The organism is Pseudanabaena sp. UWO310 (assembly GCF_006861605.1).
In the GTDB taxonomy this organism is placed as follows: Bacteria; Cyanobacteriota; Cyanobacteriia; order Pseudanabaenales; family Pseudanabaenaceae; genus Pseudanabaena.
The window spans coordinates 1-84,350 of record NZ_SELU01000013.1; the positions used below are offsets into that span (position 1 = coordinate 1).

Annotated in this window: 73 protein-coding genes; 30 read left to right on the forward strand and 43 right to left on the reverse strand. The window is 43.3% G+C overall.

Annotated elements, in window-relative coordinates; all coding sequences use genetic code 11:
- Positions 1-404 precede the first annotated feature (404 nt).
- From PseudUWO310_RS06000 to PseudUWO310_RS06015, 4 genes are all read left to right on the forward strand, one after another.
- Positions 405-1,907, forward strand: a complete 1,503-nt coding sequence (locus tag PseudUWO310_RS06000; RefSeq protein ID WP_142599840.1) for an adenylate/guanylate cyclase domain-containing protein — start codon at positions 405-407, stop codon at positions 1,905-1,907.
- A gap of 438 nt (positions 1,908-2,345) precedes the next feature.
- Positions 2,346-2,732, forward strand: coding sequence for a response regulator transcription factor (locus PseudUWO310_RS06005; protein WP_009627671.1), 387 nt, complete (start codon positions 2,346-2,348; stop codon positions 2,730-2,732).
- On the forward strand, positions 2,729-4,003 hold the full coding sequence (locus tag PseudUWO310_RS06010) for a vWA domain-containing protein (protein WP_142599841.1): 1,275 nt from the start codon (positions 2,729-2,731) through the stop codon (positions 4,001-4,003). Before PseudUWO310_RS06005 ends, PseudUWO310_RS06010 begins: the two co-directional genes overlap by 4 nt.
- A 56-nt stretch (positions 4,004-4,059) precedes the next feature.
- Positions 4,060-4,893 (forward strand): FHA domain-containing protein, encoded by an 834-nt coding sequence (locus PseudUWO310_RS06015; protein ID WP_142599842.1) that lies wholly within the window; start codon positions 4,060-4,062, stop codon positions 4,891-4,893.
- 99 nt (positions 4,894-4,992) lie between these two features.
- Here the strand turns inward: PseudUWO310_RS06015 and PseudUWO310_RS06020 are convergent, their stop codons facing one another.
- Positions 4,993-6,309, reverse strand: a complete 1,317-nt coding sequence (locus PseudUWO310_RS06020) for a DUF4335 domain-containing protein (RefSeq protein ID WP_142599843.1) — start codon at positions 6,307-6,309, stop codon at positions 4,993-4,995.
- Positions 6,310-6,612: 303 nt separating this feature from the next.
- Between PseudUWO310_RS06020 and PseudUWO310_RS06025 the strand changes: the two genes are divergently transcribed.
- The 3 genes from PseudUWO310_RS06025 (at position 6,613) to PseudUWO310_RS06035 (ending at position 9,806) form a co-directional block, all read left to right on the forward strand.
- Positions 6,613-7,002 (forward strand): hypothetical protein, encoded by a 390-nt coding sequence (locus PseudUWO310_RS06025; protein ID WP_142599844.1) that lies wholly within the window; start codon positions 6,613-6,615, stop codon positions 7,000-7,002.
- 419 nt (positions 7,003-7,421) lie between these two features.
- Positions 7,422-9,059 carry a type III-B CRISPR-associated protein Cas10/Cmr2 gene (locus PseudUWO310_RS06030; protein ID WP_223805555.1) on the forward strand — a complete coding sequence of 546 codons (1,638 nt, stop codon included), beginning with the start codon at positions 7,422-7,424 and terminating at the stop codon, positions 9,057-9,059.
- 309 nt (positions 9,060-9,368) lie between these two features.
- Positions 9,369-9,806: a hypothetical protein gene (locus PseudUWO310_RS06035; protein ID WP_142599846.1), complete on the forward strand. Its 438-nt coding sequence runs from the start codon at positions 9,369-9,371 to the stop codon at positions 9,804-9,806.
- Positions 9,807-9,855: 49 nt separating this feature from the next.
- Here PseudUWO310_RS06035 and PseudUWO310_RS06040 read toward each other — a convergent pair whose 3' ends face one another.
- Positions 9,856-10,743 (reverse strand): ferritin-like domain-containing protein, encoded by an 888-nt coding sequence (locus PseudUWO310_RS06040; RefSeq protein WP_142599847.1) that lies wholly within the window; start codon positions 10,741-10,743, stop codon positions 9,856-9,858.
- A 55-nt stretch (positions 10,744-10,798) separates the two neighbouring features.
- Between PseudUWO310_RS06040 and bioF the strand changes: the two genes are divergently transcribed.
- Positions 10,799-11,989, forward strand: coding sequence for an 8-amino-7-oxononanoate synthase (gene bioF / locus PseudUWO310_RS06045; RefSeq protein WP_142599848.1), 1,191 nt, complete (start codon positions 10,799-10,801; stop codon positions 11,987-11,989).
- A 163-nt stretch (positions 11,990-12,152) separates the two neighbouring features.
- Here the strand turns inward: bioF and PseudUWO310_RS06050 are convergent, their stop codons facing one another.
- The 7 genes from PseudUWO310_RS06050 to PseudUWO310_RS06080 all read right to left on the reverse strand — a co-directional run bounded on the left by PseudUWO310_RS06050 (position 12,153) and on the right by PseudUWO310_RS06080 (position 16,858).
- Entirely contained in the window at positions 12,153-12,833 is a 681-nt protein-coding gene (locus PseudUWO310_RS06050) for a hypothetical protein (RefSeq protein WP_142599849.1), read from the reverse strand.
- Positions 12,830-13,300, reverse strand: a complete 471-nt coding sequence (locus tag PseudUWO310_RS06055; RefSeq protein WP_142599850.1) for a phycocyanin — start codon at positions 13,298-13,300, stop codon at positions 12,830-12,832. Before PseudUWO310_RS06055 ends, PseudUWO310_RS06050 begins: the two co-directional genes overlap by 4 nt.
- 154 nt (positions 13,301-13,454) lie before the next feature.
- Positions 13,455-13,901, reverse strand: coding sequence for a hypothetical protein (locus tag PseudUWO310_RS06060; protein WP_142599851.1), 447 nt, complete (start codon positions 13,899-13,901; stop codon positions 13,455-13,457).
- A gap of 1 nt (position 13,902) precedes the next feature.
- Positions 13,903-14,634: a V4R domain-containing protein gene (locus PseudUWO310_RS06065; protein WP_142599852.1), complete on the reverse strand. Its 732-nt coding sequence runs from the start codon at positions 14,632-14,634 to the stop codon at positions 13,903-13,905.
- Between the two features lie 86 nt (positions 14,635-14,720).
- On the reverse strand, positions 14,721-15,227 hold the full coding sequence (locus PseudUWO310_RS06070) for a 2Fe-2S iron-sulfur cluster-binding protein (RefSeq protein WP_142599853.1): 507 nt from the start codon (positions 15,225-15,227) through the stop codon (positions 14,721-14,723).
- A 7-nt stretch (positions 15,228-15,234) separates the two neighbouring features.
- Positions 15,235-16,074 carry a response regulator gene (locus PseudUWO310_RS06075; protein WP_142599854.1) on the reverse strand — a complete coding sequence of 280 codons (840 nt, stop codon included), beginning with the start codon at positions 16,072-16,074 and terminating at the stop codon, positions 15,235-15,237.
- 343 nt (positions 16,075-16,417) lie between these two features.
- Entirely contained in the window at positions 16,418-16,858 is a 441-nt protein-coding gene (locus tag PseudUWO310_RS06080; RefSeq protein ID WP_142599855.1) for a 2Fe-2S iron-sulfur cluster-binding protein, read from the reverse strand.
- Positions 16,859-17,038: 180 nt separating this feature from the next.
- On the opposite strand from PseudUWO310_RS06080, the gene PseudUWO310_RS06085 reads away from it, so the two are divergent.
- Genes PseudUWO310_RS06085 through PseudUWO310_RS06100 form a run of 5 tightly spaced genes read left to right on the forward strand, consistent with a single transcriptional unit; the run spans position 17,039 to position 19,099 of the window.
- Positions 17,039-17,872 carry a zinc-dependent peptidase gene (locus PseudUWO310_RS06085; RefSeq protein WP_142599856.1) on the forward strand — a complete coding sequence of 278 codons (834 nt, stop codon included), beginning with the start codon at positions 17,039-17,041 and terminating at the stop codon, positions 17,870-17,872.
- A 60-nt stretch (positions 17,873-17,932) separates the two neighbouring features.
- On the forward strand, positions 17,933-18,088 hold the full coding sequence (locus PseudUWO310_RS22765; protein ID WP_190315922.1) for a hypothetical protein: 156 nt from the start codon (positions 17,933-17,935) through the stop codon (positions 18,086-18,088).
- A 24-nt stretch (positions 18,089-18,112) separates the two neighbouring features.
- Positions 18,113-18,532, forward strand: a complete 420-nt coding sequence (locus tag PseudUWO310_RS06090; RefSeq protein ID WP_055076931.1) for a XisH family protein — start codon at positions 18,113-18,115, stop codon at positions 18,530-18,532.
- A complete protein-coding gene (locus tag PseudUWO310_RS06095) occupies positions 18,517-18,849 on the forward strand; it encodes an element excision factor XisI family protein (protein WP_055076930.1) in 333 nt (110 codons plus the stop codon). Before PseudUWO310_RS06090 ends, PseudUWO310_RS06095 begins: the two co-directional genes overlap by 16 nt.
- Positions 18,850-18,853: 4 nt before the next feature.
- Positions 18,854-19,099: a hypothetical protein gene (locus tag PseudUWO310_RS06100; RefSeq protein WP_142599857.1), complete on the forward strand. Its 246-nt coding sequence runs from the start codon at positions 18,854-18,856 to the stop codon at positions 19,097-19,099.
- On the opposite strand, the gene PseudUWO310_RS06105 is transcribed toward PseudUWO310_RS06100, so the two are convergent.
- Positions 19,077-19,301 carry a hypothetical protein gene (locus PseudUWO310_RS06105; RefSeq protein ID WP_142599858.1) on the reverse strand — a complete coding sequence of 75 codons (225 nt, stop codon included), beginning with the start codon at positions 19,299-19,301 and terminating at the stop codon, positions 19,077-19,079. The genes PseudUWO310_RS06100 and PseudUWO310_RS06105 overlap by 23 nt on opposite strands.
- Between PseudUWO310_RS06105 and PseudUWO310_RS06110 the strand changes: the two genes are divergently transcribed.
- The gene (locus PseudUWO310_RS06110; protein ID WP_142599859.1) at positions 19,300-20,322 is read left to right on the forward strand and encodes a pentapeptide repeat-containing protein; all 1,023 of its coding nucleotides are present in this window, start codon (positions 19,300-19,302) and stop codon (positions 20,320-20,322) included. The two genes, PseudUWO310_RS06105 and PseudUWO310_RS06110, sit on opposite strands and share 2 nt — an antisense overlap.
- Complete coding sequence (locus PseudUWO310_RS06115) at positions 20,297-20,731, forward strand: hypothetical protein (protein ID WP_223805556.1); 435 nt, start codon at positions 20,297-20,299, stop codon at positions 20,729-20,731. Before PseudUWO310_RS06110 ends, PseudUWO310_RS06115 begins: the two co-directional genes overlap by 26 nt.
- Here the strand turns inward: PseudUWO310_RS06115 and PseudUWO310_RS06120 are convergent.
- Both PseudUWO310_RS06120 and PseudUWO310_RS06125 read right to left on the reverse strand, forming a co-directional pair.
- On the reverse strand, positions 20,728-23,274 hold the full coding sequence (locus PseudUWO310_RS06120) for an EAL domain-containing protein (RefSeq protein ID WP_142599860.1): 2,547 nt from the start codon (positions 23,272-23,274) through the stop codon (positions 20,728-20,730). The two genes, PseudUWO310_RS06115 and PseudUWO310_RS06120, sit on opposite strands and share 4 nt — an antisense overlap.
- Positions 23,275-23,808: 534 nt before the next feature.
- Positions 23,809-24,606, reverse strand: a complete 798-nt coding sequence (locus PseudUWO310_RS06125) for a sirohydrochlorin chelatase (RefSeq protein WP_142599861.1) — start codon at positions 24,604-24,606, stop codon at positions 23,809-23,811.
- A 343-nt stretch (positions 24,607-24,949) separates the two neighbouring features.
- Between PseudUWO310_RS06125 and hflX the strand changes: the two genes are divergently transcribed.
- The gene (gene hflX, locus PseudUWO310_RS06130; protein WP_142599862.1) at positions 24,950-26,440 is read left to right on the forward strand and encodes a GTPase HflX; all 1,491 of its coding nucleotides are present in this window, start codon (positions 24,950-24,952) and stop codon (positions 26,438-26,440) included.
- A gap of 312 nt (positions 26,441-26,752) precedes the next feature.
- On the opposite strand, the gene PseudUWO310_RS06135 is transcribed toward hflX, so the two are convergent.
- From PseudUWO310_RS06135 to PseudUWO310_RS06150, 4 genes are all read right to left on the reverse strand, one after another.
- Positions 26,753-28,765, reverse strand: coding sequence for an ATP-binding protein (locus PseudUWO310_RS06135; protein WP_142599863.1), 2,013 nt, complete (start codon positions 28,763-28,765; stop codon positions 26,753-26,755).
- A 199-nt stretch (positions 28,766-28,964) separates the two neighbouring features.
- Entirely contained in the window at positions 28,965-29,849 is an 885-nt protein-coding gene (locus PseudUWO310_RS06140; RefSeq protein WP_142599864.1) for a substrate-binding domain-containing protein, read from the reverse strand.
- A 310-nt stretch (positions 29,850-30,159) separates the two neighbouring features.
- Entirely contained in the window at positions 30,160-31,341 is a 1,182-nt protein-coding gene (locus PseudUWO310_RS06145) for a sensor histidine kinase (RefSeq protein ID WP_142599865.1), read from the reverse strand.
- A gap of 16 nt (positions 31,342-31,357) precedes the next feature.
- Positions 31,358-32,494, reverse strand: a complete 1,137-nt coding sequence (locus PseudUWO310_RS06150) for an FIST signal transduction protein (RefSeq protein ID WP_142599866.1) — start codon at positions 32,492-32,494, stop codon at positions 31,358-31,360.
- A gap of 602 nt (positions 32,495-33,096) precedes the next feature.
- Here PseudUWO310_RS06150 and PseudUWO310_RS06155 point away from each other — a divergent pair.
- Positions 33,097-33,450 (forward strand): hypothetical protein, encoded by a 354-nt coding sequence (locus tag PseudUWO310_RS06155; RefSeq protein ID WP_142599867.1) that lies wholly within the window; start codon positions 33,097-33,099, stop codon positions 33,448-33,450.
- A gap of 26 nt (positions 33,451-33,476) precedes the next feature.
- Here PseudUWO310_RS06155 and ilvA read toward each other — a convergent pair whose 3' ends face one another.
- Together ilvA and PseudUWO310_RS06165 are read right to left on the reverse strand one after the other, a co-directional pair.
- Complete coding sequence (ilvA, locus tag PseudUWO310_RS06160; protein ID WP_142599868.1) at positions 33,477-34,988, reverse strand: threonine ammonia-lyase, biosynthetic; 1,512 nt, start codon at positions 34,986-34,988, stop codon at positions 33,477-33,479.
- Positions 34,970-35,182, reverse strand: a complete 213-nt coding sequence (locus tag PseudUWO310_RS06165) for a hypothetical protein (protein ID WP_142599869.1) — start codon at positions 35,180-35,182, stop codon at positions 34,970-34,972. Before PseudUWO310_RS06165 ends, ilvA begins: the two co-directional genes overlap by 19 nt.
- A 289-nt stretch (positions 35,183-35,471) precedes the next feature.
- Between PseudUWO310_RS06165 and PseudUWO310_RS06170 the strand changes: the two genes are divergently transcribed.
- Together PseudUWO310_RS06170 and PseudUWO310_RS06175 are read left to right on the forward strand one after the other, a co-directional pair.
- Positions 35,472-35,723 (forward strand): hypothetical protein, encoded by a 252-nt coding sequence (locus tag PseudUWO310_RS06170; RefSeq protein ID WP_142599870.1) that lies wholly within the window; start codon positions 35,472-35,474, stop codon positions 35,721-35,723.
- Between the two features lie 140 nt (positions 35,724-35,863).
- Positions 35,864-37,342, forward strand: a complete 1,479-nt coding sequence (locus tag PseudUWO310_RS06175; RefSeq protein WP_190315923.1) for a phosphoglucomutase/phosphomannomutase family protein — start codon at positions 35,864-35,866, stop codon at positions 37,340-37,342.
- Between the two features lie 226 nt (positions 37,343-37,568).
- Here PseudUWO310_RS06175 and PseudUWO310_RS06180 read toward each other — a convergent pair whose 3' ends face one another.
- The 4 genes from PseudUWO310_RS06180 to PseudUWO310_RS06195 form a co-directional block, all read right to left on the reverse strand.
- Positions 37,569-38,408 (reverse strand): sigma-70 family RNA polymerase sigma factor, encoded by an 840-nt coding sequence (locus PseudUWO310_RS06180; protein WP_142599871.1) that lies wholly within the window; start codon positions 38,406-38,408, stop codon positions 37,569-37,571.
- Between the two features lie 357 nt (positions 38,409-38,765).
- Positions 38,766-39,962 carry a Coenzyme F420 hydrogenase/dehydrogenase, beta subunit C-terminal domain gene (locus PseudUWO310_RS06185; RefSeq protein WP_142599872.1) on the reverse strand — a complete coding sequence of 399 codons (1,197 nt, stop codon included), beginning with the start codon at positions 39,960-39,962 and terminating at the stop codon, positions 38,766-38,768.
- A 65-nt stretch (positions 39,963-40,027) separates the two neighbouring features.
- Complete coding sequence (locus PseudUWO310_RS06190; protein WP_142599873.1) at positions 40,028-41,110, reverse strand: hybrid sensor histidine kinase/response regulator; 1,083 nt, start codon at positions 41,108-41,110, stop codon at positions 40,028-40,030.
- A 539-nt stretch (positions 41,111-41,649) separates the two neighbouring features.
- Positions 41,650-42,741 (reverse strand): response regulator, encoded by a 1,092-nt coding sequence (locus PseudUWO310_RS06195; RefSeq protein ID WP_142599874.1) that lies wholly within the window; start codon positions 42,739-42,741, stop codon positions 41,650-41,652.
- Positions 42,742-42,862: 121 nt separating this feature from the next.
- Between PseudUWO310_RS06195 and PseudUWO310_RS06200 the strand changes: the two genes are divergently transcribed.
- Both PseudUWO310_RS06200 and PseudUWO310_RS06205 read left to right on the forward strand, forming a co-directional pair.
- Positions 42,863-44,446: a Ppx/GppA phosphatase family protein gene (locus PseudUWO310_RS06200; protein ID WP_142599875.1), complete on the forward strand. Its 1,584-nt coding sequence runs from the start codon at positions 42,863-42,865 to the stop codon at positions 44,444-44,446.
- A 195-nt stretch (positions 44,447-44,641) separates the two neighbouring features.
- Positions 44,642-46,621 (forward strand): sodium:proton antiporter, encoded by a 1,980-nt coding sequence (locus tag PseudUWO310_RS06205; RefSeq protein ID WP_142599876.1) that lies wholly within the window; start codon positions 44,642-44,644, stop codon positions 46,619-46,621.
- Positions 46,622-46,793: 172 nt separating this feature from the next.
- Here PseudUWO310_RS06205 and PseudUWO310_RS06210 read toward each other — a convergent pair whose 3' ends face one another.
- From PseudUWO310_RS06210 to PseudUWO310_RS06225, 4 genes are all read right to left on the reverse strand, one after another.
- Entirely contained in the window at positions 46,794-49,622 is a 2,829-nt protein-coding gene (locus PseudUWO310_RS06210) for a carboxypeptidase-like regulatory domain-containing protein (RefSeq protein ID WP_142599877.1), read from the reverse strand.
- 40 nt (positions 49,623-49,662) lie between these two features.
- On the reverse strand, positions 49,663-50,475 hold the full coding sequence (locus PseudUWO310_RS06215) for a hypothetical protein (protein ID WP_142599878.1): 813 nt from the start codon (positions 50,473-50,475) through the stop codon (positions 49,663-49,665).
- Positions 50,476-50,497: 22 nt separating this feature from the next.
- On the reverse strand, positions 50,498-50,947 hold the full coding sequence (locus PseudUWO310_RS06220; protein WP_142599879.1) for a hypothetical protein: 450 nt from the start codon (positions 50,945-50,947) through the stop codon (positions 50,498-50,500).
- Positions 50,948-51,430: 483 nt separating this feature from the next.
- A complete protein-coding gene (locus tag PseudUWO310_RS06225; protein WP_142599880.1) occupies positions 51,431-51,997 on the reverse strand; it encodes a hypothetical protein in 567 nt (188 codons plus the stop codon).
- A gap of 758 nt (positions 51,998-52,755) precedes the next feature.
- Here PseudUWO310_RS06225 and PseudUWO310_RS06230 point away from each other — a divergent pair.
- The gene (locus PseudUWO310_RS06230) at positions 52,756-53,883 is read left to right on the forward strand and encodes a geranylgeranyl reductase family protein (protein WP_142599881.1); all 1,128 of its coding nucleotides are present in this window, start codon (positions 52,756-52,758) and stop codon (positions 53,881-53,883) included.
- A 170-nt stretch (positions 53,884-54,053) separates the two neighbouring features.
- Positions 54,054-55,145, forward strand: a complete 1,092-nt coding sequence (locus PseudUWO310_RS06235) for a glycosyltransferase family 4 protein (protein ID WP_142599882.1) — start codon at positions 54,054-54,056, stop codon at positions 55,143-55,145.
- Positions 55,146-55,200: 55 nt separating this feature from the next.
- Here the strand turns inward: PseudUWO310_RS06235 and PseudUWO310_RS06240 are convergent, their stop codons facing one another.
- The 9 genes from PseudUWO310_RS06240 to PseudUWO310_RS06280 all read right to left on the reverse strand — a co-directional run bounded on the left by PseudUWO310_RS06240 (position 55,201) and on the right by PseudUWO310_RS06280 (position 67,778).
- A complete protein-coding gene (locus PseudUWO310_RS06240) occupies positions 55,201-56,931 on the reverse strand; it encodes a ShlB/FhaC/HecB family hemolysin secretion/activation protein (RefSeq protein ID WP_223805557.1) in 1,731 nt (576 codons plus the stop codon).
- Between the two features lie 112 nt (positions 56,932-57,043).
- The gene (locus PseudUWO310_RS06245) at positions 57,044-61,108 is read right to left on the reverse strand and encodes a CHAT domain-containing protein (protein WP_142599884.1); all 4,065 of its coding nucleotides are present in this window, start codon (positions 61,106-61,108) and stop codon (positions 57,044-57,046) included.
- A gap of 424 nt (positions 61,109-61,532) precedes the next feature.
- Positions 61,533-63,131 carry an NAD(P)/FAD-dependent oxidoreductase gene (locus PseudUWO310_RS06250; protein WP_142599885.1) on the reverse strand — a complete coding sequence of 533 codons (1,599 nt, stop codon included), beginning with the start codon at positions 63,129-63,131 and terminating at the stop codon, positions 61,533-61,535.
- Between the two features lie 182 nt (positions 63,132-63,313).
- Positions 63,314-63,466, reverse strand: a complete 153-nt coding sequence (locus PseudUWO310_RS06255; protein ID WP_142599886.1) for a nuclear transport factor 2 family protein — start codon at positions 63,464-63,466, stop codon at positions 63,314-63,316.
- Positions 63,467-63,614: 148 nt separating this feature from the next.
- Positions 63,615-63,986: a HEPN domain-containing protein gene (locus PseudUWO310_RS06260; RefSeq protein WP_142599887.1), complete on the reverse strand. Its 372-nt coding sequence runs from the start codon at positions 63,984-63,986 to the stop codon at positions 63,615-63,617.
- Positions 63,983-64,318 carry a nucleotidyltransferase domain-containing protein gene (locus tag PseudUWO310_RS06265; protein ID WP_142599888.1) on the reverse strand — a complete coding sequence of 112 codons (336 nt, stop codon included), beginning with the start codon at positions 64,316-64,318 and terminating at the stop codon, positions 63,983-63,985. The genes PseudUWO310_RS06260 and PseudUWO310_RS06265 overlap by 4 nt, the downstream gene beginning before the upstream one ends.
- 33 nt (positions 64,319-64,351) lie before the next feature.
- On the reverse strand, positions 64,352-65,476 hold the full coding sequence (locus tag PseudUWO310_RS06270; protein WP_142599889.1) for a class I SAM-dependent RNA methyltransferase: 1,125 nt from the start codon (positions 65,474-65,476) through the stop codon (positions 64,352-64,354).
- A 201-nt stretch (positions 65,477-65,677) separates the two neighbouring features.
- Positions 65,678-66,706 carry an anthranilate phosphoribosyltransferase family protein gene (locus tag PseudUWO310_RS06275; RefSeq protein WP_142599890.1) on the reverse strand — a complete coding sequence of 343 codons (1,029 nt, stop codon included), beginning with the start codon at positions 66,704-66,706 and terminating at the stop codon, positions 65,678-65,680.
- 148 nt (positions 66,707-66,854) lie between these two features.
- Entirely contained in the window at positions 66,855-67,778 is a 924-nt protein-coding gene (locus PseudUWO310_RS06280) for a LysR family transcriptional regulator (RefSeq protein WP_142599891.1), read from the reverse strand.
- A gap of 1,065 nt (positions 67,779-68,843) precedes the next feature.
- On the opposite strand from PseudUWO310_RS06280, the gene PseudUWO310_RS06285 reads away from it, so the two are divergent.
- Positions 68,844-70,094 (forward strand): metallophosphoesterase family protein, encoded by a 1,251-nt coding sequence (locus PseudUWO310_RS06285; RefSeq protein WP_142599892.1) that lies wholly within the window; start codon positions 68,844-68,846, stop codon positions 70,092-70,094.
- Between the two features lie 293 nt (positions 70,095-70,387).
- On the opposite strand, the gene PseudUWO310_RS06290 is transcribed toward PseudUWO310_RS06285, so the two are convergent.
- From PseudUWO310_RS06290 to PseudUWO310_RS06300, 3 genes are all read right to left on the reverse strand, one after another.
- A complete protein-coding gene (locus PseudUWO310_RS06290; protein WP_142599893.1) occupies positions 70,388-71,743 on the reverse strand; it encodes a tetratricopeptide repeat protein in 1,356 nt (451 codons plus the stop codon).
- A 355-nt stretch (positions 71,744-72,098) separates the two neighbouring features.
- On the reverse strand, positions 72,099-74,342 hold the full coding sequence (locus PseudUWO310_RS06295; protein ID WP_142599894.1) for a PhoX family protein: 2,244 nt from the start codon (positions 74,340-74,342) through the stop codon (positions 72,099-72,101).
- A 191-nt stretch (positions 74,343-74,533) separates the two neighbouring features.
- Positions 74,534-76,219, reverse strand: a complete 1,686-nt coding sequence (locus PseudUWO310_RS06300) for an iron uptake porin (protein ID WP_223805558.1) — start codon at positions 76,217-76,219, stop codon at positions 74,534-74,536.
- A gap of 242 nt (positions 76,220-76,461) precedes the next feature.
- Between PseudUWO310_RS06300 and larB the strand changes: the two genes are divergently transcribed.
- Positions 76,462-77,217: a nickel pincer cofactor biosynthesis protein LarB gene (larB, locus tag PseudUWO310_RS06305; protein WP_142599896.1), complete on the forward strand. Its 756-nt coding sequence runs from the start codon at positions 76,462-76,464 to the stop codon at positions 77,215-77,217.
- Between the two features lie 35 nt (positions 77,218-77,252).
- On the opposite strand, the gene PseudUWO310_RS06310 is transcribed toward larB, so the two are convergent.
- Entirely contained in the window at positions 77,253-77,924 is a 672-nt protein-coding gene (locus PseudUWO310_RS06310) for a 4'-phosphopantetheinyl transferase family protein (protein ID WP_142599897.1), read from the reverse strand.
- Positions 77,925-78,088: 164 nt separating this feature from the next.
- On the opposite strand from PseudUWO310_RS06310, the gene PseudUWO310_RS06315 reads away from it, so the two are divergent.
- The gene (locus PseudUWO310_RS06315; RefSeq protein WP_009627034.1) at positions 78,089-78,397 is read left to right on the forward strand and encodes a hypothetical protein; all 309 of its coding nucleotides are present in this window, start codon (positions 78,089-78,091) and stop codon (positions 78,395-78,397) included.
- Positions 78,398-78,482: 85 nt separating this feature from the next.
- On the opposite strand, the gene PseudUWO310_RS06320 is transcribed toward PseudUWO310_RS06315, so the two are convergent.
- Both PseudUWO310_RS06320 and PseudUWO310_RS06325 read right to left on the reverse strand, forming a co-directional pair.
- Positions 78,483-78,758, reverse strand: a complete 276-nt coding sequence (locus PseudUWO310_RS06320) for a MoaD/ThiS family protein (protein ID WP_055074647.1) — start codon at positions 78,756-78,758, stop codon at positions 78,483-78,485.
- 192 nt (positions 78,759-78,950) lie between these two features.
- Complete coding sequence (locus PseudUWO310_RS06325; protein WP_223805559.1) at positions 78,951-79,418, reverse strand: hypothetical protein; 468 nt, start codon at positions 79,416-79,418, stop codon at positions 78,951-78,953.
- Positions 79,419-79,524: 106 nt separating this feature from the next.
- Here PseudUWO310_RS06325 and PseudUWO310_RS06330 point away from each other — a divergent pair, with 106 nt between their 5' ends.
- Together PseudUWO310_RS06330 and PseudUWO310_RS06335 are read left to right on the forward strand one after the other, a co-directional pair.
- On the forward strand, positions 79,525-79,662 hold the full coding sequence (locus PseudUWO310_RS06330; RefSeq protein WP_009627037.1) for a photosystem II reaction center protein K: 138 nt from the start codon (positions 79,525-79,527) through the stop codon (positions 79,660-79,662).
- Between the two features lie 210 nt (positions 79,663-79,872).
- The gene (locus tag PseudUWO310_RS06335) at positions 79,873-80,112 is read left to right on the forward strand and encodes a hypothetical protein (RefSeq protein WP_142599899.1); all 240 of its coding nucleotides are present in this window, start codon (positions 79,873-79,875) and stop codon (positions 80,110-80,112) included.
- Positions 80,113-80,395: 283 nt separating this feature from the next.
- Here PseudUWO310_RS06335 and PseudUWO310_RS06340 read toward each other — a convergent pair whose 3' ends face one another.
- Complete coding sequence (locus tag PseudUWO310_RS06340) at positions 80,396-81,463, reverse strand: 2OG-Fe(II) oxygenase (protein WP_142599900.1); 1,068 nt, start codon at positions 81,461-81,463, stop codon at positions 80,396-80,398.
- Positions 81,464-81,532: 69 nt separating this feature from the next.
- Positions 81,533-82,540, reverse strand: coding sequence for a signal peptide peptidase SppA (sppA, locus tag PseudUWO310_RS06345; RefSeq protein ID WP_142599901.1), 1,008 nt, complete (start codon positions 82,538-82,540; stop codon positions 81,533-81,535).
- A 148-nt stretch (positions 82,541-82,688) separates the two neighbouring features.
- Between sppA and bchM the strand changes: the two genes are divergently transcribed.
- Complete coding sequence (gene bchM / locus PseudUWO310_RS06350) at positions 82,689-83,420, forward strand: magnesium protoporphyrin IX methyltransferase (RefSeq protein WP_223805560.1); 732 nt, start codon at positions 82,689-82,691, stop codon at positions 83,418-83,420.
- 119 nt (positions 83,421-83,539) lie between these two features.
- Positions 83,540-84,118, forward strand: coding sequence for a Uma2 family endonuclease (locus PseudUWO310_RS06355; protein ID WP_142599902.1), 579 nt, complete (start codon positions 83,540-83,542; stop codon positions 84,116-84,118).
- Positions 84,119-84,350 lie beyond the last annotated feature (232 nt).

Below are 84,350 nucleotides of genomic sequence, written 5' to 3' on the forward strand. Positions count from 1 at the left end.
TATAAATACATTTGGCGACTGTTATCGATGATTTAAGTCAGCAAACCGCAAATATGAGTGGCGGCGCTTCGCGCCGCCACTCATATTTGCGGTTTTGATTTGTCCTAGCTATCTCTTACGTTGCTAAAGAAAAAAAGATTTTAATCCAGAATAATTTCCATGTATTTTGTGTAAATCAAGCGTAAACCTCTTGGAAATCACTTAAAAATACAAATTATATCTTTTTTATTTACCAATTTATTTAACGACTTATTTAACAAATTTGAGTAGAGCAAACAGCTTAGTACGATTGCATTTCTAGTCGCTCAGCATTATAGCGTTTGTTTCTACTTTATTAATCGTTATGATATTTAACATGGGCGGCAAAAAACTCCCAAGCCAAACAAACCTATAGCTTTTAACCCATGTCATCTATCAATCTTAAAAAGGTATTGCTGAAACCAGAAATATTATCCTTATTAAGGGGAATGACAGCTAATCTCACTTCTGCGATCGCCATTCAAGATCGGGAAGGACAGTTGCTGATCACAGATTTAGGTATGCATGGGGAGATTGCGCATAACAATTCTCATAACAAGGCTCAAAACAACATAGAGGAAAGATACGAAAGCCTAGAATTAGAAAAGGAAGTTAAAAAAATCCCCATTTTATTGGGGGATGAAATATTGGGCTGGGCGATCGGGAAAGAACAGGTCGAACTGGTTGCTGATTTTGCGAGCTATTTTGTCAAGCGTGAATTTGAGCAGAAAACCCTAGTGGCGGATGCTTTAGATAAGTATCGAGAGATTAACCTTCTCTACACGATCACTAGCAAACTATCCACCTGTTTAGATATAAGAGAAATAGGCGATCTCGTCATTGAAGAATCTAGTCGTCTCATCCCTTCAACTAGTGTATCTGTGATGATTTATAAACCACAAACGAATTGCCTAGAAATCATTGCGGCTAAAGGTACTGCGGAATCATTAAATCATGCACAGATCCCTATTGATCGGGGGATTGCGGGGCATGTATTTGCCACAGGCAAAGCTGAATTAGTAAATGATGCGTCCAAAGATCCCCGTTATCTCACCAATGAAAATGAATGCTATGCCCTCATATGTGCGCCAATTATTAACAAGAACAGAACGATCGGGGTCATCAATATTAGTAGTTCTGAAACGGTAAACTATACATCTCAGGAGCTTAAGCTCTTTACGGCGATCGCAAGCCAAGCTTCGGGCGCGATCGAAAATGCTTTCCTGCATGAGAGTAAACTACGGGAACAACGAATTAAAAATAATTTAGAACGTTACCTATCCCCACAGGTAGCGGAGGCAGTAATTAATGAGAAGGAAGAGATATCCTTAAATACGAGTAAACGGAAAATAGCAATGCTATTCTCCGACATTCGGAATTTTACGACTAAGTGTGAGGAACTGGAACCAGAACAACTAGTCACTTATCTGAATGAGTATTTTACGCAGATGGTGGACGTTATTTTCAATCATCAAGGGACGGTGAATAAGTTTGTAGGCGATATGATCGTGGCAATGTTTGGTGCACCTTCAGCGATCGCCGATCGCGAATATTGGGCAATCTCGGCGGCAATCAATATGCAAAAGCGGATTAAGAATTTGCCGATTGAATGGATTCGCGAGAATTTTATTACAGGAATTGGGATTAGTTCGGGAGATGTCATCGTCGGTAATATCGGTTCGCCTCAGCATATGGACTACACAGCGATCGGTGATGAAATGAATATTGCATCGCGATTGCAGGGCTTAGCTAAGGGGGGGCAGATTTTAGTAACGCGCAGTGTTTACGATGCTACCCAATCCAGTTTTGAGTTTCGTGAGTTTGGTACTTTGCCTGTTAAAGGAAAGAAAAATCTAGTAGAAATTTTTGAGGTGATCTATCAAGATTAGTCAATATAGCTACCATCAAATTAACGCCCAAAACAGTGTTGCCGCGCGGAGCGCGGCAACACTGTTTTGGGCATTAATTTTGTCCTAATAAGACTGGCGGCAACTATAGAATGTCAATCAGAATGTCAATCTGTCCTCACCAATAAAAATCTTGATGGGTGCAGGCAAAGAGTACTTTCCTAGATCGCTTTTATAGCTATAGCTAAATAAGTAGAAGAGTGTTGCGGCGCTTTGCGCCGCAACACTCTTCTGGGTTTTGTTTTTGTCCTAACATAAGTGACTACTGCTATAAGTAAACTTAAAACCTAGAAGAGCATACCGCCCGCTGCGCGGGCGGTATGCTCTCTGGTTTTGGTTTTTAATTATGCCGAACCACTTAGGCACACAGACAGTCCTGTAAGTGATACATTAGTCTTGAGATACCTCGCAGGCTTGAAGATGAGTAAAAAACTACTAATTGTTGACGATGAGCCGCACATTCGTATGCTATTAGAGCAAACCTTAGAAGAGCTAGAAGATTATGACGTAGATTTGTTAATCGCCACTAATGGTCAAGAGGCGCTCGAGACGATTCAGAGTGAAAAGCCCGATCTCGTGTTTTTAGATGTCATGATGCCCAAGATGAATGGCTATGAGGTCTGCCAAAAGGTCAAAAGCGATGATAGCTTAAGCGATGTATATATTATTATGTTAACCGCCAAGGGGCAAGAATTCGATCGCAGTCGGGGCGAAGATGTGGGTGCAGATGTCTATATGACAAAGCCCTTCGATCCCGATGAAATCCTAGAAAAATCCTGTGAAATCCTAAGGATAGAGATTAAATGAGCGTAAATTTGACTTGTAAGTTAAGCGATCGCCTGCTTGATAGCAACCAAGGTAGCAGTCAACGTCAGTTAGCGATCTCTGTTTCGGCAAATGCTTCTGTTGATGGTAATAACGCACCACTTAACCTATGTCTTGTGTTAGATCACAGTGGTTCTATGGGCGGTCAGCCCCTTGATACCGTCAAACGTGCGGCAAGGGATTTAGTCGATCGGATGCATTTACAGGATCGAATTAGCGTGATTGGATTTGACCACAAAGCTCATGTGGTAGTCGAAAATCAACTCGTGGATCGAACTGAGTCGATCAAAGAAAAGATTCAATCTCTAAAGGCTTCGGGTGGTACTTGCATTGATGATGGCATCAAGTTGGGTTTGCAGGAAACCAGTAAGGGCAAAGATGGTACGGTGAGTCAGCTTTTTGTGCTGACCGATGGGGAAAACGAGCATGGTGATAACGAACGTTGTTTGCAGTTTTCGCGTCTAGCCACGGAATACAATATGACGCTGCATAGCCTCGGATTTGGGGATAGTTGGAATCAAGATGTGTTAGAGAGAATTGCGGATGCTGGGGGTGGGGCAATGGCATATATTGCCTCTCCTGCGGCGGCGAGTGAAGAATTTCAAAAATTATTAAAACGTGTTCAAGCGATCGGGCTGACCAATGCTCACTTAGTTTTGCAGCTTGCCCCCTATGTCAGATTGGCGGAATTGAAGCCGATCGCTCAAGTTTCCCCTGATACGATCGAGTTACCCTACCAAACTGAGGGTAATGCTATTATCGTGAGGCTCGGCGATCTGATGACCGATGTAGAAAGGGTCGTCCTGTTTAATTTATACATCAGCCCTGCTAGCTATATTGCGGAAAACCCTGTCAACTCAACAATTCCAATTTTGACCGCCCAAGTTCGTTATGATATCCCATCGCTAGCACAGATTAATTCCCTATCCGACCCCATAGCGATCGCGGCGGAACTCGTCCAAGACTTTACACCTCAGCTCGATTCACAGGTGCAGAATCATTTGCTAGCATTGGCTAAATATCGGCAAACACAGCTTGCCGAACAAAAATTGCAACAGGGCGATCGCGCAGGTGCGGCAACAATGTTACAATCTGCTGCTAAAACTGCTTTGCAAATGGGCGATTACAATGCTTCTACAATTCTGCAAAATAACGCAACTCGTCTACAAACTGGTACTGCCCTAAGCGAGTCAGAACGGAAGAAAACCCGCATTGCATCAAAAACTGTACTACAAACACCTCCAAATCCTTAAATTTTTGATAAGTCGCTAGTTCAGAACTTTCCAACTGTCCATCTTAAGTTGCTCTTATGATTACCTGTCCTAACTGCTCTCATGCTAATCCCGACGGAGCCGTAAACTGCGAAGCCTGCTTTACGCCACTGCCCATAGTCAAAAACATAGAATGTCCTAATTGTCATGCAACTGTGTTGTCAGATGCTAAGTTTTGTGGGCATTGTGGATTTAATCTCATGGCAGCAACTGCGACTAATTTGCTCCCGAATGTGAGTCCAGAAAATGCGATCGCCCCTTCTGTCGAGCCATCATCAGAAGGTATGGCAGTACCAGCAGCTCTTAACAATACTTCAAGCTCCCAATCAAGCTCCCAATCAAGCTCTTTAGCTGAGGAAACGACAGAGGGCAATTCTGCGGAAAGTTTTGTGATAAATTCTATTCCTGACACCTCAGCAGTTTCTACTAATCCCCGATTTACTGAGATTGAAGCCTTACTTGAAGCAGAGGCAAATAATCCATCTTCTTTAGGAAAAGCCCCCATGAGTTCGCCCGCGAGCGTTAAAACACAGTTACAGCAATTTGCAGCATCTTTACTCCATGTCCAAACAAATCTCACCATTGAAATTCCTGCCCACTTACCAGTTGTGCATATTGGTAAGCCCAATACGGTAATCCCTCCCGATATTGATGTGTCTGGCTTCCCCGACTCAGATATCGTCTCTCGTATCCATGCAGATATTCGCTCGGATGGCGGATCGTTCTATTTTGAAGATACGGGCAGCTCGAACGGTACTTATATTAATAATCTACCGCTACCTGCGGGCAATCGTCATAAACTTAGGGCAGGCGATCGCATTTCACTGGGTAAAGGTGACAAGGTTAGTTTTGTATTTCAGCTCAGCTCCTAACCAAAAGCTCAATAGATAAGGATGGGCGGCGCGAAGCGCCGCCCATCCTTATCTATTGAAAAGATAGGCAAAGTCTGTCTTCTTTTTTGACTTTCCTGTTTAGATTTGCAGGACTAGACGAATTTTTCCCGTAACTGCGTTCGGCGATCGCCATTCCGTAATGACCTTTTCGAGTTCAGAGGTTATATTTTGTGCTCTTAGGATGGCATCTTGACGATCTGCATTTTGGCGATCTTCTGCATCTTGGCGATCTATAGATATTTTCTGCACCCGATCACCTGAAACATCTAGTTCAAGAGTAATCGTTGTCCCTACCACCGCTACTTTTTGGGATTGGATATAACGGATAAAGGCGGTCGTGATATCGCTGGGTAGCTCCGATTGAATTTGTAAAACCTTGAGATTAGTTGTGGCGATCGCGTTTTCATTAGCAGCCCTTGAAGCCGCCGAGATACTCGGTAATGTCACAGGGGCGGCCGGTGCTGGCTTAGAAATTTCTGCTGCTGAATCCAATCCAGCTTGATTGGGAACTTCTAAACGCCTTGGTTGTTCCCTAGGGGCTATTTTAGCGCTACTCCCCAAAGCGGAGGGGCGATTATCGATACGTTGGCGATTGCTAGTAGCATCAGAACCAACAGCCCCAGAAATATTTGGTTCTGGAGCGATCGCAACTTTATCCATGCTTTCTAAACTTTTCGAGTCGCGATTAGTATCTTTACGATTGGTATCTTTGCGATTGGTATCTTTGAGAGTTGCCGAAGGAACCTCTACCTTCGGCACTGCTCCAGAAACGGAAGGTTGAGAGGGACTACTGGAATGGGAAGGTATGGGAGACGATGGACTCTTCGCCACATTACTAGATTTATCCTCAGGGATAGTTGTGGTTGCGACCCGTTCGGGTTGAGAGGTAGCCGCAATCTGATAGCCACGCTGCTCGCCAAAAGGTGAAGAAATCAAACGAATTGTCCCAATACTAACGCCAACAATAGCGATCGCGCCTGCCACGATTTTGAGCCAGTTGGGATGGAATCGGCGGACTTCTAGCACCAAATTCGGTAAAATCACAAACTCATTCGCACAGAGTTCTAGGCTTTCGTAGAGGTCAAATAATTGGAGAGTCGAAAGTTTTAGCTTTGACAGTTTAGGAACGACGATCGCATGTTCGAGCGTCGTGAAATCATCTTGGGCTAACCAGCGATCGCAGTAGGCAGTAACAGCCTCAATTAAATTAACAATTTGCTGTTGGTTGCCCTCAAGGGCTTTTCTACTTTGAGCGAGTTGTAAACGAAAGCGGAGATTTTGGGCAACAATTTGCGATCGCCATTCCGACAGGGGGGAGCGCTCTGTCCAAATCTCTAACAGGCAGGTCGGTAATTCGTAGCGACGATTCAGATTGTTTGCTTCCGATGAATACATAGGGTTTATGTTTTGAGACTCATGCCAAAGTGGTATATAGGCATGAGGCGAAATACTGGGGAAAGCCTTAGGAAATAGCTTAACTCGGCTGAGCCCTAACAGAGCTACTTAACAGAGCTACTTAATTTATTTCGATTTGACTATTTTAATTCTGATTACTTCTGATTATATACCAATCTTAAATAATTCGTAGAAGCACATTCTGAAGGTATACGCTTCCACCATTTTCCTATTTCACCTACTGCCCAAGATGGATGAATGCCTATGTTTTATACTTACCTTGTCGAAGTCATAGGTTCTTATATGCAAACACGATTACGCCCTTACTTAGCTTCTTTTGGTTTGAGTTTACTAACGATTGGAGGATGTACTTCTCCCATATCGAATCCCCAATACTCTGCTACTCCAACATCTACATCATCCTCGATAGCTCCAACTGTCAAAAGTACAGATAAGCCTCAAGTGAATAATTATTCAAAAGCTTTCATCAAAGACTATACAGATGGATGCGTTTCAGCGATTACAAACATGAAGACGGAGAGTGAGAAAAAAGCTGCTTGTACTTGCGTTCTTGATAAAGCTCAAGAATTTTATACGGAAGGTGAATTTGTTAAAGCTTCACAGACGTTAAATATGGAGAAACAAACTCCTCCTAAACTATTTGAAATCGTGATTTCTTGCGTTAAAAAGTAGGTATATCGATTCTGGTATTTGTGGAAGCTCATACCTTCGTAGCACGCTTCCACAAATACCAGAATCTACCAATGATTTCAGGATTGCTATTGCAAAGAATAGCAACATTAGGCGATCGCAAGATTAATGATCGCAGTAGGAATATAAAGCCCAGAACTTACGGTATACTCCCTCCCCAGTCAAGAAATAGCGGGATGATGAGGGGGCTTCGCCTCGCTATTTCTTGGCTGCGGAGGGATTAAGGTTTCTGTCAAGTAAATAACGATATTTTACAAAAATCCTAAATATCTTTATAAGTATTTAATTCCCGCCAATTCAGGCTATATAAATCATCTACAAAAATATTTTTATAAAATAGCCATTTATGATAAACAACTGATAAATTACTGTTCTTAATGTGTAAGAGAGGCAGAACAATTGTGTCAAAAGATACGTTAGAAACCGAAAATATACCAATGCAGGAACCTATCAGTCTCGAACAGTTTTCCCAAAAGATCCCTAAGTATACGGCACTCAGTTTTGCCCCCATACCGAATTTTATCGAAAAGTCTCGCAGATTGCGCGAGCTTTATGGGGCATCCCAAATCCTTTCCTATTTAAGCTGGAAGATCGTTAGAGCAGCTCAGAACAAAGGTGTTGCAGTGATATTGCCTGCGATCGCTAATGACGATATCGTCCAAGGAATCCCCAGTCACATTTTAGTTATGGGCAATTTCTCTTGTAGCGAAGCTCTTAAAGCCTTGATGGAAGGCTGGGAAGATATTGTGAATACCTGTTATAAATGGTTGCAAGAGAATCTAAACTACGAGCTTCCCGAACTGACAAACTCCACTGAATGGGCAGTGGCTTGGACAAAATGGAAGATGCAACCTTGGCAAATTTTTTGGGGAGATGGTGAGACGATTGAGACCGCTTTACAAGATTTGGAAGCACGTAAGTTGCGCCGCGACTGGGGCGCATCAAAGGAAAGCACTAAGGATTCGAGTCAATTGCCAGATCGATCGCATAATCGATTACATAATCAGTTGCGTAAAGGTACGATCGCCTATACGAACGAGGATAAATTAAGGTTAAGTACCGCAGAAATCAAAAGAATCTATCAATGTATTGCCAAAATTCTCGATCCTGCGAGCAAGGGAAATGATTTCATTCCCCTCAATAAAAGTGAGGGACTAAATATCCTCGAATTAATTAAAAGATTAGTTACCTATGAAGCGATCGCAAAAAAAATCCATCGAGATTTCTATTCGCCAAGATTTCGCGAAATGTTGCTGCGTGACGAGAATCGGGGGGGAACCTACTGGAACGCTTGGTTTATGGGTGATGGAGATAGGGTTAATGCGCGTCTTACCAAGCTGAAGGATAGGGCTAACATCACTCAGTTTAGTCATTCCTTAAGAGCTTGGGGTCAGAATTTTTCCACGGAAGTGGATCGAGGGTTGATGGCATATGTTGGTGGGTATGACTTCCTTGGCGTGATGCATAGAGAACAGGAGATCGCGCAATTAAAGAGTCAGGGCGCAATCGAGTGGTTGATTGATTTACACAATAGTTGGCAACAAGAAAACCTTGGGATTATTCTGAGTGTCGGGTTTGTCTGGGCAGGGCATCTGGTATCTCCAAGGGATATTTTGCGCCATTGTCGAGAAGCGGAAAAATTTGCCAACCACTTTGCCGCAGGACAGCGCGATCGCGTGACGATTCGGATTCTTTTTGACAATGGTCAATACGTTCAATGGACTACCCCTTGGCAATATTTGCAGTGGTTGGCAGATTATCGCGATCGCGATGGTCATAGGGGTAAAGATGCGAATTGGAGCCATAGCTATACTAATTTGCTCCAACTTAAAGCCCAAGATTGGAGTTTGCCAGTACCATCCACACAAACCGATGAAGCGATCGCGTTAAACCTATTTGGTTTATATTTTGGTAGTGATAAGCAAGAAATTCTCTCTCAAGAACGGAGTGCGATCGTTGGCGCAGAGGATTCCCAAGCATTAATTGCATGGATTGAAGGGATAATTCAAGTAGGTTGGCATCTATGCTCGAATATTTAAGTAGCTAGGCATAAGTAAACTTAAAACCTAGAAGAGCGTACCGCCCGCATAGCGGGCGGTACGCTCTCTGGTTTTGGTTTTTAATTATGCCTAGCTACTTAATTTGGAACTATTTTTTTGCATTGCGGTCTGATTTACCAAACTTCGATCTCTCTGTGGAATATAGAAGGCTCGGAGTGTTGTAAGTAGCTAGGCATAACTTAAAACCTAGAAGAGCATACCGCCCGCGCAGCGGGCGGTATGCTCTCTGGTTCTGGTTTTTAATTATGCCGAACTACTTAGTAAAAACCTATAGCTCAGATTACAAGTATGAAACTAGCTGCTATTGTCCTATCAGGAATCCTATGTTTGGGTGTCACTACTTCTATGCCAACTCTATCAGCTTATGCAAGCCCTTCTACTTATAACGATGGAGTTGATGCATTAACCGACGAATTGTGGTGGCAGATCCGCCCAGAGATGCGCGGGTCAAAAATTGATACTGGAGATAGTTTATTTATTCGAGAATGGCAAGCAATTCAACGGGTAGTGAGAGCCAATTCTCGTTCATTTAGTGGTGGATATTGTTTTGATGGCTATTCTGCTTTTTTTGATGGCAATCTGGATCGAGTAGCAGATGTCGTATTTTACGTTCGCTATCCTGCCTTTAGCGATCAAAGAATTCGCCAAGAAGAACAGGGGGCAGCTAGGGTATGGACAGAAATTCGGTTACGCTTGCGAAATCCGAATGGAGTTACTTCCTGCTAAAGAGGCAAAGCCTGTAGAGTACGCATAGCATACTCTACAGGCTTTTGGATTAATATTCCCCTGCCTTGGCGGCCGTATCTTTGAGATTACCAGCAAAGAACATCGGAATAAATTTCTCAACGAAAGAAGATGGATCCTTCTCCCATGCTTTTCTGGCAAGATCGATTCTGGTCTTTTGTAACTCAGGAGAGAACAAAGTCTGGGGAAGCCGATCGACCAAATATTGAGGACGTTGCCAGATGGGAAGAGTATCGACAATCTTCATTAAGTTCTCAACGCGACGCACCTCCGCGCCTGCAAGCACATCCATCCCTGATTCGTAGGCAGCTTGCTCGATCGCAGCATATTTGCGTTTTGCGAGATCCACCTTGGCATGAAGCGCTTCACTCTTCTTACCAATTTCTGCGAGTTTCCGATTGCCCCAGCGCACATGGGCAACCTCTTCAGGCATAATTTTTTCGATGGTTTCACGAATTTTGATGTTTTCAGGCGTTTGCTCTGACTTCTGAAGCGCCCGAATGTGAGCAGCGAAGTATTCACAACCACGCTTTTCGGTGACATTAATGGCGGCTAGAGACTCGATGATGCCATCTTCTGGGCTACCGATAGTTTCGTAACCAATCAAACGCTCAAACTCGTCTATATAGGAAGATCCAGGAGGAGTACCGATATCTTCACCGAGTTCGTAGAGCAGATCGGTCAGCCAGAGTGCATGACGAGCTTCATCGGCAATATGATGAGATAAATCTTTAATTAGATCGCGGGGTTTCCCATCAAGTTTTTCGATTAAATCGGTAAGATCCTTACAGCTTCGTTGCTCGTTGAAACGATAGCGATTGAGGGTTACCATGTGGATGTCACGTTGACGTACCACTCGATCGAGGATATCTTGAGCGCTTAACTGTCCGCGAAGTTTATGGGGATAGGCAACAGTCATTTTAAACCTAGTTTATATATACCAATCTAATTTTAATCTTAATTTGTAAAGAAGTGTGAAGACGAAATTGACATCTACTCCCTACGACTGGCTCGATCGCTCTTTGGATTCAATCCATAAAGCTAATTGGCATCGATCTACCCAAACAATCACTAGTAAAGCAGGGACGATCGCCAAGGTGAATGGACGCGAAATGCTCATGTTTGCCAGTAATAATTATTTGGGATTGGCAGGCGATCGCCGTTTAATTGAAGCGGCGATCGCGGCAACCGAAAAGTATGGCACTGGCACTACGGGATCGCGTTTGGTCACGGGACATCTAGCCCTTCACGAAGAACTGGAATTAGCGATCGCCGATCTAAAAAATACCGAAGCAGCCTTGGTTTTTAGTTCTGGCTATTTGGCAAATTTGGGAACGATATCAGCCATAGTCGGGCAGCGGGACTTAATTTTAGGCGATGCCTACAATCACTCTTGTTTGAAAAAAGGCGCTGTGATGAGTGGTGCTATGGCGATCGATTATCACCATGGCAGTCTGGCAGATCTCTCAGCTAAATTACAGGAGCACCGTTCTAAATATCGCCGTTGTTTAATTACTACGGACAGCGTGTTTAGTATGGATGGCGATCTGGCTCCCTTAAGAGAAATTATGAATTTAGCTGCTACCTATGACTGCATGGTGCTAGTTGATGAGGCTCATGGCACAGGAGTTTTTGGCGATCACGGTGGCGGCGTGACCAATGCCTTGGGGCTAGGCGCGAACTTAATCCAAGTAGGTACTTTGAGCAAAGCTTTGGGTAGCTTGGGCGGCTATGTGGCAGGCTCCGCCAAGTTAATTGATTACCTGCGGAATCGGGCTGCAACTTGGATCTATACAACTGGTTTATCGCCTGCGGATACAGGCGCAGCGATCGCGGCAATTGAGATCGTTAAATCGGAAAGCGCACTGCGGCAGCAACTTTGGCAAAATGTGGCGATGGTCAAACAAGGTTTACAGGCATTGGGGATTCCAGCGATCGCCTTTGATTCGCCGATTGTGGCGATCGAGGTTGGCGATATTGCCACGACAATGGCACAGTCTCAGTATTTACGCGATCGGGGCATCTTTGCCCCTGCCATCCGTCCACCGACAGTTCCTACGGCAAGAATTCGGGTTACTTTAATGGCAACCCATACCCCCAGCCAAATTCAAACATTACTGCAATATTTAGGGCTTGCCGAACAAGAGGTTAAATCCAAAAGATGAGTGACGGCACGAAGTGCCGTCACTCATCTTTTGGGTTTTATACCAATTCCCAAAAGTGTGGCTACACTTTTGGGAATTAAAAACCAAACCCAGTAAGGGTTTTAAAATCACAAAATGGCGTAGCCATTTTGTGATTTGGTATTATAGCTGCCCTAAACAAAGCTTACGTTGCCGTTAATTTTTCTAGGATTTCCGCAGTCCGCAAACCCTGCTTTACCCAAGGCTCAATCGGTTGGATCTTGCTAGTGACACCCAAAATAAAGCGTGTATAGCTCTCTTGCGGAGAATCCAATAGTGCATCCACTTCAGTCTGAGATGACCAATCCGTAGCACAAGCCCGAATATCCTTACCAGCCCAACGGGAAAACCATGCGGCAATGAAGCCCGCCTGTAACTGATGCCAAGGCAATCGACCTGACTGCAAGCCAATTTCGCTTCCTGTTGTTAACACTGAATTTTCCGTAGTCACGACGATCAGACCGTGATGGCGATAGCCAAAGTCGAGGGTGAGATTGCCCATGCCATGCACTGTCCAAAGCTGGCGCATGGTTGCCAAAAACTCCACTGCATTTGTTGCCATGATCGTTTTGCCTTGGTAGGACTCGATCTCACCACGGATATGATCGTAAAAGGAACCACCCCAGCCAAAACCAAAGGTATAAAGCGCCAAAGTACCCGCTTGCCCAGCTTCCGATGCTAAAGCGGTATGGATGCTCCGCAATAAAAAATCGGGCACAGCGACAAGGCGATCGCCTTGCCTTGTTGAGAGTAAACCCGTTGCAGGATCGGACTTAACATAAAATCGAGGGGAAAAATAATTTCCAGGAATTGAATTGAGTATCATCGGGTTAACCATTGGTGGGCGATCACAATGTAGGGCAACAACAAAGCAGCATTTTCTTTCGGCAAATTTTCCATTACGGCTTTTTGCAAAGCTCGATAGACAAAATCATTAACCCTTTGGTTCTTCAGCGCCAACATAATGTTCTGCATCCAATACAACAGACGATCCTTGAGCAATTCCTCATCTTGCAATAGCATTGCTGTAGCACAGTAACGCAACACCAAAGCCATATCGCGCTGGCATTTGCTACCGCCATCCACCGTCACCTTAGCTGCTATATCGGGAGCCGTAGCTTGAATCTGTTGTAGCACCTGTGCGACGATCGCATTTTCTTTCGCTTGAATCAAATCATAGGTTTGACGACGCTGTTGCCAAGAAGCGATCGCCCGATCTAAAGTTCGCAAATCTTCAGGATTGATGTAGGAACCATCGGCTCGATCTAAAACATTTTCTAAGAGAGTAATCATAGTTATAAAAGTTTGATTATAAAAGTTTGATTATAAGTAAGTGGGCTTAATTAAATATAAAACCCTGAAACCTGCGGCGCACGCTGCGCGTGCGCCGCAGGGTATCGCTCTAGAACTAGGCATGGAGGTCGCAAAGCCACGGGACAACCACAAATTACGATTCAGGAAAGTTAACGAGTAAATCCTCCAACAGAGTAAGATCTTCTTCCTTAACGGTTAGAACTTGCTGACTCTCAGCATTCCACTCAATTTGGGCGATTAAATCTTTGGTACTTAAGATTTCCAAATCCTGAATATCTTCTAAGCCTAAGAGAAAAGGAGTTGGTCGCGGCAGTACTCCCAAGGAAACCCTATCTATAGGTTCATGGAAATCTGTAGGACTAGTTAATTGGCTATTTAATTGGCTATTTAATTGGCTGGGCGATTGGCTAGTTACTCGCCCAGTGGCTCGACCAGTTGAGATTTCAGTCGATTGGCGCGAATTAGTCTTGTCTGCATCAGTTCTGAAGATCTTTTGCAGCAATTTCACCAAGGATCGCCATAGTTTTTTCAAGCGATCGAGCCAGCTATTCCGTTGATGAAAACGATTGCGTTTTTTCATCCTATATACCTCCTGCATCCATAGATGGATTGATCCCAGTAATGCTTGAAGAATCCCGATCCAAAAGCCTTTGCTCAATCTCTTGAGCAGTCGCGCCAGAACTCAACCAAAATTCAGCAGCCTTAATCCTCGTCTCAGAACCAATCAAAAATCGGCAGAAATTATTTCCCATGGAATAGCATTGAATTTCAGTACTACTTAAGCCACGATTGAGCATGACCGAAAAGAAACCTGCCAATAGCCCTGCGTAGAGAAAACACACAGGCTTCCCAATATTTCCCATCGATTTTGCCACTGCCGAATCAAATAAATCGATAAAGATAAAACCTTCCCGAATTGAACTGAGATCGACATTCCACTTCCCCCAGCCCTGAGCCGTTAATGGCCACCACCAAGTCTCTAAAGCAAAACTCAGGTTAGATTTACTCACACTGAAATGGTAATCGCGCTCAAACCAAACCTTAAAGTCCTTGGCATCGTTAGTCCCCCAATCTTTACCAATCAGATACATCAGCCATCCTGATGCATCGCCCACCTCATGTTCTAGCCCCTTCAGGAGCGAAACGATAAAATCATCGCTAGCCAATACATATTGATGCTGATTCCAGTCTCTAATTTGTCCCTTGGACTGATCAAATTTAAAAAAAGTATAACGACTATAATGGCAAACTTGAGATAGAGAGTTTAACGAAAAAAGAGATTCTCTATTATTACGAAAAGTTGATTTGGTCATTTACAATTCTCGGATTAACTAGGTATAAACTTTCTATACTATGACTTGCAAGAAATTCAGTGAATACAAATAAATGGGGAATAGCTCTATTTGCTAGCAACGGTAGATTTTTCAGGAGGTAATAAAATTTGACTTAAATCAGTGCTAAACGATGAATCAATTTCTGCCATCTTCTCTAACGCCGATCGCAAAATCAGCTTGCCTTCTTCAACTAATACTTCACCAGTTAAAGGGTGAATTAGATTTTGTTGCGCTCTTTTACCGATTAAGTTTTTTAATTCTCCAATCGAACCAATGTACATCCCTTGAGGAACCTCAATAACGATGCCATCTTGCCAAACTCTTGCTTGACAGGCGAGACGAGAGTTAGCTTTCGATGAAGTGATAAAACTGAGGGTCAGGATTTCCTGTTCGCTTTTGGGGCTGAGTGCATCACCACCATCCCTCACGTACACATGACAGGTTGCACATCTTCCTTGACCACCGCAGGCTTGAAGTACGTTCATTTCCTGTTTCAGTAAAACACTGAGTAAAGTACTCTCGGTTGCAACCTCCACGTCTTGGTTTAATGGTTGTAGTTTGATCTGTTTCACTTAAGTCTTATGGCACTGGAGAAATGAGCTTTGAGACATCGGCAGATAGATTCTTCGCTTGCAGTATCTGCGAAAAGTCCACGATGACTCGTTCGCATTCCTTCAAGAAAGCCCTTACCCATGTTTGGACATCTTGCAATTGAGAAGCAGTTAAGGGTTCAATCTGCTCAGAAATAAAAGGGCAACTGATCTGTCCTTGGTAATCAACTTTCCAATATTCCAACGATGGATGTAAAGCGACTAGACTCTGATGGCTTTTATGCCAATAGTTGCCGATCGCTAAAGGACCTAAATAGCAAGAACTGTACTTAGTTAAGCGGTTTAGAGCGACTAGGGTAGCTTCCCAAGTCAAGGTGTCGATTTTTTCGGCACTGGCTCCCTTGATTTCCCGCCTATGCTTAATAGCATTTTGGAGCGTACCTCTGAGGGTATGGCGAATTAAGGCCTGCTGGAGTAGATGCACATTTTGAGGATGGATGCTCACAACATCATGCACACCGCGTTCGATCGCCCAATCCCGAAAAAAATCGCTGACTTCTCGCTGATCTACCAACAAAATAATCGGCAAGTTATGCCACTGTTTGAGGCAACGGCGGCAAACTTCTAACCAATTTAAATCTTCCAATTTACCCAATAAAATCAGATCGGAGGACTGTTGGCTAACAGTCTGAACTAACTGTTGATAATTGGAACAGAGATCGGAAACCAAACGATTATCTTTTTTGATTTCTTGAAGAACAGCCTGAGATATAGTTGGCTTTGACTCAGCTATAGCAATGTGGATAAGCGGCTTTTGCAGATACTGCTCGCCCACAAATTCTTCAAAAAAAGAATCTGAGTTATTCATTATTAATGTCTGCATTTTATAGCTTTAGATATTTTTATTAAATTTTTATATAATTTTGATTTCAGATTTCGGCTAATGGAAAAAAATTAAAAAAATTAGAATAGCTTGGTCACAAAATCCCCCATCCGAAACATAAAGGTTTTCAATTCTGTAATTAACCAAAATGTTCTATTCCGAGACAATCAGAATAAATTATGATTAATTTATGAGTCATGAAAGATGCTACAGGTAGAGGTTAAGAATAAAAATAAATTTGTTATCAGTCTATAACCTCTTAACTGAGCAACATCTAAAAGTTAAAAAAAATATGTAATTTTTAACACAACCAGCCAAACCACTTCCTTCAGGAGTCGCTGAGTAACCGTTCTAAAATATCTTGGGTAATCAGGTTACCTTCTTGCACTAGCAACTCACTCGTGATGGGATGGTAGATATCGCGTGGAGCCAAGCGGTTTTTTAATCGTGCAAAAATTTGGGCTAATTTTTTATCCGCTTTATTATCTAAATAAAAAACGACTCCATCTTCTAAAACCGAAGTTTGACAGGTCAAACGATAGAGAGCTATATCTCGACGAACATTCTTCAGGGTTGCTTGCTCTAGATTTTCCATCGGACTGAGGCGACTCCCTCCATCAAACACCCTCAGAGCACAAGTGCCACAGATTCCTTGTCCCTGACAAGTTGCGGCTAATTCTACCTTGGCATGTTTAAGCGATCGCCATAATTTATCTTTGGCTGAGACGTTGATCGTAATTCCTAGGGGTTCGAGTTTAATACAAGGCATAGAGCTTAAATTATGGCGAAATCATCCGATGCGGAAAAAAGCTAAAATAAAGAAATTATGGTGGTCATCTTAACCTTTTTAGTGCGTATTTTCTTGCATGGATTTCGCTTCTTTTGAAAATCTCTTTTGAAAATCTTTTTTAGTTCTTCTATTTCTTTTATTTAAACCAGTTGATTTTTTGTGTTTTCTCCAAAGGATTTAGCGATTATCTTCTCAATTGTGGTTGGCGCGATCGCCATTGGTATTTTAATTTATCCATTTTTGATCAAGTGGCAACGCGATCGCCTTAGAATGAAGCCTTTTCCAAGAACTTGGTTAAATATAATTGAGGAGAATCTATCTATTTATCCTAGTTTGACTTCGGGGCAACAAAAGGAACTACAGGGCTATGTACTGGTATTTCTAGCGGAAAAGCAATTTATTGGTTGTAGAGGATTCCAGATTACCGAAGAAGTGAAGGTCACGATCGCCGCGTTTGCCTGTTTATTGTTGTTTGGCGATCGCCAAACCTATTTCCCTAATCTACGTTCGATTCTAGTATATCCCGATGCTTACATCGTCAATGAGCTGGTCATGAGCGATCGCTATATAGTGGAAGAGCGACTTGTTGCTAGATTAGGAGAATCATGGACAAAGGATCAATTAATTCTCTCTTGGGAACAGGTAAAAAGAGATATTCAGAATTGGCAAGATGGAAGGAATGTGGTGTTGCATGAGTTTGCCCATCAACTCGATCAAGAGGATGGACAAGCGGAAGGAGTGCCAATTTTATCAAGAGCTTTGGACTACGCTGCATGGTCAAAAATCATGACCGCCGAATATCTGCAACTATGCGATCGGGTAGAAAATGGGAAAAAGACAGTCCTCGATAGCTACGGTGCGACCAATCCAGCGGAGTTTTTTGCGGTGGCAACGGAGACATTCTTTGAGAAGCCTAAACAGTTAAATCAAAAGCATCCCGATCTCTACGACCTTCTCCAACGCTACTACCACCTAGATCCTCAGCAATGGTAGGATTAAATTTAAAATCGCACGATTCAATCAAATTTCACATAACTTATTATGAGGAATCCATTGCAAGAATCTATAAATTTCAATAAACAAAATGCTGAGAAGCAAGCAGAGCGAAAAAACACACTCGATAAAATTTCAAACGACAATGCGAAATTGAAGGGGGCTGTTGAAAATCAAAAAAAGCACGTCGGAGAAATCCTAAGAAGTAAACAATAACAATACAATTTAATTGATTTCTTTATGTCTAGAAGAGATGATTTACATTTTCCCTTGCGCCGTACCCTTGAAAAAGATGGATGGATAATTACCAGCGATCCCTTGATCTTGGTTCTTGGGCAGACACTTTTAAAAGCTGATTTAGGAGCCGAAAAGCTTTTTACAGCCGAAAAAGAAGGACGTAAAATAGCCGTTGAGATCAAAGATTTTGATGCTCCTTCGGTAATTAGTGAACTAGAGAAAACTATGGGTCAACTTCAACTTTACCAATGGGCCTTAGAAGAACAAGAGCCAGAACGTCAATTGTTTTTGGCTATAAGTCAAGCTGTGTATATTTCACAATTTCAAAAGCCAATTTTTCAGATTGCCATCCAGCGAAGTAAAATTAATTTATTAATCTATGCCCCAGATCAGGAGGTAGTTGTCAAATGGATAACTCACTAAAGTATGTAGATATCCTCAAAAAAACAGTACAGGATGCCACAATCGATCAGCCTAGTCTGCAAGCAATCAAGCTCTACCCAGTCTGTGATGCCGAGTCTGGACATTTTCTAGTTCTTGCGACAGGTTGGGATAAACAGCGCTGGATGGATAGTGTCTTATTTCATGCACGACTTATCGAAAAAGATAACAGCGATCGCCAAGTCATCATCGAAGAAGATAACTTTGAGGAAGGATTAGTGAATACACTCATCGCAGCAGGGATCAAAAAAGAAGACATTGTCACCAGCTGGCAACAAGCGATCACAGTGAATAAATAACCCAATGCCAAACTTTGTAACTCAATCATTACAAGACCTACAGCAACAAGTTCCCATTATTAGCGATAAGGTATTGGTGGATTTGGTGAATGGGATGCAAGTAAATGATGACCTCAGTGGTTATGATGACGCTAAAATGTGTTTAGAGCCGATTTTAAAAACCTTGGCAATAGAGACTGGAAGGCACGATAGCTTAGATTCTCTACAGCAAAAAAACAAACAACTTGCTAATGATCCTCATGTTTATTAAAAAACTTCCGTTTAATACTCTCATTAGCCCAAACTGCAAGAATATTGTTAATATTATTGGGGCGAATACAGCCTCGATCGCGATCTCTAGCAAATCCTATAGTATTAACATCATTTACTAGATTGGCTCTACCAAATTCTCGCATTAAAGTATTCTTTTTAAGCGTCGCCACGATCGCGGCATTTGCGGCTCTCATCGCCATGTATTTAGATCGTGATGAATTGGTTTATGTCAGTCTTGGCATAATATCAGTGATCGTCTTGCCCATTCTCCTACCGCCATTTCTCAGCACGATTGCCAATTCGCCGTTAGGAAAGCATTGGGACATTACCTTGTCCAGTGTTTTAGCTGGAGTGGCAATTCTAACGGCGACTCACGTTACTAAATTTGATACAGCCTTTGCCCAATGGTTTGATAGCCTCAAGTGGGAAGCTTTAGGAGCAGTAGGGCAGATTTTAATTGCGATTTTAGCGGTGTGGGTGGCATGGCGGCAAAATCAGATTTCTGAAAGCTTGACGGGTCAGCAAAATGTCATTACCCAACAGCAAACCATTGATTCCTATTTTCAAGGGATTTCTGACCTCGTACTCGACCCTCAAGGTCAATTGGAAGATTGGCCGCTAGAAAGAGCGATCGCCCAAGCAAGAACTGCCGCCCTATTAGGTGGCTGTGATGCTGACGGACGCGCAAAAATCATCCGCTTCCTATCGAGCGCCAATCTCCTTACCCCCCTGAAACGAGATGGTTTACTTGGTCGTCCCATTCTCGATGGGACTGGCGGCTATGTGGTCGATCTGGCAAATGGAGTGCGGGTCGTTAATTTAGGAATGATGTTAGCGAATCGCGATATTTGCCATACGGATTTGCGAAATGCGGATTTGAGTGGGGCAAACTTGATTAAGACCAATTTTCTGAACTGCGATCTGACGGGGGCAAACTTTGGTGGGGCAGTTTTGGCTAAAGCCAATTTGAGGGGTACGGATCTCAGTCGGGTAAAAATGTTTTATGGCAAGCTCGAAACTGCCTCCCCTCGCGATCGTCAGCATCTGCCTAACTTTGATACGGGTGAATATACTGGCGCAGTTGTCGAAGACGCTGATTTTAGCAAGGCGATCGACCTATCTGAAGAAACTCGCCAGTACCTATGTGCTTGGTGTGGTAAAAAATCTCGCAAAACTATTCCCGGAGGCTGTGAAGATGTACCAAATCGATTGGGGCGCTAGCGTTACGCATTGCCCTAAAGAACAAAGCCAAGCTCCAAGCCCAAATCATCAAACCCAAAATCGGATCTTGGCTCTTGCCTCTTGTCTAACTTTACAGATTGCCGCCTTGGGCATGAGTCCTCTGCTGGTTGCCGCCGAAAGTATATCGCCAAATATCTCGCCAAACACTTCGCCATCGGTTCGGGAAGATAGCCCTGAAGAAGTTTTACGTGCGGAGATCTATACCGATGCCCGATCGCCCATTGATGGTAAACAACTCAGTGCTGCTGAATATACCGAACTCATGGAAAAATTGCGATCGCTCGATAATATCCCCCCCGAAGATTTGGTATCGCCGAAAGTCCGAGAAGTAATTGGGCTATTGAAGTTGCGTAAGTTTCTAAAACAATTTATTCCCTTCGTTCCTTAATATATAACTGCCGATTGAGATTGAAGAATGCGCGTTGCTTCATCGGCAGGAATAGGACGGCTGAATAGATACCCCTGTACAGCATCACAATTATGCGATCGCAAAAATTCTAACTGCTCCTCTCGCTCTACTCCCTCCGCAATTACCCGCAGATTTAGGTTATGAGCCATCGCAATTATAGCCGATGTGATCGCTGCATCATCTCGATTTTGCGGTGTCTCGCGGATAAAGCTCGCATCGATTTTGACCTTGCTCACGGGCAGCAGACGTAAATAACTGAGAGAAGAATAGCCAGTACCAAAATCATCAATCGAGATACTCATCCCTAGGGATTTTAACTTCTTAAGAACAGCAATAGTTGTGCTTTGATCCTGCATCACCAAGCTTTCCGTAATTTCGATCTCTAAATACTGCGGCTCTAAACCAATTTCCGATAGAATCTGCATAACGCGCGTACAAAGATCTGTCACCTGAAATTGCTGAGCCGAGAAATTTACTGCCATCCGAATTGCGGGTAAACCTTGACTTTGCCATAGATAATTTTGCTGACAGGCCGTACATAAAACCCATTCTCCCAAACGGACAATTAGTCCATGCTCCTCGGCAGCAGGAATGAATTGGGTTGGGGGAACCCATCCGAGTTCAGGATGCAGCCAACGAGCTAACGCCTCCATGCAATCAATCTCCCCCGTAACCAAGTTAATTTGCGGTTGATAAAACACCTGAAACTCCGATCGTTCAAGGGCTTGACGAATTCCATTCTCGATCGCCACATATTCTTTTACCTTTGCACCGATCGCATGATTGTAGAGTTGATAATGATTTCTACCGCGTTCTTTCGCACGAAACATTGCCGTATCAGCATTCTTCATCAAGGTTTCTTCATCCATTCCATCGTTAGGATAGAGACTAATGCCAATACTCGTACCAATGTGCAAGGGCGTTTCTTCAACTAAGAAAGGATGTTCAAAGGATTGCAAAATTAATTGAGCAAACTGTTGAATAGATTCTATACTTTGCAATTCAGAGACAAAGATCATAAATTCATCCCCACCCATCCGCGCCAGAAAAGTGCTTTCAAACATACAATCGCTCAATCTTTTGGCAACTTCGATGAGGAGGCGATCGCCTGCGGCATGACCCATCGTATCGTTAACTAACTTAAAGCGATCGAGATCAAGAAACATCACCGCCAGCAATGGAGGAATAGTCTTGATATCAGTAATTTGGTTTCGCTCGATATGAGTTTGTAGTTGTGCCGATGCATTGACCAAAGCGGCACAAAGGCGATCGCGAAATAGAACGCGGTTAGGCAGATCGGTCAAAGAGTCATGGAAAGCCAGATGCTCGATCTCCGCCTTAGCAATTTTGCTGGCGGTAATATCTTCAACTGTTCCTTCAAAGTAAATAATATTACCGATCACATCGCGAACAGCATGGACATTTTCAGAAGTCCAAATAATCGATCTATCCTTGCGATAGACTTGAGATTCAAATTGTTTGACATCTTCCTGTTCTGTCAAAAGTTCAATTAGCTCCAACCGACGTTGAGGATCGACATAGAGTTGCTCTTCGATATTGGTGAGATTAGCAACCAAATCTTCAGGAGATTCATAGCCATAGATTTTGGCGAGCATTGGGTTGGCGATGAGAAATTTCCCATCGGCTGAGGTTTGAAAAATACCTTCAACCGCATTCTCAAAGATGCTGCGATATTTAGCTTCAGCCCGTTTGAGGTCTTCCTGTGCTTGAATTTTTTGGGTGACATCATTGATTAAAATCAATTCACACCTGTGATTTTGATACTCAAGGGTATGCGCCGAAACTTCCACTAAAATCTGGCTACCATCTTTTTTGCGATGCGTCCAAATCTCAGGCACGCTAAAGCCAGTAGATACTTTAGCGATCGCTTCTAAGAGTTTGGGAACATCCTCAACAGGACGAATATCAAGCACCGTCATGGATAAAAACTCTGCCTCACTATAGCCATAGTGGTTGATAGCAGCCTGATTGACTGCCAAAAACTCCAGGGTTTCCAGATTATAAATCCACATCGGATGGGGATTATTCTCAAAAAGATAGCGTGTCCGATTTTCAAAATCCTGCTTATTCCGATCTGTCCTTTCCCAATCGGTAATATCTTCAAATCGATTGACAAAATAAGGTTCCTGCGCACCGCTAATATCAAGATCCGTACTTTGGATGACCTGCACAATTTGACCATCTTCGCGAATATAACGTACGTTGAGGTAGCAGCGATCAATTTCCCCCGACAGCAATCTCTCCTTCAGCACATAGTAGGCTGATAAATCGTCAGGATAGCAAATCTGTTCGTAGTTAAGTTCGCGAATTTGTGAGTCGCTATATCCTAGTAACTCACAAAAGGAAATGCTAACGCCAATAATCTGGTCGTCGATGGTTGTCTCAAATACCCCAACCGTACTGCTCTCCATACATTTGGCAATACGCATTAAGTTTCTAAGACGTTCCTGTTTGAGAACCTCTTGATATATGGGATTAAGATATTGATATCTTTCAGTCAAAATTTGTACCTTGACGGGTCATTCAAAATTGCAACTTTAGAGATTTCCCTGTTGAAAAAAAAGACCATAGAAAACCTTAGCTTACCCCATAATTTAATATAATTTTAATATAATATAATCGTTAAAGCCTAGGTAGCTAGGCGCAACTAAGTATAAAAGCTCAAATTATAAAAGCTCAAAAACCTTAGCACAAGTGCCCCATACGCCAATTCTTTGCTCTTTTTTCACTCTTTTTTTTGCTCTTGCCATTAAATATAAGTATCTAGGCATAGTTAAAACCCAACCCCAAAAGCTGTAGCGCACGCTCTACAAGCGCTACAGCTTTTGTGAAAAACAAAACTAGAGAGAGTACCGCCCGCTGCGCGGGCGGTACTCTCTTCTAGGTTTTAAGTTTACTTATACTTAGCACTTATATAGCTACAGTCGCTTGACTTAGGACAAATCAAACCCCAATAATTGACTGGCGGCGCTTCGCGCCGCCAGTCAATTATTGGGGTTTATGTCCTAGTAAAGCGACAGCTATAAGTAGCTGGCTCAAATAAATTTCCATGCCAAATCAATAATTTGCTCCTTAGATAGTGGGACTGGCAACAGTTGAATTTGAGCGCGATCGCTATAATTTTGCAGCCTTCTCGAAATCGCTTCGGTAATTCCACCTTCATTTAAGAAATATGGGAGGACTTGGATTTGTTTAATACCTTGGAGTAGTAATTTTTCTATTTGCGTTTCAATTTTGGGTTCTACTCCCCAATAGGCGGCGATCGCTTGGCTGGGTTTGGCTAAATCCTCAATCACCTGATTCGCTCCAGCGCGACGACTACCATGGGCGATCAAAATTCGACCCTGTATTGCTGGGGTCGGCATTTCGTGAGATGACTCGGTACGATATTTCTCAAATTGTCGCGATAGTAGGTTTGGAATATCTGGATCTGTTCCCAGATAAGGAGTGGTACGAAATGTAAAATCAGAGCCTCGTCCGAGAAATTTTTGCTGTAGGTTATTCTGAGCGATCGCGACTTCGGCGGGAATATCTTCGCTGACATGGACTCCTTCTAATAAAAACAAAGGCAAGACCACCACTTCCGAAATGCCTGCTTGAATAGCTTGCGTTGCAAATACTTCTAATTGCTGAGATAGGGTTAATTCTAATCCTTCAAGACAGCCCCCGCTAATGTAGCGATCGCCAGTTTGCTGATCGCCAGTTTGCCGATGATCTTTATATTCGATATATTCGATGCGAGATTTCGCGACAGCGATGAGATCTTGCAAAGCAATCCACGAACGGCGATCGCTGCTACCGTGGGTTACCAAAAAAAGCGCTCTAGCATTCATCTCATCATACTCGGTATAATTGTAATCAGTAGTTCCGCATAATTAAAACCCAAAATCAGGGATTGCACCGCCCGCGTAACGCGCGGTAAACTCTTCCAGATTTTCAGTTTACTTATGCTTAGCTACTTAATTGTAGTGATCATTATACTGAGTAACGCATATCGAAACTATTTACGGAAAAACCCAAGGGCTAAAGGCGCATCAATTAAAGCAGCTAGATCGTCTGTATCGATCGCGCTTACCGCAAGATAGCCTGACCACTCCCGAACTATCTCAGCGCCTTGCGGCAGTCAGTGCTGAGCTAAAGGAATCTATCTGTATCTATATCAATAGGCGCGGACAGGTGATCCGTGTCGCGATCGGCACGCCCAATCAGACCAAAATTCCACCGCTAGAACTGCCTCGCTATGGTAGCGATCGCTTGAGTGGATTGCGCTGTATTTGTGCCACTCCCGATGTGGAACCTCCAAATCTCAACGACTTAACGGCGATGTTGATGCAGCGTCTCGATGCATTGGTGATTCTACCAGTCAATCTCAAGGGTTATGCCGAACGGGGATATTTAGCCCATTTATTGCCAGCTACCGAAGCGGAGTTACCCGAACAGCAGAATGCTTGGCGCGTATCCAAGCCCATGACCTTAGAGGCGATCGCTAAGCAGGACTTCTTAGAGTTAGTAGAAGGGCTAGAAGAGGAATTTAGTCGCAATTTTGCAGGTCGAGCCACCGATGACGATCGCGATCGCGTCATGTTAGTGGGATTAATGGCTCAAAAAGAAAAATCTGACTCGATGCCCTTTGCGATGATCGAACTCGGTCAACTGGTGGAAAGTGCGGGGGGAACTGTCCTCGACGCACTGTGGCAGAAGCGCGAACGTCCTCATCCTCAGACGGTTCTCGGTGAAGGTAAAGTCTTAGAACTCGCGATCGCCGCTCAAACAAAGGGGGCAAATCTCGTGGTTTTCGATCGCGAACTAACGGCTTCACAAACTCGCAACCTCGAAAGGGTGATCGGTTTGCGCGTAAGCGATCGCACCGAAGTGATTCTGGATATTTTTGCCCAACGCGCCCAGTCATCGGAAGGAAAATTGCAAGTCGAGCTAGCGCAGCTCGAATATCGCTTGCCACGGCTCGCAGGGCACGGACAGGCTCTATCAAGGCTTGGCGGTGGGATTGGCACGCGCGGTCCGGGAGAAACCAAGTTAGAAACCGATCGCCGCACGATCCAAAAGCGGATTACATTTCTGCAACAGCAAGTAAATCATTTACAGGCGCAGCGATCGCGCATTCGCCAAAAGCGGGTCGATCGCGAAGTGCCGACGGTTGCGATCGTGGGTTACACCAATGCAGGCAAATCAACCCTGTTGAATGCCATGACCAGAGCCGATGTATATGCCGCTAACAAGCTTTTTGCCACCCTCGATCCGACGACACGCCGCCTCAATCTGCTCGGCGAAGACGAACAAATGCATACGGTGCTACTTACCGACACCGTAGGATTCATCCACGAACTGCCCAAATCCTTGGTTGATGCTTTTCGGGCTACCCTTGAAGAAGTATCGGAAGCCGATGTATTGGTGCACCTTGTTGATGCATCCCATTCTGCTTGGGAAGCTCAACTCAAAGCAGTGGATAAAATCCTAAAGGATATGCCGATCGCCGTTGGACCGATTCTATTAGTCTTCAATAAAATCGATGCAGTTGATGACCCTAACGCTATTTTAGAGAAATATCCTGAGGCGATCGCCATCTCAGCCCTCAAACGGGAAGGCTTCGAGCAAATGAGTAAGTCTTTGTTCAAAATGATTGAATATGCGATCGGCACATTAGCTTAAGCGAGGGGTCTACCCATACATCACCTCCTCTTCAAAAACAGAGAGCGTACCGCCCGCTACGCGGGCGGTACGCTCTCTGTTTTTGGTTTTTAATTATGCTGAACTACTTACCAATTCACGAAAGTGTGACAACGATTTTGTGAATTACAGCGCTTTGCGCTCAAATCCAAACCAAGAAACTTTTTGAAAGTGTTGCAAAGCAACACTTTCAAAAAGTTTCTTGTGGTTCGTTTGATCGAAAATTGCTGTAAACACCAAACCCAGTAAGGTTTTAAGGTTCCCAAAATGGCATTGCCATTTTGGGAATTGGTATTACTGAGATTTATCCAAGTCAGTGGGAATCTGGATATAAAATTCTGTTCCTTTGCCTATAGTGGAATGGCAAGTTAGCTTGCCATTATGCTTTTCTGTAATTATTTGATAACTGATTGCCATTCCCATTCCCGTTCCTTTGCCTACTGGTTTAGTAGTAAAAAACGGATCGAAGATTTGCCGCTGGATCTCTTCAGGAATACCATTGCCATTATCAGCGATCGCAATCTCCACAAAGCAATCATCTATAAGTCTAGTCCGAATCGTAATACAGGGCTGTCGATCCCAATTATCATCTTTAAAATGGTAATTTATTTCCTCTAAAGCATCGATCGCATTAGCAAGGATATTCATAAATACCTGATTCAATTGTCCCGCAAAACAATTAACTTCGGCGATATTTCCATACATTTTGACAACTTTGATTTCAGGACGTTTATTTTGCGACTTGAGACGATGCTGCAAAATCATCAATGTATTATCAATCCCTAGATGTAGATCGACAGGTTTAAACTCTGCTTCGTCCAGTCGTGAAAAACTACGCAACGACAGCACAATTGATCGAATCCGATCAGACCCCACTTGCATTGACTGAAGGATCTTGGCAAGATCATCAATAAGGAATTCCAGATCGATATCCTCTATCTGAGCCTGTAGTGATTGTGGAGGATTGGGATAATGCTGTTGATAAGCATTCAACAAATGTATGAGGTCTTGAGTATGTTGGTTCGCATAAGTTAAGTTGCCATGGATAAAGTTGACTGGATTATTGATCTCATGGGCGACCCCAGCCACCAACTGCCCCAATGACGACATCTTTTCGCCTTGAATCAATTGTAATTGAGTCTCCTTAAGCTGTTGTAGGGTTGCTTGGAGATCGGTATTTTTCTGCTGAAATTCTTCCGTGCGTTTCAGCACCTGTTGTTCAAGCGTTTGATTATAGATTTCTAACTGCTGCTTACTCTCTTGCTGCTCAATGAGAAGCTGTCTCACCTGTGCAATTAACTGATTTAAAGAAATCGCAACCACACCCACCTCATCATGAGTGAGTACTGGCACTTGCAAGGTAAAGTTAGCATCTCGCGTCACCCTTTTAGCAACTTGAGAAACTGCTTTCAAGGGGCGAGCAATTGCATTGGCGATCAACCCACCAATGATTGCTACCATAATCGCTTCCAACAAAAATATCATCCCAAAACGAAGCCATAGCAAATCCTTTGCCGCATCTAGTTGGGTAACTGGGTAGAGAGCAATCACAGAAAGAGATTGACTTACTCCATTAAAAGATCCACTTTTCGCTAAATATCGTTGGCGATCAATAGTCAGTTGCTGCGTAGACAAATCGGTGATTGTCAATGACTTTGACGCAGGAACTGAAGGTAGAGTTGAGGCTATTACTTTCCCATTTTTATGCACAATTAAATGCTTAGAAGAACCTGAAGCAAACTTCTTTAACAGTTGATTATCTAGTGATTGTGCAATAATCATGCCGCCAAGTAGCCCCTCTGAGGACTTGATCGGATGGATGAATGCTTGCAGGATTTGTTGTCCTCCTTCGACATCAAGTAGATCGGCAAAACCTGCTCCACGGCTGACACTGTTAACAATAGATGCATCTAAGATCTTGACTTCACCCAATTCAGATGAACGCGCCTCCATGAGAGTATTACCCTTAAGATCAACCACTTTAATCAAGTCTAAATTCAGTATCGTTCTAATTGGCAGGAGGATTTTCAAGAGAGCTGCGCGATCGCGGCGCTCAACTGCTAAGCGGACAGATTCGCGATCAGCAATCAGTTTGAGTTGACTTTCTAAATTTATTTGTTCGTACTGAAAATCTCGCTCGATCCGTTCAGAAAATCGGTTGACTTCTTCACTTAAGTTTTGCTCAAGGTTGTTAGCAAACCAATTTCCCACCGCAAATAAGCCAACCATCAATACAGTGAGACAGACAATTAGAAAGGGAAAGACAATCTTTTGACTGAGATTTAGTTTTGACCAGAATTTTTGCATAGGAGCTATGGTTCTACCTTGATGACAGAATAGACTTTGCCTTTACCAACTGCTATAACACTGTTCAGCCATCAATCTCTGAACGAACTGAGAATTTATACCAGTTCACGAAAGTGTAATAACACTTTTGTGAATTAAAAGCTAGACCCAGTAAGGTTTTTTAAAACTAAAAATGGCTATGCCATTTTTAGTTTTGGTATTACTTATTGGCAATTGTCTTGGGAACAACAAATCCCATCCCTTGAAGAAGTTGAGATGCTTCTGGACTAAAAATAAAGTCAATAAACTTCTGGGTCGCAGGTTTAGGCGTTTTATGCCAAACAATACCCAAATGTCGTACCATCGGGTATTTTCCCTTGGCAAAGCTATTAGTAGTAGGAGTAGCATCATTTAAGCTCAAGCGATTTACGGGCAATTTTTCATTTAGGGAAGTCGCTAGAGAAAAAGCTCCGATTGAATAGGGAGTACTTTTGAGGGTATCAATTAATTCTCCTTCCTTACTCAAAACGACTGCTTTATCTGTAGTTTTATCCTTTCCTAGGTAGTATTTGCGGAGTAGTTTTTTTGCTGATTCATCTTCAGGTCTATCCAATAATACGATCGCTGCATCATCCCCTCCCAATTCCTTCCAGTTGGTAATTTCTCCTTTATAGATCGCTTTGAGTTGAGCGGTACTCAGATTGGTAACCCCCTTAACACTTTTGTGCGTAGCCACTGTCAAGAGATCTTGAGCAACTTCACGATATTGAATTTTACCATTATCCTCCTCAGGTGTAAGCTTGTGGCTACTGCCCACAACATCCACGATATCGTTTTTTAAAGCCGCAATTGCTCCTTCAGATTGGGAATTAGTAGAAATAAATTCGACTTTGGCATCTGGATATTTGGCTTCATAAGCTTTTGCCAAAAGAGTTAAAATTTTGACAGTTGAACTAGAACCAGCAAACTTTACCACCGTTTGTTTTTGAGAGTTAGTTGGGCTGTCCAGAGAAACCGAACTAGTAGGATTGGAGTTAGAGACAGAACAACTGTAAGTGCTAAGAAGGGTCATCAGAATGACTATTGGCAACGTAATTTCTCTCATGAATTAATTCCGAATTTAACAAATATTGTCGTTTCCCATAAAATGCGTCTAGCCATACTTTAGTTTGTACTTACTGGCATCGAGTAGATTTTTTTACTTTAATTAACTTTAATTAATAGATCAAACTGATTTATATAAGACAAAAAACTAGTTTTTATTAAAAAACCCAAAATTACGCAAAAACACCATAGAAAATTCATTTTACCAGCTCATTTTATTACAGTAATAATTGATGAATTACCCCCCGTTATTTCCACTTAATATTTTAAGAGGATGTTGAGGAATAAAACCTTTTATACCTAGCTACTTATTACTGGAATTTTTCCAAGTCTATAGGAATGTGAATATAAAATTCTGTTCCTTTGCCTATGGTGGAATGGCAAGTTAACTTGCCATTATGCTTTTCTGTAATTATTTGATAACTGATTGCCATTCCCATCCCCGTTCCTTTACCTACTGGTTTAGTAGTAAAAAAAGGATCGAAAATTTGCTTCTGGATCTCTTCAGGAATACCGTTACCATTATCAGCGATCGCAATCTCCACAAAGCAATCATCTATCACTCTAGTCTGAATTTTGATATAGGGCGATCGCCCCCAATTATCTCCTTTAAGCTCTCTTTTGAGGTCGCTTTTGGGATCGCTTTTGGGATCGCTTTTAGGATGATAGTTTACTTCCTCTAAGGCATCGATGGCATTTGCCAAAATATTGACAAATACTTGATTCATCTGTCCAGCGTAACAATTAATTAAAGGAAGATCGCCATATTGCTTAATAATTTGAATGGGATTAGACCTAGACTTAGACCTCAGTCGATGTTCAAGAATCATTAAAGTATTGTCAATGCCTTTGTGAATATTGACCTGCTTAAATTCAGCCTCATCCATATGTGAAAAGTTTTTCAGCGACTGCACGATCCCTTGAATCCGACTCGTTCCCACCACCATCGAATTAATGATTTGAGGCAAATCCTGCTTGATAAACTCTAACTCAATTTCTTCAGCAAGGTTTTCCATTTCAGGGATTCCTTGGAGATAATTTTGTTGGGTTAGTTTCGTAAAGTTTAAAATTTTCGCGATGTAGTCTTTTAAATAACTAAGATTGCCATGAATAAAGTTAACAGGATTATTAATCTCATGAGCGACACCTGCGATTAACCTACCTAAGGAAGACATTTTTTCAGATTGAACTATATGAATCTGAGCCTTTTTTAGATTGATTAAAGTTTCTTCTAATTCAATATTAGCTTTGGTCAGTTCAGCAGTGCGATCGGCAACCTGTCCTTCAACGGTTTTGAGTAAATCCTGTAACTGCTTGTTCGCTTGTAAAAGTTCCTCCGAACTCAGTTCTAAAGAGCGCTCGACAATCCGATGATCATCATCATATTGACAATACGCAGTATCGATATCATGTAAAAATCCCTGCCATTCTGAGGGCAACGAATCGATACTGCCAAAATGTTTTTTGATCTGACGCTGAAGTAAGCGGTGCATTGGATTTAATAAAAAGCTACTGCTCAGAAAAGGTGGTAATGGTCATTGTTTGATTATGGAGTTCGCAGCGCTCTCCTATAGAAGTGGGAGCCATCTCTCCATAGGAATAAAAACCTGTCAGAACTGTTGATTGTCCCATGACTTCTCTTACGCCATCGACTTCTTCTTCGATGCGTTGCTTTAGTACCAATTTGCGCCCAACACAGCTAATTAAAATGGCTAGGTCAGGTGAGCCTTCTGCCCAATGGCTGATACTAGTTTGAGCTGCCCCAATCGCCCCATCGACAAGACGCTCGAAGTTAGTTTGCATTAATTGGACAACGCTTCCCTCTGGAATGTCTCCTGCAAACGTCAGACTTTGTTCTGCTTCATCAATGGATAAAATCGTGCGTACTACTGAGCGATCGCCTTCCGCATTGTAAAGACTCAGAGGGAATAATAATCCCGATGCTGGCAGTCCAACGGCATGATCGCCCAGATATTTTTTATATAGTTCTAGGGCAGATAAGCCATCCAGCTCATAGAGAATATTACCTTGAGATTTGGTGACTACACGTTTAGAACCAAAGGTTGCCCATCCTCCCAAAGAGCCATAACCAATTTTAATGCGATCGCCATAGATCCCGATCGCGGCAACTATTTCTTTCTCTAACAATCCATTCCAGAGAATGAGCGTTTCGGCAAATCTCGATCCATCCCCTGCCAAACCTCCCGTAACCGTAACCTGCTCTGGTAATTGCGATCGCAAGCCTGAGATGAGATCACTACCATTAACGATTAACCCATCCGATAGAACAAAGAGATGAACTAAATCCTCTTTTGGAAAGCTCTCAGCCAGTTTTGCACCTATTGCAAAACTATCGGCAGTCTTGGTAATGGGTAAATAATTTCCTTTGATCTGAGTATGCTCAAACTCTATCGTGGTAACTACAATCGTATCATCGGTAACTTGAGTATCACAAATCTCACCTGCCGTAGAACAGCCAATAATCGTAGCATTTGGGTAAATCTGTCTGAAATATTGAGGATAATTCTCAGTTTTAAGAATATCTGTTCCACCAAACACTAGTACTAAATGAGCTGATTGATTGCGATTAGGAGAGTTCGGTTCCCATCCTTGATTTACCGTCCATCTACATTGTTCGATTTTCATATTCGATGTTCATAGTTATTTCTAAGGACTATAGAAAGAGGGCAATAGTTTGTATTTGGAATTTACTAGGGAATGATTTTCTTTAATGATTTACTAACTACTCAATTAATTATCATATCCAGTAATCTCACTAATTATTATGCCCAGTATCTCAAATAATTATCCTGCTAACTAAACATTATATTTATAGATATTTACAGCAAACCTAAATGCTTTGCAGAAGTTCAACCTAAAGGAGTACAACTCCATAAGCCCAAAAATTCACAAATGATTTAGGACTACTATAGTTAGATGAATATAATTAAAAACTAGAGTCAAAACTGTGGCGTAAGCACAGCGATCGCCATAGTTTTTAGATATTATTTTTAGATATTATTTTTAATTATGCCTAGACACTTAGGTAGTGATTAATAAGCAATAAGTAAATTAGCAAAAAATATATAAGCTATTAAGTAGCTAGGCATAATTAAACTTAAAACCCAGAAGAGCATACCGCCCGCTGCGCGGGCGGTATACTCTCTATTTTTGGTTTTTAATTATGCCTAGCTACTTAATAAAATATTACTGCTTGATCAGTCAATAGACATAATGCCTATAAGTAAGTGGACTTAATTAAATATAAAATCCTAAAACCTGCGACGCACGCTCTGCGTGCGCCGCAGGTTTTAGATCGGGATTTTAATTATGCTGAGGTACGTATAGTAATTTTGGCGTTAGTCAGCCCCAAAAGGATGAGTGGCGGCGCTTTGCGCCGCCACTCATCCTTTTGGGGTTTTGATTATGTCCTAACAGAAGCGGATACAGAGGTAAAGTCATCGCTCTTAGCGATCGCCAGCGATCGCCTTGGACTTACAGTGTTTTGCACTCAAACCCAAACCAAGAAACTTTTTGAAAGTGTTGCGAAGCAACACTTTCAAAAAGTTTCTTGTGGTTCTTTTGATCGAAAATTGCTGTAACCTAAAAACACTTAACCTAAAAATAATTAACCTAAAAATAATTTATATACTGGATTTTGGCTTTCATCCCAATAGCGATAACCAAGAGTATCAAGGAAGGCTTGCCATTCTTCCATCTCTGAAGGTGGAACCTGTACACCAACAACAATCCTTCCATAATCCGCGCCATTATTGCGGTAATGGAACAAGCTGATATTCCAATTGGGACTCATGGAACCAACAAACTTCATCAAGGCTCCTGGACGCTCTGGGAACTCGAAGCGATAGAGCAATTCGTTATGGGCAAGGGGCGATCGCCCACCGACCATATGTCTTAAATGGAGCTTAGTCAGTTCATCATCAGTGATTTCGATCGCCGTAAATCCATTCTCCGCAAAAGTTTTAGAAATCTTCGCGGCATCGGCACGATTGATAATCTGTACCCCAATAAAAATATGAGCAATTTCCCGATCGGCAATGCGATAGCTAAATTCGGTGAGATTACGTTTGCTCATATGTTCGCAGAATCGACGCAAACTGCCCGACTTTTCGGGAATTGTCACGGCAAAGATTGCTTCGCGATGTTCGCCTAGTTCGGCACGTTCGGCAACAAATCGGAGGCGATCAAAGTTCATATTTGCCCCACAAGCGATCGCCACTAGGGTTTGTCCTTCGATTCCCTCGCGCTCGACATAGGCCTTTGCTCCTGCGATCGCCAAAGCTCCAGCGGGTTCTAAAATCGATCGAGTATCCTCGAAGACATCTTTAATAGCGGCGCAAGTATTATCAGTATCAACTAACAAAATCTCATCGACATATTGCTGACAGAGCCGAAATGTCTCTTGCCCGACTTCACGCACAGCAACGCCATCGGCAAATAGACCGACTTGATCGAGGCGGACTCGCTGTCCCGCCTTGAGCGATCGCGACATCGCATCGGAATCTACTGGTTCCACTCCAATAATTTTTATTTCAGGACGCAAGCGTTTTACATAGGCAGCAACGCCCGAAATCAGACCACCACCACCGATCGCTACAAAAATCGCATGGATTGGCTTCTGATATTGACGCAAGATCTCCATGCCAATCGTTCCCTGTCCTGCTATCACATCGGGATCGTCAAAGGGATGGATAAACGTGAGATTTTTTTCTTTCTCCAGTTGACGGGCATAGGCATAGGCATCATCGTAGGTATCGCCATATAAGACCACTTCACCACCGCGCATTTTTACGGCGTTGACTTTAACAAGGGGGGTGGTCACGGGCATGACAATAATTGCTTTGGTTCCTAATTCGCGGGCGCTGAGTGCCACGCCCTGCGCGTGATTTCCTGCGGAGGCAGCGATGACACCCTTGGCAAGGAGTTCTGACGGTAACTGCGCCATTTTGTTATAAGCGCCGCGCAATTTAAATGAGAACACCGATTGCATATCTTCTCTTTTCAGCAACAATCGGTTATTTAACCTTGCCGATAGATTGGGAGCAAATTCTAAGGGAGATTCTTGCGCGACATCATACACGCGAGCTTTGAGGATTCGTTCTAAATAGTCAGATTGCACAGCGTCGTCAACTTATTTTCATCAATAGAGCAAACTATAATTTTACCCTCTTTTTCATATTTTGGTATTTTCGTCAATAATTCATAATGCCATGCCCAAGGTTGAACGTGGCGAACAATTCCTACAAACCAAACCCTACAAAAACCCACCTTGATTGAATAGTTTGATACCAATTCCAAAAATGGCGTTGCCATTTTTAGAATCTCAAAACCTTACTGGGTTTGTTTTCTAATTCACTGAAATGAGTTAACATTTCAGTGAATTGGTATTATAGAGCAACGTAAGGTTTGGTTCCAAAAGATGGGTGGCAGCGTGCCATCCATCTTTCGGCATTTGATTTATTCTAGCTATTTCTTGTGTTGTTATATAAGTAAGTAGGCTTAATTACTTATATAACCCTAAAACCTTCGGTGTGCTGCAATCGCTAAAGGGCTTTGGACTTTATATTTAGTTACATCTAACTACTTACATAAAACATTCAAAATGGCTATCAAATTAGATTCAGGTTTTGAAATTATTTATTTAAGTGACCTTAAATACAATGAAATGACTGTAGAACTTCAATATAAAGGACAACAAGTTGCACAAATTAATAAGGATAAGGGTTCAGATCAAATGGAAATAGACATATATTCTGAATATGTTATTCCAGATTTTTTGACAGATCTAAAATTTCCTCTAAAAGACTTTTTAGAAGCAATAAATATGGCTACTATAGCTTTAAGAGAAGCTTGAATTGATTTTTACTTAACTCGATCTATAGATTGCTTCGTTCCAAATATGCGTATCAAATAAATGATCGCATTTGATGCGATCGCAAAATTTGGAGGTATGCTTCGCGGTAAACTTTACTAGAGTGAAAATTTTAAAGGCTTATGCACGGCAAATTCCCATTGCATCCCCCCATACGTTTCGGCACTGATGGTTGGCGAGGTATTATTGCAGACGACTTTACCTTCGAGCGCCTAGCCGCTGTCGCGCCGATCGCTGCCCATGTTTTGCGTGAAACCTTTGGTGCATCAGGCAGTAACACGATTATCGTCGGATACGATCGCCGCTTCATGTCCGATGCTTTTGCCAAACGCACTGCCGAAGCGGTTGCGGCGATCGGTTTTGATGTTTTGCTTGCCGATGACTTTGCGCCTACCCCCGCTTTTAGTTGGGCTGCTTACGAACGCCAAGCTCTGGGCGCATTGGTAATCACCGCTAGCCATAACCCAGCAAACTATTCAGGATTAAAAATCAAAGGTGCTTTCGGCGGTTCCGTATCCCCCGATCTGACACTCAAAGTCGAAGAAATTCTCGAAAGAGGCGACTTTGTCTATGAAAATCCCCAAAAAGGCAAGATCGAAACCTTTAACGCATGGGCAAGTTATTGCGCAGCCCTGCGCGGCAAGGTAAATATTAAGGCAATCCAAGAAGCGATCGCTGAGGGAAAGTTAACATTGTTCGTGGACGTAATGCATGGAGCCGCAGCAGGTGGTTTAGCAAAAATTTTAGAATTACCATCGCCCGATCAAGCAAACTTAATTGAGATTAATTCTGATAACGATCCACTCTTTGGTGGTGGCGCTCCCGAACCTCTCCCCCGTTATATCGCGGAAATTCTCCGCCAAGTCAAAACCTATCACCACGATCGCCCCGAAAAGACTTTAGTAGGATTTGTCTTTGATGGCGATGCCGATCGCATTGCGGCTATTGATAGCGAAGGGAATTTTCTGAGTTCGCAGATCCTCATTCCCATTCTCCTAGAACATCTAGCCAAATATCGTAGTTTTAAAGGAGAATTGATTAAAACCATCAGTGGCTCCGACCTGATGCCTAAGGTTGCTAGCCTTTTCGATTTACCAGTATATGAAACACCCGTTGGGTACAAGTATATTGCGGAGAGAATGCTGTCAGGCACACCTTGCTTACTGGGTGGCGAAGAATCGGGAGGTATTGGCTATGGTAATCATATTCCCGAACGGGATGCCTTGCTCTCGGCTCTATATGTATTAGAAGCGATCGCCATATCAGGCAAAGACCTAAGCGTTCTGTACCGCGATCTCCAAAAGCAAACTAATTTTTTCTCCCATTACGATCGCATTGACAAAAAACTGTCAGGCATGTCAGCCCGCGAGAAACTAGTCTCTACGCTCCAACAATTCTCATTAACAGAAATCGCTGGACGCAAAGTCATCGAAGCTCAAGCCCCCGATGGATTTAAGTTTCGATTGGATGACGGCAGTTGGCTGCTAATTCGTTTTAGTGGTACTGAGCCTCTGCTGCGCCTCTACTGCGAAGCAGCAACGCCTGAACTCGTTCATAAAACCCTTAACTGGATTTCTAATTGGGCAGAACAATTTAACTAAATTTCTAAATAAAGAGGGCGCTTTGCGCCCTCTTTATTTAGAAATTTACAAAATTGCTGTAATTACAACCTAGAAGAGCGTAACGCTCTTCTAGGTTGTAAGTTTACTTATGCTTAGCTACTTAGTTATAGCCATATTCACTTAAGTCAGGACATCAAACCCAATAGAGAGTTGCGGCGCTTCGCGCCGCAACTCTCTATTGGGTTTGATGACTATAGCTATATTTCTAACAAGCTTCAGCTTCTAATACGCCACGGAGAGTTGACAAACCTTTTTTGAGCTGACGGGAAATCGTAACAGCACTAACCCCCAACATTTTCGCTACTTCTCTTTGAGGTAGATCTTCAATAAATACGAATTCGACAATTTCTCTTGTACGTTGTTCTAATAGGGATAAGGCTTGTTGCAAACGGAACTTCTCATCTTGCTGCATTTGCATATTGCTCTTAGGATCGGCAACGAGATCGCCAATGGAAGCAGAATCATCTTCCTCAGAACGGATGGGCGCATCTAAACTCAGGGGAGCGCGATTTTGGTAGGCGAGTTTTGTCTCTTGCCATTCGTTCAAGCTAACGCCTAAAGCATTGGCAACTTCCCTTGCAGATGGTTCTCTTTGCAAAGTATTACGGAGCTTTTGCATGACGCGCACTGATTGCTGTTGCAAATCTAGACAGCGACGGGGAATACGTACCGAAGAACTTTTGTCCCTTAGATAATGCTGAATTTCGCCGCGAATATAACGGACGGCAAAGGAACTAAAAGCATAACCCCGATTTAATTCAAAACGTTCTAAGGCTCCAATTAAACCCATTGACCCCACCTGTAATAAATCATCATAGATTTCTGAATGACGATCTGCCCAAAAGGTTACTTCTTTTTTGACTAGTCCGATATTTAAACGTACGAGGCGATCGCGCAAATATGCTGATGGGGCTTTGCGATATTGATTGAGTAGTTCGAGGGTCGTGGTTTTGTCTGCTGCCGAAAACTCACGAGCTTTGTGAGTATGAATGCTGCCTGACAGTTTAGAAATATTAGATTTAACGGCGAAGGTTGCAGTAGTCATAGTTTTGCCTTGAACTAATCAAGCCCATTTATCAAGTCATTTAAGAAAGTTACTTGTTCGATGAGATTAGATTAGTGCTTGGCAGGGCGATCGGTCACCTTTCAGGTTGTTAGGGATTACTAAATATCTAAATTGCTAACACCTAACAGTATGTTAGGTGTGATATAGCTACCGCCAACTGCATCAGAACATAAAACCCAAGATCGTGTTGCCGCGCGGAGCGCGGCAACACGATCTTGGGTTTTAATTCTGTCCTAACAAGACTGGCAGTAGCTATGGCTGTCGCCAATTGTACTTGGGCGTAAACCCCAAGAATTGAGTGGCGGCGCTTCGCGCCGCCACTTAATTCTTGGGTTTCTAAACTTTGGGTAACTGGTACTGAGCGACGATCCGCTTGGCAAATTCGGGAACATGGGCTTCTAGCTTCTTGGGATAATTGCGCCGAACGTAGAGAAAGTTGCGGACAAAGTGGGAATCGATGGAAAATCTGCCATATTCCAAGCCCTTAGGACCCACCTTATTGACGACGAAACTAATGATCCAAGCCAACCAGATGGGAAGGGTCATAGCATTATCATAGGCGGAGATGCCCTGTTGCACTGCTGCACGGCGATCGCCTTGGGAAATTACAGGTTGCACTTGCAATTGATCCTTGATTAATTCCAGCATCTCTTTGCCAGTTTCATTACGGACGACAATCCATTGCCATCCAAAAGTTGCGCCCATATAACCCACCACGATATCGGCAAGCGCATTGGTATAGTCAAAGCAGGTCATGCAGGAAGGGGCAAAGACATCCTTAAGTTCCTTCGTATTTAGTCCAAAAAAAGGTACCTGTTCGGTCGAGCCATCGGAATGCTTAAAATGGACGTTAAAGTCTTGCATAAATTCATAATGCACGACGGTTTCAGGCGAGCGACTAGTAGTATCGAGAAATTTCTGTAAGCCCGATCGCGTCACATTGTCAGTACAGGGTGTGCCTAATACATAGAGCTTTTCTAAACCAAGCTTACTTTCCACCGTGCGTAAAGCCTGTATTTGGCAGCCGACCCCGATCGCCAATAGCCTTTTCAGGCCCGATTGCTCGATCTGCTCTAATACGGAGAGATTGGGAGAAAGTGTGGGTTTATTAACCCTAGCCGCTAATATTTCTTCACGATTACGGGCGATTACGGGCTGGGGGGTGAAGCGATCGCTGGTACTGGATTGCACGCAGATGACACCCTCAACTAAGCCCCGTTCTAGCATGGCGATCGCGAGACTCGATACAATTCCCGTCCATTGCGCTCCCTCAATGGGTTCCGTTTTACGGGCGGCAATCATTTCTTGATGCACGCCAAAATATAGTTCTTGCTCGTTATCGAGATGGCGCGATCGCCCGTGGGACTGAGTTTCTAGTTCATCAATATGTTGTGTAATAAACGCGCAAGCATCTTTGACATAGTGAATATAATGAGTATCACAGAGCCCACACTCACTGCATAACTCTTTGGCGGGGCGGCGTTGGGTATCTGCAAGCCCTTTTGCCCTGCGATGGGATGGAACGACGGACATTTTGGTATTTGTTACTAGATGGATCTACCTAGATCATATCTTTTTTGGGTTATGGGCGATCTCAGCTACAGGGGAATCGAGATACAGAGATTCGTGCCTTCATTTTCTTGGCTTTGAATATTGAGGTTGCCACCATAAAAATCGACTAGGGTTTTCGCTAAACATAACCCCAACCCCAATCCTTGCTGCTCGTAAAATTGGCGATTGAACTGGATAAAGGCTCCAACATTGGCAATCTGGACAGTACTCATCCCTCGCCCGAAATCTTGGATTTTCAATATCCATGTCTTATCGCTAACCTTACTGCTGATATAAACCTTACTGCCCTTAGGGGAATATTTAAAAGCATTGTCAATCAACTCTCCCGCGATCTTCGCCAAATCCTCCGATGAAATTGCCAACTCAGTCTCGGCGAGATCCATCGCTAGGTCACTCGAACGACCGTACATTTTTGCCTTGCGATCGCCTACCACGGCGATCGTAAGGTGGCTACTACAGGGATATATCGATGTGAATTTGGATTGACCTTGCGATCGCATAACGATCAAACGGCTATAGAGCAAATAGTTTTGGATGAGTCGATAGAGACGTTCTGCCGAATGGTGAATTCCCTCAGAATATTCATAAACCTCCGCAGGAAGTAACTCTTCGCTTTGCAGCATCATTAATTCTGACAATCCCATGATCCCCGATAGCGGAGTCTGTAATTCATGGGGCAGAGAGAGGGTAATACTCGTTCGCAGGGCTTCTAGCTTTTCCTCTACATGGCGATCGATCGCTTTTTGCTTGTTAAGACGTACAGAAATTGCTTCGAGTAGCTCGTCTTTAGTACAGGGCTTTTCTAAATAGTCATCTGCCCCCAACATCATTCCCTTACGATTGCTTCGACGATCCATCATCGAAGTCAAAAATAGAAAAGGAACCGTACTTAGTGCCTTATCTTGACGTAATTGTTGGAGGACTTCATAACCATTAAGTATTGGCATCATGACATCGCAAAGAATTAAATCAGGGGGTCTTTGCTTGGCAAGAGTTAATCCTTCAGCCCCATTTTCAGCGGTGATTACGTCAAATCCTTCCACGGAAAGTAGATCTTCAAGAGAATCGCGAATTAAGTCTTCATCTTCGATGACTAATATGCATGTCATGAGTTGGTTTGGGTTTGGTTTGGGTTTGGGTTTGGGTTTGGTTTGGGTTTTGTTTTTTAGTCTATTTCTAATCTATTTTTTACTTTATAGCTATAGTCAAGTAAGTTATACCAATTCACAAACAAACCCCAAACTCTAAAAGATATAGCAACGTAAGGTTTGATAAAACCGCAAATATGAGTGGCGGCGCGAAGCGCCGCCACTCATATTTGCGGCTTTATGTCCTAGCTATTTAACGTGAGTTCAAGATAATTTGAAACTAGCTTTGAGAAAGGGTTTGCTACGCAAACCCTTTCTCAAAGCCCAAAAGTAAAAGCCTTGCTACGCAAGGCTTTTACTTTTGGACTTTTAAAATTTGTCAGCTTAACCCGAACTGACGTTATATAGCCGCAGTCACTTGACTTAGGACAAATCAAACCCCAAGAATTTACTGGCGGCGCTTCGCGCCGCCAGTAAATTCTTGGGGTTTATGTCTTAGTACGCTTGACAGCAGCTATAAAATCACAAAATGGCGTAGCCATTTTGTGATTTGGTATTACTTATTGGCGATTGAGGAAAATCGTAAAAATTGAACCTTGAGGTTGATTGTTTGTCACTGAAATTGAGCCTTGATGAGCTTCAAGAGTCATTTTACAAAAAGACAGCCCAAGCCCAATTTGAGATACTCCCAGTACAATATTCCCAACTTCGTACTTTTCAAAGATAACCTGTTTTTGGTGTGAGCTGATCCCTACACCCTCATCGATTACTTGAATTTTAATTAGATCTTGGCGATCGGGATTTTTGGGCAGACATCCCACTTTGATCGTCACCGAGCTTTGCTGGGGCGAGAACTTAAGCGCATTATCAATTAAGTTGTCTAGTACACGGCGAATTAGGTATAGATCGCCAGAGATATAGGTCGGCTCATCGGTAAACTCACTGACGATCGCAATTTGTTTGCGCTGGGCAATGGGGGCAAATCCCGCTAGCACCGTTTTAGTTAGATCGGTCATGTCGATCTTGGTGCGATTGAGGATCAATTTATTCGCCTCGATCCTACCAATAGTTAAAATATCGTCAATGAGCAGTCGCATTTGCTCGATCGCTTTACTAATCTGGTCAATTCTTCTGGTGGCGCGATCGGGTAGTTCTAAACCTCTTAAGGAGTCACAACCCAACAAAATCCCGATCAGGGGATTACGCAGATCGTGGACGATGGTTTGCATCATTTCTTCACGCAACAGCATCGTTTCTTGTAGGCGATCGTATTGGGACTTGATACGCAGCATGGAGATGACGCGGGCGCGGAGTTCTGTACTATTAATTGGTTTACTGATAAAGTCATCTGCCCCAGCATCCAAACAACGGGCTAGATCCTCTTTATCAGCGAGAGCCGTAACAATAATAATGGGGATATGTTGCCATTGCCGATCGCTTTTAATTTGTTGACACACCTCAATGCCATCCATATCGGGCATCATCACATCGAGTAAAATAATGTCAGGGTTGATCCTATCGAGGGAGGCGATCGCATCCGCCCCATTGTCTTGATGATGAAGCTCGTAGCCTTCTTTAAAAAGCAAAATTTCGATGACATCAAAATTAGCTGGTTCGTCATCAATGACTAAAATTACTGGCTTCTTTCCCATAGTATTCGCATTTGTATTAGAAATATGGTAGTTGCTTTCCCCCTCGCAACTAACCGAATGTAGTTTCTATTCTGGCAGCTTTTCATTTAACATGGCGTAAGATATTTCGCGGAAACTTCCTATGACTTCAGATGTCAAAACTCTAGCAGCGATCGATGTTGGCACCAATTCCATTCACATGGTAATTGTGGAAATAAAAACTTCGATTCCTAGTTTTACTGTGATTGAGTCAGAAAAAGCGACGGTGCGTCTAGGAGAACGCTGTTCCCAAACAGGCAATTTGACCGAAGATGCCATGCAGCGATCGCTAGAAGCTTTAAAACGATGTCAAGAGATCTGTCGCACTCTTAAGGTGGAAGAAATCGTAGCAGTCGCCACTAGTGCTACCCGTGAGGCTCCCAATGGGCATGATTTTATCCGCCGCATTTATGAAGAATTAGGCTTACATATTGAAGTTATCTCAGGGCAGGAAGAAGCTCGCCGCATTTATTTAGGCGTAATTTCGGCAATGGAACTCAGGGATGAGCCCCATCTATTAATTGATATTGGGGGCGGATCTACGGAGATGATTTTGGGGGATGGTCGCGATCCGATGTACTTGAGCAGCACCAAGATTGGGGCAGTCCGTCTAACGGATTTATTTGTGAAGAGCGATCCAATTTCCCCATCGGACTATGACTATTTGATGGGATATATTCTAGGCTCGATCGAGCGACCCACCGATGATTTGCGATCGCTACTCCATAGTAAAAATATTAAATCTCTCAAAGCGATCGGTACATCAGGAACGATTGAAACCCTCGCAATTTTGCATTCCAAAGAAAAAACAGGGCTAGTTCCCAATCCGCTCCAAGGCTATGAGATTCCCTTTGCCGATCTCGAAAATATTGTATGGCGGTTGCGGCGAGCCGATCTAGAAGAGCGCACCCTCATGGTACGTCAAAAGCGAGCCGAGATTATTTTGGCAGGAGCATTAGTTCTTTTAGAAACGATGCGACTATTGGGAGTTCCCAAAATCACGCTTTGTCAAAGTGCTTTGCGGGAAGGTTTAGTTGTGGATTGGATGATCCGCCACGGCTATATCGAGGATGGTTGGCGCTATCAGAGTACAATCCGCGATCGCAGCATTCTCAAACTTGCTGATAAATATGGCATTGACCTTAGTTACGCCAAACAGGTTGCCGCTCATGCCCTCAGTCTCTTTGATCAAACTAAGGGGATTTTCCATGAATGGGGGCATGAGGAAAGGCATCTGCTCTGGGCGGCTGCCATGTTACATAATGCGGGGCATCACATCAGCCATGACGCTCACCATAAACACTCCTATTACTTAATCCGTAATGGGGAATTGCTGGGGTATACCGAATCCGAAATCGAAACGATCGCCAATCTGGCTCGTTACCATCGCAAGAGCGAACCAAAGAAAAAACATGACAATTTCCAAAATTTAGATAACGAGCATCTCAAGCTGTTTGTACGGCAAGCTAGCACCTTTTTACGTCTGGCGACCGCCCTAGACCGTCGTCAAATTGGAGCGATCGCGGCAATTCGGGTAGTGTGTAATATTCGCACCCGCACCTGTACTTTGCAACTTTCCCCCCGACAGCCTAACGATCCCTGTAGTTTAGAACTTTGGAGTTTGGATTATAAGAAACAGCCCTTTGAAGACCAGTTTAATGTCATGCTTTCAGTATCATTAGAGTAGGTAGGTTTAGCCTTATCCAGATAAAAGCCTCGGTATAGCTCACGGTGCTTGGCGCTGAACCAGAAATTTGATGAAAGGGGATGCAAAAAGCATTTCTAATAAAAATTTCTAATAAAAATTTCTAATAAAAATTTCTAACAAAATCCGACGGTTGTTTTGATTGCAAGTTGCTGTAATTTATAGGCGAACCTCCGCATGGAAGGGTCTCTCTCTTTAATCATTATTATTGCGATCGTGGCAGGTATCTCTGCTCGCGTCATAGCGAATTTTTTTCGTGTGCCGAGTATCGTGTTTTTATTGCTTTTTGGTGTGGCGCTGGGGGGCAATGGCTTAAATATAGTCCAGCCGCGCCTGTTGGGCGATGGCTTAGAGGCGATCGTATCTATCTCCGTGGCGTTAATTTTGTTTGATGGCGGACTCAATCTCCAGCTCAAAGAACTCGGTAAGGTCTCCGCCAGTTTACGAAACTTAATCACCATTGGGACTTTGATTACTTTGATTGGCGGTGGGGTTGCGGCTTACTGGTTGAGCGAATTTCCTTGGACGATCGCTTTTTTGTATGCAGCCCTAGTCGTCGTCACTGGTCCTACAGTGGTGAATCCGATCGTGGAAGAAGTGGGGCTAGATCGTCGCCTTGCTACAATCCTTGAGGGTGAAGGGGTATTGATCGATGCGATCGGTGCGGTACTTGCCGTGGTAGTTCTCGATGTCGCGTTAAATCCCACTTCAAGCGTATTTGCGGTGGTCAGCGATCTGGGATTGCGATTAGGAGTTGGGGGCTTACTAGGAGCGATCGCAGGTTGGTTACTGGGTCGATTTTTGCAACAGGCAGTATTTCTGGCTGAGGATACCAAAAGTGCCGTCGTCGTCGCCGCAGTGCTGGGGCTATTTGGGATTGCTCAAGAAATTCAGAGCGAATCGGGATTAACCGCAGTCGTACTAATGGGCATAGTCCTCAGGGCTTCAGAGATTCCCAATAGTCGCGCATTGCTCAAATTCAAGAGCCAATTGGTAGCCCTCATTGTTTCCGTTCTCTTTATTTTACTTTCCGCCAATCTGTCGATTCCGAGTATCTTTGCTCTAGGTTGGGGTGGGGTACAGACAGTTCTCTTTTTAATGTTGATTGTCCGTCCGCTTAACGTAATTGTCAGCACTTGGAATAGTAGTCTCACTTGGCGACAAAAAGCTTTTCTATCTTGGTGTGCGCCGAGAGGAATTGTCGCCGCTTCCGTTGCTTCCCTTTTTTCAATTTTATTAACCGAACGGGGAGTTAATGGAGGAGAATCCATTAAAGCACTGGTATTTCTGACGATCGCCATGACTGTTTTTTTACAGGGTCTATCGGCGAAGTTTGTTGCCAGAATCCTCGGACTGAATCAATCGGATATCTCTGGCTTGGTGATTATTGGCAGTAATCCCATCGGCATCTTAGTGGCGCGACTGTTTCAGTCCAATGGGCAGCGAGTGGCGATTATCGATACGAGCGCCGAGCTTTGCAAGCAGGCGGCCGCCTATGATATTCCTGCCTTTGTCAGTAATGGACTAGATTCTAAGTCCTTGGCTCAAGCGGGACTAGACTCGGTAGGAACCTTTGTCGCCTTGACGGTCAATACCGATGTAAATATCGTGATGGCACAACTTGCCGCGAAAGAGTTCAATCCACCCAAGGTATTTGCAGTTTATATTAAAGAAAATGAAGGCGATCGCAATGGACAACCTGAAGTCCAACAGGCTTTTAGCGCTCGCGTTCCGATCAAAACATGGAATCAATATATTTTGCAACGAGAAGTAAGAGTCGGCGAGTTTTTGCTCACCGATGAGGAACTGCAAGATCAATTGAACCGTTTTAACACGATGTTTAATGCGGGAATTCTTTTGCCTTTGCTGTTTGAGCGCAAAGGACGATTACAAATTGTCTCTGCCGATATGTTATGGGAAAAAGGCGATCGCATTGTTTATTTGCTCCATACCCCCAAGGCTTTGACTCCTGCACAATCGGAATCACTTCCACCGAATACCCTCGATATTACACCTGTGGTTTTATCCGATCTCGATATTGCCAAAAAAACTAATGATTCCAATAGTTCTGGAATAGGCAGCAATGGCGATCCAGCCGCCACTAGTCCAGATTATTTTCTAAAAATGGCAAAGGATATTCTCAATCGGCGATCGTAAGGAACTTGCTATAGCAACGTAATACCAAGTGAAGAAATGGCGTAGCCATTTCTTCACTTGGTAAAGATGAGTGGCGGCGCTTCGCGCCGCCACTCATCTTTGAGCAAACCTTACGCTGGCTTCATTAAAGTACCTCTTCGACAAGGCTCAGCCAAATTTATGAGCATAGCTCCTATGGCTGTATATTCAGTTCTAGGAAACTCTTGGAATCAGAATTTATTTCTAAGATACTGGGCTGGGCAGACTTCCCATTAACGAACAACTTATAAATATCTACTTTGAGGTCTTCTAGATAGTAAATTCCAGCATTATTAGTGATTGATGCAAATCGCTTCTTGGAATTGCTTCGCGACACAAATTCCACATTAGCACCTATGATCGGCTTGCCATCTTTATCGATCGCTCTTCCCGTCACTACATAGGATGGCGCAAGTGGAATTGTAATAGTTGTATAAGTACCAGGAACAACCGTTACTGCATAAGCTGTCGATGATGATTTCCAACCAAGAGGATAACCTGCGGGATCTATATCTAATCGATAGGTATTTGGTGGTAGCTCAAATAAAACTCCTTCACGAACGACTTTGGGATGAGATATGCCAAACCTACTGAGGGGTTGATTATTAATTAGGAATAGAGTTGCGATATCTTCAGTATAAAGATCCTCGCCATCATCTCGAACTCCATTATTGTTTTTATCAAAAAATGGCTGTAATAGGACACCTCCTTGAGTGCGTAACTTATCTAATTTTGATTCGTCACTACTCAAGTCCGCACCAGATTGCCATAGTACGCTAGTGAAGAGACTAAGGCTTATCGAAGAATTATTGTTATTTATGTCCACTTGCTTATAGGCTAATCTCAAGCCTATCCCTGGCAGAATAGCTGTAGATGCCGAAACAATCAATCCACTTCCTTGAGAGCTAACACCATAACCAATTGATAGGTCTAATAAACTTTTGCCATCCCTATCCGTCCAAGGAGTTCGATAAACTAAATTGAGACTTGCTAAATAATTGTGATCACCAGTCTCATAGTTAAGGCTAATGGCAGTATCACCAGAATTAAAGAAGCGCTTATTAGCAAGGTTGTAGATTAATTCAGAAGAAATTTGTTGATTGAAACGACGAATGCCGAACAAAAATGGAGCGATATTAGCACGCAAATTACCATTAATCCCCTTGTCAGCATTATAACTTAAGCTTAAAAATATGGAATTAAGATTGAGGTTAAAACCTGATTCTAATCCATTACTGATGCCGCCAGAGTACCAATTAGAAAACAGCGCAAGTTGCGGACTTAATGTCCAGTATAGGTTAGAGACAAAAGACTTTTCATCGCCTCCCAATCTCAAGCTAAAATTATTAGTTATATAGCTAACATCAGCATTAAAACTAATTTTATTACCAGCTAATACCCCAACCCTCAAAGTTAGCGGCGAATTTACTGGCTGATAAAGTATTTCGCCATAGGGTTGAGTAGAATTATCATAGACCAATCCAGCACCAAAGGTAATTTCATCAGTCAGTCCCAAATAATAAGCTGCACCACCTTTAAAATCGCCAAAACTACCAAAGAAGTTATCGTTGCTTGAGATGCGGTTTAAACCTGCGCTAAGAATAAAAGCTGATTTTCCTGCGCTAACTTGACTTTGTAAATTGCGGTAATTTAAGGAAACTTCTTCGGGTTTAGCACTTAAGTCGCCTACTGGATAAAGTAGCAACTTATAATTAATATTTCCATTACCCGTTAAAGAGTTATTAGCGGTCACCACGTCATCAAAATTGTATTTCCCAGAACTATCTACGAGTTTTTCTGCAACGATCAAGTTATCATTTTGGGTAACTAATTGAACTAAAGTGCCCGGTTTAGCTTCTCCCGTAACATTGCGGACAAGCTCATTAGCGCTAAGTCTTTGCTGAGGGGTAACACCACCATAGGCAAAATTAGTATTATTTGCTGCTGTATAACCTGAGCGCTGAATTAGCGTTACACCAAAATAATCACTTTGGTTGCGATCGAATCTACTCCAAAAAGGTAACTGAGTACCTATCAAATAGTCTGAATATGGACTAGGGCGAAAATATTGCAGTTCATTTAGTTGCCAACTACTAACCCCATTATTATTAAGTTGCTGAGTCCTTGAAAATAAGCTCCCGCCAGCAATCACACCTATAGCTTTAAATTCCGAGTTGGAATTTAAATTGCTATTCACACTATTATTTAGATTATTATAGAGGTTATTAGAATTTGCAGTTTGAGTTTGATTCAAGCTCGTTCGCAAAGAGATTCCCGTAAGACTAAAAGATGGCGGTGTAACTTGTTGTAATCCTACTAAATTAATCGGAGCTTCCTGTTCCTGATAGGGGCGATTACTAATTCTGGCAGTTAGCCAAGAGGGAGACAAAACGATCGCATATTCGGCAAGACTAAACTCAACGGGGGTTTTTAAAAGATTTCTAATTTGCGCGATCGAAATGGCTTGACCAATATCTGGATCGTTTATGAGGACTTTGGGATCGATAGTAATGATTGAGCCGACGGATCGCAATTCTAGTTGCCCATCATCTTTGGGAATCACATTAAATTGTAAGGCTTTAGTAACATCGGCGAAGGGAATTAGCCAGTTGTTAAAATCAATGGCTTCTTTACCATTTTCTGAACCCTTGACTGTTACGGAAGGAATGACATTATTTGCTCCAAGATTAATGCCCATCGGAAGAATTGAAAGTTTTTGAGATAATTTAAGGCTAGACTTAGGACTAGACTTAGGACTAATTGGAGCGGCGGGAGAGAATTTAGGAGTAAGCTCTCGTTGATTTACAGGAATCGTAATTTTTGAAGCTGAAGATCGCTTACTCAAGTCTTCTTTTTTTAGTTCTTGGGCATTGACCAGCATATCCATCCCAAAAACACCAAGAAATACACCGATCGTGCAAATTTTCGCTGTATTTAGGCACAAAGAAGCCAGCCTTGTATGAGTCTTGGATACAAGCTTCATGTTTATAGAGTGTTGATTAAATCGAGTACAATCTCAGCCACTATGGAATAGTAACTGGGAAATTGAAGGGCACTTGTGTAGGATTAAGCGGGTCTCCCCAAAGCAATTCTCCCGTAAGTTGATATTTGCCAGCAGGTATATTTTCTTTTGCCCGTTCCTTAGTAAGCGTGATGGGAATATTTCTCATGCCTTCAGCAATAACCGTAGTAGTAGTAATTTGACCTTCTAAACTTTGTTTTCCCTCTTGCTTTAGTTCCCATTTACCTTGAGTGCGAATCGTCACATTGCCTTTGTTGAGAACTGATAAATAGAGTTCTTTAGTTTTAGAATCGTAACTAATTTCTTGGGGAATTAAGCTTTCAAGAGTTTCACCTTGACGAACATATACTACTACTCCAACACGAGTCGTAATATTCAAACCTCCTTTCTGCTCTAAACTATTTGGCGGTTTGACAGGTTCGGCAAAAATGACAGACCGATACTCGCCTAGGTTCATACTGGGCAAGAGTCTGGCTAATAATCTTACCCTACGGGTTTGTTTGGGCTCTAAAACTACTTCGGTTGGCGAAAAAATGAGATAGGGAGACAAATCATTAGGACTAGATTCTATAACTTGGAAACCTTTAGAACCATAGGTAAAGGGATTGGCGTATAACTTCATCTTTACGACGGCATTACCAGTATTCACTAGGGTAATAGAACCTGTTGCGGTTCCTTGCTTGGCTTTCGTAGTTATGATGAGAGGCGACACATTAACCTGAGCTTCGGCTGGCTTGTGGGAGAGTAGCAATCCACAAATCCCAACACTTGTAATAATCGAAATACTTTGCTGGATAGATGTTAGTTTCAACATTAATTATTACGTCTTGATAATTTCAAGGTGAAGTTATATTTATAGTGACTCCGTACATGTAAGTACCTGCAAAGAATTTATTGGGTCTTGTTGATTGCATACTTATTGCCATAGGAGTGGTAGTCGATCCTGAGAAGGTATCAGTTATACTGGCATTCTGACTGACACTCTTATTTCCACTATTGCTATAGGTTAATTGTGCTGTTGTCGTAGTACCAGAGGGATTTGTCTTAGCCGATCCACTAATTGAAGTTAAAACGGCATTGGAAAGACTAATCGTAACGCCTATACTGCTAACAGTATTATCAACTTCTAGACTACATTGGGCAGGAGTTGCTGTAACAAAAGTGTATTTACCACTTAACGCTAGGCTACCTGTAGAAGAGCAGGTTAAAGATAGTTGTGCAAATGCTTCAGAAGGAATAAGGTTAGGTATTATTGCAGCCAGAGCTACAAAAATTAGTTTTCTCATTTGTCTTGTTCTATAACAATTGGGAACAATTTTAATCCTTCTTGTTGGAGAAAGGCAGCAAAACCCATATTATTTTCTTAGTTCCCTCTCCTACAGGAGCTACCTTATATATGAATACATGAGTCTTTGTATCTTCGTTGTGATTTATGAAGATTTATAAGTCCCTCAATTTTGGGAGACTTTATACAAATTCACGAAAGTGTGACAACACTTTTGTGAATTAAAAACTAAACATAACAAAGTTTTTAAGTTAAGAAATAGCTTAGCCACTTCTTAACTTGGTATTAGTTTGGGATAATTTGAATCAGTTTTTTGGAGATGTTTTGCTAAGCAACACATCTCCAAAAAAGAGGTTGAAAAACTTTGCGATGACTGTAAGTAGGTTAGCAATAAAAGCTTATCTAGAAGCTTATTTAGAAGCTTATTTAGGCTTTAGCGAAATGTGATTAGCGAGGCGCAATCACATTTCGCTCCTTACCTTGATTAGTTAGGTGTCACGGTTACAGCGACATTAGCAAGATAAGTACCATCCAACAATTCTTGTCCACCAGCCGTTGGGTTCCATGTAGATTGAACGGTAGCGCCAATGTTGCCTTGAGTGTCTGTCTTCCAAGCAGAACCAGTTGCAGTACCATTTCCAGTCTGAGTTGTATTCTGTGTGCCATCAACTGTACTAGTGACTAATGCAGTATGAACACCTGCCAACAATGTTGCATTTACTGGTGCAGTGGGGGGGGTCGTTACTACTACAGCGGACACTCCTACGGTATCGCTATTGCAGTTAAATGCGACAGTATCCGATGCCTGAAGCTGTAAAACACCTCCAGCACCCGAACCAGCATAGGCAGTTTTTGTGTAAGTATTTGCAGTTCCAGATGTGTTGCCTGTAAAATCTGTGGATACAGCACAGGATGGATCAACAGTTCCAGTGAAATAAGTAGTAGAACTTGCTGTTGTAGGCGCAGCAGAAGCTGATAAAGCTGCCATGAATGATGTAGCGATAGCAAAACCAGACGCAATCAGAATGCGACGAAATGCATTAGACAACATAATTTTTCTCTCTTTTTAATAGTCTCGAAGTTTACTGAATGGATAATGTTTAAATATCCATGAATCAAATATTGCAAGAAGATATTTAGGAATTGGTAATGATTAATTAGATTTCCTCTAATCAATTCTAATCAGTCCTTAAATCCCCCCCGGGATTTAGTTTTGACGCATTAAATTTTTATCTTCTTTTTTCCCACCCGCTTATTTTATATCAGGTAAACCCTACAAATGTCAAGCATAAATCTAAAGTACAGAACAAAAATTTAATGAAGTTAAAGAAAGCTTGAGAGTTGAGATGAAATTCACAGATAAAGTGATGGAGGAAATCAAAACTAAGAAGTACCAAATATAAAACCAGAATCGTTGGCGCGGCTCCGCCGCGCCAACGATTCTGGCAAATCTAGATTGGTATCTTATTCTCTCGCAAGTCCCTTAGTATATAGAGTGAATAAAGCAATATATTTAGAAAAACTTTCAGGGTCTTGAAGATGAGTAGACTCTAAACAAAAACATAAAGAATCTAAAGCCAATGTCTCCGTTTGTACCAAGAGCTTTGATTCTAGTTCTTTATTATGCCCAATCACTTACAGCGCTTTGTGCTCAAACCCAAACCAAGGAAATTCTTGAAAGTGTTGCAAAGCAATGCTTTCAGGAATTTCCTTGGTTTGGGTTCGTTTGATCGATAATTGCTATACAATCTGACATTTAGCGGTAAAATCTAAAAGAACTTCTTGTACTTTCACCTAAAAATAATTGTTATGTACGACTGTATTGTTGTGGGCGCAGGTCCATCTGGTGGTTCAGCTTCCTATCATTTGGCAAAACGAGGACGGTCAGTTTTGCTACTCGAAAAAGAGAGCCTACCTCGATACAAACCTTGTGGTGGTGGCGTTTCACCGATGGTACAAGAATGGTTTGATTTCGACTTTTCGCCCGCAGTTTCACTAACTGTTAGCAATATTCGGTATACATGGCAGATGGGCGATCCCGAACTAGTGGAACTTACTTCTAAGGAACCTGTCTGGATGGTACGCCGTGACGTATTTGACCATTACCTCGTACAGCAAGCGCAAAAATTAGGTGTAGAACTTCGCGATCGCACGGGAGTTACAGGGCTAGAGTGGAAAAGCGATCGCTGGCTAGTGAAAACAGAACAAGAGGTTTTTGAAGCTCGCTATGTAATTGCTGCCGATGGGGCAAAAGGTTCGATGGCAAAATGGTTGGGATTTAAAGAACGAAAAAGACGGATGGGAGCCGCCCTCGAAGTGGAAGCGCCCCATTCCAGTCCCGATGTGAGTGCCGCCCATTTTGATTTTGGATCTGTACAGAATGGATACATTTGGAACTTTCCCAAAGCCGATGGTTATTCCATTGGGGCGGGAACCTTTATCGGTGGAGAGAAACAAAATCTCAAGGAGATTGCGGCTAGGTATGCCCAAGAATTTGGTATTGATGTCACTTCCATGAAACAATTCGGTCATCCTATTTGCCTATGGGATGGCAACCAACCGCTCCATACCCAAAATGCTCTACTTACAGGCGAATCAGCTTGCATCGTCGATCCCTTTACCGCAGAAGGAATTCGCCCTTCGCTCTTAACAGGGATGTTGGCAGGTCAAGCGATCGATGCGGCGATCGGTGGCGATATTGATGCACTCAAGCAATATACCCTCCAAGTCCAAGAGGCCTGGGGCGAAGATATGGCTTGGGCTCAAAGAATCGCAGGCATCTTCTATCGCATTCCCAGTTTTGGTTACAAGATGGGCGTGAAGCGTCCTAGCGCAAGTCAGCGTATGGGCAAAATTCTTTGTGGTGAATTGCGCTATCGCGATGTGGCTGGGGCTGCGGTGAAACGGCTTGCCAAGGGGCTCATTGGAATGAAATAAATTCCTCTAAGTAGCTTAAAACCCAGAAGAGATTACCGCCCGCGACGCGGACGGTAATCTCTTCTACTTTTTGAGATAGATTGAGAGAGGCTTCGACTTCGCTCAGTCAACATATTCCGATGGCTGAACGATCAAAGCCCGATTCTAGATTACTACCAAAACATTTTGTTATGAATGAAAAAAAATATCGATTACTATTTCTATCTACTCCCGTGGGAGCTTTGGGATCGGGAGTTGGTGGCGGTGTGGAATTGACTCTCCAAAATGCTGCCAAGGCTCTAATTGCTAGGGGGCATGAGGTAGAAATTGTTGCCCCTGAAGGTTCAGTTACTGAGGTGACAAAGCTAACACAAATTGCAGGCACGATGCAAACTTCTGCCCAAACTGAGGTAGGTGCAGATCTCGTTGTACTTCCGCAAAATTCGGTGTTAGAAAATATGTGGAGTTATGCCAGAGCATCACAGCATCAGTTCGATTTATTGTTTAACTTCGCCTACGATTGGCTGCCGCTTTATCTGACTCCGTTTTTCCAACGTCCGATCGCCCATTGGATTAGTATGTCGTCTCTATCACCTGTGATGGATGCGATGGTTAGCAAAACCGTAAGGAATTTTCCCAATGCGATCGCTGTGAATACTCGCGCCTGTGCAGACACCTTTAGCGATGGCGATCGCCTAACGATTATGGGTAAGGGGATTGATTTAACCCAATATAACTTTGTGGAAAAGCCACCCAAACCCAGTCTGGCATGGGTCGGTCGCATTTCCCCTGAAAAGGGTTTAGAAGATGCTGCTGAAGCGGCCCAAAGTACGGGATTGCCACTGCATATATTCGGATTAATTCAAGACCAAGAATACTGGCAACAAATCCAAGCTTCTTTCCCTCAAGCCGAGCTTCATTATGAGGGATTTCTATCTACAGGGGAACTACAACAAAGGTTAGGAAAATCTAGTGCTTTACTAATGACCCCAAGATGGGTTGAAGCCTTCGGTAATGCGGCGATCGAGGCTTTTGCCTGTGGTGTGCCCGTAATTTCCTATAGTTCAGGTGGACTGAAGGAGATCGTACGTCACGGCAAGACGGGATTTCTCGTAGAAATGGGAAGTGTATCGGGATTGATCGAGGCGATTTCGCAATTAGACCAAATCGATCGCTCCGCCTGTCGCCAACAGGTAGAAGCAGAATATTCCCTTACTGTGTGGGGCGATCGCTTAGAAAAATGGTTTGACAAACTAATCACAAATTTTCAAGTATTGCCTTAGATAAATCAAGAAGAGAATGGCAGCGCTTCGCGCCGCCATTCTCTTCTTGATTTATCTAAAAATTTGCGTTAACTGAGAAGTATAGCCCCGAATCCTGTAGATTATTGCCTGAATTGGAGACTTTTACTAAAGGAATACCATAGTCTAGACGTAGCAATAGTTTGGGGATTGGTTGATACGTTGCTCCCATCCCGATCCCCACGAGCGATTGTGGGCTAGAATTTATCCCTGAGGAATTCCAAATGGTTCCAGCTTCTATAAAAGGTAAAAGCTTGACAAGGGAAATGCCCTCGCTATCCCGAATAATCGGGAACTGTAACTCTGCTGAAGCCTGAATTCCGCTATCCCCTGAAAGTTGATTTTGGCGATAGCCTCGAATCGACTGAGCACCACCAATACTAAAACGATTGAGCGAGAGCAACTGATTGCCAGAAAGTTGGAGATTAAGCCGAAAAAAAGCCAAGGTGTCTTTATCTGCACCGATTTGTTCGACCCTTAAAACCTGTCCGATCCAATAGAAAAATCTGCCATCAGGTGAGCCATCGTTCCGAATCGTTGCGCCTAAAATACCTAGTCCTAGATTAAAGGTGGAACGTAATGCCCAAGCTCCACGGGGATCGCGGCTGAGATAGTCTTGGGTTAACCGCAATACTCGCGACTGAGACTGTCCATCATCAAACTTAAAGTTTTGGAAATTGAACGATCGATTATTGAAATAGGCATTACTATTTTCAATGGCGATACTGACCCCAAGGGCAAATTCCTCTCGTGGCGATCGCATTAGCGGCTGACGATAGGCTAATTCATAGGTTTGAGAATCCGTTTTAATATTTAAACTATCAAAAGGTGGCTCCACGATCGGGTTCTGTCCAGCCGCCAAGCTCAACCCAATCGTGCCGCCTCGCGAGTCGATCGGATAGGTATAATTCAGTTGATAAACATCCGCACTGCCAGAACGGGTGTAACCCAAGAGAAGGGGATCCCCATTACCCGTAGAATTCAACTCTTGGAGATTGACACCCACCCGATAGATCCCCGTAGAGCTATTGCCGTAATTATCAAAGAAAGGTCGAATGCTAAAGGATTGAGCTTCGCTAAAGGTAATTTGCAGAATGCTCTGATTTTCTTGACTGCCTGTAGTCAAATTTGCGCGAATGTCACCAATTAAAGGATCAGATCTCAATAGTTGGAGAGCATCCTCTAGTTTGGCAAAGCTCAGGGGAACGCTAGCGGATTGGAGGACGCGATCGCGAATGTACTCGTCATTTAACCGTCCCGATACATTGCCAGCCCTTTTCACATCCACGCGTTCGAGCGAGCCTTCCCTTACTTGGATGATGACTATCCCATCTTTGATATCCTGAGGAGCGAGTATGGCGCGGGAAGTAATATAATTGCGGTCTTGATAAATTGCGCTGATTTTATCGGCAACTTCCTGTAATTGACTAAAAGTAATTGATCGATTTTGAAGTGGTGCAGTTAGAGATTCAATTTCTGTACTTGTCAGAATCGAACTCCCTACAATCTTAATCTGCTTGATAGGGATTAAAACTTCATTTAGAGGTATTTGCTCCCCGCTACTAATTGAATTTTGGTGATTTTGGTTATCTAGATCTGGAGGCTGAGGGACTGCTGCGGAATTTAAGACAGGGCTATGCGGTTTTACTGACTTGGGGTTCAGTAAGTCAGGCGGACGGGTTAGCGGGGAAGAGGGGGGCAGAGTCTGGGCGGCAACAGATAGGGAAATAAATCCCAATATTATGCTGGGAATCGAGAAAATGAGCATCCTCTTACCGATTTTAACGCTGCTGATTATTTTGAAAAGTATCCTTGAATTTTGACTCACAACCATACCTCAAACTGCTAACTCGCCCAAACTTTATACTATCGCGATCGATTCATAGCCAATTCCCTACCAAAATGAATGATGACCAAAAGAAAGGATGTCTGAGATCGACATGCCAAGTTCCCTTTGGCAAAGTAATGGGTGCTAAACCCTCAACGCCGACGATCCGATTATTCTCGATTCTGACCTTGCCCTTTAATAAATCGAGTTGAGCCTGCCTCAGAGCGGTTGCCTTGCTGATCGCATTTGGAAAAGCCTTATAAAAACTAATCATTAAAGGAGCCGTACCCACATCCGATACCGCCCATAGCGAAGCGAGAATACTTCTCGCTCCCGACTCCACCGCCAAACCACTAATACCAAGGTTATTTCCCACAGCCGTTTCACAAGCACTAAGAGTCAACATTTCGATCGCGGGTTTATCGAATCGGAGCGGCGGAATTTGATACGATCGCAGTTTACTATCCCAAAACTGAATGTATGAATCCTGCGCCCGATCTGCGAGAAAATGCCCGTGAGTGCCTAAATGGAGAATGCCATAGTCGGCTTTACCTCTTTGCTCTTGCAGATTAGCGATCGTGAAATCTCGATTTAAAAATGTCGCTCCTTTAAGTACCTCTGTAGCAACTGTTCTGATCTCTACTTCTACCGTTGGCAAAGCGCTTAAACCATCCCTTTCTTCCGTTAGCCCCATCGCTAATACTCGCGTATTGTTGCGATCGCGTTCCTCTAGCCGCGTTACCCTCAATGCAGGAATATTCGCCGAAGCATAACGTTCCAGTAAGAATTTTTTGCCATCGTAGAGAGCGGCGGGAGGAATTACCCGCAACCCAGAGTCCATCACAAATACAACTGTTTCAACTTTGAGCGCTTGTAGGCGATCGTCGATCGGACGCATGACCCAATCATAGATCTGTTTGGACTGTACTAAAAAATCGAGGGAATCGGGATCGCGAAGGTTATCGCGATAATCCGCCAAGACGGTTAGAATTTCTTGCTCACTAACATAGTTCGTATAGCGGTGAAAGGGTTTACCCAATTCCTTGGGCGGTATCACCAAAATTTCGATGCGATCGTTTAATAGGATCGGATAGATCAGAGCAGAAATGCTGCCAGAGCGCTTGGAGACATCGCTCAGGATATCCTGAGCTTGATTAATATCTAAGGTGGGAGGTTTGAGATCTTCTCCTAGGAAAATACCTAGCTCCGATACATAGGCTTTTTCGATCGCCGCAAAGGCTTTGGGTAGGTCTTCTTGTCTTAAATAGCGATCGACCTCCTTTTTCATAATATCCCTGATTTCGATGAGCGCTAAGGTATCGACATCAATGTGGAGAATCCCGTCCAAGATCTTTGGGGGCAAAAATATTGAGTTTCCTGATGGCGCAACGGTAATATTACCTTGGGAAAAGATACTCGTTCCAACAGGAATAATTTTGCCGAGAGAAAGTGTTGAGGAGCCAGAAGTGACAATCCCGGCCGTTCCATTGGTACTAGAATCGCCAATGACAAATGGAGATAGTCCACCGTGACGTAAAAATATCGAACCACCTGTACCACCACTATTACTAGCCGAACAAATACTCGCCCCCGCACAGGCCGCAAAGGTACTAGACACAAAACCCGTAACGCGAATATTCCCATTCGACGAGTAAGCAGAGAAATTGCCACCCTGAATCGATCCTGCGGTATTGGCTGAGTTAAAAACGATATCGCCAGTAGGATCGAGGGTAATGTTGCCGCCAGTAGCGAGATCGCTGCTAGCATTGAGCGTTATTGTCGTAATGTTATTTTTGGCGGTTAGATTGATATTCCCTGCATTGCCTTGGATAGAACTAGTATTAATATCGCCAGAATCTACAGCAATAGTAACGATCGCGCCATTACTACTGGTTAGACTGATGTTTCCACCCCCTACGCGACCTGAAGCGAGCATTTCTTCGGTAGTGATATTACCCGATGACTGCAAAGTAATATTACCGCCAGTAGCAAAATTGCTACTACTATTGAGGGTCATTGTCGTAATGCTATTTTTGGCATTTAGATTGATATTCCCTGCATTGCCTAGAATGGAACTAGTATCAATACTTCCAGAAACAGTCACGATCGCGCCATTACTACTGGTTAGACTGATATTGCCGCCAGCAGCTAAGTTGCCTGAAGCGAGCATTTCTTGGGTAATGATGTTACCCGATGACTGCAAAGTAATATTACCGCTGTTTCCAGAGATTGCCACTGCATCAACCCCACCAGAGCTGACATCGATCGCTCCATTGGTGCTGGTTAGGGAGATATTTCCTGCATGACCAGTTGTCGAGGCATCGGTAACAATGCTGTAAATATTTCCAGAGAAGAGGGTTGTGCCTGTGGTTTGAATATTACCTCCAGCCACCAATGTCACATTGCTGCCACTACCTAAGGATACGGAGGCAGCCTGAATGCTATTAACGGTGATATTTCCGCCCGCTTTCAAAGCGATCGCTCCTGCGTCGCCCATGAGGTTAGTTGACGAGAGATTGGCGAATGTTCCCGAACCATTGATATCCCCGCCCGCGATCAAATTTAAGGCCTTGCCATTGGTGCTGATACCATCGGTAAAGTTGATATTGCGCCCTGCTTGGGCGGTTAAGCCAACGGAAGTACTCACCGCAGCCTTGAAATTGATGTCATTGGTTGCCTGCAATATGACATCGGATGTAGCTCCATTAATCAAATTGACAAATATGGTATTTGGGGAATTATCGGGATCGCTAAACTGATCCACATCCGTCAAGGCACTATATGAGGCAGGCGTAAGAGAAGAGAAAAGAATGATATTAATATCGGTTGGGTCAAGGAGTAATGTGCCAATATGACCCTTGGGAGCCAGAGTATTTACGGTTCCTCTATAATCAAGATTCTGTTTCCCCGAAACTTCGACAAAGCCTCCATTCCCCGCGAGGCTTCCTCCCTTGGCGATAATCGCTCCGAGAAATGTGGTCGAGCGATCTGCCCAGACGATCGCTTTTCCCCCATCCCCGCGCAGGATGGCACTGACATTAATTTGGGAATCATTACTTATAAAAGTTTTGAGAGCATTAGGGGCAATTCCCTTACCTTGCAAGTCTCCACCGATGAGAACAGTGCCACCGCCAAATAATCCCGAAGCATCAATTTGAGCATTTACCAACCCCACTTTGTCAGCAAAGATGCCCACAGTGCCGCCTTTATTAGCAGAACTGACATCAAGTCTTCCTGAAGCGATCGCCATGCCATCAGTCACCGTAATATCGGTAGGGGCGGGATTGGCTACTAATGCTAGAGAACCATCGGCTTTGACCACAACGCGATTAGCCTGAGGAACTTTCCCAGTAAGCATCTCTGCAAGTTGGGGCAACTCCGTAATTTTGCCGTTCCAGTCAGTGGGCACAGCTTGAGCCGTCACTTGCAATCCTAAAACGGCATCGGGCGATCGCAATTCCACTTGACTATTGCCTGCGACAGCAGTTAAGGCAATATTTCCCCTAGGTGCAGTCAAATTCCCCCCATTGATAATACTTCCACCCGTAAAAGTAATACTTTTGCCGATATCTACTGATAGATTGCCTTGATTGATGATGCCAGCGGGTTGAGTGACGGCAAATTTAATTGACTTCGGATCGCCACTGGGAAAACTGAGGGAGTTTTTGTCAACCTTAAAAGTACCGCTATCAAAGCCCAAACCTGTACCTGTGGAAGCATGGAAAGAACCACCAATATCTAAACGGGCATTTTGTCCAAAAACAATGCCATTGGGATTAATCAGATAAAGATTGGCATTGGGAAAAGCTTGGCGACTTTCAATCGTACCTAAAACTGCCGAGGGATTTCCTCCCGTCACCCGATTGATGATGTTTTGAACCTCAGCCCCATTCACCGTCGAGTTACTTTTAAAAATTACGCCAGATTGCGGGACATTAAAATCACTAAAGCTATGATAAAGATTGCCCCCGCTAATCGTACCCCCATCCTTTGGGACGATCGCATTACCATTAACTTGAGTAGCCGTAGTACCATCAGGAGAAATCTGAGCTTGAGTCGGTTGGGCAATGATCGAAAAAGCGATCGCTGATACAAGCAAACCAGATCTATTTCTCATTTTATACACCTGAAAGCGCCTATCACTACTAAGAGAAATATCAAAAAATAGATTTATAAAAACTTAGAAAATCTTGAAAAACTGCAACAAAACCATAGATTAAATAGATTAAAAATAATAAATAAAATAATAAATTAAAAATTGCAATTCTTCTAAGAATTTGATTTTATTACCCATTTTGCCATTACCGTATCACAGAGATCTTGAACAGTAAAGAATTTCTCCCATAATATATAAAAACGTAATACCAATTCCCAAAATGGCAATGCCATTTTAGGAATCTCAAAACCTTATGGGGTTTATTTTTTAATTTACTGAAATGTTAGTTCACTTCATTGAATTGGCATAAGTTTTGCTTAGAACATAAAAGGGATTATTGGCGGCGCTTCGCGCCGCCAATAATCCCTTTTATGATTGAGGAATGCTACAGAAGACTCAAAGCGACTGCTTCAGCGACCTTAATTCCATCAATTCCTGCGGATAGAATCCCCCCCGCATAGCCCGCTCCTTCGCCCGTGGGGAACAGTCCTTCGGTATTTAGGCTTTGATATTTCTCATTGCGTTTAATCCTAATGGGGGAAGATGTGCGGGTTTCTACCCCCGTCAGCATCGCATCTTCCATTGCGAAACCTTTGATTTGTTTATTAAAGGCGGGAATGGCTTCGCGGATCGCCGCGATCGCATAGTCGGGTAAACTCTCGCTCAAATCACATAAATGGACATTGGGAGCATAGGAGGGCTGCACTTTACCTAAATCACAGGAGGGACGATGGGCGAGGAAATCACCTACGAGCTGGGCTGGAGCAGCATAGGTTCCGCCCCCCAACTCGAAGGCGCGGGATTCCAATCGCCGTTGAAAATCAATTCCTGCGAGGGGATGTTCGGGATAATCCTCAGGCGTAATCCCCACCACAATACCGCTATTCGCGTTCCGCTCGTTGCGTGAATATTGACTCATGCCATTAGTAACGACACGCCCAACTTCTGAGGTTGCCGCCACAACTAGCCCTCCAGGACACATACAAAAGCTATAAACAGAGCGACCATTTTGACAGTGATGTACGAGCTTATAATCGGCAGCACCTAAGATCTTATGTCCCGCAAAATCGCCAAATCTAGCACGATCAATTAAGGGTTGTGGATGTTCGATCCGAAAGCCAATGGAGAAAGGTTTCGCTTCGATATATACGCCGCGATCGTAAAGCATTTGGAAGGTATCGCGGGCGCTATGACCGACGGCAAGCACGATGCGATCGCTCGCAATATATTCGCCACTAGCAAGGACTACGCCCCTCGCTTGGCGATCGTCAATATCGATCGCTTCCACACGACTTTGAAAGCGGATTTCGCCGCCCAGTGCCTCAATGCGTGCGCGGAAGTTCTGCACGATGCCAACAAGTTTGAGCGTGCCAATATGCGGTTTATTAATGTAAAGAATTTCGGGTGAAGCTCCTGCATTCACAAATTCGGTTAATACTTTGCGCCCATAATGATGGGGATCTTTGACTTGGCTATAGAGCTTGCCATCGGAAAAAGTTCCAGCCCCACCTTCCCCAAATTGGGCATTAGATTCGGGATTAAAGGCAGCTCTCCCTTTCCAGAAATTGAAGGTATCCGCAGTGCGATCGCGTACTGCCTTACCCCGTTCTAAAATAATCGGACGAAATCCCATTTGCGCCAGCATTAGCCCTGCAAACATACCTGCGGGTCCCATGCCAATGACGATCGGACGAGTTTTTAAGTTACTAGGAGCCTTGGCTACATATTGATAGCTCATGTCTGGTGTGATTGAGACATGGGAATCTGTTTGGAATTTTGCTAATAACAGATTCTCTACAGAGGTCTCAACATCAACGATATAAACTAAGTAAATATCTGTTTTCTTTCGCGCATCATAACTACGCTTAAAAATGGAATAACTAGTTAATTCCTCTGGCTTAATTTGCAGCTTTTTGAGAATTGCTAATTTCAGCGCATCTTCAGGATGATCTAAGGGCAGTTTAATCTCAGTAATTCGTAACATATTTAAGACAATTCTTAGTTTATTAACTTATACCAATTCCCAAAAGTGCTGTCACACTTTTGGGAATTGGTATAAGTAGCTAGGCATAATTAAAAACCAAAACCAGAGAGCATACTGCCCGCTGCGCGGGCGGTATGCTCTTCTGGGTTTTAAGTTTACTTATGCCTAGCTACTTAGGAATATTAATTATAGTTTGCAACGATTATTCTGGTGGCGATCGGCGATATGAGAACAATATCTTCACTGTAGTGGGATAGAATTGCATCTAAATCATGGGAATTCCATGTCCTCATCCAATCTTCAGCAAAAGCTAAAGCTTGACTTTCTAGAATCATTTGTCCTCCTCCAATTCATGTTAGGTTAATCACTTTCTATAGCTGTCGCCAAGTGTACTAGGACATAAACCCCAAGAATTGAGTGGCGGTGCTTCGCACCGCCACTCAATTCTTGGGGTTTGATTTGTCCTATATCCAGTGACGGCAGCTATAGCATAATCATTTTTATCTCAGACACAAAGGTTTTTGCATCAGTGATCGCTCTATTAGCAACCATCTCATCAGCTACAAAATTGGTACTATAATCACCCGATTGCCTCAGATCGTAAACATCACTCAACAATTTAGAGATATTCGGAGATATTCGCCCTGTTTTGACAAAATGAAGATTTATCAATTTGATCACTCCTCTATGAGTTGAAGTTTCGATCCCTTCTGACAATAGCAATGCTTGGGCTATATAGTACATCGCATAATAAGCACGGGATATACAAGAACGATAACGCTGGGAATTATGTAAAAACTCTGCTGTTTCTAGATCTTCAGAGGCTAGGCTTAATAACTTGGATATTTCACTCATAGCTCAATACCTTCGCGTTTGACTACTCTAATCAAAGAAGTTGCAGAACTTAGAAAAGATGATTTTGTAGTGGGGATAATGGAAATTAACTCTTCATACTCCATCATAAAATTCCAGCGAATATCAGATGTTCGATATATTTCCTCAGCTACATTTACAGGATCATCAAGGACAGTCATCACGTCAATATCTGAGTCAGGAGTTGCTTCTCCCCTTGCTTGAGAGCCAAACAGAATCACGGAAAACAAGCGATCGCCATAAAGATTTACTAAACTAGCTTTTAGCTCCGTTAGTAAGGCGGACAATTGCTCATTCTCAACGATTTTATGCATCGCGCCTGATTCCTGACATCCTAGATATCAAACCTAATATAGCTCGTACTTCATCAACTGACAGGGCAAAGCTCCATTAAGTACTGCCGTTCGCTCCGCGCACTTCAATCCAATCGTTTGCGATAGTTGTTTATTACCACTCAAGATAAAAGCAGTCCAGCCCTTAAATTGCTGCTTGAGAACATTTCCTAATAGCTTATAAAAAGCTCCCAAATCACTATCACGCCCTAGTCTCTCACCATAGGGAGGATTGCAGAAAACAACACCACTATCCGCAGGCGCAACGACTTCCGCCAGATCTAAAGCGGAGAAATAAACGTGATTAGCTAAGCCGCAATTTTTAGCATTAATAATTGCTTGATCAACTACTTCAGGATTGCGATCGCTACCCCAGATCGGCGCAGGTAAAGCATCTAAACGATGATCATCAGCTTCTTGAATTAGTCTCGCTAAAAGTTCCTGATCGAAATCTAGCCAAGTCTCAAAGCCAAAATGTTCACGAAACATGCCAGGAGCAATATTGAGGGCTTTTAAACTCGCTTCTAGTGGCAAAGTTCCCGATCCGCAGAGGGGATCATAAAACATTTGATCGGGTTGCCACCCTGACATCTGAATGAGGGCAGCCGCAAGGGATTCCTTTAAAGGTGCGGCTCCCACCGCAGGACGATAACCGCGACGGTGGAGACTATTGCCAGAGCTATCGAGACTAACGGTGCAACCATTATCATCAATATGCACACCGATTCGCAGATCTGCTTCGTGGGTATCTACATCCGATCGCTCACCAAATCGATCCATCTGCTGATCGACGATCGCATTTTTGACTTTGAGCGCTGTGAAATGCGTATGATTAAGCTGATCGTTTTTGCCCGTAGCATTAACAGCCAAGGTCATTTCAGGGGTTAAAAATTCTGACCAGTCGATCGCTTTAATCCCTTGATAGAGATCATCCGCATCAAGGCAATCAAATTGATCGAGGTGCATTAAGATGCGGAATGGGAGTCTTGCCCAGAGATTGACGCGATAAAGTAACGTGCGATCGCCTTCAAAGCTAACACCACAAAATCCCGCCTCAACGGAATGCGCACCTAATTGTTCTAATTCCTGTGCTGCGAGCGCTTCTAAGCCCCTCGCCACAGTCGCAAAATATTGATTCATGAAACCATCATAATTTAAAGGAGGATGAATTACCGAAATATATTTTGGTTAACTGGCGATCGCCAATCGATGATTCTTACTTTTTTTACAGCAATTATCGATCAAACGAACCACAGGGAAATTTTTAAAAGCGTTGCTAAGCAACGCTTTTAAAAATTTCCTTGGTTTGGGTTTGAGCGCAAAGCGCTGTAATAAAGGAACTTAACCTCGTAAATCCTCCAACTTTTGCCATGCCGCGCCACTGCTGATAATCTCTCTGGCATGGGCGATCGCTTCTTCAATCTCACCATGTAATCCATAAAGCCAGAGATAAAAGCCACAGTTCCACAAGACGGAATTGAGATATTCGGAAGGTTCCGCTTTGAGCGCAGAGAGGATTTTGGTGGCTATTTCAGAAGCATCGCCGATCGCAGGATCTTCGGGAGTAAATCCGTAGTTTCTTGCCGATAGGGTCAATCGCTCAAAGCGATCGCCACGAGCGATACCGATAATGGCAGTACGCGATCGGGCTAAATCGACACTCCCCTCCCAGCCCTTGACCGTAGCAAATTCGGTAATGTCATGCAGCGCAAAAGCTTCGCGGATATTTGTCTCCGTCGGTGGATGCACAAAGCCTGACACGATCATTTGCTTGCCTTGATAGGGAGACCACATTAGCTCAAGGGTGGCAAAAGGTGGGCGTTTCCCAATCTGATCGCGATAGGGAACGATGCTTTGAGCGAGGGGAAAATGATTGGGTAAATAAACAAAGCCCAGAAGGTGAGTCTCCAAGTTTTGCTGTACCTGCTCGATGCGCAGATCTTGCCAATTTAAGCCTAGGGCTTGCCAGATTTCCATAAAGGGCAATCCCTCTTTAGTCGGCATCCGATCGCCGCCATGCATCAGAACGGGGATTCCTGCGGCTGCCAGCACGATCGCCGTTACAGGACTAACAGGTGCGGTCTTCGATCTACCATCGTAGGGAGAACCTAGCACTAGAACTTTTTTTTCCGAAGCGATCGCATCCACCTTTGCCCCCAGCAATTTGTAAGCATCCAGCATTCCCGCTAATTCTTCACTGGTGGGACGCTTAATGCGATGGGCGATCATAAATGCACCAATTTGGGCAGGGGTGGCAACCCCTTGTAACATCATGGTTGTGGCAGTTTCTGCCTCTTGGCGTGTCAAGCTTTTGCTGGTATGAGTACCGCTACCAACTTTACGCAAAAATTCGCGAAATTCTTTACTCATTACTATCTGATGAATTTAAGACAAAAGTTGGTCAGATGTTGAATTATAGACCAGAAATTAGTGATTATCTATAGCTGTCGCCAAGTAAGTTGGTCTAAGAGAGTAGCGGTGCTTCGCACCGCTACTCTCTTAGACCAACTTACTTAGATTAAAAGGCACTCTTAAGAATGGGAGGACGACTCTGACCAATCATCTGACTGGCGAGTTTGCAAAAATATTGAATTGGTGGAATTTGGATGCGATCGCTAGTGGTAACTAAAACGATCTCGCGAGTGAGATTCGGTTCGTTAAGCGATCGCACTACGAGATCGGGATCACCAATTAATTCCACCACAAAGGTTTCGGGTAAAAGGGCGACCAGACTCCCTTGCTTAACGACCCCACGAAAGGCTTCTAAAGAATTTAATTCAAGAGCCGCATTTAAAGAAATTCCCTGACGATTAAACTGATCTTGAACAAGACGTTGTAACCCATAACCGTCCTTAAATACTGCCTGCGGACAATTATGTAAATCTCGCCAAGACAAAGTTTCTTTTTTACTAAGCGGATGTTTTGCGGGTAGCAGCAATTGAATTTTTTCATCGTATAGATGTTCGACCACCATTTCTGAGCTTGCTGTCAAAAAGGGATTATTCATAACGATCGCAATATCTATTAATCCATCTTTGAGAACCTTGAGGGCGCGATCGCTGCCTAAGGTAGTCACCCGTAGCTGCACATTGGGATAGGTCTTAGCAAAGGTTTGGAGGATGGGTGGTAACTGATAAGCACATGCCGAAGGAATTCCCGCCACACAAAGCTCGGTTTGTTTGCCTGCACGTAAATCGCTTAACTCCTGCTCCGCCGTTGTCCAGATCTGGCAAATTTTCTTCGCATGGATAAGCAGGCGATCGCCTCCTACAGTCAACTTAGCATTGCCCTGTCGATGAAAGAGGGTGATTCCCACAGTTGCTTCCAGTGATTGCACCTGCCGACTAATGGTTGACTGACTCACCCCGCACTTTTGTGCCGCCTGCTGGAAATTTCCTGTTTCTGCAACTGCCAAAAAAGCCTGTAACTGTTCCAAACGCATGGGAAATCAAGAATAACTGCTGATAATTAGCTTTTATTTAGTTCGATCTACAGAGTTTGTTAATCAAACCGAAATAAATCTATTGTATAGCTATTAAGCCGCTTCTAGGATTTCAGAAAAGTAGCATCTGTAACAAGAAATCTTATAACTTAGGTTAGACCTATTCTTATTGACCTCAGCTATCTATAGCTATTCCTTTATTATTAGTAGTTTTTTTAATTAAGTACCTCAGCATCATTAAAATCCAGATCTAAAACCTGCGGCGCACGCTGCGCGCGCGCCGCAGGTTTTAGGTTTTTATATTTACTTAAACCTACTTATTTAAGTAGTTCCGCATAAATTAAAAACCAAAACCAGAGAGCATACCGTCCGCGTATCGAGCGGTATGCTCTTCTGGGTTTTAAGTTTACTTATGCCGAGCTACTTACCTAGCCACTTAGAAAAATAAAATATCTCCTACAGTCTTTTACAGATAAATTTAATCTCCGCTTCGTTAAGCTTTACCATAATTTGATTCTATTCCTTGGCTACAGGAAGACTGACATTTTATTCTTGAATATTATTCCTAAATAGCCCAGTAGCAATAAACTTGACAAGTGAACTTGCTCAATACATTTAAGATCTGAGCCCCTATACTGATCGCGTTTTCATATAGATGCTAATTGCAATTTTTAACTAAGCTGAATTAATTATAAATATTTTTATTTTGCTTTTATTTTGTTTTTATTTTATCTAGGGCAAAATAAAAACTTAAAAACCTTGTAGGAACTAATTTTTACTTTCAAAAAAGTTAATCTTTTTGCACTTTCTTTTTACACTTTCTTTTTGCGCTTTCTTTTTACATTTAGGGAGATGAAATACTTAAACGAACCTTAATCTCGATTTCGACCCAAACTACCTAAAATATTGTAGTTATGAGCCTTGCCTAGATAGCATTTTGTCTAGACAGCATTTTGCCTAGACAGCATATAAATAGAGTTCAATACTCAGATTTTAATAAGTATCTAGATAAGTATCTAGGCACTCACATACTTTTTAAAACAATAACCGTGAGAAACCGCTAGCATGAAGTCTGCCACCAATTTGCAATCCGCGTTTTTCTTGGGATTAGCGGTCGCGATCGCCCCTGCTGCTTCTGCCGAAACCTATCAATGGGTACAATACGCTCCTAAAGGTATTGAAGCCCGCGTAATTACCGATCGCTCTTCTTGTCCGATCGCTACAATCGATGGACAAGAAGCATCAATGACCCCAAGAGCCAACCCCAATGAGCAGTATCCTGTCCTAGTCTGTGCTTTGCCAATTCCCAAAACCGCAAAATCCGTAGCGATCGAGAATGTTCCTCTCAAATTGCCAGTGGCGGAACCCAAGAAAATTCTCTTAATTGGTGATACGGGATGTCGCATGAAAGGTAAGAAAGTACAGGCTTGCAACGATCCCACTAAATGGCCATTTCGCCTAGTTGCTGAAGTTGCCGCTCAAATGAAGCCTGACCTCGTACTTCATGTGGGGGATTATCACTATCGCGAAACCGCTTGTCCTGAAGGTAATACGGGCTGTGCGGGTAGTCCCTATGGCGATAATTGGGCGGTATGGCGTGCAGATTTCTTCGCGCCTGCGGATAACCTTCTACGGGTAGCGCCTTGGGTATTTACCCGTGGTAATCACGAAGAGTGTAAGCGTGGTGGTAAAGGTTGGAGTCGCGCCCTCGATCCCTATGCCTTTGATGAGGAGAAAGGTTGCGTGGGTATGGGAGAGCCATTTATGGCAACCTTTAACACTTTCAACATTGCCGTAATGGATGTTTCCACGGCGGATGAAGAAAAAGCGAATGAATCGGAAGTCAAGAAATTTAGCGAACAGTTTCGAGCGATCGGGAAAATGAGTAGTCGTCCTACTTGGATTACACTTCATCGACCAATCTGGAGTGCAGAAGAGATAAAAGATGGTAAGCCGATCGGCTTTAATGTCACCTTGGCTGAGGCGGCAAAGACCAATATTCCCAGTAATGTAGTTGCTTTGTTATCTGGACATCATCACAGCTTCCAATTGTTTAACTACGAAGGCTCAATTCCTCCTCAAATTGTCGCTGGGCATGGCGGAGACTACCTAGATTCTGGAGTTCCCCTTAATCCTGCGGGGATGGTTATCAATGGCGTTACTGTAAAAAGTGGCTTTAATCAGCCCAATGAATTTGGGTTTGCCATGATGGAAAAAGATGGCAACAATTGGAAATTGACTAACTACGATCGGTTTGGCAAAGTTCTCAAGTCCTGCATTTTGAAAGATAAGCAGGTTTCCTGTTCTGCCAACTAACACCAAATTAAGAAATGGCTACGCCATTTCTTAATTTGAAAACCTTACTAGGTTTGGTTTTTAATTCACAAAAGTGTTGTCACACTTGCGTGAATTGGTATAAGGGACTTGCAATTTAATGAAGTATCAAATATAAAACCAGAATCGTTGGCGCGGCTCCGCCGCGCCAACGATTCTGGTAAATCTGGATTGGTATCTTATTTTCTCGCAAGTCCCTAAGTAGCTGAGAAGAGTGTACTGCCTGCTAAGTAGGCGGTACACTCTTCTCAGTTTTGGTGTTTAATTATGCTGCACTACTTATCACTTGTGCCGAGCTTGAGAATTTGAGCTTCGATCGCCTTAGCCTGTGTGAATTGATTTTGCTTGCGTAAAAGCTCTACCGCTTTACGATAGTTAGAAATTGCTTCCTCCTTTTTCCCAAGTTTAACAAAGCGATCGCCAAGTTCTTTATAGTACTGTGCGTCAGCTTCAAAGGGCAGAGTAGTGATACATTTCTGACGTTCCATGTCCCCGATCATGCTTTCTGGCAGTTCGGGCATTCCCATGGTGGCATAGATAGGATAGAGGCTACCTGAACCTGAATCTCTAGATGCCACAATATTTTCGCGATCGATCCAGAAGAATCCTTTACCACCGCCATAGCGCAATTCTTTATTGAGGACAACGCCAATCTGCATGTCGAGTTTTCCAATCGCATCTTGGGTGACGACGCAGGTTCCACCTTTTACTGTGGATGGAAATACGTAAAAATAGCGATCGCTAGTATACCAAGCGCCTAAAAATTTGGCGGCGTTAGGATTGCGGTCTTTCCAGATCTCTTGAAACTTGCGGCGCTGTTCTGCCTGATTACCACGCAGTTTGACTAGGCTTTCTGGGTTGCCCTGCAATTTTTTCTCCAGCGTGATGAAATCTTCTTTGGTGGGATATTTGGCGATCGTATCTGTTTGTTTGACTGGAATAGAAGATGAAGCAGCCGAATTTGTCGCACTACTTACCGAAGGGAAAGAAGTTGTGCATCCAAATCTAGTTAGTCTACTATCAATTGTCCCTAGCGGTTTCGGTAGACTATAAGCCATAACAGTATTTCTCGCGTTAGTCCCAGAATACTGGGCAATGAATTCGCTTTCTATACCCGATCTTAAAACACCTTTTTTTCGGACAATTAATTTTTTACCAGATTCACCCGTTACCAGTAATCTACCATCTAAAACTGTAGCAACACCAATTCTCTTTTGGATTCCATCATCACGTCCACCAAGGAAAGTTTCTACTACACAGACTTGTCCCTTCGTTGTAGATGGATAGATACTCAAACCTTCCTCAAACCCTGCCCAATTACCTAGGAATGGAGAGATAGAAGAGTCAGCTTTTTGCCAAGCATTCACAAAATCATTGATTTGGGATATCTCCGATGGATTCCTATATTCTGTAACTCCTCTACCAGTAACTCCTAGACTGCTAATCTGAAATTGTGTTTCCAGATCCTGAATTTCCTGACTTGATAAATATCGCTCAGAAACTTGCGCGATCGCACCTAAAACATTTACTCCAAAAAAAACAGCTACTAGGCTTACAGAACTGAGTAAAACTTTCTTTGCATTTATCTTTGCATTTACCTTTGCGTTTATCTTTGCGTTTATAAGGCTCATATATTTGGCTGTAACTGGATAAATTTATAAAATATTAGCGCGATCGCAACTTACGCCTAAATATATCACCATTTAATCACTATAGCTATCTCCAAAAGAGAGCAGCGGCGCAAAACACCGCCATTCTCTTTTATACCAATTTCCAAAATGGCGTTGCCATTTTGGAAATCTCAAAACCTTACTGGGTTTGTTTTTTAATTCACTAGAGTGTTGGCTCACTTTAGTGAGTTGGTATAAGAGATAGCTAGGACAAAGCAAAACCCAAAAAATTAGTGGCGGCGCTTTGCGCCGCCACTAATTTTTTGGGTTTTATATCCTCAGCAAACCTGACGTTGCGATTTTAATCAAAATTGAGTTAAATCAAGGATTGATTGTTAACTTTACGGATGGCAACTACCGCAGGTCTAGGAGGCTCGTTCGGTTTCAAGTTCGGCCAATTTGAACCAATGGGAACTTTACGGGTTTGGATAAACTCTTCCCCGCTCGTTGTCTTCATTGCAAACTTACGAGTTTCCATTGCCATATCTTTGCGAATACCCTTAACCTCACCTGGATGCTGAACAGATAGAAAGAGCGTTTGCTGATCGCGACTGAAGAAGGGACCAGTCGTTTCACATTCCACTGGGCCAAAACCAAATAAGTAGGCTTGTCCTGCATTTGCTCCTGAGGTGGGAATAAACCAAATGGAGCTATTACCGTACAGCCCACGGAGGTTCGATTGGCTAACAGGTTTACCTTCCTTGTCGGTGCGGCTAGGAATCGCTTTGTTGTACTTATCGCTCGAAATATCTGTAACCATCCACACATTGCCACTGCGATCAATCGCAAGGTTGTCAGGATTCGTAAATCCTTGCCCACCATCGACGGGTTCGCCTCCCGTAGCCAGAATACGCCAACGGAAGCTCATGGCATCAGGGGCATTACTGTTTTCAGCTAAACGCATAACCCATCCATACTCATAGGCTTTGCCATCATTCCCCTTGAAAATGCGGAGATCAGGGCTTCCATCACTGGTACTAATGGAACCAGAGGTGAAAGCAATCATCAGTGAGCCATCGGGAGCAATTTCCGTATCTTCAGGACGGGCGGTGCAGGTAGCTCCCGCCGCATTTGCCGCATAGTGAGCATCAATTAAAATTGCGCCTTGCTTCTCAACTTCATTACCCAAATAAAGATCGCCTAAGACCTTAAATTTCGCCTTAAACTCCGCGATTTCTTCCTCTTTGGTTGCCTTAAAGTAGCCACCGTCAGGACGTTTTGGTAATGGCAACATCTTGCCAGCTAAGACGCTGAGTTTGTCAGGATTGACTGGAGTTGATGCCGTGAGGGGAATCCAAGTGCCCGTGCCATCAGCATTGAATTTCGCAACGTAGAGCATTCCCGATTCGAGAAGCTTAGAATTTGCTTTGTCTTTAGGATCGGTAATAGTACCGCTACTGACAAATTTGTAGAGATGTCCACCACGGCGATCGCAACCAGAGTAAAACGCCAAGGGCTTGCCTGCTTCAGCGCGGATGCCAACAGCCTCATGGCGAAAGCGTCCTAGCCAAGTGTGCTTAGTGCCATAGTCATCGGGGTTAGCAGGATCGATTTCCACCATCCAGCCATATTTATTACCCGCAAGCCCAAAAACACTGCCAAGTCCCAGAAATTCATCTTCATCGTTTTTGGCGAACTTCTTCTTACTGGGAGCAAAGGAAGTCCCATCGGGCATTACGGGATCTGGTACAAGGGTTTGGAAGTTTTCCTCAGCACTAAAAACAGTTCCCCAAGGCGTTGTTCCACCTGCACAGTTGTTAAATGTGCCGATAATGCGATCGCCTAGTTTGTCTATATAACCCATTCCCTCGGTTTTGCGGAAGATTTCTGCGGAGGGACCCGTTGCTTGAAGGTATTTTCCATCCTCTAAACCCGAAAGTCCTGTGACACGGCGATCGGCACTCGAATTGGTACGTACCCATTTGCCATCGGCATTACGACGCACAGAAATCACGCCAATGCCCACATCGATCATGGCTTCCTTGGCAATCAATTCTAGCTTCATTCTCAGGGGATCGCTCTTTTCTAGAGCAATCACATTTACGCCTTCCTCCCCAGCCGTTTTTAGCGCTTTGTTCATTTCCGCAAACGGGAGAGGCTTCCCAATCACCTTACTAAAACTTTGTTCCCAAGGAATCGCACTAATATATTCAAAGTTAACGGTTAGATAACCTTCGTTATTGCCCGTTTCGACTAGAGATAAATAATCGTTGTTATATCCAAAACGAGAATCGCCTACCTTGTCGCCCCATGCGGCAACTACATCATAGGTAAATCCTTCGGGTAGAACGAGATCATCTACAACATTAAAATTTTTATACGCCGTAACTTGCTGCTCCTTAGACATACCACTGGTTTTGAGTGGCATGGGTCCCTGTATAGGCTTGAAGCTCAGATTGTTAGCGATGGGGTTGGCGGCAAAAGCTTCTCCCGCAGGAATAGTTTCCATAAAAGGCATGGAAAAAGTCTGGGATGAGTTAGCTTTAGGAATGGCATCAAATAGGATAGTTCCTGCGCCTGCTCCCAAAAACATCAAGAAATCTCTACGTTTAACGCTCATAGTCTTTTCGCTAGTTCAGTTTAATAAATTTGAACTTTTGTAGCCATGCAAAGCATGGCTACAAAATGATTAATCGGCGCAGCTAATTTATACCAAATCACAAAATGGCTATGCCATTTTGTGATTTGAAAACCCTTGCTGGGTTTGGTTTTTAATTCCCAAAAGTGTGACAACACTTTTGGGAATTGGTATTAGAAGGTAAACAAAGTCTTAATCGTGGCTACCCAAACTGTGTCATTGGCGGAATTATGATTGGGATTGAAGACCGCGATAATTCCTGGAGTAACCGTGATGTTTTTGTTAAGACGGAAGTTGTATTGCAGTTCGAGAAGATAGGAAGTGCTTTGATCGACATTAGCCGCGATCGAGTTGGAGGTCACTTTGGGAGGTTGACCAAAAATGATTCCCCCAGTATTACCATCAGCAAAAAGATCGGGGAATGCTAAGTTCACACTCCAGTTGAACAGGTTCGCAGTATTACCAGCACCAGAGCCAGACTCTTGACGGGCATTCGCAAATCCAACCCAGCCGCTAATATTCAAACCTTTGGATACTAACCATGTAAACTGACCGCCAAAGCGATCGGCAGAGGTATCGTTAGAACCAAAAGGCTTACTACCAAAGCTACTACCTGTATTTCCCGCAATATTTGCAATTGCGCCTGGATCGAAGCTATGGGCATAAATAGCCCCAAACCGCAAATCCTTGGAAGGGGAATATACCAATTGCAAGCTGGCAATATAGCCACCGTTGAATAAACCACCCTGTCCTGTAGGTGAAGCTGCGTTATTGGGTGTCGCATCACCTGTATCGGCTAAATAGCTAGCGGCAATATTAAATTCTTTGCTGAGGTTATAGCTAAACCCAGCCCCAGCCCCACTAAGCCCGCGAAACATGAGAGGATCGAACCGCCCAAATCGCGATAAAGCGCCGCTATCACTGCTCTCGAAATAAGGGTTGAGCGTATTCAGAATGTCATCCGCATCTAGAGCATTCACACCGATATAGGCGGTTGCGCTGTTCCCAACAGGAAATTTATAGAAGAACTTGTCAATTTGGAAGTTATTAGCAGTGTCTTGAGTGAAAGCTAAACGAGCCATATTGGTTCCCGTTCCTGTCGTAGCTGAGCCTAGATTAGGGAGGTTAGCTGCTTGCAGTCGGGTTCGCAGGCGATCTTTCCCTGTAAAACTCGTGTCAAAGTTTAAACGCGCACGGTAGCCAAAGGAAGTATTTGTCCCATCTGTCGTCTTACCGACACTATTACCAAAGGTATCAGCAAGAGCAAAGATAACAGTGGCGTTTAGTTTGGTCGTCGTAGAAAATTGCTGGGCTTCTAGGATGGCGACCTTCTTATCAAGAGAGTCAATCCGACCTCTCAAGGTGGCTAGTTCGGCAGCAAATTCGTCTTGTAATTTCTTTAAAACAGCAAGATCGTCTTTGCTTACCTTATCGGCGAGCCCTGCCGAAATAATTTCGTTGATTTTATCCAAGCAAGCGTTGAGCCCAGCCGCAAACTCGTAACGGGACAGGGCTTGTTTGCCGCGAAAGGTGCGATCTGGGTAGCCAGCGATGCAACCATATCTCTCAACTAGAGACTGTAAAGATGTGAAAGCCCAATCAGTGGGTTTAACATCCGTCAGTTGTGATACGGATGTCACGTTTTGCGCTGTTTCCACTGGCTCCTCTAGAGGAGATTGCAGGGCATCGCGATCGATCTTTTGGAGCGTGCTTTCTACCTTGGAAGGATTTTGGAGGTTTGTCTTTTGGGAAGCAGAACCTTGATTATCGGTAGCATAGGCACTACTGATATTAAATAATGAGCCTAAAAAGACTGCGGCAACAACTGACTGTTGCAATTTGGGATATTTTAGTTTCACAACTAGTATGATTTTCCTCACTTCACAGGAGATCATACTTTTGTATTAGTTCGTCAAAATTATCTTTGGTTTAAGCTTTGATTGTGTTTTTTTTATATTGTTAAGTAAGTAGCTGGGTATAATTACATATAAAACCCTAAAACCTGCGGCGCACGCTGCTCGTGCGCCGCAGGTTTTAGATCTGGATTTTAACTATGCCTAGCTACTTACAGGCTTAGCTACTCTTAAAATAATTGATATTTATGCATCACAATTTAAAGCAACTGTTAGAAACGGTTGCGAAGGGGGATCTGAGTCCAGAAAAGGCTTTAGAAGAATTAAAATATCTTCACTATGAATCCGTTGGTGACTTTGCCAAAATCGATCACCATCGTATGTTGCGGACGGGATTTCCTGAAGTGATTTTTGGTTTGGGGAAAACTCCTGCACAAATCGTGCAGATTATGCGTGTCATGGAGTCAAAAAATCCATTGGTCATGGCAACTAAGATCTCCGCAGAAGTTTATGCACAGATTCAACCATCTTTGCGAGGTTTGCGATATTTTCCGATCGCGCAAATTTGTTGTTTGGGGGAGTCAACGATGCAGAAGGAAGGCACAATCACAATCATTACCGCAGGAACTGCCGATCTACCGATCGCCGAAGAGGCAGCCATCACGGGCGAACTATGCGGATTTGTCGTCAAGCGGCTGTGGGATGTTGGGGTGGCAGGAATTCATCGCCTCCTCAGTCATCGCGAAGCAATCGCCGATGCCGACGTAATCATTGTGGTTGCTGGTATGGAAGGAGCATTAGCTAGCGTAGTGGCGGGCTTGGCTGATTGTCCGATCGTGGCAGTACCCACAAGCATCGGCTATGGGGCAAGTTTTAATGGTCTGGCTCCTTTGCTGACCATGCTTAATTCCTGTGCGACGGGAGTAGGTGTCGTCAATATTGATAATGGCTTTGGGGCGGCGATGTTAGCAGGCAAGATTTTGCGCTTGGCAAATCGCGAATAAATTGATAGTGCGAGGCAAAGCCTCGCACTATCAATTTATTCGCGATTTGCCTGTTTACATAGGGCGGCAGCGTAACTTGGGGCTATGGCAAGTTCGTCGGTATTTAAAAGATTCAAGCTCCATCCAGCAATCTCTAGAACTTCACCTAGGGGACGTTCGAGGCATAAAGAAACATCGATCGCATCTAGGAGATTGGCAATCCCTTGTCCTGTAGCTTTGCCGTAGGCTTCCTTCAGAGTCCATAGTCGATAAAACGCTAGCTGCTGCTGTTGGCGATCGCCTAATGCGCTGATAATTTTCTGCTCGGAAGGTAAGAAGTAACGTCCCGCAATGCCCATAACATCACAGTTAGGGTTGATATATTCCAGATCGATACCCACGTCACTATGTCTAGACAAAACATAGAGAGCCAAGTCTTGCGAATGCGCTAGATTAAAATAAATCGCCTCAGAAGGGGAAAGATTTTGCAGATAGGGCTTGCCGCGATCGCTGTAGTTAAACCGAATCTCTTGAGGTTCGCAGCCTAGCCATCGGGCGAGCAGCTCACGGAGATTTCCCCTAGCGGCGACAAAATTACGTTTGAGATGGGCGCGTTTAAATTGATTAGCCCGCGATCGCTCATCTTCTGAGAGAAATCGCCATAGGCGATCGACTTCTATTGGAGAGATATCGAGCCGAGCTTGATAAATTTGCAATTCTTGAGACAAGATCTAAAACTGTGGTAAGGGACTTGATATTAATTAAAGTACCTGTGGCTTCGACTCCGCTCAGCTAAAGTTAGCTGAGCGGAGTCGAAGCTAAGTAACGTCAATGGCGCGATCGTGCCAAAATCTAATAAACTCTTTGCATTTGAGATGGGATTGAAAAATCTATGAATTTGCCCCTAGTGATCGGCGCATTAATCGTCTCGCTGCTACTGCTGTGGTGGCTGTTGAGCGTGATTAAAGCCAGCTTTAAAACTGCATTTTTAGTGGTTGCCGTAATTTTTGCCATCCAAGTATTAACTGGTGTCGGTCCCCAACAAATTTTTGCACAGGTGGGGCAATGGATGGGCAACTCCATGGGTGGTTTGGGGAAATGGCTACAAAATTGGGGTGACAAAGGCAAAGTCGATCCCGATGCCAAAAAACAAGCAGCCCTGTGGATGCTTGAAATAATTACCAATTTGATGGATTCATAGCTGGATTCATAGCTGAATTCATAACTGGATGCATGGATAAATTCACCAAATCACAGGGGATGCCATGCACCCCCCGTAACTGGGACTAGCCCCCTGCGATCGCAGGAATGATGCTTACTTCATCGCCATCCTTGAGAGGAGTATTTACCCCATCAAGAAAGCGAATATCCTCACTGTTGACATAAAAATTAACAAAGCGGCGGAGATTGCCTTCGGGATCGCAAATACGTCCTTTGATACCTGAAAAACTAGTTTCGAGGGAGTCAATAATTGCTTGCACAGAACTACCAGCACACTCAACAGTGGCTTGATTGTTCGTAAATTGTTGGAGGGGAGTGGGAATTAAAACTTTAACAGCCATATTTTTGAGATCGATTCAGAGAAATTTAAAGATTGAAACAACGAGATAGGTAGCTAGGCGCAATTAACTATAAAGCCCCGAAACCCATGATTCACGCAATGCATGAGCCATAGGTTTTGAGTCTGGCTTTTAATTATGCCTAGCGACTTAGGTCGCTCCAATCTAGGTATGTATATTTTAACTTGAGTGAGATTACCGCCGCACTTTACCAGCAAATCCCGAAGCTTTAAACTGCTTAAGTTCGAGCGGTTCGGGCTGTTCGGCAGGAATTGCCACCATAATTTGAAAATCACTTTTGCCCACAGGAATTTCCTCCACAGCACCCAATCTTGCCCGTTCGGGCATGGCATCGTTGCCATTAGCATCGTAAATACGCCCAAAGATATCGGCATTGTAAACAACTTTACCCGATGTATTGTTTGCTTTTCCCTTGATCGTGTAACACTTGGCGGACATCACCCCACCGCCAGTTACCATATTCTTGCCTGCATCGCCAATGCAGGGCTCATAGTTAATATTCGTCAGCTTTATTTGGACATTTGCCCAAGCTGGAGCGCTCAAGATCGTCATCCCGCCACAGAGCAGTAAAGACAAGAGCGTAACCTTAAAAAGCTGGAAGAATTTTTGCAGGTAGTCCGTTTGTTTTTTTGCGATCGCCATAAATAAACCCATTTAATAAACGCTTGGATAAAAAATTTTCAGAAAAAAGAATGGCTTCTTTGTCGTGGTAAAATTCATCTTAGCTCTTGAAGGAGGTCTATTTTTAATGCCACTTAGTCTATTAATCGCAACGTTACCTGAAGCCTACAGAATTTTCGATCCACTGGTAAACGTTCTTCCCGTGATTCCCGTGTTCTTTTTGCTACTTGCTTTTGTATGGCAAGCAGCGGTTGGTTTCAAATAGGTTTGAATTTTAAGTCTTGACTTAATCAAAAACTTATAAAAACTTTTCATTTCGTATTGCAAGTAGGGCTTACCTATTTACCCGCTCTCATAGCTGACTTGTTTGGCTAGTTTATTTAGCTAGTTTATTTATAAAAAAACGATATAAATAATCGGGGTGACGGCAACGTTACCCCGATTGTTTTAAGATGATCGAAAATTCAGAAAATTTATGGAAACTTTTGGTCGCTGGACAAATAAATTTTTAATGTTCAATCTGTTTTTAGTATTTTTCTTTTTTGGGTGGCTACTCGTTGCCCTCGGCGGAGAAAGCTTGAAAATCAACCTTGGGCTGGAGTTGTGGCGACAACTATGGGAACCTCTCATTCAGCCCGTCTTGGGAATTGTTATGGCTGGAGCGATCGCTAGCGGTGTCATCTCCAAAGTCAAACAAAAATTAAAGGCTCAATAGGTGTTTCGGGGAGATACTTTAGCTTAAATGGCTGAAATGCTTGATGTGCAATAGTTTTAGCCTCGGAAGCCTTTGATAGCTGAAACACTCGTCATTAAAAGCATTAAGCCATTTATCATGGTTGATCTCCCCGAAACACCTATAGAGCCAAATTAAATACTAAATAGCCTACAGTCACTTGAATGAGGACAAATCAAACCCCAAGAATTGAGTGGCGGCGCTTCGCGCCGCCACTCAATTCTTGGGGTTTATGTCCTATATACAGGCGACAGCTATAAATAGACTAAACATGGCGTACCCAACCATTAATCGTGAAACGACTATCAGCAAAATATTCGGATGGGCAGCTCACAGTCAGGACTTCATGCATACAGTGGCTGGGGAAAAAGATGATCGTATTATTGGTGGGCTTAATGGTTTTGAAGGAATCGGCGGCTACATAATAGCCATTTTCGATCCTACTATCGTAAATTACTAATTCCCCTCCCGTAAATGCTTTCGGCTCGCGATTGAAATAGTAGACATAGGTAAGAATTCGCGAGGCATCATCATCGCTGCCACTATCATTGTGGATTTTGTAAAAATTGCCATGATTGTGGGCTGTCAACTGCGACTCGATTTGCCCGATCGCAAAATTGTTAATGTCTAAATGCTTAATAATCTGCGGCGTAATTTTTCTCACCCTATCGATCATCAACTCCGAGAATTCTGGGAAATGGGCAAGAAAAAACGATTTTCGATAGTTGGGATCGTTGGCTGAGTTGCTAGTGGGAATAAATTCCGCTTGTTTGTGAATGCTATAGCGCAATAAATCGTTCAATTGGCTTTGAGACAAGAAATTTTCAATCAATGCATAGGGAGTTGGGATAACCTTAGTTTCTGGGGAAGGATTGAGGGAAATTGCCTCACTAGGTATTGCCTCGCTAGTTATTGCTGAATTTGGGGCTTGATTGGTGTGGTTCGCAGCCGCCTTAGAAAGTTCTAGACCTTTTTCTTGACCTTTATTTATTGAAGTATTTACTAAGGAATTATCGCGCGTTCTTAGCAGCCAAAAGCCCTTTTCAAATTGGCGATCGGCAAGAATACATTCAAAGTTGCGCCAAAAAAATTTGTAGTTTGGATTGGGCGAGGCTATTTCATTATGTAAACTACGGATAAATTTCCCATCGAGATTTAGCAAAATGGCAAGTTCATCCGTCGATAGCCAGAATCCCGATTCGGCAATATGTCTGACAAGATCGAGTTGTTTGATAAGGCTCTCAACTTGGCAGATTTTATCTTCAGAAATAATTTCAGAAATGACTTCAGAAATAACTTCAGAAATAACTTTAGGTTCCCTCTGAGCCTGCATGATCTTAGTTAATGTTCTTGATTAATATTCGTGATGATGAGCGCTGAATTCCCTAGATTGAGGCTCGATCTAGTTAACCCAACTGGGCATTAATAAAATTGGTGGGTCGTAGCTACCCGCTTGCATTTGATGACTCGTTAGCTTGGAGGTTAACTGATCCGCGATCGCCCCAGAAATATTGCCATTACCCGCATCAAAGAATGGCAAAGCAATGCTTACATTAGACTGACTGAGCAATTGATCTAAAACGCGATCAAAGGAGGCAGGCGATCGCCGAATTGGTAACTCAATCGCATCGGATATCCCAAATTTAGTTCTGGCTAAAGCTCGCAAATCAGCGATCGCATCGTCTAGAGTTCCCAACTCATCAACCAGCTTATTATCCTTGGCTTGTCTTCCCGTATAAATTCGCCCGTCAGCGAGTTTCCGCACCACTTCTAAGTCCAGTTTGCGACCTTTAGAGACATCGCCAATAAATTCTTGATAGGTACTCTGTAAGAGTTCTTGGAGAATTTGCCGCTCAGGATCGCCCAGTTCGCGAAAGGGAGAAAAAATATCTTTGTAGGGACCCGTTTTAATGGTTTGAGCCTGAATGCCCACCTTATCAAGCAGTTCCTTGGCATTAAATCCGCTCAGAATCACCCCGATACTGCCAGTTAAAGTCCCCGCATTGGCATAGATTTTAGTGGCAGGACTAGCCGCATAGTAGCCCCCACTAGTGGCCTGATCGAGCATACTCACGACAACGGGCTTTTGCTCTTTTAGATCCTTAACGGCTTCGTAGAGTTCTTTACTCGCGCCGACGGTTCCCCCAGGACTATTGATCGATAGCAATACTCCTTTTACGGATTTATCCTTAATCAGTTCTCGCAAGCGATCGCGTACTGCCATAGCCCCCGAAGCCGATGCTCTCCCACCCGTGATGGCTCCATCCAGAGAAACCAGTTCGAGGCGATCGCGATCAAGCAAAGTCTTTAGGTTTAAAGACTCATCCATTTGGCGGCGTTGAATGCCAAAGGTAGCTGAGACAAAACAAATAGCGACGAGGACAAGGGCAATGATGCGATTGAGTTGCATAGCAAATTTTTCTGGCAATTGCCTTAAGTTTAATACAAAACCTAGAAAGTAGCGGCAGTACACAACGCCTTTACTTTCTGGGGTAAAATCATCACCTGTAACAAAACTACTAATTCAATCGGCTTTTTTGTAAGCTTTCTTCACAATTATGTCTAATAGATCTAATCAAGCGATCGACTCATCCAATAAAAATTCCAATACAAATTCAAAAGCTCCCAAGGATAAAGAAATAGTTCGCGATTATTTTAATTCCACGGGCTTCGATCGCTGGCGGCGGATTTATGGCGAAGGTGATGTCAACCGAGTCCAACGGGATATTCGTATGGGGCACCAACAAACCGTCGATTATGTTTTGGACTGGTTTAAAAATGACAAAAATGCTGTCGGACAAACAGTTTGTGATGCGGGTTGTGGCACGGGTAGCTTGAGCATTCCTCTCTCGGCAATGGGGGCAAAGGTATATGCAAGTGATATTTCCGAAAAAATGGTCGGCGAAGGTAAAGCCCGCGCCAGCAATCCTGAAAATCCGATCTTTGAAGTCAAGGATCTCGCCTCATTATCGGGAGAATATGACACGGTAATTTGTCTTGATGTGTTGATTCATTATCCCGATCGCGAATCTGAAGAAATGATCGCCCATCTCGCATCTCTTGCCAAATCGCGTCTGATCCTCAGTTTTGCACCGAAAAATCCCTACTATGTCCTGATGAAAAAAGTAGGCGATATGGTTCCTGGTCCTAGTAAAGCAACTCGCGCCTATCTACATAAGGAGTCCGATGTCCGCCGAGTTCTTCAGAAGCTAGGCTTCACGATTAAGCGCAAGGAATTTACTGCCACCTCCTTTTATTTCTCACGCCTACTCGAAGCTGTCCGCAATTAAATTTAGCCAAAAACCAAAAAGAGAAAAGCGGCGCGAAGCGCCGCTTTTCTCTTTTTGGTTTTTGCAAATAACTGTCACGCTAAAATAGGATAATCACCACGCTAAATCTTGCTTTTAATATGGTTGCCTTACCCGATCGCCTATTGATGAACTATGAAGAATATCTTGCTTGGGAAGCAACGCAAGAAGTTCGCCATGAATACTTTAATGGTGAAGTTATCGCTATGGCTGGCGGTACGCGCAGTCATAACCGAGTTTCAGGTAATTGGTTTAAATTACTTGATGATGCTCTAGCTAATCGCCAATGTGAAGTTTATATATCTGATGTCAAAGTCCAGATTCAGCCACGGAAGAAGTACTTCTATCCTGATGTGGTTGTCACTTGCGATGAGCGTGATACGGAACCTCAGTTAGTTTTATTTCCATGCTTAATCATCGAAGTTCTCTCGCCATCGACGGAAGCCTACGATCGCGGGTTTAAATTCGAGCAATATCGCAAGTCTGAAAGCCTACAGGAATATGTCTTAGTGCAAGTCGAACAGCCATTGGTGGAGGTATTTCAGCGTAATCAAGAGGGGAAATGGTTTTTTTCTGAGTATGGTTTAGGCGATCGCCTTTTCTTACAGTCGATAAAGGTAGAGATTGCGGTCAATGATTTATATCGACAAATCCAGTTTGAAAGCCTTGTGACAGGTTAGCGCTGTAAGAATTCTTTACATTTTATATTTAGGCGATCGCATCGAAACCGTAGCAAAACCTGTTTGAATAGAATCCCTAGAAAAAGTAAAAACGATATTAAACTAAAAAAACTCATTTTCTGTGATCACAAAAAATAGACATAAAAAATTCATTTTCTGTGATCACAAAAAATGAATTTATAGGGAGCTTACTTTTCTGACAGATATAAACTTTTTTAACTTGGGAGGAGCC

Coding starts and splice junctions, on each gene's coding strand:
- PseudUWO310_RS06000 (WP_142599840.1), top strand. CDS start 405: ATGTCATCTATCAATCTTAAAAAGGTATTGCTGAAACCAGAAATATTA.
- PseudUWO310_RS06005 (WP_009627671.1), top strand. CDS start 2,346: ATGAGTAAAAAACTACTAATTGTTGACGATGAGCCGCACATTCGTATG.
- PseudUWO310_RS06010 (WP_142599841.1), top strand. CDS start 2,729: ATGAGCGTAAATTTGACTTGTAAGTTAAGCGATCGCCTGCTTGATAGC.
- PseudUWO310_RS06015 (WP_142599842.1), top strand. CDS start 4,060: ATGATTACCTGTCCTAACTGCTCTCATGCTAATCCCGACGGAGCCGTA.
- PseudUWO310_RS06020 (WP_142599843.1), bottom strand. CDS start 6,309: ATGTATTCATCGGAAGCAAACAATCTGAATCGTCGCTACGAATTACCG.
- PseudUWO310_RS06025 (WP_142599844.1), top strand. CDS start 6,613: ATGCAAACACGATTACGCCCTTACTTAGCTTCTTTTGGTTTGAGTTTA.
- PseudUWO310_RS06035 (WP_142599846.1), top strand. CDS start 9,369: ATGAAACTAGCTGCTATTGTCCTATCAGGAATCCTATGTTTGGGTGTC.
- PseudUWO310_RS06040 (WP_142599847.1), bottom strand. CDS start 10,743: ATGACTGTTGCCTATCCCCATAAACTTCGCGGACAGTTAAGCGCTCAA.
- PseudUWO310_RS06050 (WP_142599849.1), bottom strand. CDS start 12,833: ATGATACTCAATTCAATTCCTGGAAATTATTTTTCCCCTCGATTTTAT.
- PseudUWO310_RS06055 (WP_142599850.1), bottom strand. CDS start 13,300: ATGATTACTCTCTTAGAAAATGTTTTAGATCGAGCCGATGGTTCCTAC.
- PseudUWO310_RS06060 (WP_142599851.1), bottom strand. CDS start 13,901: ATGAAAAAACGCAATCGTTTTCATCAACGGAATAGCTGGCTCGATCGC.
- PseudUWO310_RS06065 (WP_142599852.1), bottom strand. CDS start 14,634: ATGACCAAATCAACTTTTCGTAATAATAGAGAATCTCTTTTTTCGTTA.
- PseudUWO310_RS06075 (WP_142599854.1), bottom strand. CDS start 16,074: ATGAATAACTCAGATTCTTTTTTTGAAGAATTTGTGGGCGAGCAGTAT.
- PseudUWO310_RS06080 (WP_142599855.1), bottom strand. CDS start 16,858: ATGCCTTGTATTAAACTCGAACCCCTAGGAATTACGATCAACGTCTCA.
- PseudUWO310_RS06090 (WP_055076931.1), top strand. CDS start 18,113: ATGTCTAGAAGAGATGATTTACATTTTCCCTTGCGCCGTACCCTTGAA.
- PseudUWO310_RS06095 (WP_055076930.1), top strand. CDS start 18,517: ATGGATAACTCACTAAAGTATGTAGATATCCTCAAAAAAACAGTACAG.
- PseudUWO310_RS06100 (WP_142599857.1), top strand. CDS start 18,854: ATGCCAAACTTTGTAACTCAATCATTACAAGACCTACAGCAACAAGTT.
- PseudUWO310_RS06110 (WP_142599859.1), top strand. CDS start 19,300: ATGTATTTAGATCGTGATGAATTGGTTTATGTCAGTCTTGGCATAATA.
- PseudUWO310_RS06105 (WP_142599858.1), bottom strand. CDS start 19,301: ATGGCGATGAGAGCCGCAAATGCCGCGATCGTGGCGACGCTTAAAAAG.
- PseudUWO310_RS06115 (WP_223805556.1), top strand. CDS start 20,297: ATGTACCAAATCGATTGGGGCGCTAGCGTTACGCATTGCCCTAAAGAA.
- PseudUWO310_RS06125 (WP_142599861.1), bottom strand. CDS start 24,606: ATGAATGCTAGAGCGCTTTTTTTGGTAACCCACGGTAGCAGCGATCGC.
- PseudUWO310_RS06135 (WP_142599863.1), bottom strand. CDS start 28,765: ATGCAAAAATTCTGGTCAAAACTAAATCTCAGTCAAAAGATTGTCTTT.
- PseudUWO310_RS06140 (WP_142599864.1), bottom strand. CDS start 29,849: ATGAGAGAAATTACGTTGCCAATAGTCATTCTGATGACCCTTCTTAGC.
- PseudUWO310_RS06145 (WP_142599865.1), bottom strand. CDS start 31,341: ATGCACCGCTTACTTCAGCGTCAGATCAAAAAACATTTTGGCAGTATC.
- PseudUWO310_RS06150 (WP_142599866.1), bottom strand. CDS start 32,494: ATGAAAATCGAACAATGTAGATGGACGGTAAATCAAGGATGGGAACCG.
- PseudUWO310_RS06165 (WP_142599869.1), bottom strand. CDS start 35,182: ATGGCAACGCCATTTTTGGAATTGGTATCAAACTATTCAATCAAGGTG.
- PseudUWO310_RS06170 (WP_142599870.1), top strand. CDS start 35,472: ATGGCTATCAAATTAGATTCAGGTTTTGAAATTATTTATTTAAGTGAC.
- PseudUWO310_RS06175 (WP_190315923.1), top strand. CDS start 35,864: ATGCACGGCAAATTCCCATTGCATCCCCCCATACGTTTCGGCACTGAT.
- PseudUWO310_RS06180 (WP_142599871.1), bottom strand. CDS start 38,408: ATGACTACTGCAACCTTCGCCGTTAAATCTAATATTTCTAAACTGTCA.
- PseudUWO310_RS06185 (WP_142599872.1), bottom strand. CDS start 39,962: ATGTCCGTCGTTCCATCCCATCGCAGGGCAAAAGGGCTTGCAGATACC.
- PseudUWO310_RS06190 (WP_142599873.1), bottom strand. CDS start 41,110: ATGACATGCATATTAGTCATCGAAGATGAAGACTTAATTCGCGATTCT.
- PseudUWO310_RS06195 (WP_142599874.1), bottom strand. CDS start 42,741: ATGGGAAAGAAGCCAGTAATTTTAGTCATTGATGACGAACCAGCTAAT.
- PseudUWO310_RS06200 (WP_142599875.1), top strand. CDS start 42,863: ATGACTTCAGATGTCAAAACTCTAGCAGCGATCGATGTTGGCACCAAT.
- PseudUWO310_RS06205 (WP_142599876.1), top strand. CDS start 44,642: ATGGAAGGGTCTCTCTCTTTAATCATTATTATTGCGATCGTGGCAGGT.
- PseudUWO310_RS06210 (WP_142599877.1), bottom strand. CDS start 49,622: ATGAAGCTTGTATCCAAGACTCATACAAGGCTGGCTTCTTTGTGCCTA.
- PseudUWO310_RS06215 (WP_142599878.1), bottom strand. CDS start 50,475: ATGTTGAAACTAACATCTATCCAGCAAAGTATTTCGATTATTACAAGT.
- PseudUWO310_RS06220 (WP_142599879.1), bottom strand. CDS start 50,947: ATGAGAAAACTAATTTTTGTAGCTCTGGCTGCAATAATACCTAACCTT.
- PseudUWO310_RS06225 (WP_142599880.1), bottom strand. CDS start 51,997: ATGTTGTCTAATGCATTTCGTCGCATTCTGATTGCGTCTGGTTTTGCT.
- PseudUWO310_RS06230 (WP_142599881.1), top strand. CDS start 52,756: ATGTACGACTGTATTGTTGTGGGCGCAGGTCCATCTGGTGGTTCAGCT.
- PseudUWO310_RS06235 (WP_142599882.1), top strand. CDS start 54,054: ATGAATGAAAAAAAATATCGATTACTATTTCTATCTACTCCCGTGGGA.
- PseudUWO310_RS06240 (WP_223805557.1), bottom strand. CDS start 56,931: ATGCTCATTTTCTCGATTCCCAGCATAATATTGGGATTTATTTCCCTA.
- PseudUWO310_RS06245 (WP_142599884.1), bottom strand. CDS start 61,108: ATGAGAAATAGATCTGGTTTGCTTGTATCAGCGATCGCTTTTTCGATC.
- PseudUWO310_RS06250 (WP_142599885.1), bottom strand. CDS start 63,131: ATGTTACGAATTACTGAGATTAAACTGCCCTTAGATCATCCTGAAGAT.
- PseudUWO310_RS06255 (WP_142599886.1), bottom strand. CDS start 63,466: ATGATTCTAGAAAGTCAAGCTTTAGCTTTTGCTGAAGATTGGATGAGG.
- PseudUWO310_RS06260 (WP_142599887.1), bottom strand. CDS start 63,986: ATGAGTGAAATATCCAAGTTATTAAGCCTAGCCTCTGAAGATCTAGAA.
- PseudUWO310_RS06265 (WP_142599888.1), bottom strand. CDS start 64,318: ATGCATAAAATCGTTGAGAATGAGCAATTGTCCGCCTTACTAACGGAG.
- PseudUWO310_RS06270 (WP_142599889.1), bottom strand. CDS start 65,476: ATGAATCAATATTTTGCGACTGTGGCGAGGGGCTTAGAAGCGCTCGCA.
- PseudUWO310_RS06275 (WP_142599890.1), bottom strand. CDS start 66,706: ATGAGTAAAGAATTTCGCGAATTTTTGCGTAAAGTTGGTAGCGGTACT.
- PseudUWO310_RS06280 (WP_142599891.1), bottom strand. CDS start 67,778: ATGCGTTTGGAACAGTTACAGGCTTTTTTGGCAGTTGCAGAAACAGGA.
- PseudUWO310_RS06285 (WP_142599892.1), top strand. CDS start 68,844: ATGAAGTCTGCCACCAATTTGCAATCCGCGTTTTTCTTGGGATTAGCG.
- PseudUWO310_RS06290 (WP_142599893.1), bottom strand. CDS start 71,743: ATGAGCCTTATAAACGCAAAGATAAACGCAAAGGTAAATGCAAAGATA.
- PseudUWO310_RS06295 (WP_142599894.1), bottom strand. CDS start 74,342: ATGAGCGTTAAACGTAGAGATTTCTTGATGTTTTTGGGAGCAGGCGCA.
- larB (WP_142599896.1), top strand. CDS start 76,462: ATGCATCACAATTTAAAGCAACTGTTAGAAACGGTTGCGAAGGGGGAT.
- PseudUWO310_RS06315 (WP_009627034.1), top strand. CDS start 78,089: ATGAATTTGCCCCTAGTGATCGGCGCATTAATCGTCTCGCTGCTACTG.
- PseudUWO310_RS06320 (WP_055074647.1), bottom strand. CDS start 78,758: ATGGCTGTTAAAGTTTTAATTCCCACTCCCCTCCAACAATTTACGAAC.
- PseudUWO310_RS06325 (WP_223805559.1), bottom strand. CDS start 79,418: ATGGCGATCGCAAAAAAACAAACGGACTACCTGCAAAAATTCTTCCAG.
- PseudUWO310_RS06330 (WP_009627037.1), top strand. CDS start 79,525: ATGCCACTTAGTCTATTAATCGCAACGTTACCTGAAGCCTACAGAATT.
- PseudUWO310_RS06335 (WP_142599899.1), top strand. CDS start 79,873: ATGGAAACTTTTGGTCGCTGGACAAATAAATTTTTAATGTTCAATCTG.
- PseudUWO310_RS06340 (WP_142599900.1), bottom strand. CDS start 81,463: ATGCAGGCTCAGAGGGAACCTAAAGTTATTTCTGAAGTTATTTCTGAA.
- sppA (WP_142599901.1), bottom strand. CDS start 82,540: ATGCAACTCAATCGCATCATTGCCCTTGTCCTCGTCGCTATTTGTTTT.
- bchM (WP_223805560.1), top strand. CDS start 82,689: ATGTCTAATAGATCTAATCAAGCGATCGACTCATCCAATAAAAATTCC.
- PseudUWO310_RS06355 (WP_142599902.1), top strand. CDS start 83,540: ATGGTTGCCTTACCCGATCGCCTATTGATGAACTATGAAGAATATCTT.